The sequence below is a fragment of the Butyrivibrio sp. LB2008 genome (genome assembly GCF_000621565.1).
In the GTDB taxonomy this organism is placed as follows: domain Bacteria; phylum Bacillota; class Clostridia; order Lachnospirales; family Lachnospiraceae; genus Butyrivibrio.
Genome location: NZ_KK211306.1, coordinates 359,611 through 468,465, shown reverse-complemented (window position 1 = coordinate 468,465; position 108,855 = coordinate 359,611). Strand labels below are relative to the sequence as shown.

Here is a 108,855-nt window from a genome sequence, read left to right as displayed (position 1 = left end):
TCACATTTTTTCTTGATTATATAAGGGTGTAGTGACTAATATGTTTCATAACATTTGATATAGTCAAAATTCTTTCACCTTTTCCGGTATTGAAGATTCCAAAAACGCAGATTTTAGCGAAAAATGTGACTAAGGAACATGAAAACGATCGAATTAGTCACTTTTTGTATTTTTTACAATGTTCGGAAAGGCTTCCATGGAAGCGGGCAGTACAAACACAGAATCAGTTTGTTCGTACGAGCAAGATGATTTTCAAAATTTCTAAAAGCAGGAACCGCCGACTGTTCTGAACAACGTGAAAGTCGGCGGTTCCTGCTTTTAGAAATTCATGAAAATCACTGCGCAGACGTACACAGCGCCTCCCCGAACATATACCTTGCAGCCGGGCGTCCGAAAGGCACCCAATTTATCTACGGCAGGTAATTAAGCGAATTGTAACAATGAACTCGGTACATTATCGTGGTATACTTAAATGTATGAAAGTATTATGGGGTGCGGCGTGAGAGAGATAGTTGAGAGAATTTTGCAGGGAAAATATGAGTATGCAGAGAAGAAATTAGATTTTTCAACTCCGCGTATTGAACTTTTGGTTAGTCCCGGTGAGACTTCCGAAGGTTCTTTTACCATATTCGGACCTGAGAACAGATTAGTGACCGGTAAAGTCAGCTCAACGGATATCAGGATGGAGATCCTGACGGAGACTTTTTCCGGTTCTCCTTATGAAGTATCTTATAGATTCAATTCCGTGGGGCTTGCACAGGGTGATGTGCTCCAGGGGAACTTTAGAATAGTGTCAAATCAGGGAGAATACTTTCTTCCTTTCGTAGTCACGGTAAGACATGAGCAGATTGCGTCAAGTCTTGGTGACATCAAGAATCTGTTTCATTTTGCCAATTTGGCCAAGACCGACTGGGAAGAGGCAATCGATCTCTTTTATTCAAGTAACTTTATCTCTATATTTAAGGGCAATGATGAGCAGCATGAGAGCCTTTACAGGGGACTTTCATGTGTGCCCGGAAATGAGCAGAACGTCGAGGAATTTCTTATTGCGATTAGTAAGAAGCGCCCGATGAGTTTTTTGCTGGATCAAAAAGAGCTTGTTATTGATTATACGGGACTTCCGCATGATACAGGGATTCTTTTGACCAGGAACGGATGGGGTTACAGCAAACTCAAGATCTTGGTTGAATGTGATTTTGTCATGCTGGATAAGTATGAGATAACAGAGGATGATTTTACCGGAAGCAGCTGCCATCTAAGACTCAGGTTAAGGCCTGAGAAGCTTCACAACGGCAATAATTTTGGCAAGATTGTTTTTTACAATGCATTTTTTAAAGCGGAACTTCCTGTGACTGTTTCCGTTAATCTGACGGGCAAGCACCCTTCGTCTGATTATCAGGAAAAGAAAAAGCTTGTGGTTCAGCTTGTTAAGACATATGAGAATTTCAGATGTAAAAAGATAACTTCAAGAGTGTGGGTTTCCGAGACGGGAAAGATCATATCCAAGATGAATGCTCTTGATGATAAAGATATTGAGTTCAGGCTCTACACCGCTCAGTATTATATTACTGCGGGCAGAGTAAATGAAGGAAAGTGGATACTCGACCAGGTTGCAAGAGAGGTTGAGGATGCTCCCGGAGATGAACTTTACAGTTATCATCTGTATCTGACGTCCCTTTGCAGCAAAGAGGACAGGATAATTAACGACGTCACCGAGAGACTTGAGGGAATCTTTAGAAGAAATCCCGATAACTGGCGCATTGCATGGCTTCTTCAGTACGTGAGTGAAGAGCATGTTATGAGTGGTCAGAGAAAGTGGATGATGATAGGCGAGCAGCTTGCGCTTGGTTGTATGAGTCCCATATTGTATCTGGAGGGAATGAATATCCTGAACGAAGCTCCTTCCATACTTGCAAGGCTTGAGAGTCAGGAGCTCAGCATTCTTGAATATGGAGCCAAAAAGGAAATACTCAGCCTCAATCTTATAGATCAGGTTGTATATCTGTCGGCAAGAGTCAGAAACTTCGACAAGAGGCTCTTTAGAATCCTTAAAGCCTGCTACAAGATAAAGGGAAGCGATGATGTTCTTGAAGCTATCGTATCTCTTTTGATAAAAGGAGGAGAAACCTCCAGATTTGCGTTTGACTGGTATGCGAAGGGCGTTGAGAGAGAATTAAGGATAACAAGACTATATGAGTATTACATGATGTCCATTTATGTAAAAGAGGATGGACAGCTTCCTTGCGAGATCAGCAAGATGGTTCTTATGTATTTCTCGTATCAGAGTACTCTTGAGTATGACAAGAATGCGATCCTGTACAGATATATTCATGAGAAACGCGAGGAATATCCTGAACTTTATGATACCTATGTGCCTCAGATCGAAAGGTATCTAATGGCACAGCTTGATAAGGGACGTGTGGGAAAAGACCTTGGTTATCTCTACAAGAATCTTCTCACCAAGCAGATGGTGGATGCTTCGAATGCTTCCAAAGTGCTTGCGGTTCTTTATACATCGGAGATCAGAACCGATAATCAGAAGATGTGCGGCGTAAGTGTCATTTATGACAAGTGCGAAAAAGAAATGCGATATCCCATGAGCGGAGGTCGTGCATTCGTGCCGCTTTACGGAAGTGACTATACGGTTCTTTTGGTCGATCATGATGAAAACAGGTATGCTGTGAGTGTACCGTATTCAAATATCAAGATGATGATCCCCGGAAAGCTTTCCGGATATGCGATTCCTTATATCCAGAAGGGACGGGAGAATCTTGATCTTTTCCTGTGCGATTTGGGTAAAAACGCGTATACCATAGATATGGAAAATGTCGGAAGATACAAAGATCTTGCCGAATCAGAGTTCGTAAAGAAGGAATACAGAAATGAGATCCAGAGCAGCCTGGTGAGATTTTATTACGACAATGATTTTACAAGGCAGCTTACGGAATATCTTATTAATATTAATCCGATCGATATGACGGGGCATGAGCGCAATGAGATCATAGAGCTTATGGTTCTTGGAGGTTTGTGCAACAATGCTCTTGAGTGGATGGGTACTTACGGAACATATGGAATTGATGCCAAGATAGTACTCAGGATGTGCGACAGGCTTCTGGATAAGGATGATCTCGGTGTCTCGGCAAAAGAAATCGAGATTGCTTACTATGCCTTTTCTAACGGCAAGTATGACGAGCAGCTTCTTAAATATCTTGAGAAGAACTTTACGGGTACTGTAAAAGAGATGAGAGATATATGGAAGGCTGCCGAAGCGTTTGGAATCGATACGTATTCTCTTTCTGAGAGAATGCTTCTTCAGATGCTTTACAGCGGATCGTATATCGGAGAAAAGATAGATATCTTCAAATCATATGTGCGCAACGGGGCAAATGCGGATGTTGAGATGGCATTTTTGTCACTGGGAGCATATGACTATTTTGTGCACGGAAGTGTTACCGACAGATACGTCTTTGAGAGAATAGAAGCGCTTTCTCTTCAGGGACTTCCGATCCAGGATGTGTGCAAATTGGCATATCTAAGGTATTATGCTACGGAAAAGAGCTCTGAAGAAACAGTAAACAAAGAAGTGGCAGAGGCATTTATAAAGAGCCTCATGGTCAACAATATATATTTCCCGTTCTATCTTGAGTATTCGGAGATCGTTCCTGAACTTTCGCATTTTGCGGATAAGACGATGCTTGAATACAGGACTGAACCGGGAACTCATTGTCATATTCACTACAGACTAGCGGGTGAAGAAGACAATGAATATCACAGCATGGAACTTCATGAGATGTATGAGGGAATATATGTCTGTGCATTTGTTCTCTTTTTCGGGGAACAGCTTCAGTATTATATCACAGAGGATAAAGAGGATTCTGAGGATGCGCTTACGGAGAGCGGCACGATCCAGAAGAGTGATATAACGAAGAATCAAAGTGACAGCAACAGCAGATACAGTATCATCAACGATATCATGATAGGAGAGACACTGCAGGATTATGATACAGTGGATAAGCTCCTTGCGGAATATCACAAAAAGAACTTTGTCTGCAACGGTATTTTTAAACCGATACAGGAAAACAGTAACGAGTAAGAGGAAGATATAAAATGCTTTTTGGAAATTCTGAAGAAAGACGCTTTGTACTTGGATACGATCTGGGAGAAAAGGTCTCACAGATAAGCTTTCTTGCATCCGATGCGGATATGCCTGAAACTTTATCGGTGCTTGCAGGATCCGAACTTTATAACATTCCTACCGTTCTTTGCAAAAAAAATGACGTAAACCAGTGGTTTTATGGCAAGGAGGCTGTGCGCCATATTGAAGAACAGGACGGGCTTCCCGTATACGGTCTTGTGAGTGCGGCAAGAGAAGGCAAACCTGTGGTTGTCGGAGATGCGGAATACGATCCGATAGCTCTTTTGACCTTGTTTGTAAAAAGAAGCCTCTCGCTGTTATCAATGGAGCTGTCTCTTGATAATGTAGAGTCGATCATGTTCACAACGAGATCTCTGGACAACAGGATGATCCAGGTTCTTAACGCGGTGACATCGGCGCTTGAGTTTAAGACTGAGAATATCTTTTACCAGAGCCATGAGGAGAGCTTCTACAATTACATGCTGTATCAGCCGGAAGAACTGATGAATCATTCGGTTCTTGCATGTGACTTTGATATGGAAACTTTGAGAGTGTATGAGATGACTCTCAATCACAACACGACGCCCATAGTTGCGACGATAGAAGAAAGTACTTATGACGATCTTAAGTTTTCTGCCGAAGGATTTCCCAAGGAAGGGACTGCTTATCACAAGATGTGCGAGAGGCTTGACGATGAGTTTCTGACTGTTATGCAGAAGGTATGCAGTGAAAAGATCATTTCGACGGTATTTCTTTTGGGCGACGGTTTCAGGGAGAAGTGGCAAAAGAGATCTCTTGAGTTTTTGTGCAGGACAAGAAGAGTTTTTCAGGGCAACAATATGTTCAGCAAGGGCGCAAGCATTGCCGCGAGGGAGAGGATAAATCCCACAAAGCCGACAAAGTTTGTTTTCCTTGGCGAGGACAAGCTTAAGTCAAATCTTGGAATAAATCTTTTGAAGTGCGGAACGGAAGTGTACTGTGCACTTCTTGATGCGGGAATAAACTGGTACGAAGCGGAGACCGGAATGGATATAATCATGGACCAGAGCGGAATACTTAATATTCAGGTGACTCCGCTTACCGGCAAGATGCCCAAGATGGTCCAGCTGTATCTTGACGGACTTGAAAAGAGACCGCCCGGAACCACGAGACTCAGGATTCTTATGAATATGAACTCTGTCAGCGAAGTTGATGTGAGAGTGCAGGATATGGGATTTGGAGAGTTGTTCCCGTCGTCGGGTAAATCATGGGAACAGATTATAGAACTTTGATGAAAGGCAGTAGATATGAATAAACCGATACTTTGTATAGGCACATACGCACAAACGCCGTTTCATATGGAAAAGATAGGTAGAAATGTCTACTGTATAGAGGAACTGTGCTATTGCATCGTGCAGAATGCATTTTTGATAGACGAAGAGAGCTTTGGAGAAGATCTTTTTGAATGGATCGGAAAAGAGTGCTCGCTTGTCAAGCTTGCAGACGAGCTTAAAGGCATGGCTTCAAAGAAGTGCTCTGTTGCGTCTCTTGCGGGAACAATCCTTGATTATGTCGGATATAACACCCGCAAAGAAATCGAGAGGACGGAGAGTATTCTTCGCGATAATGCAGGGATGGATATTTACAGCAAGAAGCTTGCGAGAGCTGATTTCCTTATGCAGAGCGAGAAGTACAGCATGGCATTTAAGGAATATGATTTCTTGCTGGAGAATACACCGGATATCGACCTGCACATCAGGTCTAGAATAGAGCATAACGAGGGCGTTATGTACGCAAGGCTTTTTTTGTTTGACAGGGCGGCTGAGCTTTTTTTGAAGGCTTACGAAGATGAGAAGAATGATGAGTCTTATTTTCAGTATCTTGCGGCACTTAGAATGAAGATGACGCATGAGGAGTACGTTGCCTTTATTTCAGAGAACAAGCAGGCGCATGAAGTTTCGATGGAACTTGAAAAGAAGATCAATGAGTATGAAGAGCTTTTTGCTGCGGGCGACGAGAATCATGTGATCGGTACGCTTTCCGTATATAAGGCTGAAGGCAAGATGCATGAGTACTATGAAAAGATCGGGGAACTCACCGAGAATATGAAGGCAAAATACAGGGAAACAGTCCGGGAAAAGACCGGGCGCTGATGTACCGGTTGGGAGTAAGATATGGGTTTTTTGGACAAGATATTTCGTAAGTCCGCAGATGATGAGTGGAAGAAACAACAGGCAGAGCTTGAGAACTGGAGTGATATAGTCTATACGAGAAAAGATCTTGATATGGACGATCCTGTTCAGCGAAGAGAATACATAGGGAGCTGCCTTCAGCAGATGGAGGAAGCGGCAAGAGAGCTAGATTCTCTTGAGTTTGAGTACAATGATGTCACAAGTCATCTGAGGGATATGGAAGAGATCAATGCGCTTCCGCCCGAACAGCGAAAAGAGATTGATGATTGTGCGAGGAAGATCATCGAATCCAGGGATTTGCAGGAGAAGTTTGATAAGAGAAAGAGCAGGATGACGGACGAAGAGTTTGAACGTATGGACAGACTCAGGGACAATGCCAGAGAAGGTGCCGAAAAGCTGCTCGATGCCGAAGTTTTCCAAAAAAAGATAAAGAACGATCTTAAGCGCCTTGATTCGGAGCATGAGGCTTATCTTTTCAGAGAAGAAGATCTTGTTGAGACCATGGAAAACGCCAAGAAACTGACAGTTACGGTGGGCGTTGTTCTTGTGGTTATGATCGTATTTCTTTTGATACTTCAGCTTGCAATGGGGCTTAATGTTGTCTATGGATATATGGTCCTGATCCTTCTTGCGGCGATCGCGATAACTGTGCTCTATGTTCAGAGCACCAATGCGCAGGTTGAGATAAAGTCCGTAAAAAAATCGATATCAAGACTTATCATGTTGCAGAATCAGGTCAAAGTCAGATATGTAAACAACACAAATCTTCTTGATTATCTCAGAATGAAATACAGAGTCATGAGCTCATCCGAGCTTACGGAACTATACAACAAGTACCTCAGAGAGCGCAAAGAGCGCGAGAAGATCGATGATGCCAGAAGGCTTCTTGATTCCAATCAAAAGGATCTTATATATATGCTCAGGCATTACAGAGTGCGCGATCCCGAGATCTGGATACATCAGGCTGAGGCGCTTGTAAGCCACAACGAGGAGGTAGAAATAAGGCACAATCTCAATGTTCGCCGCCAGTCACTCAGAAAGCGCATGGAGTACAACAGGGATATCGTTGCCGGCAATGCCAAGAATGAAGTTGAAGATATGGCAAGGCAGTATCCTCAGTATGCGCAGGAAATCCTCGATATGGTTTCCAAGTATGAGGATAAGGAGTGAAACGATGTACTAGTGTGTCAACGCACTACCGGTTTTTTATTTATGAAAGATTTTACTGAATTAAGAGAACAATGCATTAGTGAGGTTGCCGGCCTGGGAATAGCACTTGGCAGGATTGCCTCGTGGTCTGTGAATAAAAGAGCAAAGACCCGTTGGGGATTGTGCAGATTAAAGCGGGACGGAAGTTATGAGATTGAGATCGCGGAGAGGCTTCTTGTCGATGACAGAATTTCGGAGAAAGCCTGCAAGGAGACTATTATCCATGAACTTCTTCATACCTGTAATGGATGCATGAGACATACAGGCAAGTGGAAACAGTATGCAGAGCTGATGAACCGCACTTACGGCTACAATATTAAGAGAGTGACCGAGGGGTGTGAAAAAGGCGTAGAGAACCATAAAGTTTCAGAGATGGCCGTGAAATACGTCTTCACCTGCGGCGGCTGCGGGGCAACGATCTACCGAAAGCGCGACAGCAAATTTACCAGAAATTACAGACACTACGGCTGTGCAAAGTGCGGAGCAGTTGCCTGGTCAAGAAAACTTATACGGAACTGTACATCTGAGGCCGCTTCATATATAATTACGGATAAGCAACAAAGATAAAAATAGAAATGTCAGAATTATTACACCGCCTGGAACGAAGAAATAACTGTTTCAGGCGGTTTATTGCTAAGTAAAGAGAAAGCTTTTTTAGCAAATCGGAGGAGTAAAGTGTATGGGACAGATTGAAGATTTGGAGAGAGAACTTGAGTCGATCAAGTATCAGGTCGGGCAGATCCAGCTTGGCCTTTCGAGAGCCACACATGCTGTTGTAGATATAAAAGAAGAGCAGAAAAAATTGCAGCAACAGCTACAGGCAAGGCCGAATATGCAGCAGCCACAGGTGCGGGCGAATATGCAGCAGCCATTCATACAGCAGCCGCAGGTACAGACGAATATGCAGCAGCCATTCATACAGCAGCCGCAGGTACAGACGAATATGCAGCAGCCATTCATACAGCAGCCGCAGGTACAGGCAAATATGCAACAGGCCCCGATACAGCAGCCACAGGTGCAGGCAAATATGCAACAGATGCCAATGCAGCAACCGCAGATGCAGAGGCAACAGCAATTTAATCCTGCGTTTCAGCAGAGGCAGCAGCCTGCGTTCCGTAATATTATCAATACAAATAAAAGTTCAACAGAGTCGTGGATAGGTAAGCATTTGATGGGCGTGCTTGCAAGCGTACTTATTTTTATAGCACTTATTCTTTTTGCAAGCCTTATTATTCCGTATCTCAATGATGCGGTTAAGATTGGTCTGATGTTCACAGTCAGCATTGCGCTTACTGGATTTGCATTTTATGAGCATAGAAAGCGCCCGGAGAATACTTTTTTCACAGCGCTTCTTGCGTGCGGACTGGGATGCACTTATCTGTCGATACTTGTGACCAGAATCTACTTTAAAGTTATCGGCGATATTGCTATGTACGTACTCTTACTTGTCTGGGCCGGAATTATTCTGTACATGGGCAAAAAAGAGAGCAAGCTTTTTCAGGTTATCGGAAACGCCGGCTACATAATTTCCGCGCTTCTTGCATGGAATTTGAAGGACGGAGCTTTGGTTTTACCTGTTTTGGCCTATCTTTTGATCTTGGGAGGAGCCTTCCAGTATAACTTTAGGAAAGATAATATGCAGCGCCTGGTACAGAGCAGCATAAACCTGGCTATAATTTTTTATTTTGCCGCAAGGATCGGACAAAATGTTGAGAAGTGCATTCCACTCACTGTTTCCGCGATTTTCATTGTGGTTATAAGCGCAGTATATTTTGCAGCTTCGCTTTTTGGAAAGAAACTTATAAACAGTGCCAATAAAATATATTTTGCATTTGCGAGCGCGATTGTTTTTTATATGTCATATCTTTTGCTTGCGGACTGTGTGGAAATGCCTGATTGGATCAGTTTGACGGTGTTCTTTATTATTGCTGCGGTTGCAGAATTGGCAGCTTTTTTGCAGCGGAACGAAAAAGAGGACGATACGTCATTGTTCTTTAAGCATTTTTGGATAATCGGCTGGTTTGCGATTGCAGAGATCGGTACCTACATTATGTACCGTGATTTCTTTAACACCGGAGCCCTTTTTGTTGCACTTCTTCCGATTGCTGTTTACGGCGTAAAGAAGGAGTATTCTCTGTTCAGAAATCAGGCGATAATATTGGCGGCGCTCATGACCTTGCTTGAACTTTTTGGAGAAAGAAGCCTCATCTTTTGCGCCGTGGAACTTGTCTATGCGGTCATTATCCTTACGATGGAAGGTTTTGTCGTTAACAAGTCAATTGAATTCAAATTCATTTGGTATTTCTATGTTCAGGTATGTATCGCGATTTTCTTCTGCACAGTTGCAGGAAAATTTGCTTTTGATACTGACGATTACATGATCATGTTTGCGGTTATCCCCGTGGGACTCTTTAACATGCTGATGCGAGTGCTGAAGTTCTACAGGGACGATCGGGGCCAAAACAACGTGCCGGCTCTGATGGCACTTGATATCGTAAATGCAATGGGAATACTTATAGGCCTTTATAATATTATTATGATCGACGGAGTAATTCCTCAGGGAATAAACATTGCCTTCACGACAGCACTTGCCTGTGCCAACGTTCGCAGACATTTCGCAGGAACCAACAATGAAAAGCTGTACACCGGAATCAAGTTTGGCATTATCCTTCTGTTTTCGCTTATCGGCTACGACGCCGCCGGCTATATCGTCAGCGTTGTCACTTTAGCTTTTGCCATACTGTGTATCTTCGTCGGCTTCAACAAGAATTTCGGTGCCAAAGAACTCCGAGTATACGGCCTCATCCTGTCAATGTTCTGCGTCGTCAAGTTCATCATGATTGACATAACCTACGAAAACACCGTTGGCCGCGCCATCAGCTTCCTCATCAGCGGAATCCTCTGCTTCGGAATCAGCGCCATCTACAACCACTTCGAAAAACAAGGATAAAAATCGGTAGGTGCCCTGCCAAGCGGCACCGAATCTCCGCCGTAATCTAAGCAATAGCCATATAAGGGCGGTTTTGCAGTATTTGAGTATTTTGTGCTATTCAAGAGTATAAAAAATTACACTTGTCTATTCCGCTTTCGCTCCACCTGTCTGAGCCCGCTTGCGGGCGAGTTTGGAGCGAGGAATAGACAAGTGTGATTTTTTATACCTTGAATGCCAAAATACTCAATCGCTGCAAAACCGCCCTTATATGGCTATTGCGCCAATCACAGCGTAGATCCCGTGCCTGTCTGGCAATGTGGACAGGTTAATAAGTTCTGATTGAATCGGGATTGATATAATGTTAAAATGTTCGGTGTTTGAGGTTATTTTTTCTTTAAAAACAAGGAGAACAAATGAATTACGAAGGTAGGACTGAGAATTACAAGCGTCTTGGTGAAGAATGCGGTGTTTTTGGTATGTATGATTTTGACGGCGGTGATGTTGCCGGATCTATATACTACGGACTCGTTTCACTTCAGCATAGAGGACAGGAAAGCTGCGGTATTGCCGTAAGCGACACGAACGGACCGAAGGGGAAAGTGACAAGCCATAAGGATATGGGACTTGTAAATGAAGCTTTTACCCCTGATATTTTGGATACTTTAAAGGGAGACATCGGAGTAGGCCACGTCAGATACTCCACTGCAGGCAGCAGTACGCGTGAGAATGCGCAGCCGCTTGTTCTAAACTATGTAAAAGGCACCTTGGCACTTGCACACAACGGTAACCTTGTCAATGCACCGGAGCTTCGTCATGAGCTGGAATATACGGGTGCAATCTTTCAGACAACAATCGACTCGGAAGTAATTGCATATCATATTGCCAGAGAGAGACTTGCAACAAAGTCTGTAGAAGAGGCAGTCGGAAAGGCTATGCTCAAGATCAAGGGAGCGTATAGTCTTGTTATCATGTCACCCAGAAAACTTATCGGAGCAAGAGATCCTTATGGATTTAAGCCACTTGTTATAGGAAGAAGAGAGAACTGCTATATCCTTGCTTCTGAGACTTGTGCACTTGATACGGTCGGAGCTACTTTTATCCGTGATGTTGAACCCGGCGAGATTGTTACTATTTCTCCGGAATTCGGAATTCAGTCCGACAAGAGCATGTGTATTCCCAAGGAACAGCATGCAAGATGTATTTTTGAATATATTTATTTTGCCCGTCCCGACAGTACTATCGATAACATCAGCGTGTATGATGCCAGAATTGCTGCGGGAAGATTCCTCGCAATGGACTCACCTATCGATGCAGATCTTGTAGTCGGAGTTCCGGAGTCCGGAAATGTTGCGGCACTCGGATATGCCATGCAGTCAGGCATTCCGTACGGACAGGCTTTCGTAAAAAATTCTTATATAGGAAGAACATTTATCAAACCCAAGCAGAAGAACAGAGAATCCAGCGTTCAGGTCAAACTCAATGCGCTCGGAAGTGCGGTTGAGGGTAAGAGGATCATCATGATCGACGACTCGATCGTAAGAGGAACAACTTCAGACCGAATTGTAAGAATGCTTCGCGACGCGGGAGCAAAAGAAGTACATATGAGAGTAAGCTCGCCTCCGTTCCTGTGGCCCTGCTATTTTGGAACCGATGTTCCTGCAAGAGATCAGCTTATAGCTTATAATAGAAATGTCGACGATATCTGTAAGATAATCGGAGCAGATTCACTTGCTTATCTCGGAATAGAGAGACTTGAAGAGATGGTTGGCGGAAACCTCGGAATCTGTAAGGGATGCTTTACCGGTTCTTATCCCGTTAATCCGCCCACTGAAGATATCAGGGGAGAATTTGAGAAGTAATATTGTCATATTTTAGGAGGAATGAAATGAGTACAGATCGTTATACAAGCCCATTATCGGAGCGTTATGCAAGTAAAGAAATGCAGTATATCTTTTCACAGGACATGAAGTTCAAGACATGGAGAAAACTGTGGATCGCACTTGCCGAGATAGAGAAAGACCTTGGACTTAACATCACACAGGAGCAGATTGATGAACTCAAGGCTCATCAGGATGATATCAATTATGATGTTGCCAAGGCAAGAGAAAAAGAAGTTCGTCACGATGTAATGAGCCATGTATATGCATATGGTCAGCAGTGCCCCAAGGCTAAGGGAATCATCCATCTGGGCGCAACAAGTTGCTATGTTGGTGATAATACTGATATTATCATAATGACAGAGGGACTTAAGCTTGTAAGAAAGAAACTTATAAATGTTATCGCAGAGCTTTCTAAGTTCGCGGAAGAATACAAGGCACAGCCTACACTCGGCTTTACTCATTTCCAGCCGGCACAGCCTACAACAGTAGGTAAAAGAGCAACACTCTGGCTTCAGGACTTCACTATCGATCTTGAAGACCTTGACTATGTTCTTGATAATATGAAGCTTCTTGGTTCAAAGGGAACAACAGGAACACAGGCTTCTTTCCTTGAGCTTTTTGACGGAGATCTCACTAAGGTTGATAAGCTTGATCCCATGCTTGCAGAAAAGCTTGGATTCAAGGGATGCATGGCAGTTTCAGGTCAGACATACAGCCGTAAGATTGATATGAAGGTGCTCAATGTACTTGCCGGAATTGCTTCATCAGCAACAAAGATGGCTCAGGATATCAGACTTCTTCAGCACCTCAAGGAAGTTGAAGAGCCTTTTGAAAAGAGCCAGATCGGTTCATCGGCAATGGCTTACAAGAGAAATCCTATGAGAAGTGAAAGAATCTGCTCACTTGCAAGATATGTCATCATTGATACTCTTAACCCCGCTATTACTGAGGTTTCACAGTGGTTTGAGAGAACTCTCGACGATTCTGCAAATAAGAGAATTTCAGTTCCCGAGGGATTTCTTGCAACAGACGGAATACTTGATCTGTGCATTAATGTAGTTGACGGACTTGTAGTATATCCTAAGGTTATCGAGAAACGCCTCATGTCTGAGCTTCCTTTCATGGCAACAGAGAATATCATGATGGATGCTGTTAAGGCAGGCGGAGACAGACAGGAGCTTCATGAGAAGATCCGTGAGCTTTCTATGGAAGCAGGTAAGACTGTTAAGGTTGAAGGAAAAGACAATAATCTTCTTGATCTTATCGCAGCAGATCCTGCATTCCCGCTTACTATCGAGGAACTCCAGGCTTCAATGGATCCCACTAAGTATGTAGGATGCAGCGCTCACCAGGTAGACAAGTTCCTTGCTGAGGTTGTTAAGCCTATATTGGATGCAAACAAGGGAGACCTTGGTCTCACAGCTGAGATCAACGTTTGATCCCGATCGGAGACGATATGAGAATAATCGACATATTAAACAACAAAGACGTGACATTGTCTTTTGAAGTTTTTCCGCCCAAGACGGATGACAAGTATGCTGATGTTGAAAGGGCTGCGGCAGAGATTGCCGCACTTAAGCCTGATTTCATGAGTGTTACTTACGGAGCGGGTGGCGGAACCAGTAAGAATACCGCAAATATTTCAGCCGATCTTCAGGACAAATACGGTGTAAATGTGCTGGCGCATCTTACATGCGTATCGTCTACAAAAGAGGATGTTAAGTCCATGATTTCCGTTTACAAGGAAAAAGGAATCGAGAATATCATGGCACTTAGGGGGGACATTCCGAAGGAAGGCAGAATATGCTATGACTATGATCACGCAACACAGCTCATAAGTGATATAAAGTCGCTTGATGAAAATATATGTATCGGAGGAGCTTGTTATCCTGAAGGCCATGTAGAATGTGCGAGACAGTCTGAAGATATAATCCATCTGAAAGAGAAGGTGGATGCAGGATGCGATTTTCTTACGACGCAGATGTTTTTTGACAATTCAACATTATATCAGTTCCTGTACAGGATAAGGGAGAAGGGCATTGAGGTGCCTGTTCTTCCGGGAATCATGCCGATAACCAATGCAAGGCAGGTGGCAAGAAGTGTTTCTCTTTCAGGTTCTACCATTCCTCAGAAAATGAAGATCATGGTTGACCGTTTCGCCGACGATCCGGAGAAAATGAAAGAGGCAGGTATAATATATGCCTGTGATCAGATAATAGATCTCATTTCTAACGGGGTTAGCCACATACATGTTTATTCAATGAACAAACCTGACATTGCGGCGGGTATAATGCGTAATCTTTCAACAATCATAAAATAATAAAAGGGGAGTATAGTGATGGACGAAAATATACAGAACTACAGTACAGAAGAGCTCGTAAGTGAGCCTTCTACAGGAAATAATATAAGTGAGAGCGATTTTGCTTATTCACAGGAAGTTATAAGAAAGATGTCCGATTACTTTGACGATAAGGTAGTCGGACAGAAACAGCTTAAATTTTCTCTTATCGCATCTATTCTGGCGGACGGACATATTCTTATAGAGTCCGTTCCCGGTCTTGCGAAGACTACTGCGGCTAAGGCTATTTCTGATGCCGTAGACGGAAAGTTTGCGAGAATCCAGTGCACACCGGATCTTCTTCCGGCTGATATCATCGGAACACAAATCTACAATCAGGCTACATGCAAGTTTGAGACTATGTTGGGACCTGTATTTGCTAACTTTGTCCTTCTCGACGAGGTTAACCGTTCAAGTGCCAAGACTCAGTCTGCCATGCTTGAAGCCATGCAGGAGAAACATGTTACTATCGGTGGAAAGACCTACAACATGCCCGAAGATATCTTTATCGTTATAGCTACCCAGAACCCGATCGAGCAGGAGGGAACATATCCTCTTTCAGAAGCTCAGACAGACAGATTTTTGATAAAAGAGGTCATTACATATCCTACAGCTGCTGAGGAAGTAGAGATATTAAAGAGAATAGAGTCGGGTGTAATTTCCGAGAAAACAGATCCTGTTCTTACAATACAGGATATCAATAAAGTTCAGGATATCGCGGATCAGGTATATGTTGATGAAGCGGTTAAGTGGTACATCTCAAGTATCGTTGTTGCCAGCAGAAGAGCAAACAAGATACCGGGATTCGATCTTGGCAAGTATGTAAGGATCGGTGTAAGCCCCCGTGCTTCAATTGCATTTCTTAAGATGGCCAAGGCAGCTGCTCTTATGATGGGCAGAACCTATGTTACACCTGAGGATGTTAAGGTCGTAAGACATCAGGTATTAAGACACAGAATTGGTCTTAACTATTCGGCTGTTGCAGACAATATTACTGTTGAGACGGTAATTGACGGAATAGTAAACTCCGTTAAGACTCCGTAATAGAGAGCGCGGCTATGAATATAGATTATGAGTATTTGTCAAAAATAAGGAGAGCGGTAGCTCTTTATACAAACAAGAAAACTTCGAATATTCTTGACGGAGACTTTCATTCCATTCACAAGGGAAGAAGTATGGAATTTGAGGATCTTAAAGAATATGCGCTTGGAGATGAAGTTCACGATATTGACTGGAAATCATCATCAAGAATGGGGAAGACTCTGGTAAGAAGGTATATGACCGACAGAAGACACAATGTAATGTTTGTGTGTGACTGCGGCAGGAAGATGACAGGAGATACCCCAAGAGGTGAATCCAAAAAAGAAGTTGCGCTGTTTACTTTTGGAACAGTTGCATATCTTGCGGACAAGAACGGAGCTGATTTTTCGATGGCCTTTCCCAAGGGAGACACTTCGGAGATCAGTATGTTCAAGGCAGGAACAGAGCATATTGAGAGACTCATGTATGAGTATGAAAAATATATCGAACAGGACAGCACGATTTCTTTTGAACAGTGTATAAAGAATGTCCTTAACTGTGTGCATAAGAGGATGATCATTATCCTCATTACCGATATGGAGGGACTTCAGTCCGTGAGTGAGAATACGCTCAAAGCCGTTTCGTGCAATAATGACATTATGGCGATGTGCGTGGAAGATGCCATGCTGACAGGCGACAATGTCTATGACAATGATCTTGGCCGCTATGAGAGATGGTTTCTTTCTCACAACAAAAAGCTTCGCAAGATGGAGCTTGATTACAGAGAAGCTGCAGCAAGCAGTATAGCAAGTAATAGTAAACAGAGCAGAACGTCGGTTATTTCATTGTCCGGTAAGGACGAGATAATCGATAAGACAATAGTTTTATTTGAAAGGCACAGACATGGAAACTACGGTTACATTAAGACCACCATTTGAATACAGTCCTTGGGTTTTCTTAGTCGGAATCGTTATTTTTGTGGTCTTTCTGGTGTTGTTCATTCGTGCGTTGTCCAAGATATTGGGACTTGAGAAAAGGGAAAAGACTTCCGGGGCGGCGAATGGCAACAAGCGCTTTAGTATCAACGGCGGATATCAGTATATTATTAAACAAAAATATATTGCGCAGATCCGCTTACTCAATAATGACTACAAAAACAATAAGATAAGCCAAAGAGAGGGATTTCAGAGGCTCAGTCTTTTGATAAGAGGATTTATACATGATGTAACAGGTATCAATGTTGAAACGGCAACCCTCAAGGATGTCAAAAAACTTGGTATCAGGCATTTGGACAAGTTGATGGAAGAATATTATGTTCCGGAATTTGCGGAGGATGGAAGAGCCATATCAAGGGAGCTTTCTGAATCTTGCGAAACGGCAATGGGAGTGATCAGAACATGGACATAATGTATAAATGGGTCATAGTTTTGGGAATTCTTTTGATCGCCGGAATATCTTTTTTGTTACTTAAATATAATCAAAAGAGAATGAACGAATTTAGCGGCGGATTACGTGCTGCGAATACCCAAAGAATCAGATCCAGTGAATTATATACAGAACTTTTTAAACAATATCGCATAGTCAGGACAATCCTGATAGCAGGGCTGATATTGTGCATGCTTACGTCTGTAGTGCTTATATCAAGGCCGTATAAGACGAAGGATGTTGTTAACGGAGTAAAGAAAAGAGATATCATACTCTGTCTTGATGTTTCTTATTCTCTTTATGACCTCAACTCTGAGCTTACAGAGTATCTTAAGGGCGTTGTAAAGGGACTTGAAGGAGACAGGATAGGAGTAAGTATTTTTAATACTTCATCTGTCACATATGTTCCTCTGACGGATGATTATGATTATGTTATACAAAAGCTTGATGAGTTAAAAGAGTATTTTGCGCTTCAGAAGCAGATGTACAATGATTTCTACGATAAGTACGAATATCTTACGGAAATGACTGAAGAAGAGAGAGAAGCTTTTTATGAGCTTGATGATAAATTAGCCTATTATGAGGCGGGAACTTTGTATCGTGCCGATACGAAGGGATCATCGCTTATAGGAGAGGGCCTTGGCTCTGCACTTTTTTCTTTTCCCTATATAGGAGAAGCGGACAGAACGCGAGTAATAATCATGTGCACCGATAACGAGCTCAATGAGTATTACCCTCAGATAATGAGCCTTGATGATGCATCTGAGGCATGCAAGAACAATAAGACAACAGTATTCGGAATTTTCCCTTCAGAGGATAAATTCTATTTGCCTGAGGAATACAGCTATAAGTTGTGTTCGTCAGAGTTTAAGCGTGCAGTTGAGAATACCGGCGGAAAGTTTTATGTAAGAACTGACCAGCATCCGGTATCGGAGATCGTACAGGATATCCAGAAGCAGGAAGCGATGATGGTAAAAGTTGTATCATCAAGAGAAAATGTCGATATTCCTGAGGTTGCATACATTGTGCTGCTTATAGGCCTTAGCATATTCTGCGGGGCCGGATTGGTGTTGCAAAAATGATTATAAGACCTATTTTACCGATAGCGCTCCTTCTTGCGATCGCTGCGATATTTATTGCAGGTACGGTCTGGGTAATTGTCAAAACGAGCGTTAAAAGAAATGAAAAAATATTCACCGTGCTCAGGCTCGGGATCATATATATCCTGGCATTTGTGATCGGGTTAAGGCCTATGATCATCGATGAGGAATACGAGTTTTCCACAAGAAACCTTGATGTTATTTTTGTCGTTGATACAACGATAAGCATGTGGGCTGTGGATTACGGTAACGGAGATCCCAGGATAGAAGGTGTTCAAAAAGATGCAAAAAAGATTGTTGAGGATCTTGCGGGAAGTAATTTTGCGATAATAACTTTTGACGATCAGTCTCATGTTATATCGCCCTGTACTCAGGATATGGATCATATAAAGACACTTTTGGATACATTGGCGCCTCCCGGATACGGATATGCAGGCGGCAGTGATATGTCTTTGCCGTACAAAGACCTTGAATCGCTTCTTATGTCTTCTTCAAGAAAGGAGAACAGGAAGAGCATAGTTATCTTTATGAGTGACGGCGAGATCACAAACGGACACGAGCTTACTTCATATGAAGCGCTGAAAGACTATGTGGATTCCGGTGTTGTGCTCGGTTATGGCACTACACAGGGCGCCAAGATGAAGATCGACCATGCGTATATATATGATGAGGTAGAGAGAAAAGATGCCATATCATATATGAACGAAGATAATTTAAAGAGCATCGCGGGAAATCTCGGTGTCGAGTATTACAACATGAACGACGGAAGTCAGGGACTTCATCAGACAATAGAAGTTATCAAGGAAACATCCAAGACTGTTTCCGAAAAAGAGGACGGTATGGAAAAGTATGCAGATGTGTACTACGTGTTTGCGATACCGCTTGTCCTGATACTTATTTTGGAACTATATATATTTAGCAGAAGAGGGAGGTTATAGATATGAAAAAAACACCTCTTAGATATATCTTTTTAATGGCTTTTTCACTTGTAATGTTGATTGCAGGAGCATCGATAGTTGCGAGAGTTCTTGTGAACATGGCTTTTGTGGATAAATACAAGAAAGATCAGTATGACATGAAACTGGAGGAGAAACTTCTGTTTCTGAATTTTCCGGAGAGCTATGTGCCGTACTACAATTTGGGAAATGCGTCCTACAAGGATCTTCGGTATTCGGAGGCGGTTGGATATTACAAGGAAGCTCTTAAGATGTATCCCCCCGACAAGAAAGAGTGTTCGATAAGGATAAATCTGGCGCTTGCAATGTGCAATACAATTGACTTTACCGATCTTTCAAGTCAGGAAAAGATTGATACGGCTATTTTTATTCTTTATCAGGCAAGGGATGTGCTGCTAGAGAACGGCTGGGCTGTAAATGAAGGCGATGATTACAGGGACGCCGATGCCCAGAAGCTCAAAGAAGACATTGATAAGATGATAGAGAAGCTTGAGAATCCCGAAAAAACTTCGCAGGAGCCGCAGAATGACGATAATTCTTCAGGGGATGACAATAATGAGTCATCCGGAAGCGAAGGCAAGAATAGTGCAAAAGAAAAGCGTCAGCAGGATGAGCTTCAGAGAAACAAAGACGGTGCCATGAAAGAAAGGCAGCAGGAACAGCAGGAAGCCGAAGAAGAGCGTAAATCGCGTGAAAATAACGAAGGCTCGGGCGGAAGCGGAAACCGGAACGGAATGGACGGCTCAGACGGCAGTATGGGAGATAACAGCGGACAGCAGAATATAAAACGCTGGTAAATTGTGGCTTTTCGAAGTCAAAATCGTCGGATTTCGCGTATTTTAGCGGAAAAATGTTCTTTTTTAATAAAAGAAACATACATAAATGCACAAGATGATGTATAATGTTACTGTAATTTGGAATATTTTGTGTGAAAAAGTATTGCGAAAGGGGATAAGAAAATATGAAGAAAAGCATATCGGCTATCGTTGGTGTTATAACAACGCTTGTATTTGTAATGGCCGGAGCGCTTGTATTTCCGGTGGCTGCAAATGCATCAGAGATGACCTTTACAGGCAAGATTGATGATAGGACCACGGCAGATAAGATGTATCTTTCTACATCCGGCGGAACAGTGGAAATCAAGATTGATGATTCGACAGATAACAGTGAGGCTAAATTTTTTTTCCCGGGAACAAAGGTAACGGTTAACTGTTCTACAGGAAGCGATGGTTACTGGCATGCAACTTCCATAAAAAGTGAAATTAAGCCCGGCAAGGCTGAAGTTGATTCTTCAAAACAGGCAACAGTAAAAGGCAAGATCGAAAAGGGAACAACCAGAGAGAAGATCTTCCTTAAGGTTAATGACGGAACAATGGAGATCAAGCTTGATAATGAGACCGACTTAAGCGGTGTAAAGTGCATCATGGTCGGCAGAAATGTTGAGATTGTATGTGCAAGAGGCAGCGATGCTTATATGCATGCGATTTCAGTATCAGACAGAACATCCAATGCTTTATCAAGTGCAAATGTTGCAAAATACGGCACCGGTGTATCTGGTACAATATCAGGAAATACTACAACAAATAAGATTATTCTTAAGACATCTGAAGGAAGAATGGAATTCGTAGTTGACGGTAATACAGATGCTTCAGAGGGACGAGTTCTTATGCCCAAGAATAAAGTTACCGTATACTTCTACAGAGGAGATGACGCATGGAACCATGTTTCTAAGATCGTAAACGAATCTTATGAGTCATCACCAACGGTTTCACTCGATCAGAATTCGAAAGCTACCGTTACAGGCAGAATTAAGGATAAGACAAACGAGGGTACATTGTATCTGTCAACTAACGGACAGACAATGGAGATCAGACTTGATTCAAATACACAGTATAACAATATTCCATTCCTTTTAGAGGATAAGAGGGTAGTTGTTACTCTTGCTTGCGGATCGGATGGATATAATCATGCGATTTCTATCTCGCCTGAGTGGTAATATTCTGAGTGATAATATGATATAAATATACCCTGCATATAGCGGTTGCTGTATGCAGGGGTAATTTTTGCTTTTTGACAGGCTATATTTTAGCGTGTTTTCTCAGGTTCGGGATATTCAACTCCGAAAGTCTCAACCGTAACGGTTTTCATTACCTGAGGTGTTGTGGGACGATCGTTCCAATCAGTCTCAGTCTCTGCAATCTTATTTACAACATCCATACCTTCTGTAACTTTGCCGAATGCAGCATAATCACCGTCGAGGTGAGGAGATGTTTTGTGCATGATAAAGAACTGTGAGCCTGCAGAATTGGGCATCATGGATCTTGCCATTGAAAGTACACCTTCTGTGTGCTTTAAATCGTTCTTGAATCCGTTTGATGAGAATTCGCCCTTTATTCCGTAGCCGGGGCCACCCATTCCGCTTCCTTCGGGATCTCCGCCCTGAAGCATGAAACCACTTATTACTCTGTGGAAGATAAGTCCGTCATAGAAATTCTTTTTGATAAGTGAAATGAAGTTGTTTACTGTGTTTGGGGCAATCTCCGGATAGAGTTCTGCCTTTATGACATCACCGTTTTCCATTGTGATCGTAACAATAGGATTCTGTGCCATTTTTTTCCTCCTGAAATATTTATTTTGTGGATAATAAACACTGTTGCAAGTATATCACAAAGGAATGAAAAGTGAAAACAGATTGAAAAAATATGGATGATATTTCGTAGATAAATGACTATAATAATATTATAACCGTTTAAGAGGAGATGAGTGAATGGAACCTAAGTTTTTCTTTATTGGTTTGGAAGCATGGGGCGCTTTGTTCTGTTTACTGGCATCTGTTTATCTTTTTATAGGTCGCACAGTGATCAAAAAAGGGTATCGCGCACTGGCATTTCTTGAGCTTGCGGTTGGCGTGATGCTTGTTTTTGATGCCCTTGCATGGTTTTACAGGGGGGTTCCGGGGGTATTTGCCTTTGGTATGGTTTCTTTTGCAAATTTTATTACGTTTGTCATAAGTGCCATACTTCCTGTTATCTATTCTATTTATGTCATTTTTTCCATATATGAAAAAAGAAGAGACTATACAATCTTTTATGCGATTACTTTCTGCGCTATTTTTGCAGAGATTATGCTTATGCTTTCGCAAAGAAACGGATATATTTACCGGATAGATCCCGAAACAAATCTTTATGAAAGAGGACGGGGATTTGCTCTATGGACTTTGATCAATATGTCTGAAGCGGCGATAGGTAGTGTATATCTCTTTTTGAAGAGAAAAGAGATTGATAAAGACAGGCTTGTTGCTGTTCTAAGTTTTGTCTTTATTCCTGTGATTACAGCTTTTGTGCAGATATTTATATATGGCTATTCGCTTGCAAATATCGCGTGTCTTGTCAGCACGCTTATTATGTTTGCCCAGGCAATCAGTGATAATGTCAAGGATCTTCTCAAGCAGGAGGTTATGATACGTACGCAGGATACGGAGCTTTCGAATCTGCGAAATAAGATCGCGCTGTCACAGATCCAGCCGCAGTTTTTATACAAAGTACTGGATTATGTGGAGGGGCTATGCAATCGGGATACGAAAAAAGCGAAAGTTCTTGTTTCAAATCTTTCTGATTATCTCAAGGGAAATGTAAATCTGGCCGGTAAAGAGGAGATGGTTCCTTTTGAGGGAGAGTTTGAGCATACGAAGGCATATCTTGAGATTGAAAAGATCATAAATGAGAATTCTTTTGATACTGAATATGATATAAGGGAGACGGATTTTATGCTTCCTGCATTGTCGATACAGCCTGTTGTTGAAAATGCGGTAAGACACGGTGTAAATGAGCTTGCGCCTGGTAAAAGGGGCAAGATAAAGGTGAGTACGCTTCATGGCAACGGATATATCAAGATTGTCATAAAAGATAACGGAGTTGGATTTGAAACCGAATCTGTTATAGGTGCGGCTGAATATGAAAAGGAAATGCATGGATTAAAGAATGTCAAAGAGCGTCTTCGCATCATGGAAAATGCCGAAATACACGTTAAATCATTCCCAAACAGGGGAACTACGGTAGAGATAATAATCCCTGTGAAAAAGTGATATGATGGTATGGTGTAAGGAGAGGTAAAAGTATTATGATGCCTGATATTAAACTAGATAAAGTATATGAAGATGTAATAGCGGATATGCTGAATAAAGGATACAAGACTGTGGAGGATCTGCCTGCGGTTGCGCCGAATTATCCTTTTCTATACAGGGGTATGCCAATCCGGGAGTACTGGATTGAGCGCCTTTACTATTCCGCAAAGATGAAGGATTTAAGTTACAGGCCGCTGTGGGTACAACGCGGTGAGACGCACGAGAAGTTTATTCCGCCGAAGAATAGATGAGTGCCTTTAATGACGCGCGGACTCAAAGGTGACTGTTTGGAAATGCGCTGTGTACGTCTGCGCAGTGATTTTCATTAATTTCTAAAAACGGGATATGCTGACTTTCACGTTGTTCAGAACAGTCAGCATATCCCGTTTTTAGAAATTTTGAAAATCATCTTGCTCGTCCGAAGACAGCGCATTTCCAAACAGTCACCTTTGGGTCCGCGCTGTCTTTGAGAGGCATAGATGTATTATGCAGGCTTTGGGCTTTTTTATTCTTTTCAAGTTCGTCTTGATAGCCGGCGGTTAGAATTCCAGCGTGTGATGCGATGATTGCCCAATAGTATGGTCGTTTAGAATTTAAACTTGCACTGACATACACTCATCTTTCCCCAGGTTTCTTCGGGGGTATGCCACTGGCCGGTCCATTCTCCGCCGTAAGATTCACATATGATAGGACATTTTACTTTTGCATCTTCATTATCCCAGATAGGTCCGGCTATTATATCAATAAGCAATTCGGATGAGCCTGTTCTAGTGGTATCAAATTCGCATCCACACACGCTCATTTCTCCATTCACAACAGTTTTCCACTGGCCGTTCCATGTTCCTAAGTGCGCTGCACAGATAATGGGACACTTCTTTTCTGCATCTTGCTGATTCCAAATAGGTCCTGCAGGGACATCAAGCGTAAATTTTGCCATAACTAAATACCTCCTCAATCAAAATTTTTATTTTCTTTTCGTGTTCTAACTTATGGTTAGATTATTACAGCATTTTAAATTTACGACATGAAATTTTTGTAACAGGCAAATATCGATGCTGAAAAGTAAAAAATATTGGCTGAAAGATACGAGTGCCCCCGAGGTGACAGTTTGGAAATGTGCTGTGTACGTCTGCGGTGTGTTTTTCTGAAACTTATAAAAAAGCAAATGCCTCATTTCACGTTGTTCAGAGAAATCGGCATTTGCTTTTTTATAAGTTCCGAAAACCATCATCCTCGTCCGAAGACAGTGCATTTCCAAACTGTCACCTCGGGGGCGGGGCGTAACTTTCGGACATAAATGTATTAGTTAGTCTTTGACATTGAGTGATTATTTGCTTTGGTATTTTTGAAGCTCTTCCTGCAGCTTGGCGATAGTGGCTGCTTGCTCAGCTATGGTGGCATCTTTTTCTTTGTTTGATTCCTCGAGTTGATCAACCATATATTTAACAGTGTTATCATCTAAGATTTTAAGTTCTTCCGAAAAAAACATAGTCATCATCCTCTCTGTGTTCTGGCATATACTATACAAATCATAGTACAAAGGTTTGAAGTTGGGATGTGTATCTATAAGATTCAATATATATTCCGATTCGTCACATCCCAGAAATGTAAGCCATGCATCCAATTCGCTCTGTACACCACTATTATGGAGTTTTTCCAGGAAAATATCAACGGGGATAAAGATGAATTTTTGAAGCATATTAAGTTCAAGACCTGTGTCCGAAACAGTAGTGAATTTATGTATATAATCGTCTTTGAATTCTTTGAATGCGCTTGGTGATTTTTCCAGAAAAACGATTGTATATACGGGTGAGATGTCTTTGTAAGAGAATTTCTTTTTCTTTTCATCTCTGATGCGCTTATATTGTCGTAGCAGTAAGTCTGCAGAGTAGCAGGATGCGCGTTCGCCTGTGAAGGCGTAGCCTATCTTTTGGACTTCAATCCATGATATCAGACAAATATTAAGAACTGTTGTAGATTATTCTTAATTTTTCTTAAGAAATAGCGGGGGATATGCTACTATGGTCTATTGGAGAGATTTATACAGAAAGAGGATGAGTGTATGAAAAATAAGTTTGTAAGTGTTTTACTGATGATCATGGTGATGACTGTTTCGGCGTGCGGAAGAAGTGCCGAGGGGATTGAGGAGCCTGCTACAGTTGGAATGACCGGAACGGAAGAGGTATCTGATAGTGTGACAGAAGAACAATCAGTGGCTGCTGCAACGGCATCTACGGAAGATGCTGGCAAGGAAGCTGCAAGCACGGTAGAGATTAAGTATGACTGTACTTATCTAAAGGAGGAAGCAGGTGCGTATACATATTCATTAAAAGATGAAAGTGTTATTGCTAAGTATAACGAATTATATGCGGAAGCATTTGAAGAGCTTATAAAATCTAATGAAGAGGATAGCAGCTTTATGGATCAAAGCTACATTCCTTCCAATCAGGCGGTTTCATCCAATCTTTTATACAGGGATACAAAGGAGGAGAAGGTTGTAAAAACCGGATCTAATTTTGAGATGGATTATGGTTTTGATATTTTAAATGTTGGATATACATATGTGGATCTGGACAGTGACGGTGTCTTTGAATTGATATTTGGCGTGTTGCATGGCAGTTATCCGGAAGATGATTATGTGAATAATTTTGAAAGGGCATATACGCTTGTTGACGGAAAGCCTATCAAGATATGTGAGGGCGGACGCAGGTCATATTACTATCTTGGATCGGATGGCTGTATTTATTATTATGGTAGCTGCGGAGCTGATTACAGCGGAATATGGAGAGTTCATTTTGATGCGTCAGGATTAAAGGGTGCAGAGAGTGTAGACTGGGGAGAGATTGGATTTGTAGATGATGAGTTTTATGGTTATTGGGAGAGGCCTGTTCATGTGATGGGGCCGATCACTAATCTTGATGAAATGGCGAAGTTGCCTGAAAATAGTATATCTAGTGCTTTATATGATGAGTGGGAACAAAGAAGGGTTAAGATAGATTGGATTCCGATGGGGGAATATCTGAAATGATGAGAGGCCGGATCGTGGAATCCGGCATTGCAAATTTATTTGCTTTGATATTTTTGAAGCTCTTCCTGCAGCTTGGCGATAGTGGCTTCTTTATCTAAAAGCTGAGAGTTTGCGTCAGAGAGCAGCTTTTGTGCATCGGTAAGCTGCGACTTGGTATCAGAAAGTTGAGTCTTAGTATCATCAAGTTCCTCTTGAAGCTCATCAATCATGTATTTAACTGTGTTACGATCAAGTATCCTAAGCTCCTCAGAGAACATATTCATCATCCTTTCTGTGTTTAGACACATGTTATATAAATCCTGATACATTGCTTTAAAGAAAGGATACTTTTCAATCAATTTGATAATGAACTCAGGCTCATCGCATCCAATAAATGTAAGCCATGCATCTAATTCGCTTTGTATACCACTATTATGGAGTTTTTCAAGGAAAATATCAACAGGGATAAATACATAGTTTTGAAGCATGTTAAGCTCAAGACCGCTATCAGATACAGCTGAGAATTTGTGGATAAAGATATCTTTGTAATCCTTAAATGGTTTTGGACTACTTTCGAGGAATACGATAGTGTATACCGGAGCAATGTTTTTGTAAGAAAAATTTTTTTTAAGCGCATCTCTTACTCTTTTGTATTGACGAAGCAGTAAGTCTGCTGAATAGCAAGATGCTCTTTCTCCTGTGAAAGCGTAACCTAGTTTTTGAACTTCAATATTGGCAAGAGTTCCGTCCTCGAGTTCGACAACTATATCGGTAATGACAAGAGACAGTTCATCTCCGATACGTGTGTTGTCATTCGGAAGTTGATATTTTACAGTGACTTTTTTACCGATAATGATACTTAATAATGCTGACAAGCGTTCAGGCGTGTACTCTGGATTGAGGATTTCTTTGAAATAGCAGTCATAGAGCATCTTTACACCTTTGCTTCCGGTACATATAGATAGAAAGTCCTCCTTTTGATCTTCAGACCAGGTTTCAAATTTTTCGCGAAGAGTATCATTTGAATTGATTTCTTCAAGAATCTGCTCCTTTGTTTTGATCATTGGAAATAATTTAGATAGATTAGTTTTGCTGTTCATGCAGCTCCTCCTGAAAAAATAGATTTGGCGAATCCGCCATGCATCGACATAGAATGATCATTGAAAGATCGTCGACTTAATCCATGATATCAGACAAATATTAAGAACTGTTGTAGATTATTCTTAATTTTTCTTAAGAAATAGCGGGAGATATGCTACTATGGTCTATTGGAGAGATTTATACAGAAAGAGGATGAGTGTATGAAAAGTAAGTTTGTAAGTGTTTTACTGATGATCATGGTGATGACTGTTTCGGCGTGCGGAAGAAGTGCCGAGGATACTGAGGCGCCTGCTACAGCTGGGACGACTGAAACGGAAGAAGTATCCGATAGTGTGACAGAAGAACAATCGATGGCAGCTGCAACGGCTTCTACCGAAGATGTTACCAAGGAATCTGCAAGCACGGTTGAGGTTAAGTATGACACCACTTATCTCAAGGAGGAATCTGGTGTGTATACATATTCATTAAAAGATGAGAGCGTTATTGCTAAGTATAACGAATTGTATGCGGAAGCATTTGAAGAGCTTATAAAATCTAATGAAGAGGATAGCAGCTTTATGGATCAAAGCTACATTCCTTCCAATCAGGCGGTTTCATCCAATCTTTTATACAGGGATACAAAGGAGGAGAAGGTTGTAAAAACCGGATCTAATTTTGAGATGGATTATGGTTTTGATATTTTAAATGTTGGATATACATATGTGGATCTGGACAGTGACGGTGTCTTTGAGTTGATATTTGGTGTGTTGCATGGCAGCGATCCGGAAGATGATTATGTGAATAATTTTGAAAGAGCATATGCACTTGTTGACGGGAAGCCAATCAAGATATGTGAGGGCGGATGCAGGACATATTACTACCTTGGATCGGATGGTTGTATTTATCATTATGGTAGCGGTGGAGCTGCTTACGGCGGAATATGGAGAATTCATTTTGATGCGTCGGGATTAAAGGGTGCAGAGAGTGTGGATTGGGGAGAAATTGGATTTACAGAGGATGAGTTTTACGGTTATTGGGAGAGACCGGTTCATGTGATGGGGCCAATCACTGATCTTGATGAGATGGCGAAGCTTCCAGAGAATAGTATATCTGATGAGGATTTTATCTATGATGAGGAATATGGTTATGGTAAGTGGGAACAAAGAAAGGTTAAGATGGATTGGATTCCGATGGGGGAATATCTGAAATAATTAAAGGCCGGATCGTGAGATCCGGCTTTGTGTAATTGTATTGGAAAGAACAAAGAGTTGCTTTGCAACTCTTTGCGCGCCGATGCGCGCAAGCTTTAGCTTGCATAATTCATCTGCGCATCGGTCGCATCCATAGCGGAGCGTTTTTTATTTGATATTTCAAATAAAAAAGCTTGAAAACAATCTGTTTTCAAGCTTTTTGACAGGGGAAGAGGGATTCGAACCCCCATGAGCGGTTTTGGAGACCGGCATACTAGCCATTGTATGATTCCCCTATATATACGGTTTGTCGGCACATGTCGCACCAACGAATGAAATTATATCATAGCATTTTGGGCTTGTAAAGAATAATTATAAAAGAGTTTTTACGATTTTCGGGATAGGCTCTTATTGCAAAAACAAAAGACCGCAAATTAAAGCGGTCTTAATAATTCTTGAACAGATCAGAATTTAGGCTTATTATACATCTCTTTTGCAGAGTCATAATACCTTGATTCTGCCTTTTGGGGCACCATATTTTTGGATTTATTGATAGAAGTAATATTGTCTTTATTATACTTTGAAGACATTGTATTAAAAGGTATTCTTCCTTCTGTAAGAGTCTTTTCAAAGAAAACATCTACTGCATCTTCAATGGTCATTCCATGATTGGCATAGAGTTCTTCCAAGCGGGCTTTTTTCTGTTTGTCTATTTTGATATTTAAAGTTGTATCTTTAGCCGGGAGTGCCGACATAGATATCACGTCCCCAAAATAAGACTTTATTAATGGCTTTTGGTGAATCTTTTTATTTTTTCTTTTGCCTTTGTCCTTGTTAGTGTCTTCATCCTTATGATTGGACAGCGGTTTGAAAATGGTCATTCTTCCTGTCCAGCCGACAATTCTTGTGAGTATTATTCCGGTAAGGGCTCCGCAGGAGTCTATCATTACATCTTTGGGCGATGGCCCTCGTCCGTGGACAAAGGATTGATGGAATTCATCAAGGCTTGCATATCCAAAGCAGAAAAGTCCTGCAAAAATGATCAGTTTCATGCCCCTTACGCCATATACGTACAGCGGGAACGCGACAGATACTCCCAAAAGGAAGTATTCCGTGTAGTGCGCGGTTTTTCTGACATAGTACTGATATTTTGTGGAAAGCTGATCGATATGGGCATCGCTCCAGCCTTTATCGAGCACCTTATTTGTAACGGTAAATATCTGTACGCCCACTTTGTAACTTAGCTGGCTGCTGGTCGTGCCTTCCTGGGATGAGAGCATAAATATAATGCACATCATCATTATTGCTGGTAGAAAGGACATCGGTTTTAATACGAATCTGAGAGTTTCTTTTATGTATAATAAAAAATATTTCATTTTTTCCTTTTTGTTGTCTTCTTTTTTGCTACGCTGTATCCGAATTTTCCTATCTTTTCACCGAGAGTAAAATATTCTCCGTGTGAGTATGAGATCAGGTCTGCGGCGCGCAGGTCAAATTTTCCTTTGTTGTTGAGTAATTTTTCATCAACGGTAACGCCCAGTACTTCGGCCACAAACATATCATGACTTCCGAGTTCAAGGATATTTTTTACTTTGCATTCAATATTTACGGGGCTCTCTGCGATTCCGGGAGCTGATACGAATCTGGACTCTTGCGGTGTCAGATGCATTTCTTTGAACTTGTCATAATCTTTTCCTGATCTTACTCCGCACCAGTCGGTTGCGGCGGCGAGCTTTCTGTTTGTGAGATTAACTACAAATTCGCCCGTCTCTTTCAAAATATCATAAGAGTAGCGTTCCTTACGAACAGATATAGACAACATCGCAGGTGAGCTGCAAACATTTCCTGCCCATGCAACAGTAATGATATTTGGCTTCTCGCCTTCCCTTTGGCAGCTGACCATAACTGCAGGTATGGGATACAGCATGTTTCCGGGCTTCCATAATTCTTTTCCGTTTTTGTTTTCCAATGATCTCACCTCATTATCATCAATATATTTCAAAAGTATATCACATCACCAATGTTAAGTGACAGTTGTATGAGGAATCATGCTGATACGTACAAAAGAGGTGAAATAGAAGGAAAAATGAAATGTTAATCAAAAATTTAGTAAATATTGCTATTGAAGTGCGTAATTGCGCAGGTATAATAAAAGAGTATTGTAAATGATAAATAAAAATAAACAATTATAATGGGGGAATTACTAAAATGTTTTGTGACAGAGAGGAGAAAAAAGTATGAAAAGATTTCATGCGATCATGGCTGCATCTGTTATGGCAGTTTCAATTATGGCTTGCGGACAGGAGGCTGAGCAGTCAGATTGGTCTGAGGCAGAAGCAATCGGAATAGTAGAAACTGTTGTAAATACCGAGTCTGATGATAATACAGATACAGCTACCGCTACCGAGAAGGCAGAAACAGAACTTCCGGCGAGTGAAGTTGAAGGCGCTACGTATTGATAAAACAAGATTGCAAATAGTAGCATAATAAAAGGATTACATGCGTATCGGGCACCGGCTTGGCAATGACAAAATTTGTTTATATTGTTTTTATTTTTACTCCACAAATTAGAAACATTCCTCCTGTAATATTATTAGCATCTACTATTTAAACCACAGAGGGGAGGTATAGGAAATCATGCGTGGATTTGAAGCAGAGATCGCAGAATATGTCGGAAATTATACGAGGCGTCGTGGATATCCACCGACAGTTGAGGAGCTTATCAGTACTTTTGGCCTGATAACCGTATTTTGTGCGATGTTCTACATATTGAATCTTTATAGGATCGGTATGATAAGAAACAGCCTGTTCTTTGGAACAAACGATCTGTTGCTTATCCCTGTAAAGACAAAATGATAATTGAATAAGAATTGAAATAAAAAGTTGACAGAGACTTTTTACTGTGATATATTACTTTAGTATTTGATAACAAAGCAGAGTATCCACTCTCACCCTGCGGCATAGCCAGCAGGCGTTAATATCTTTTCAAGAATAATACCATCAGGTTTTTTATTATGACTAGAAAAGTGGATACATTGCGTATTCACTTTTTTTTATTTTGCGGAGGATAAAGCCATTAGCGAGTTATTTATCAATGAACAGATTAGAGCTAAGGAAGTTCGTGTAATCGGAGTAGAGAGCGAACAGCTCGGGGTAATGTCAATCCAGGATGCCAGAAAGATAGCTGATGATGCGGGTGTGGATCTTGTTATGATCGCTCCAAATGCTAAGCCACCTGTTTGCAGAGTTGTTGATTATGGTAAGTTTAAATATGAGCAGCTTCGCAAAGAAAAAGAAGCAAGAAAGAAGCAGAAGACTGTAGAGATTAAGGAGATCAGACTTTCTCCCAATATCGACAAGAATGACCTTAACACAAAGGTTAATGCTGCCAAGAAGTTCCTTGAAAAAGGAAATCGTGTAAAGGTAACACTTCGTTTCCGTGGACGTGAGATGGCTCACATGGGAGCAAGCGTACATATTCTTACAGATTTTGCCGAGGCGCTTAATGATATTGCTGTTATTGAGAAGCAGCCTAAGGTTGAGGGACGTAGCATGGCAATGTTCCTTACAGAGAAGAAGAACTAAGGTTTTTACCAGTATTTTTGGTTGAACAATATAGAATAAACTTAAGATTCACAGGAGGATTTAGTTATGCAGCAAAAGATGAAAACAAAGAGAGCTGCTGCCAAGAGATTTAAGGTTACTGGCACAGGCAAGCTTATGAGAAACAAAGCGTATAAGCGCCACATCTTGACAAAGAAGTCCACAAAGAGAAAGAGAAATTTGAGACATGCAGGACTTGTTGATTCTACAAATGTAAAGGCAATGAAGAGCATTCTTCCTTACGCTTAATCAGAGCACTTAGCGAGGTTTTATCGAGCTATGGGGATATACTTACATGAGGTTTTGTCGAATTTAGTATATATCCCATAAGCAGAACACATAGCGAGGTTTTATCAAGCTTAGTGTGAGTTATGGCATCAACGGTTTGCAAAATGTTTTTTAAAAATTTTAGGAGGATATTTAAATGGCAAGAGTTAAAGGCGCATTAAATGCCAAGAAAAAGCACAATAGAGTATTAAAACTTGCAAAAGGTTACAGAGGAGCAAGATCAAAGCAGTATAGAGTTGCAAAGCAGTCAGTTATGAGAGCACTTACTTCTGCATTCGCAGGACGTAAGCAGAAGAAGAGAGATATGAGATCTCTCTGGATTACACGTATCAATGCTGCAGCTAGAATCAACGGTCTTTCATACAGCAACATGATGCATGGTCTTAAGCTTGCAGGCGTAGACATCAACAGAAAGATGCTCGCTGAGCTCGCAGTTAACGATCCTGAGGGATTCAAGACACTTGCAGAGCTTGCAAAGACAAAGATTGCATAATAAGTTAAAACATGCGTTGATAAAACGATATTGTTGCGATAGAATAAAGAAGTCTCATTCGAGACTTCTTTTTTTATTGAATAGGAAATTTCTCTGAAATTCCCTATTCAATAAAAAAGCTCCGCAGGGATGCGACCGATGCGCAGATGAATTATGCAAGCTAAAGCTTGCGCGCATCGGCGCGCAAAGAGTCGCGAGCGACTCTTTGTTCATAAGAACTTAATAAGCTTGTGGCAAATTCAGTGACAGCAGCACTAGCTATGGAGGTAACAAATGTCAGTATTAGAGAACTTAGAACCCAAAGAGGTTTTTCATTTTTTTGAGGAAATATGTAATATCCCGCACGGGTCCAGAAATTTGGAGCAGATAAGCGCTTATCTTGTCTCTTTTGCAAAGGAAAGAAATCTGGAAGTTATATGTGACGATGCACTAAATGTCATCATTAAAGCTCCGGGTTCAAAGGGATATGAGGATAAGGAACCGGTTATTCTTCAGGGACATATGGATATGGTCGCTGTAAAAGAAGATGATTGCGATATAGATATGGCTAAAGAAGGTCTTAGGGTAAAGACAGACGGAGAGTACATCTGGGCTGATGGCACAAGCCTTGGCGGAGATGACGGAATTGCGGTGGCTTATATCCTGGCACTTCTTGATTCAAATGATATTCCTCACCCTCCGATTGAAGCTGTGATCACAACAAATGAAGAAATCGGTATGCTCGGCGCTACAGAGCTTGATCTGTCTATGCTCAAAGGCAGGAAGATGATCAATATAGACAATGAAAAAGAGGGCGAGTTTATTACAAGCTGTGCCGGCGGCGGTACATTTTACTCTGAAATTGCCATCAAACGTGAGAAGGTTTCGGGCATCAAGTGTAAGATTGAGATCGCGGGACTTAAGGGCGGTCATTCCGGAGAAATGATAAGGCATGGAAGAGGAAATGCTGATATATTATGTGCAAGGACTATGCTTGAGGCAATGGATGAGGCTGAGCTTCACATAGTAGATTTTAACGGCGGATTTGCGGATAATGCGATACCTTTTGCATCTATGGCAACTGTCATTATTCCTGAAAAAGATATCGAAAAAGTCAGAGAAAGCGTTGCACAGACGCAGGAGAACGTGAAAGGTGAGCTTGATATAAAAGATCCCGATGTATCAATTTCTTTTACCGAAGTAGGAAAAGCGGAAGAGGATTGCATCGATAAGGAAAGCGCAGGGAAGTTCTTAAAGATGATAATTTCAATGCCTAACGGCGTGCTTGCTATGAGCGCGGCGATTGAAGGGCTTGTTGAGACATCAGTAAATATCGGTATTGTAAAGACAACTGAAGATATGGCACAGACTGTTCAGTCTCTCAGAAGCAGTGTCGGATCATCCAAGGAGATGCTTATAAGGAAGCTTGAAACTGTGGCGGAAGCCTTTGGTGCGAAGACTTATATTACCGGAGAATACCCCGGATGGAAGTATAGACGTACTTCTGAGCTTAGAGATCATATGGTGGCTGTATATAAAGAACTATACGGAAAAGAGCCTGTACTTCAGGCTATACATGCAGGTCTTGAATGCGGAATTATCAGCAACAAGATAGAAGACCTTGATTGCATATCCATAGGCCCCGATATGGATGATATCCATTCGGCAAAGGAGAAATTGTCGGTTCAGTCGGCAAAGAATGTCTGGGAGTATCTGAAGGCTGTTTTGGAGAAGTTTTAATAAATCTTAGGCTGCATAATATGTGAAATATCCGGGAGGATGATCGCATGGATGATATTAAGGAAAGAATTATTGACGAAACAATAGAGCGATTTAATAAAGACGGGCTCAAGTTCACGCTTGATGATCTCGTAGAAGGAATGCATATAAGCAAGAAGACGGTTTATAAGCAATTTGGAAATAAAGAAGAGCTGCTTAAGAGTGTTGTTGATTATGTTTTTGATGCAATCCGCGAAAAAGAAGAAGAAATAATCGCAGATGATTCTCTCGATCTTTTGGAAAAGATCAGGCGTGTTGTGTTATGCCTTCCTGATAAATATAAAGATATTGATTTTATAAAAGCTTATCAGATAAAGGACAAGTATCCGGACGTCTATGATCATATAGTGCACAAGATTGACAATAGCTGGGGGAATGCAGACAAGCTTTTTGCCGAGGCTATAGAAAAGAAGCTGATAAAAGATGTTCCTCTTGTATTTATCCGTCTTATGATAATAGGGTGTACTGTGCAGTTTATAACGTCCAAAGAAGTGATGGATACAGGACTTAGCTACGAAGAAGTCATGGAAAGCATGATGAGCGTTATAATGGCAGGAATTGTATTATAATGTGAAAAAACATACTTGCGGGAAATAAAAGTGTGCGCTAAAATGATTTTGCACAATTTATTATGAGTGATTGACTTTTTAGAACGGAGTGCATATGAGCAGTTTAAAGGATCTGTTCTTTGGAAATGATGAAGAACAACGCAATAGTGAAAGTGAGGAGATTAAATTGGCAAACGAAGAAGTAAAAAACGAATCAGGTGCTGAGGCACTTGTTACTACCGATATGTTGGTCGGAGATCTTTTGGTAAAGCATCCGCTTGCTTCACAGTTTTTGATGGAGTGCGGAATGGGATGTATTTATTGTCCTGCTTCCCAGATGGAAACACTTGCAGAGGCATGTGCGGTACACGGCATTGACAGTGAAGAGATAGTAGATGCGCTTAATGATTACCTTATGGAGCACAACGCGTGATTGATACGTTCATGGATATATGATCCGGTAATACATTCTTTATCAAATTAAAAAGGAGAAAAACTTATCGTTTGTACGAAAGTTTTTCTCCTTTCATATTTTTATCTTATTTTATGGTCGAGTCTTTTGCGGTTGCATCTTTTTTGAAAGCTTTCTTCTTGGAAGGCTGTTTTCTTGAAGGTGTTTCCGCGGAAGCATTTATATCTGCCGGAATCTGAATCTTGAAGTACTTAACGTTTGCGGTAAGCTCTTCGGCAATCTGCTGGAGATCTCTTGCCTGACTTACGACAGATTCCATGTTGGTATCAAGTTCCATAAGTGATGCGCTTGTTTCCTGGGTGGAAGCGGCATTCTCCTCGGATATACTTGAAAGTGACTCGATAGAGTTAAGGATGTTCTCTTTATCGGAGTTCATCATCTCAACGAGGTTTGCAATCTGCTTGTTACCTTCTTCGGTTTCCTGAAGGAGTCTGAGCATTTCATCGAATGATTCGCTCATTGCTTCAAGGGCAGCAGCTTCATTTGTAGTGGCAGTCTTGATACTTTCGGTAAGTTCTTTGTTTGTATTTGAATAGTCGGTAATTGTTGAAAGCATGTTGGTGATCTCGCCTGCAAGGGCATTTGTGTCACCTGCAAGGTTCTTGATGTTGTCTGCTACAACCGCAAAACCTTTTCCTGCCTCACCGGCTCTTGCAGCCTCGATAGAAGCGTTGAGCGCAAGAAGGTTTGTCTGGCTTGCGATTGAAATAATAGATTCAGCAGCTGTGGAAATCTGTTCAACAACATTTGCTGTCTCATTAACTGACTCTGCAACACGTCCGGCCATTTCGTCTGTCTTCTGATCCTGAATCTTGATCTGCTCAAGCTGTTCTTTAACCTTGGTAGATTCGTTATAAACAAGACGGCCTTTCTCGAGGTTTGAGTTTGCTGAATCAAGTACGCTGTCGACAGAAGAACCGATGTTGATAGTGATGGAAGATGTGCTCTGAACATCTTCAGCCATAGCGGTAGCACCTGATGCAAGATCGTTTACCGCAGAGCTTATATCTGTTGTGGTCTTCTGAGAACTTGTAATTGAATCTTTTGCAAGTTCTGCCTTGCTGTTTACTGTGTCAGCGTGGTTGATGACTTTAAGAAGGGCGTGTCTGAGTTCGTGTCTCATTCCTTCAAGAGAAGCGGCAATATTGTTGAAGTCTTTTATAATGCTGTTTGGTCTTATCTTTGTAACGAAATCTCCGGTTGCAATATTCTTTACTGCGCGAGATATACTTTTTAAGTTGTTTACGATATTGATGAGCATAATGATCGTGAAGACAAGAAGTACAGCAGCAATAATACCGAATAAAGATGAGCTGATGATGATGCTTCTGTTTATTGCGGCATTGTTCATTTCTTTCTCATCATTTGCCCATTTCTCGGCAATTTTGGTCATTTCGGTAAGATATCCTCTTGCTACGGCAAAGTCATCCGTAAGCTTCTTGATCTCACCTGAACCTGCGTTGTACTCATCCGAACCTGTTCCGAGAGTCTGGTCGTAATCGTCCTGCCATACAGCCAAAGCTGTAACGAAAGATTCGTAGGTTGCAGAGAAAGTAGCTCCGGAATCAGATGTGATAGTGTTGTATAGATAGGAATTGCGCTGGGCAAGCTCATTTGCGGCATTTACCCTGTCACTTGTAGAAGTGATGCAATTTCTGGTGTTTTCCATATATTCGGTAAGAAGGCTCATATTGGCAAACTTAAATTCTGACAGATATCGTGATATCGAAAGCATTGCTTCATTGAGGTCTCGATCGGCATTGACCAATTCAAAATTGATGGTATAAAGCATATCGTAGTAGATTTCTTCGTCAGTTTTCTCGATGTTCTTCATTTGGACATTACTGAATATAATACTGCCTACAAGTGCGATTATAAGCGGTATTGTAACCATCAACAGAACTGCAGACATGCTGGCGTGAAACTTAGGTTTACGTTTTTCCTTCATAGAAACAATTACCTCCGTGTCAGTCTATTATAATTATATAATTATATCGGCAATTTAGTAAAAAAGTTAATGATATTTTTCTAAAATTTATGCTTTTTTTCCAAAATCTTATCGAGTATAGATTGGCGGGTTGCTTCGACTTCTTTCCAGAATTCCGAGGCGGACATTCTGATCGCACCTGCGCTGAATACGATGACTTGCTCTATCGCATCAGAGGTGGCAACGGTCACGCGGTATTTCTTGCTGATTTCATGAGCTGCTTTTTCAATGTATTGGTCGGCAGTCTCGGCTTCTTTGGTATATATCACTGTCAGGTTGCCGATCTTATCTATATGCTCTTTTCCGCCCGGAACCTTATAGGCGTCAAATACAAGGAGAACTTCTTCACGTCTGTATCCCTGAAAGTTTGAGAGTATATCGACAAGCGAGTCTCTTGCGGCTTTCAGGTCTTTTCGCGCAAGGTCCTTGAGCTCTTCGGAAGCGTATATCACGTTGTATCCGTCAACAAGGAGATAATGTTTGGATGCTTCCAGAGCGGCTTTTTCGGCTGCGGCCATATTTCGATGTTTATTGGTCTTTTCCTGCTCTACAGCAAGATCTCTGTTATTATCTGCAGCAATGCCATCTTGCGGGGCAAGAACAGATCTGTCATCTGTGTATCGCGGTTTTATTTCACCGTAAGTTCGTTCAAAAATGTATTTTAATTCATTTTCTGTTGCAAAATAGTCTTTTTGTTTCTCTGCAAAAGAACGTGTGTCTTCTTGAGATTTTCTGTTGTTTAGCCTTCGGATGGCCTCCGGATCAATATCTTGGGTGAGATCCGTGATTGCATCCGATGATGCATAATTTGACTTTTTTGTATTTATATGCATATGGCTTGGCGCTTCATCCCAGGGTATCAAGGTTGCCGCTCCGTGCATGCAAAATACCGAAGAAGAGGGATTGTCATTATCCAGATCCGGGTCATAGCCTGAAGATGCGATCACTTCCTCTGCGTTATGGCAAGGTCCGTATCCGTGAAGGGTAGTAAAGATATGACCTTCACCTCTTGTATAAGCGGAAAGTTCATGTGCATATTCTCCGAGACAGGCAGCGGGTACGGTTCCCGTAAGTACCGATCTGTCACCTTCAATATCCGGAAGCCCCACGGTACCGTTCATCATCTGTATATCTGTCAGGGCTCTTCCCACGCAGTCCTGCGGAAGCTCTATCCTGTAATCAAGTATCGGCTCGAGAAGCACGGAATCGGCCTGCATGAGTCCCTGCCTTATGGCTCGGTAGGTTGCCTGCCTGAAATCACCGCCCTCGGTATGCTTTTCATGGGCTTTCCCGGCGATGAGTGTGATCTTCATATCCGTTATCTCGGAACCTGTCAGAACACCGCGATGCTTCTTTTCACCAAGGTGAGTCAGGATAAGGCGCTGCCAGTTAAGTGCGAGGTCATCGGTCGGACAATCTGATGAAAAGACAAGTCCGCTTCCCGGTTCTCCGGGTTCCATAAGAAGATGTACTTCTGCATAGTGACGTAGCGGTTCAAAGTGTCCTACGCCTTCTACAGTATTAGCGATTGTTTCCTTATATACAGTGTGTCCGGGGCCAAATTCCGCATCGATATCAAAACGCGTTTTCAGCATATGCCGAAGTATCTCTTTTTGAACTTCGCCCATTATCTGGATTTCAATCTGTCCCGTCTCTTCAAGCGAAGTTACCCGGAGCATCGGCTCTTCCTCTTCAAGGAGCTTGAGCTGCTTGTATACGGGAATTGGATTAATGTCTTCGGGAAGAAGCAGGGTGCAGGATAAGATGGGCTGAAGGATTTCCGAAACATTGCTTCCTTCCAAAATGCCGAGTCCTTCACCGGCTCTTGTCTTGGACAGACCGGTTACGGCGCAGACCATACCGGCATATGCGCTTGGTACGGGCTCAAATTTATCGCCTGAATAAAGGCGTATCTGATCGATTTTTTCACCACGAATGCTGTCTCTGACATTCAGAACACCGCTTGTTATCTTGATATGCGTAAGTCGGTTTCCTGCGTTGTCCCTGCTTATCTTGTATATGCGTGCGCCGAATTCTTTTGGCGTTCCGTCAGAGTTTTTGGCTTCAGAAGAAAGGCTCGGGGCAGCAAGGCAGATAAGATTCAAAAGCTTTTGGACACCGTTGTTTTTAAGGGCGGAGCCAAAGAGAATGGGGAAACATTTTCTTTTTCTTATGAGGCGGATTATGTCTTCCGAAGTTATCTTATTTCCTTCGAGATAACTTGATAACAGCTCTTCGTCGCACATGGCAAGTTCTTCATGAAATTCATCTTCAGGCAGATCTTCATTAAAAGAGGTGCATGAAGATGAGAGATTATCCCTGATAGAAGAGGTTGTAGAAGAGATATCGGTGCCGGGCTGGTCGGTTTTGTTTACGAATATCACGGTAGGAACATTGTAATGTTCCAAGAGCTTAAACAACATCTTGGCCTGTGAAGTAACGCCGTCCGGAGCACTGATTATAAGAATGGCAATATCAAGAACCTGCAGAGTCCGTTCCATTTCGGGAGAGAAGTCTGTATGTCCGGGAGTATCAAGAAGATTGATACTTATGTCGTTGTAATCAAAAATAGCCTGCTTGGAAAAAATAGTTATTCCGCGGGATCTTTCGAGTTCGTATGTATCAAGGAAAGTGTCTTTGTGATCGACTCTTCCAAGCTTTTTGATCTTCCCTGAAAGATACAAAAGACTCTCCGAAAGAGTGGTCTTTCCCGCATCAACATGGGCAAGTATGCCTATGGTTATATTTCTTTTCATTTGCTCTTTTCCTTTAGAGTTTACTATGTAGATATGTTACTATTTGCGATATTTTTAGGCAATTGAATAGTGGACTAAAATGCGGTGTCTTGCAAATATTTTTCACAGAATGTACAATAATTTGAAAGTAAATAGCAGTTTGGGGTAGGAGGTAATTTGAATGAAAATTTGTCCTAATTGTGGGAAAGAGTTGGCAGATGACGTAAAATTCTGCGAAAAATGTGGCTTTTCTTTGGATACAGCAAGCCAGAATCAGACAGGTGACCAGAACGCTGCTCCACAGGATGCTAATGGAGCTCAGATGCAGCAGGGGTTCAATCAGAACGGAAGTTTTAATCAGTTTTCGTCTCAGTATGTGGAGTTTGATCCCAAGGATCATACTGCAGAGTATGATGCACGCGATATTGCCGATAATAAGTTATTTGCGGTACTTGCATATACAGGCTTGATGGGAATGATAGTTGCTCTTTTGGTGAACAATTCACCTTTCGCAAGATTCCATGCGAAGAACGGAGCAATGCTCGAAGTGGCAACAATTATTTCTTTGGCCATCATGATAATTCCTTTTGTGGGATGGGTGGTTTCACCTATTGTAAATGTAATCTTACTTATAATAAGAGTCATAGGTTTTATAAATACACTTAAAGGAAAGGCAAAAGAATTACCTATAGTATCTGATATAGGCTTCCTTGGATAATCAAAAAATTATTATGCGAGCAGGTGTTTTGGATAAGGCACCTGCTTATTTTTTCCGGGAGATAAATCATGCCAAGAAAGCTTTCAGCTTATTTAAAAGAAATTTATGGAGAAAAGATATACAGACTTTCCCTCTCGTCAGGATGTACATGCCCCAACAGGGACGGCTCCATCGTTACTCCTGACGGAAAAAAGCTTACAAAGGGATGCACTTTTTGCTCAGAGCAGGGTTCGGGTGAGTTTGCGGCGCAGATCGCACCTATAGATGTGCAGATTGAGGATGCCAAATCAAGAATCCGGCAAAAGACCGATGCAAAGAGCTTCATCGCATACTTTCAGTCCTATACGAATACCTATGGCGATGTGGAAAGACTGGCTAGGCTCTATAATGAGACCATAGACAGAGATGATGTCAGGATATTGTCCCTGGGAACAAGACCTGACTGCCTTGGAGATGACGTAATGGAGATGCTTGCAGCTCTTAATAAAAAGAAGCCTGTCTGGGTGGAACTTGGACTTCAGACTATACATGAAGAGACAGCACGCAGAGTAGACAGAGGATATGAGCTTAGAGTTTTTGAAGATGCGTATAAAAGGCTCAAAGAAAATGGCATAACGGTTATAGTGCATATTATCCTGGGGCTTCCGGGTGAGACAAAAGGGGATATGCTAGAGACGGTTAAGTATCTTGCGAATCTGACACCTGTACTTGACGGTATAAAGATTCAGAATCTTCAGATACTAAAAGGAACTTCGATATATGATGAATTTGTACGTGAGCCGTTTCCTGTTATGTCAATGGAGGAGTATACGGATCTTGTGCGTGAGTGCGTAGCTCTTTTACCCGGGGAGACCGTAGTGCACAGAATGACCGGCGATGGCCCCAGACGCCTTCTCGTAGCGCCGCTTTGGAGCCTTGATAAAAAGAGAGTGCTTAATATGCTTAATAAAAAGTGTGATGAGATTTTTTACCGGCTTTGATGATATTTAGGTATATTTAAGGTATGAACTATAAACTTTATAATGGTACGCATTTTGCAGAATATGGTAAAATGCTGATACTTTAATATAAGATACTACAGGAAGACGGGATAAAGGGGGACATATGAAAAATAAACTGGTAGTAGCTTTAACTATGATAGCAACAATTTTTTCAACTGCTTCATGCAACAGAAATTCCAACGCGCTTCAGCCGGGCGATGATACGGCGGAAGAAGTCTATGCGGATGAAGCGAGTAAAAATCTTACACCCGATCCCGATTCGGAGATCACGATCACAGCATTTAAATGCGGAAAGGCAGATGCTTTTCTTTTAAGGACTGCAAATCATACTGTTGTAATAGATACGGCAACCGAGAAAAAAGGTGACAATTTCCTTGAACTTATCGATGAGCAGGGGATTGATACCATAGATGAGATCATAATCACCCATTTTGACAAAGACCACATTGGCGGCGCCGACCAGATAATCCGAAGTAAAAATGTCGGAAAGGTCTACACCACATATCTTTCAAAGGACTCGGATGATATAACCGAATATTACAAAGCACTCAAGGAAAAAGGCTATAAAGACCTTATCGTAAAAGATGTTATTTCTTTTAAAGAGGACGGAGTCGTATATACCATATATCCGCCCGAAGCGGTGAATTATAAGAGCAGTTTAAGCAACAATTCATCCCTCGCGATCAAAGTACAGTGCGCCGACAAGACAATGCTGTTCACCGGAGATGCCGAAGAAGAGCGCATTAATGAGCTTATCTCAACAGACGGCCTTGAATGCGATGTCCTCAAAATGCCACACCACGGCCGTTTCAAGAAAAACCTCGATGAATTCTTGAACCGCGTCAATCCCAAGTACGCAATAATCACAGCAAGCAAAAAAGACCACGAAGATGCCGAAACAGTAGGATTACTGGATAATAAGGGGGTAGAAACATATATTACCCGTGATGGAGATATTACGATTACAATGAACGCCGAAGGCATAACAATAGAGCAGTAGAACATGGGCTGTTGCACTGAACAATCAGTGTGGCAGCCTTTAATAAATCTCGGGCGCGTGGGCAGGGGCGTGGAAAATGTGCAGTTTTCGGACGAGCAAGATGATTTTCAGGTAAAAAAAGAAACGAAAATGCTGACTTCTCTGAGCAACGTCGAAAGGAAGCATTTTCGTTTCTTTTTTTGCCATGAAAATCACTGCGCAGCCGACCACAAGCATTTCCACGCCCCTGTCCACGCGCCCGAGATTTATTAAAGGCATCTATCACCTAATCTTCACTGCAGTTCCGTATGCGACGATTTCTGCTGCACCCTGCATGACTGCGGATGAGCCGTAGCGTACGCCGACGATTGCATCGGCGCCAAGGCTTGTGGCTTCGTCAACCATACGCTTTGTGGCAATTTGCCTGGCTTCTGTGAGCATTTCTGTATAGCCTTTGATCTCACCACCAACGAGAGTCTTCATTCCAGCCATAAAATCTCTTCCTAAATTCTTGGACTGTACAACAGTTCCTTTCACGAGTCCGAGAGCCTCAATCTCTGCTCCGGGAATAGTATCAATACTTACTAGCTTCATCTTCTTCTCCTCCTTCGATTTCCTTAAACCTTTGTCTTAATGCAAAAATACAACCAACTATTACAGCAATGCCTACAAACATGATAACAATGAACAGAGGCATCGGAGTTCCGCCGCTTACACCTACTGTAAGGAAGAAGAGTAAGTAAGCGACCATCATTGCCAAAATTACTGCAGCTGCCAACAGAGCGCCCAGTTTCTTTTTTTTGACGTCTGTTTTGGATACATTCATGAACTTTCCACCCCTTTCTTCGATCTTATGCATTTCTTCGAGATATTCCTCTGCTTTAAAATCAGAATAGTCAGGATTCTTGTCCTTTACGGAATCACACAGCTCAATCGCGCTCTCTAAGGACGTGATCTCACTTTTTAAATTGCCGCTCTGTTTCTCAAGACACATGCCCAGCGAAAGCTCTTTTTCCTGAACCTTGCGAATGTCCTCCAGAGGAACGGAGAGCTTTCTTAAGAACTTAATCTTCATAAGCTCATCAACATCCTTAAGAGAATACTCCCTATACCCATTCTCCGGATCCCTCTCCGGCGAAAGAAGCCCCTGCTCCTCATAAAACCGGATATTCTTCTTGGTAATCCCAACCAGTTCCTCCACCTGACTAATCTTCATAAATATCTCTCCATCGCCCCGATCAGCTTGTTGATAAAAGAAAAATACACCTTCCACAAACTGGAAGGTCAATACTTTACAGAAATTTTTTTAAAATGCCGTCAAAAGCTCGTTTTGTAAATTGGGTATGGAAATATGGTATAGACAACTGAACGGGTCTTTGTGCTCGTCGGTACTTAAATCCTGTCTTTTAGGATTTTAGTACCGCTACGAGCACAATGAAGCGAAAGCGTCCCTGAAGTTGCCTATACCATATTTCCATACCCTTTCACCAACCACGGCGCTTTTGACTTTTTCAAAATAATGTTACTAAATGGAGATATCTGTGTATAGATAATTTTTTCGTAGCTTTATTTTTTGGGGGAAAAATAGTAAAATCTTAAATGTTATGGATTTGTTTGAGTATATGCGTGAAAACAACATGGATAAAGAGTCTCCGCTTGCCGCAAGAATGCGCCCAAGAACCTTGGATGAGGTGGTTGGACAGCAGCATATCATTGCTAAAGACAAGCTTCTTTATCGTGCGATTCAGGCAGATAAATTAAGTTCCATAATCCTGTACGGACCCCCCGGAACCGGAAAGACTACGCTTGCTAAAGTTATCGCGGGTACCACGAAAGCTGAGTTTACCCAGATAAATGCTACTATAGCGGGCAAAAAAGATATGGAAGAAGTCGTAAACAAGGCTAAGGATAACCTTGGAATGTACGGAAAGAAGACCATTCTTTTTATAGATGAGATTCACAGATTCAATAAGGGGCAGCAGGACTACCTTCTTCCGTTTGTTGAGGACGGGACTGTGATCCTTATCGGTGCAACTACGGAAAATCCTTACTTTGAGGTGAACGGGGCTCTTATTTCAAGGTCGGTCGTGTTTGAGCTCAAACCGCTTACGGTTGAAGATATCAAAGTTCTTTTAAACCGCGCCGTTACTGATAAAGAGAGGGGGATGGGCGGTTATAATGCTGTTCTTGAACCTGAGGCTGCAGATTTTCTTGCAGATCTTTCTGACGGAGATGCAAGACATGCTCTTAATGCCATTGAACTTGGCGTTATGACAACAGAGCGAAGCAGCGACGGACTCATTCACATAACCAAAGAAGTTGCGGAAGAGTGCATACAGAGGAAGGTTGCCAGATATGATAAGGACGGCGACAACCACTATGACACCATATCGGCGTTTATAAAGAGTATGAGAGGTTCGGATCCGGATGCCGCAGTTTATTATCTTGCAAGAATGCTTGATGCCGGAGAAGACCCTAAATTCATAGTAAGGCGAATGATGGTATGCGCTTCGGAAGATGTCGGAAACGCAGATCCGCAAGCATTGCAGGTGGCAGTTGCAGCTTCACTTGCAGTTGAGAGACTTGGAATGCCGGAAGCCAGGATAACGCTGTCTCAGGCGGCAAGTTATATTGCTACGGCACCTAAGAGTAACGCCGCTTATCTTGCGATAGAGAAGGCGCAGAGCACACTCAGGGAAACAGGGAATCTTCCTATTCCTTCGCACCTTCAGGATGCACATTACAAATCAGCAGCTAAGCTTGGACATGGAATTGGATACAAGTATGCTCATGATTATCCGGATCATTATGTAGAACAACAGTATTTGCCTTATGAACTTAACGGCAAGGAATTTTATAATCCGACAGGAAACGGATATGAGCTCAAGATAAAGGAACATATGAAGAAGTTGAAAAATAGAACGAAAAAGGAAGATTGATGAAGAAAAAAAAGCGCAAGATGCGAACCGGGCGGGGAGGAAAAAGAAATCAAAGAATCCGGCGAAACAGAAGACTGATAGTTCTTACAGGAATAGTTACAGCCGCTGCGCTTGTTTATTTTACTGTTATAATTGTTGGCTTAATAAAGAACCTGCATGGAAGGAGTTCTTTGTCGGAATCAGGTCCGTATGTTAAGGCGACCAAACTGGCAAATGAAACACCTCAAAATGTAAGTAAGGAGCTAAATGTCAATCCGGACATTATAAATCATATAATCGGAGCAGGCAGAAGAGTTTCAGAGGCTCTTTCGCAGAGACCTGAAACCGTTGAACTTACCCCTGAGAATACGGCAGAATTTGCAAGCATAAACAATTGTGCCATTGTAGATGGGGAAAAAATACAGATAGAAGCAACTTCTAACGGAATACCGGGAAGTGATGACAAATATTATTATCTTTTTGAACAGGCAACTTATGAGGATGAGATTGCTGAGGGTGCAGAGCCTATAGAAAAGACATATAAGGGAGAGGAAGCTTCGTTTAAGCTTAATCTCAAGAAGGAGTCCGCTGATACGCGATTATTTTCCAAATTTTCAATCGCGGTAAAAAAAGATGACAGTTATATTATTGTAAGTCATCCCAAATACATAAATAATCCCAATGCCTGCGCAAGACATAATTACAGTGGAATGAAGCACAGGTCTATAAAGGGGATCCTGCCTCATCCGCTTAGACTTTCCGAATTGCCGGATCTTGGGGTTAATTATTGCTCTTATAATATTCCTCTTTCGCATATTCTTACGACTTCCGGCGGAATAGAGTATGAATATTGCGGAGTTAAATATCATTTTAATTCACAGATTATGAATGATTATGATAATCTGTTTAAGAAGCTCAATGATATGGGGATAGATATAGCCGCTATCATATTAAATGATGCGAATCCCTCCACATATCCCGAGATCACGCATCCAAATGCCAGAAGCGGATCGTCGGCACCTTATTATATGTTTAATGCGTCCGATGAAGGCGGTGTCAAGGCACTTGCGGCAATAGGAAGTTTTTTGGCAGGAAGATATTCGGGAACAGGGCATGGCAATGTCAGCATGTGGATCATTGCAAATGAGGTTAATGCCAGAAAAGAATACAATTACATGGCCAATACCGATGTGAATACTTATACAGCGGCATTTACAAGAGCTTTCAGAGTCTTTTACAATGCTATAATGTCTGAGAATGCCGGAGCAAAGGTTTATATACCTATCGACCAGCGCTGGACATATAATACGGAAAAAACAGGCGATTATGACGCTAAGGATGTTCTTGATATTTTTTCCTCGTCGATAGCGAAATACGGCAATATAGACTGGGGACTTGCTGCTCATCCGTATTCTTTTCCGAACGGAAATACAGCATTTTGGAATGCTTCAAAATATGTAAATCATACAGAAACAACACCTACTATCACGATGGATAACATCGAGGTGCTTACGAATTATATGCAGAAAGACTCCATGAGGGATAATTCCGGCAATGTGCGCTCAATAATATTGAGTGAGATAGGCTATTCGTCCACATCCGGAGAAGACGTACAGGCAGCGGCATTTGCTTATGCTTATACCAAGATGGAGAAAAACGGTTACATAGATGCGCTCATGTTCTCAAGACAGGTTGATGCGCAGGATGAGATATCGGCATTGGGGCTTGCGCTCGGACTTGAGAATACAGGTGGAGGGCACAAGAAGATATATGATGTCTTTAAATACATTGATACGGACAGACGAAAAGAATTTGTTTCGTTTGCTTACAGTATAGTTGGAAAAGAGTTTTGATCAAGAGAGGAGCAATATTATGACTAACGCTGAAAAAGCACTTAAAATGCATGAGGAATGGCAGGGGAAGCTTGAGACACTTTCAAAAGCTGAAGTGAAATCAAAAGAGGACCTTGCGATAGCATATACACCAGGAGTTGCAGAACCTTGTAAGCTCATAGCAGAGGACAAGGAGCTTGCTTACAAGTACACGATAAAGTCAAATACTATCGCTGTTGTTTCGGACGGAAGTGCGGTTCTCGGACTTGGCAATATCGGACCATATGCAGCTATGCCTGTTATGGAAGGAAAAGCAGTTCTTTTTAAGGAGTTTGGAGGCGTTAATGCAGTGCCTATCTGCCTGGATACTCAGGACACAGAAGAGATAATTAAGGCAGTTACATATCTTGCACCCGGATTTGGCGGAATCAACCTTGAGGATATTTCCGCGCCCAGATGTTTTGAGATTGAAGAGAGATTAAAAGAGATTCTTGATATCCCGGTATTCCATGATGACCAGCACGGAACGGCAATCGTAGTTCTTGCAGGTGTTATCAACGGACTTAAGGTTGTAGGCAAGAAGAAAGAAGACTGTAAGGTTGTTGTAAATGGTGCGGGAAGCGCCGGAATAGCTATCACAAAGCTTCTTCTTCGCTATGGATTCAAGAAAGTAATTATGTGCGATAAATCCGGAATTCTCAGTAAGTCATCACCCGATCTTAACTGGATGCAGGAAAAGATGATGGATGTGACAAATCCCGATCAGGAGAACGGAACTCTTGCAGATGCTCTTAAAGGAGCAGACGTATTTGTCGGAGTTTCAGCTCCCGGAATCGTGACAAAAGAAATGGCTCAGGGAATGAACAAGGATGCGATTATGTTCGCTATGGCAAATCCCGTTCCCGAGATCATGCCCGATGTTGCAAAAGAAGCAGGAGTAAGGGTTATAGGAACAGGAAGAAGTGACTTCCCCAACCAGGTTAATAACGTTCTTGTATTCCCCGGAATCTTCCGCGGCGCACTGGAAGGAAGAGCTAAGCAGATTACAGAAGAGATGAAGCTTGCGGCTGCAACTGCACTTGCAGGACTTATCCCGGATGATGAGCTTAACGATGAGAATATCCTTCCTGCAGCTTTTGATGAGAGAGTAGCGGATGTCATTTCAGCGGCAGTAAAAGCTCACATCTGAGAATGTGATATTGCACCGGTAATACTTATTTTTTGGAGGCAACATTGTGAGCTCACGGTATCTTACTTTATACAAAATGATTGTTCTGTACATGCTAAAGCGCTGCGAAGTGCCTCTTAGCAAGTCGCAGATCTATGACTTTATATTGGAAAAAGAATATACAACATTTTTGACGCTTCAGGAAGTATTTGCTGAGCTTGTTTCGTCTGAACTTATTGTTGAAAAAACTGTGGTGAACAGAACTTTTCTTGAAATCACCGCTGAAGGAGAAGAGACGCTCAAGTTTTTTGGCGATAGGATAAATCCTGCAATAAAGCAGCAGGCCGATGAGTTCCTAAAGGCAAACAGTCTGAAGTTCAGAAATGAGTCATCGATAGTCGGCGATTACAGCAAGACCGGAGACAAGGAGTATACTACGCACCTTGTAGCCATAGAGAACGGAAAGAGTATAATCGATATCGCAATTCCTGTCCCAACAGAAGAGATTGCCCAGGCAATATGCGATAAATGGCAAAAAAAGAACGAAGAGATCTACAGATACCTTATCGATGAATTGATGATGTGAAATACTGCGGGGGGCTTCACCATGTGGCTATAAGGTGGATTTTCTCGCGGTTACAGATGTTGATATTCAAGGCAATAAAAAACTGAACTTTTCATTCTTCGCTCCAAAACTCGCCCATAGATGGGCTCAGACAGTTGGAGCGAGGGCAGAATGAAAAGTTCAGTTTTTTTATTGCTCTTGAATATGGCAACATCTGTAAAGGCTTCGAAAATCCACCTTATAGCCACATGGTGAAGGGTGCAGTACTTCATGTTCATTGAGCTTCTTATTATACACTCCTTATTACTATATATTCTGATTGACACCGTTATTTATGATTGTTATAATAAACATCGTGCTTTAGGGCATGCGCTGTTGTAGCACAGTCGGTAGTGCGTCGCATTGGTAGTGCGGAGGTCACGGGTTCGATTCCCGTCAGCAGCTTAGAGTAGGAAATCAGCAGTTATGCGGAATGATGTTTCAGAACCGCATGGTTGCTGATTTTTTTGTTTGAGAAGAAAAAAACTATGTGGATTTTTAGGGGAGATGAGGCTATTCATTGTGGAAATGTGCATGCCTGCGGCGTCACCGTAAGGATATAAGGCGGATTTTCGCAGCATTTACATATGTTGCCATATTCAAGAGCGTAAAAAGGCTTCTTAATTCATTCTGTCCTCGCTCCAACTGTTTGAGCCCATATTTATGGGCGAGTTTTGGAGCGAAGAATGAATTAAGAAGCCTTTTTATGCCTTGAATATCAACATATGCAACCCTGCGAAAATCCGCCTTATATCCTTACGGTGACTCACAGCCCCCCGCACTTTCGCACATGTGCATCAGAAAAGGCTGCCACAAATGTGACAGCCTTCATTAAGCTTTATGCATCGATTACTGACATGTAGTAGGAGTAGAGACTCTTGTAGGTTGAGTTGTTGTAGTGGAGTCCGTCCCCTGTTGAGAAGCCGTTCTGCTTCAAATAAGAATAGCCATCAATCCAGGTGATTCTGGGATCAAGCTGAGACTTAAGCTTTGCATTGAAACGTTCTATCTGGTCATTGGAAACTGTCTTGCAGTTCTTTACCGGAGTAACGGCTGCGTAGTAAACCTTGATTCCGGCAGCAGTCCATGCATCAATATTGCTGTTTACAAGTTTGATGTATTTGGATGCATTTGCAAGATCGTTTACACCGAAGTTGATGATCATTGTGGTGCCGTTTCCTGCGTAATTGGGAATCTGAGGAAGAGCACTGTTCTTGAACCAACTGTAGCCTTCACCAACCTTGGCTACATATGCTTTGTCGGTTGAGCCGACAGCAGTTTTCATCTGAACTGTTCTTGAATCGCCGACAAAAAGAAAAGGCACTCCGGGGATTGCTGTAGATACATATTCCTTGCTGACATATCCCAATCCGTCTTTATATGCTACTTCATACCAACCGTTGCCTGTTTCGCCCGATACTTTAATAGGGGTTCCCCATGCGAGCTTTCCGATTTTTTCAAATTCTGTTCCTGCACCGCTTCTTACGTTCACGGTAGCTGTTGCGTACATATCCGCAGGAGCTTCATACGGTACAACAGCAGTTGGATCAACTTGCTCTTCAGGAAGGATAACCTGATCTGAAGATCCTGCAGTGGATGCTTCAGTATTTTCCGGCATGATCGAAACTGCCTGTGTTGCAGCGATAATCGAATCCTCGGTAGCTGAGATATCAATCTCACCCGTTGCCATTCCTGCTCCGCAGACTGCCAGCGAAGTTGCAAAAAGTACACCTGTTACCAATATTAAGTTTTTCTTTTTTAAATTCTTTATACTAATCATAATTCCTTGAAATTTTACATGACTGAGGCCGCGATGTCAAATTTGACTAAAAAGCAACAAACTTTTATAATAAGGCATTGGCTTTTATAGTGCTTGTATAAGTACTTTATTATAAGAAAAAAGAGATTAAAGTTGATTGGAGAGGTTATGTGCGGAATTATTGGTTATATAGGTAAAAAGAGCACAAAGGATATCTTACTTGATTCATTGGAGCTTTTGGAATATAGAGGATATGACAGTGCGGGTGTAGCACTTTTTCCCGAGGGAGCAAACGGACCTGTTGTAAATAAGGTTGCAGGAAGAGTTTCCAAGTTAAGAGAAGTATGTGCCGGTCTTACAGATGAGGCTTGTGCCGGAATAGGACATACACGTTGGGCTACACATGGTGGAGTCAGTGATGAGAATGCTCATCCTCATCAGAATGGAAGAATTACACTTGTACATAATGGAATTATCGAGAATTACAAGGAACTCGTAAAAGAGTACGATCTTAAGGGCAAGCTTATTTCAGAGACAGATACTGAAGTAGCTGCAGCAGTTTTGAATTGCTTGTATGACGGAGATCCTGAGAAGGCATTGAGAGAGCTTGTTTCTAAACTTAAGGGAACATTTGCTTTTGCGGTTCTTTTCGCAGATCAGCCGGGTAAGATATATGCGATCAGAAATGTTAGCCCTATCGTTGTTGCAATGACTGAGCACGGAGCACTGCTTGCCTCTGACGTTGCAGCGCTTGGCGTACATGCAAAGGAATACGCATTCCTTCCCGAATATCAGGTTGCATGTCTTTCAGCTAAGGGAATTGTTGTTCACGATGAGAAGAGACATGAGGTTCCTCTTCAGCTCATGACTATCGACTGGGATACAAGTCGTGGCGGCAAGGGCGGATACGCATTCTATATGGAAAAAGAGATCCATGAGCAGCCCGATGCCATTAAGGATACAATCGCACCTCACATCGTCAACGGAAAAATATCTTTTGAAGCAGAGGGAATTCCCAATTCCTTCTTCAGAGAGAATCAGAATATTGTGGTTATCGCATGTGGAACAGCTATGCATGCAGGCCTTATAGGTCAGCAGCTTTTCCATTCACTTGCAAATATGCACACTGATGTTGCGGTAGCTTCTGAATTTACATACAACGATCCGGTTATTAAGCCCGGTACTCTTGTTATAGCTGTATCACAGTCAGGTGAGACCGTAGATACCATCGAGGCTATCAAGTATGCCAGAAAGAAGGGGGCGAAGGTCCTTTCTATAGTCAATGTAAAGGGCTCAACAATTGCAGATATCAGTGATTACTGCATTTATACTCACGCAGGCCCTGAGATCGCGGTTGCAAGTACCAAGGCTTTCACAAGCCAGTTATCTGTTTTCTATCTTCTTGCAATTCATGCGGCAAGACTTAACGGACTTGTTTCAGAAGAAGAGGTTAGCGAGTATTTGAATGAACTTCAGAGAGTTCCTGAAGTTATTGAACAGATTTTAGAGAAAAAAGAATTCGTAAAGAAGATGACAAGCAAGTTTCTCCTTGCAGAGAATGCATTCATGATCGGTAGAGGACTTGATTATTCACTTCTTCTTGAAGGTTCGCTGAAACTTAAAGAAATTTCATATGTTCATTCGGAAGCATACGCATCAGGTGAGCTTAAACATGGAACAATTGCTCTTATTACAGACGGAATACCTGTAGTGGCACTTGTTACTCAGAGTGCACTTGCATCAAAGGAATACTCCAATATCAGAGAGGTTCAATCACGTGGTGCAAGTATGATACTTATCACAAGAGAATCTCTTTATAAGGATATGAATATCCCTGAGGATGATACATTTATTCTTCCCGAGATGGATGATAAGTTCATGCCGTTCCCTGCAGCTGTAGTTATGCAGCTCATAGCTTATTACACATCATATACAAAGGGATTTGATGTTGATAAGCCAAGGAACCTTGCTAAGGTTGTTACGGTTGAGTAATTGATAAAAGCTACGATAATGCCTGAAATATAGGCGTTTTCCAATGTTATTTGCATGAGAGAGTTTTGGCGATTTATATACAAATTTGTATTAGAATTGCCAAAACTTTTTTACGTTATTTTTTGTTCTTATTGAGTGGACGAGGTTAAATTATTATGTACGGAATATTAAAGGAGAAAAGAAGCTTATTCGGAGAAGCTTCTTTTTACAGAAATGCACTAAAGATCGCGGTACCTATCATGCTTCAGCAGCTTATTCAGAACATGGTATCGCTTATTGACAATTTCATGGTATCCGGGCTTGGCGATGTCTCTATGTCCGGAGTTAACGTTGCAGGTCAGATACTGTTTATTTTCATGGTATTCATCAATACCATCTGCATGTCGGGAGGAATATTCCTCACACAGTTCTTCGGGGCAAAAGACAAGGCAGGAATGCAGCAGGCATTTATATTCAAGATTTTTATGGGACTTTCTGCTTTTATACCATATTTTCTGGTTTGCAGAGTTTTCCCGAGACAGGTCTTGTCGCTTATGCTCATAGGAAATACCCAGGCTCCGTTTATCCTTGATGAGGCGGTTAAGTATATCCACATTATGTTCTGGATGGGGCTTCCGATGACCTTCTCTGTCTGTATAGCGACATCATTAAGAGATATGGGAAGAGTAAAGGCACCGCTTGTTGTCACTGTAATCGCTACGCTTACAAATACTACGTTTAATTACCTTCTTATCTACGGAAACTTCGGCTTCCCGGCACTTGGAGTAAGAGGCGCGGCTGTTGCGACTGTTATAGCAAGAACACTTGAATTTGTTATCTTTGCCGGCATATATATCAAGGTGAAACCTGATTTTGCCATTGCATTAAAGGACGGCGTTAAAGTTGATTTCCGTCTCTTTGGAGAGATATTGAGAAAAGGAGCGCTTATGCTCTTTTGTGAGATGACATGGGTATTGTCGGAGACTGTAAATACTGCTATCTTTAACAGCAGAGGCGGTGCGGAAGTAGTATCGGGAATGGCTGCAGGTTTTGCTATCGCAAATCTCTTCTTCGTAGCATTTGGTGGAATTTATTCTGCTACAAGTGTCATTATGGGTAAGACACTCGGAGAAGGCAAGCTTGAAGAAGCGCGCAGGCAAAAGAGCTGGCTCTTGTCCGGAGCATTTGCCTTTGGCTGTGTAATGACGCTTGTTGGCTTTGTGACTACGCTTATAGTACCTGTAGTATACGGAAGGCTTAGCGACGGCGCTATAGACATATGCAGAAGGATGGTTATCGTTCTGTCAATATTTATGCCTATATGGGTATATATCAACGCTCAGCAGGCTGTTGCAAGATCGGGCGGCGATACCAAGATGGGAGCGTACGGAGATGCGTTGGTTACTTTGATTGTACTTATTCCTATGATCCTTATCCTTGGCAAATACACGGATATAGGTCCTATAGAGCTCTTTATATGTGTAAAGCTTGTTGATTTTATCAAGATCACTATTTTTCATTTCTGGCTTAAGAAAGAGCGCTGGCTCAATAATCTGGCTATAGGACACGCAGAGTAAATTACGTAAAAAGAGGAATTAGACATCATGGATCTTATCAAGAAATTTATACCATATTACAAACCATATATCGGAGTATTCTTGTTTGACTTGTTCTGCGCAACGGTTCTTTCGGTAATAGACCTCGTTTTTCCGCAGTTCATAAGGATACTCAGAGAGACGCTGTTTCTTGAAGAACCTGAGATCATAATGAAAAGAATCTGGATCATCGGACTAATGCTGCTTGTCTTATATTTCATCAGATTCCTGTGCAGGTGGTACGTGACCTACTGGGGACACATGATGGGCGCCAAGATGGAATCCGGCATGCGAAAAGAGCTCTTTGAGAGGTTTGAAGCATTTTCTTTTTCATATTATGACACACACAATACGGGCGAGATGATGAGTAAGCTGGTATCGGATTTATTCGACATATCCGAGCTTGCACACCACGGCCCCGAGAATATATTTATCTCTTTTGTAAAAATAGTCGGTTCCTTCATACTTCTGATGCGCATAAACGTGCCCATGACGCTGTGTCTTGTGTCTGTCGTGCTCGTTATGGCAGTATTCTCCGTAAGCCGTAACAGGAAGATGAGAGCTACGTTTTCAGATAACAGGAAGAAGGTTGCCGGCATCAACTCATCCCTTCAGGATACACTCGGCGGAATCAAGGTCGTGAAGTCCTTTACCGGAGAGGAGATTGAGGAAAAGAAATTCGACAAAAGTAACCTCGCTTTCCTTGAGTCAAAGAAGGACAATTACAAGCAGATGGCGCTTTTCCATTCGGGAAATAACTTCTTTGAGGGACTGTTGTTTGTAACTGTTATTGTGGCCGGCGGCGTTTTTATCGCCAAAGGACAGATGACGGTTGAAGATATGGCAATCTATGCACTCTACATCAATATATTCATCAATCCGGTCAACGTACTTGTTGAGTTTACGGAGCAGCTCCAGAAAGGTCTTGCTGGATTTGGAAGATTCTGCGAGGTTATGGAGACACAACCCGAGATTGTTGATAAGGAAGGGGCAAAAGAGCTTACACATGTTGAAGGTGTTATTGATTATGAGGACGTTTCTTTTGCCTACGGTGAGGAAGACAGCGTTCTTGACCATATCAGTCTACATGTTGATAAGGGCAAAAATATTGCTATTGTAGGCCCTTCAGGAGGCGGAAAGACAACACTTTGTTCACTGCTTCCAAGATTCTACGATGTAACGGGCGGAAGCGTTAAAATAGACGGAGTTGACATTCGTGACGTAACACAGAGATCACTCAGATCGTTTATAGGAATTGTGCAACAGGACGTGTATCTCTTTAACGGCACGGTTCGCGAGAACGTCGCTTACGGAAAGCCTGATGCCACAATGGATGAGATAAGGGAAGCTGCTGAAAAAGCAGATCTTACGGGCTTTATAAACACCCTGTCAGATGGATTTGACACGCTTGTCGGTGAAAGAGGAGCAAGACTGTCAGGTGGCCAGAAACAGAGAATTGCCATCGCAAGAGTGTTCCTTAAGAACCCTCCGATACTTATCCTCGACGAGGCAACGAGTGCACTCGACAACGAGAGCGAGAGATACGTTCAGGACAGCCTTGAAAAGCTCTCAGTCGGAAGAACAACGATAACGATTGCCCACAGACTTTCCACAATCCTTGGCGCCGACGAGATTATCGTTCTTGGAAGTAACGGCATAGAAGAACGCGGAACCCACAAGGAACTTCTAAAGACCGGCGGATTGTATGAGAAGTACTACAGGATGCAGTTTGAATGAAGGGAATTGAAGGTCGAATTGAATAGAGGTTAAGGTTACTTGAAAAATAAACTTTGGCGATTTATAAGCATTTTTTAGCGTATAAATCGCCAAAGTTATATTTTTTTGACCGAGTTTGGCGATTTATAGATGGAAAATGCCTATTAAGGATTGCTATTTCCAAAAATAAGTTCAAGAATATCATATTGATACATGAATGAATACCTCCTTTTTGTTTTGCGATGACAGATTGCATTATATTACAATTCGATTAGCTACGATTATATCATTGAGTAAACTACGGTTATCTTGAGTGTATGGAAATGTGATTATAGATAATTGATTTTAAAACCATGATAAGACAGAAGTGTTATATAGGAATATTTATGATATAATCTTTAAAAAATGTAGCTATTTACTTGAATATAGGGGGATTACACGATGGATATAGGTACATTCAATATTGCAATATGTGATGATGATAGAGAGTTGCACAACGAAATAATCGGGTTATGCAACTCATTTTTTATTGATAAAAATGTAAGTTATAAGGTCTACTCATATTATTCGGGAGAAGAAATTTTAAAGGAAACTGACAGGCATATAGATCTTGTGTTTCTGGATATTGAGATGGGTGAAATCGACGGATTGTCTGTGATGGAAGAAATAGAAAAGATGCCCAATGTTTTAAATATAGTATTTGTATCAAGTCATCATGAATTTGCCGGAGATGCATATGGATATAAGACATTAGGGTTCATTCAAAAGCCGATAAAGGAGATTGATTTTAATGCAAGGCTTCAAAAGGTTTATAAGAGGGTGATATCTGATTCATTGGTGGTTTTTTCGGATAATTGTGGCGACTATCATCTTCGCAAGTCGGATATTATATATCTTAAAGCGGATTCAAATTATTGTGATATATACACTATACAAAAGAAAATTGTTACTTCTTATACATTGAAAAAGTGTGAAAACATCCTCGGAGGTATGCCATTTCTTCGCGTGCATAGATCATATCTTATTAATGTAAATAAGATATCAAATTTATCCGGTGCTTATATTAACTTGATAACAAAAGAAAGCATACCGATTGGAAAAAGTTATAAAGATACTGCTCTAAGAAGTTATAGACAATATTTGTATGAGGGGATGCGTATATGAAGGATTTTTTATGGGCTGCAGCATATAGTTTTTTAGATTTATTGAAATACTTTTCCTTTTTTCTTATTGCATTTAACTTTCCAATATACAAGAAGAAAATATCTGTTCCGATTTATTTTACATTCTCGTTGTTATGTTGCCTTTTATATTTTGAAATCAGTGGAGGGGATAGATGGCTTAGTGGAATTCCTAATCTTTGCTCCATTTTTTTTGTGGTGTTAATAAAGAAAGGCAAAAGGGGTAAGGGCCTTATATATATGGCAGTGTCTTGGGTGGTTATGGATTTACTATCAACATTGGCTAAAATGTTTTTTTATGCCATGTTTGAAGATAAATGTTATTTATGCGGGGCACTTGTAGGAAGACCTCTTTGGGATAAGGTATTGGTTTTAATTGCTCCTATGATTTATCTTTTTTTTATGAATATTATTATAAAAAAGAAGGTAAATTATTACCTTTCTACTTCACAATTAGGAGTGATTTTTTCAAGCTTTATTGGAGGACTTTTTATAATTCCTGCACTATGGGAAATGGTGAGAAGAAATGAGTATGATCAAAAGGCTTACATTAATATATCTTTTGCAATGCTGGGATTATTGTTTCTTTTTATTATAGTAATGGTATGGCAAAGTTTTGTTGTAAAGAAAAATAACAAGATGAAGCAAGACGAGATTAAGTATCAGTATATGTTAAAAGCTCAATCAGATTATTTTGACGGACTAAAGAAAGATCAGGAAAAAGTGCGAAAATTTAGGCATGATGCCCGTGCGCATATTACAGCTTTACAAAAATACCTTGATGAAGGCAATATTGAAAAAATGCAGGAGTATCTGGCTAGCATGAAAAAACAGGTTGAAATAGACAAAGCTAAGAAATATACCTGCAACATGGCTACTGATGCAGTGATTAACGATCAGGCAAATGTGATGAAAGACAAAAACATAAAGTTTCAATATGAGGGATGTCCCAAAATCAGAGAGGACATAAGCGATTATGATCTCTGCACGATTTTTTACAATCTTTTAAAAAATGCTGTAGAAGGGTGTGAAAAAGTAGAAGCTGATGAAAAAGGCATAGATGTTAAGGTTTCAAATAGCGGAGAGCAGCTTTTGATTAGGGTGGAAAATGATACGATAATGAAAGATAAAATCATTGATGGAGATATGTTTACTACAAAAAAAGATATTAAGAATCATGGCTTTGGTATGAAGAGTGTAAGAGCTGTAGTAAATAAATACAATGGATTTTATAGTAATAAAATTGAAGATGGTAAATTCGTAGCCTTTATAGCGCTATGATTGATTTTTTGAAACTTCGGTGGTGAAAAGCCGGAGTTTTTTCGTTTACTCAAGATACCGCGTGTTCACTCAAGATACATTGTGAGTGAGGAAATGAACGATTATCATTAATTATTGTTAAGGTTCAAATGAAAAGGAAATATAAAACGTACCGGGATTAAATAAAATAATCGAAGGATAGAATTGTGGCATGAGATACACATTTGTTAAACAGCATGATTATACGGACTGTGCTGCGGCTTGCATGGCAATGGTTTGCTTACATTACAAGAAAGAAACAACCATTACGCGACTTCGTGATATGATGGGCACTGATCTCAAAGGAACAAATCTTATCGGACTATCAAAATGCGCGGAAAAACTTGGATTCATGACACAGGCAGTAAAAGTCGACAAAGAAGGATTTTTAAGTGAATTTTCTTTGCCGTGTATTGCAAATATTATCACAAAAGAAGGTTTGTCACATTTTGTGGTTATCTTTAAAAAAGATAATAAACATATAGTGATTGGTGATCCGGCAAAGGATTTAGAACGTGTTGAAATTGATACCTTCTATGAGAAATTTACAGGAGCGTTACTTCTGCTAAAACCTAACAGTGAATTTGAGTCCGGAAAGGTAAAAGGCGTCAATATATTTGATCGCTATATTAAGCTTATGCTTCCACAAAAGAAGCTGTTTATATATGCTTTTTTGGCATCGGCGCTTGTGACACTCTTAGGAATAGTATCATCTTTGTTTAATAATGTTATCTATGACGAAATCCTGACGTACCAGCAGAAGGATGCATTAAAGATTATGCTTGTAGTCTTTCTTGGGATATCGTTTACTTCGACAGTGCTTGGATTTATCAGACAGTGGATCTTGCTACATCTATCAATTAAGATAGATATCCCTCTTATGCTGGGATATTTCGAACATATATATAAGCTTCCGATGAAATTCTTTTCTACAAGAAAAACGGGAGATATAACGACGCGATTTTCTGATGCGTTTACTATAAAAAATATTTTTACCGGAATAGCATTATCGCTGATTATGGATATATCAATGGCACTTATGTCCGGTGTCATCCTGTTCCGGATGAATTCACAGCTTTTTTCCATCATTTTATTTATGACAGTTGTCAGTATTATATTGGTTTTTATTTTTAAGCAACCGTACAAGAAGATTAATGAAGAGCAAATGCAGCAGGCATCGGTTCTCAATTCAGAGATTATTGAGGGGCTTCGTGCTGTAGAAACAATAAAGGGAAATGCAAATGAGGATACCGAGCTTGAGAGCATAGAAAAAGAGTATATAAAATCTCTTAGAATTGGCTACAAAGAATCCATGCTTTCAAATGTACAGGGAACTATTTCGAGTATCATATCGGGAATGGGAAATATTGTTTTATTGTATGTTGGAATCAGCTCGGTAATTAATAACGAACTTACACTTGGAAGCTATATGGCATTTATGACGCTCTCAGGGTATTTTATGAATCCGATAAGCAATCTTGTGGGGCTCCAGTTACAGATTCAAGAAGCGAATATTTCCATGAAGAGATTGTCGGAAATTCTGGATTATGAGAGGGAAGAAAAAGAAGATGAACAGCAAGAAATAACAAGTGTAGACGGAGATATTGAAATAAAGAATCTTACATTCAGATATGGTAATAGAAAACCGGCTTTGGACAATATCAGCTTTACGATTCCGAAAGGACAGAAGGTTGCATTGGTTGGGGCAAGCGGTAGCGGGAAGTCGACTATAGCTAAGTTGTTACTGCGCTATTATGAACCTGAGAACGGTGAAATCACAATAGATGGTGCCGATATAAGCGAATATTCAAATTCATCACTTAGGAAGGCTATTTCTTATGTTCCGCAGAATATAGAGTTGTTCTCAAAAAGCATATATGACAATATACGTGTCAGCAGAATGAACGCAACTCTTGAAGAGGTAAAAGAAGCTGCTAAAAAGGCGGATGCTCATGAATTTATAAAAAAACTTCCAATGCAATATCATACATATCTTGAGGAGGCTGGAAACGGACTTAGCGGAGGTGAAAAACAAAGAATTGCATTAGCAAGAGCGTTCCTTAAAGATAATAAGTTTTATATTATGGATGAGTCTACAAGTAATTTGGATTTTGCTACGGAAAACATTATTTTTGACATGATCTATAACAAGTTCAAGAAGAAGACGATGCTTATCATTGCGCATAGACTGGCTACCGTGAAGAATTGCGATAAGATAATTGTTTTGGATAAGGGACAGATAATTGAGCAGGGAAATCATGAAGAACTTCTAAAGCTTAAAGGCAGATACTGGGAACTTTGGGAGATGCAACAGGGTAACTTTGTCATAAATGATAAAAATGAAAAAAGAGAAAGGTATGAGTATGAGATAGAGGAAAGAGTTGATGAACTTGTATACACATGATTTTTTTATGTTGGGTATCGACATACATTCGGTGTTATCTTCACAGTGGAGCAAATAGGCCTAAGTTATGCCGTATGCATGTTCTGATATATTAGGTGAATTCAGTCGCGAATGAATGAACCAAAATAAAAAAAGAGAGGTGAAAAAAATGAATTGTTGTGTAGACAAAGCTATCAATATGCCACTTAACTATGTTCTTATGGATGAAGAGGAAAGACAATATGTTAATGGTGGATGGTGTGTAGATGTTAATGTATGGGGATATAATGTTTATTTAACGCATCAAGAGAGAAAAATGGTAACAGGAGCACAAACAGTTGCGGGTCTTGTTGCGGCATTAACAAGCTTAGGAGTTGGAGCTGCAATTGTTGGGGCAGTTGCTACAATAATAGGTAATCAGGATGAAGGGTATGGAGTTAGAATAAGATTGAATGGACTAGTTAATCCAGTTGCAACAGGTGTATTTAGTCTTTCAAGTACTGATGAGAAGAATATAGCAAGTCGTAATACAATTATATTCTAATTAGTCTAAGCTAATCTCTTGGCAATTTATTGTTGAGAGATTAGCTTGTGAAAAAGTAATACTTCTTAAAACTATTGGAAATATGAGTCAAGAACAATATTAGATGATAAGGAGAAAAAATATAAAAATGGATCTTATATATAGGATTTCTGTGTTGTTTTTTACAGTAATAATTTTGATTGCAAATCATATGGAGAGTAGATTATTTTGTAATATTGGGGGAATTAGTATAATAGTTATTTCGTTAGTGTATTCTGTATTGAAAAAAAGAAAGAATTGATTCATAAGTATGTTCATTGTGTTAAGGAGTTTATAGGGGGAATGTGAAAAAAATTAAATAGGTAATGGGAGAAAAATGATGAATATTATAAATGTTGAAGAAAACAAAACGCTCAAATTACAAAATGTCCTTTCTTGTAAGATGGACTTTTCAGAGATAAATACAGGCTCGTTTGATAATGAGATTAATAAGATGAATGTTTTTATTTCTACACACGGAGCCAAACAGATTGGACCATTGATTCAGTATTCAAGTTTCGAGATGAAGCAGAATGGTGAGGCGGATGTAGATTTGCAGTTCATGCTTCAAAGCGATAATTATATCAATAATGTTAAGGCACCGTATAGGATGGAGTCAGTGCTTCGAGTAAAAAATTGTCTTTTTGCCAGATATACAGGCGAAGAAAAGTCGATTAAGTATGCTTATGACAAACTCGGAGTGTATGCTTTTGAAAATGAAATTGAATTAGAAGGTGCAAGCTACACTGTGTTTGTAAATAGAGATGAAGAAGTAATCAGTGCGGATATTTTTATGCCAATAAAAACAGAAGAGTAAGGCGTTAATGTAAATGGAAAAAAACATAAAAACGATTGATGAATTTAGAGATTCACGAATATTGTATGATAAAGAGCCACCTGCTTTTGGCTATATGATTATTATTTTGATTGCGATAATCTGTATCGCTGCAATCATTTGGAGTATTCGTACACCAAAGACATATGTAATACAAGCTTCAGGCACGATAACAAGTGAAATGTCCAATTTTGTTATGTGTACATACACGGGAGAAATAACAGATTGCAATTTATCGGAAGGAATGCTGGTAAAGGATGGCGATGAGTTATTCAAAGTAAAAAGTACTGACTATAATATTCAGGCACAGCAGTTAGAACTTAGCAAAAAATCATACGAAGAGAAAATTGAGAAAAATCAATTGCTTGTAAAATCAATAAAGGATGATACTAATTATTTTAGCGATAGTGATCCTGGTGATGTTCTTTTTTACAGTGCATATGAATCGTATAAGTCACAATTAAAGCAAAACGTGATTGATGCAAGTATTTACGATAAATATGACTACTCGGAAGATCAAATTGAAGCTGAGCTTGAAAAGAATGAAGGCAAGATTTCTCAGATTTATTATGATGCAATTTCTTCTGCAGAGAGAACAATCTCTGATGCAAAACAGCAGATAGAAGCAATAGATGCACAGATTTCTGCAATAGGCTCCGGACAAAGCGAGTACACTGTTAAGGCGAATGCTACAGGAAGAATTCACCTGCTTGCAGATTATAAGGACGGAATGGTGGTTCAAACTACTCAAACGGTTGCAAGCATTACTCCGGCAAATACTGCCAGTATTTTGGAAGCATTTGTATCTACATCAGATATGGCAAGAATACATGTAGGAGATGAGGTACAGATTGTGATTGATGGCCTTGCACAGAATGTATATGGAACAATAAGCGGAGTGGTTAAGCAAATTGATAGCAACGTATCGAGTAGAGAAGGTAAAGAAGGTAGTGTAAATCAGGTGTTTAAGATTCTTGTCGAAATGGATAGTGACTATGTGGTTAGCAGAAGTGGGGATAAAGTGGATGTTGTTAATGGAATGACAGGCATATGTAGAGTGACCTATGATAAAGTGACATATTTTAATTATGCATTAGAAAAACTAGGGGTGAAAATCAGAAAATAAGATGAAAGAAGTTTACATATATTTATGAGGGTAAAAATATGAAGATTATTCGTATAATCGGGATAGTGGATTCAGTGTTACTGATAGTTGCAGGTATTTTATATTTTTTCAATATCAGTTTTTCGCATTATGCTTTGCCTTTGCTACTTTTGATTTTGATAATATGTGCAGGTTTACGTAAACACCTGGAAAAAAATATACTGGATGAGAAAAAGTGATGAAAAGACAACTTTGTAAGCATTGTATGACTATTGTAGTTACAGGTATTTTTCTTAGTATTATTTTTAATGTTTGTACACCGTTAGTATATGCAGTAGAAGAGACGGAGTTGATAAAAGAGGATGAGAACAATTCACAAGATAATAGAGTAGAGTATGAAATAGAAGAAGCGGCAGATAATGTTGAAAAAGTTACAGAGCCAGCAAATCAATATCCTGAGCAAAAAGATATTCTTACAGAGAAAAAGAAGCAAGAAACAGTAATAGAACCGGTGAAAGAAATTCAGACCGAGGAAAAGGAAGCGGAAGAGGAATCGGAAAAAGTAGCTAAGAAAGATGAGCCCCAAATTCAGATAAAAGTAACAGAGATTGATTTGGGAAATTATAATACACAGATGTCTGTTGGCGAGAAACAACTTCTGATGGTAGGAATATTGCCCTTAAGTGCATCGGATCAACCGGTTACGTATTACTCTGATAATCAGTCAGTAGCTTCTGTAAATGGATTTGGTAGGATAACTGCTGTCTCGGAGGGAACAGCAACAATTACTGCGACTTGTGGAGATATAAGCAGTTCGTTCCGGTTGACGGTAAAGAATGTTGAAAGAGAAGAGGTTGCTGAAGCTGAGGTAAGGGAGATTGATCTTGGTGAATATAAAACAGAAATGACTGAAGGTGAAAAACAATTATTATCGGTTAGCATTTTGCCTACAGGTGCAATGGGAAGAAAAATTTCTTACAGTTCAAGTGATCAATCGGTTGCTTCAGTAAACGGATTTGGTAGGATTCATGCTTTAGCTGAAGGTATAACAACTATTACGGTAAAATGTGGAGAAAAAGAGAATTCTTTTCAATTGAAAGTAAAGAAGAAAAAGCCTGTTACTATTGAAATTTCAGATTATGAAGAAAAGCTTAAAGTGGGAGATGTGATGAGGATATTAGCAAAAGTATATCCTAGTGATACCATTGGAGCGGAGATTGAATATGAATCATCGGATGAGGCGATTGCAACTGTTAATTCATCCGGAGAAGTGAAAGGAATTTCTAAAGGAAAAGTAACTATAAAGGTTTCTGCATGTGGAGTTACAGAAAATGTGAAGTTGGATGTTGTGGTTGCTACAAAGAAGATTGAGCTGGAAAACGATTATTATATATTAAAGCCCAGACAGAGTGGGAAAATAAAAGCTACAGTTTTTCCTGATGATGCTACTCAAGAGATTACGTTTAAAGCATTAGATCCATCGATCGCAAGCGTATCTGAGGATGGAAATATCATCGCCAAAAAAATAGGTAATACTTCAATAATAGTATCAAATGGTGATGTTTCTATATCGGCTACGGTTATCGTCAATACTTCAGGGGGGAAGACGGAGGAAGGGATAGTTGATGCAAACTTTTATGGACAGAAAAAGATTGAGAATATATATTACAGTAAGATCGTAAAACAGTCAGAATGTCCTAAAATAAGCAGTGAACTTCTTAGATATATATATGAAAACGGAAAAAGCATATGTGTTTTGGGAGCAGGATACACTATAAAAATCGATGGAGACAAGATTCTCAATTATGAAAATGAGTTTTCGACAAGTATTGTAATGAATATCAATAAATACGGTGATTGTGAGTTTACAGTAAATGATGGTAATAATCTTTGCGGAGAAATAGTTGTTTCATTTGATTCTGAAATAGCTGAAAAGTATAGCTTAAATGGAAAGAAATTGTATCTGTATAATGAAGCAAAGAATAAATATGAGAAAATCTATTTTGACAGCTTAGACAGTATTTCTATTACAAAAGCCGGTAAGTATATGTTTTCTGATGGAAAGAAAAGGGCAAAGAATAATTATTTAACTATGGGATTTGGTGGTACAAGCTTCATTTTTGTTTTGCTAGGAATATATGTTGGTGTGAAGAAGCAATACTGGTTTTGGTGAATTGTAAGATTGGCCTGAGTGCGGTGAAATACTTTAATGACAATCTTATGTGGGTAAAAAAGAAGTATATTGGCAGTTTTGAAAAATACGAGGAGGAGTCACAGTGAAAAAAGCGAGAATAATTATTGCTTTTGCAAGTTATTTATTAGGCTGTGTGCCTATTCTGTTTATCTTATATACGGTTGGTTTTATGGATACTCCTATTAGAATATTGAAGGCAGTATTATTCAGTTTGTTATTTCCAAGTGTAATATGTTTTTTTGCAGGGATGGCTGGAAAATTGGCAAAAAATAAAACATTTTAAATAAGATTGCGGTGTCATATTTGGACCATATACTTCGATATATGGAGGATTATTGTGTATGCTTGAGAATATAAAGGGGAATAAAATTACTAAAGTTTTAATTTGGGTAGCGGCATTGCTAGTGGGAATATATGTTATAAGGCTGATAGTTGCTTTTATAATTGTGTCTATTGGTTTTTTAGGTGGAGCTCATGAAGAAGTTTCAGATATAGCTGATTATGATAAAGCAAAACTTGTTGAAGATAATTGGGATGATATGGATTCATTGTTTTTGATCTTTCCTGATAATACTTTAAAAATTGAAAAGGGAAATTTTAATTCGGATGTGAAATCAGATTTGATCAGCTCTTATGGATATATGATTCTTGAGGCATGTTATGAAGAAACTGATTATTTGTCAGAAGTAGAACGAATTTCTACGATTAGTTATGATTTGAAGAGTGTTTACTTAGGCAATGAGGAACATAAAATACAAAAAATCAAATACGATGATACAATGTATAATTATCCTGCGTATATAGCGTGTGACGGATATTGCGGTGGCTATGAATATGCGCTTCTTGATGAAAATGATAATAGAATTATATATATTCATCTTAGTTATCCCGTTTTAGATGAATTACAAGATTATAGTGATTATCTTAAGGTTGACAAGGCGAGCTATAAGCAATTAGAAAAGACTTCAAAAGAAAATTTTACGATATATGCGTATAAATTTCATGAAGGGTCTATCGCAGAGTGTAGCTATTAGCTTTGAGATGACCAAAAGGCTCGCTTTATAGTAGATTAACACATAGACAGTATTAGCTGTTGCGACTGAATTTTGATTGTGGTAGGGATGAGGGGGATAGCTATATATGTCTAAAAATAAAGTACAAAAAAATGCGCAAAGTGGAAAAATAAACCTTTCAATGAAAAGAATATTAAAAATTTCTTTAGTTGCTTTATTTTGTGGCATGATAATATATTTTGTTGTCCTTCCTCTGATACCCTTTTTTTTATTTTGGATACAGTTTAAATTTGCCGGGATTGAAGTTAATACAGATATTACGAAATATGAGGAGTATATTGGGCAAAATGCAAAGGATAAATTTATCAGCAAACATAGTGTAGATGAGGCGATTTTTCCCAAAAATATAACTTCGGATATGAATACGCTCGAGTATAAGATGACATATTATGATCCTTGGGAAGAACAATTTTTGTCATATCTGACAGTTCGATATTCTGAGGATAGGTACAAATTGGAAAAGGAGCGGCTTCAGAAACTGGGAATTGATGAATATAAAGGATTTTATTGCGCGGAGAATGAGCCGAATAATTATGATCTACGTGCCTTGGAGGCGGATTATAATGGCGGATTTGTTTATGCCTTGACTCCGGAAGAGCAGGATAATACGGTTACATATGTTGAGATAATATTTGCTCCGTATTTTCTTGATTTGAATGTGGAAGAATATATTCCCAAGAAGTACCTTTTAGAAGGATTGGATGTTTCTAAAAATAATGAGTATCGTAAAGCTCATTTAAATTGAGGAAAAAGATGCGTGAACTACTTATTGTAGGTGAGTTTTTATTTGATCTGTCCATTTTGGCAATGGAAATAGCTGCTCATGCAAATATTTCAGATTATCGAGTTGCTATGATATTTATAGTACTGGTTGTGGGAATTGGTATTTCCTTTATTCCGAGTTTACTAAGGGAAGCAGGGATAATAAAAAGTACAGTAAAATATATAGATTTTGAGATGATACTTAAGTTTATTATGTGGGCGCAGACGCTGTATCTGGCATACAATTTCTTTCTACTGACAGCGATTATCAATATTATCTGTATTTCTTTTTCTATATTGTGCAAAGTAAAAATTTGTAATGAAGTAAGATCGTTAAATATAAATGTCCTTGATGCGATTAATGGAATGAAAAAGATAGATTCATCATACATGGAACCGCATTATCCGTTTATTATCGGGGATTTCCTTACAATAGCATTTTTAATGTCTTTTCACGAGAATGTGACGGAATTGATCATATCAGAATCAATCTGTGTTACGGTTTTTGGAATAGGTATATTTCGTTTGTGGAAAAAAGAATTTTTGAGCAAAAAAGATATTCTTTGCCTGATTCTTGTTGAGGTATTGATGATTACTTTAGGGGCAATGAACATGCGATTGATTACATGTATATTGTATGCAGAGTTTTGTTCGAGATTTAGGGATGCTCTAAAAAGGATGGCAAATTAAAAAAATGATAAGATCGCTATGGAGTTCAAAATTATAGGATTCTATAGCGCTTTTTATTCATTCTTCAGGTGAGCTTTTGTATTGATATAATTGAAATTACAAAGTAAATATATTATAATTATAGTGAAAATATGATAGATGGTTAAAAGAATGTATTATTTTGATTGGGACGAGAACAAAAACAAAATAAATATTACAAAACATGGAATAAGTTTTGATGAAGCAAGTACAGTATTTTTCGATGAGTGTGCAATATTGTTTGATGATCCTGAACATTCAGAAGATGAAGAAAGATTTCTGTTGTTGGGAATGAGCGAAGAAGCTCATTTGTGCATTGTATGTCACTGCTATAGAGAATCAGATACGGTGATTCGACTGATTTCTGCAAGAAAAGCAACAAGAAAGGAGAGTGAAAGATATGCTAGAGGAATATGATATTGATAATTTAAATCCCAGACCTAATCCGTATGCAAAAGAACTAAAAAAGCAAATTACTATAAAAATCGCACCTACTGTTATAGAGTATTTTAAAAACGAGTCTTCTGAAACGGGTATACCTTATCAAACTTTAATTAATCTGTATTTGGTAGACTGTGTGAATGAAAAGAAAAAACTAAATCTGAGTTGGAAATAAAAGGGCCTTTTTAGCCCTTTTATTTTTTCTCAATTTCTTTACGCATCCGCCAGTCGCAGTCTTTCAATTATCGTTTCCTTCATTGTGCGCTTGTACACGATGTAAGGGATGAGGCTCATGACAAGTATCAGGAACGGAAGGACAACGACGATCGGAAGGAGTGTGAACTTATAGGAAAAGAAAAACAGGTCGCTCTCCAGTGGCTTTATCATTAGTATAGAGATGATACTACTTAGTGTCGCGCCAAAGAGTAGTGATAGAGTGCCGTAGATTACGCCTTCGATGCATAAGCTCTTTTTCTGGATGCTCTTGGTCATTCCGACTGCTTCGAGCATGGCAAGTTCAAGCCTTCTTGAGATCACGGAAGTGACGATGGTGTTTATGAAGTTAAGGATTCCTATAAGCGCAAGGATTGTTGTAAGAAGTCCGCCGACCATCTTGAACATTTCCGTCATGGATGAAAACTCTTTTCTAAATACCGATCTTGAGGTATAGGTGAGCGATGGCTCAACGTTCCTTGTATAATCCGCAAGCCAACTCTCTATTGCAGGCTCTGCTTCGTCTGTTGCGTCTATCAAAGTTCTCATGGGAGCTCTTTCTCCAAAGAAATCATGGAATTCATCCGTAGGTAGAACGTAATTTACGTCCATATCGGTATAAGCCTGAATTCTTACGGCGAAAGGAATGTCTATTGTCGCCATTACCTCATATTCTCTGATGCCGCCGTTTGCATTGTTTACGGCAATTGTTTCACCCGGGAGAAAATAGCTTACGAAATTACTCTCATTACCATCGTAATCATATTCGTTTACCAAAATATATTTGCCTGTCTTAAATTTCTCGGCATCAAAATTTCCGTGAAGTATCTTAAGAGTGCTTAATGCATAATCATCCATTCCATATATGTTGGCTATAGTATAAGTATCATCGTTTGTTTGCTCTCCGGATTCATCATAATATATAGCGGAAAGATGTCGTGCAGAATTTTCATATGCTTTTTTATTATCAAGTAGTCTTTCTTTGAAACGTGAATAATCACGGTTATTTAAGTTCTGAATGGAAGGTTCTGCATAAACGTTTCCGAGCTTCGAAATACCTGCAAGCTTTTCTACCTCATCAAGGAAAGATGGTGTAATCCCGTCATAGACGTGATTTGAAACAGCAAGGTTATCAGTGGTGGCGTCGGCAACGGAAAAGTCAGTCATCAAAAAATTGGAGATATATTTATTCTCATCAAATCCTATCAGCAGGGTGAACACAGTGCTGAGCACAGTCATTGAAAGAGCCAGAGAGAGCACCACGAAAAAGCACTTTTTCTTTTCTTTAAATACATTTCTGAATGCAAAGTTTGTAGCTGTAAAGGTGGCCGATTGCTTGCGACGCTTCCCACAGAAACTGTTATTTTCCGCGTAGTGAACCGCTTCTATGGGAGATACTCCCGAAGCCAGCTTTGTTGCTTTTCTGACAGAGATACGAACGGTCACATAGGAAAAAAGTGCGGAGAATAAAAGGATCCATATATTTATAACGGCTTTGGAATCTATAGATTCAGAAAGGACCATTTCATCCATAAACATCGGAAGCAGGAGACTTCCGGCAATTATTCCGCCTGCGATTCCTATGATGATTCCGGGAATTGAATGATATAAAGCCTGCCTGTTTACGATTCTTTTAAGCTGCTTACTGCTTGTTCCGACTGTTTTTAAAAGTCCGTAGGAGCGGATGTCAGTGTAAACATTGATGCGGTAGATGTTGTTTATTATTAGGTATCCTGACAGGAATATGGTAAACAGCATCAGTACTACAAATGCGATGGTGCCGAAATCCGCAGATGAACCGACACTTCCCCAGTTAATACCAAACTGTGTATCTTCGGGCAGCCCGTTTCTTTTGATTGCTTTTTCAATTTGGTATTTGAAAAAGAGAGGGAAGAAGAAATCCACTTCTGCATTGATCCTTCCGTAGCCTCCATCAAGGTTCAGGGATGTGTCATTATCATAGTAGGATGATGTGGGAGTAGGAGAGAACTTCTCCTGAAACTCTTTTGATACCAGGATCATTTGTGCTGCGGAAACTTGATCTCCCGTGTGTATTCCGACTATGACGAAGTCTATGGTCTGTTCTTTGTCTTTGCCTGAGAGCTTTAGAGATAGGTTTTTTCCCAAGAGGCTCTCATAGTCTTCTTTGGAATCGGCTTTCATGCCAAATGCCTGCAAGATCAGGCTGCTTATGGATATTTCGTTTTCCTTTTCAGGCAGTCGTCCTACCTCAGGGTAGCAGAAGTCTTTTTTCGCACTTGCTTCGTCGTGGTAATCCACTTGTGCAAATATTTTACTAAGCTCGTCATTTACTGCGGTTGCCACAAATATAGATTTGGTCACGCTTTTGAGGTTCTTGTCGGAAGCAATGCGGTTGTATTCTTCTTCGCTGAGATACTTTATGCCTGCGTCACATGATGAGCCTATCCGTCTGTTGGTATCATCCTGAAATTTGGCGATAAGGCTTCCACTTATGGTGAAAAGAGCTGAAAACATAAATGTACACAGCGCGATGGAAAGAACTACCACAAGGCTCTTTCCGGGATTTGCCATTACTGTTTTGGCGGCGATACTGCGAATCACTTTTTTGTTATTGACCATAGGTCCGTTTATGCGTTTTTCTTTTGCCATGTCAGCACCTCTTTGTTTGCGATAAGTCCGTCTTCAATCCTGATGATTCTGTCCGCTGTCTGCGCAATCTCTTCGTTGTGTGTGATAACGATGATAGTCTGTGCAAAGCGCTCGCCCATAACTTTTAGAAGCCCCATAACGTCCTGACTTGTCTTGGAGTCGAGATTGCCTGTGGGCTCATCTGCCAAGATTACTTGCGGCGCTGATGAGAGTGCTCTTGCTATTGCGACACGTTGCTGCTGGCCGCCGGAAAGCTGATTGGGATAGGAATCTCTTTTGTCCGAAAGTCCGAGTGTATCGATGATGGTGTCAACGAACCCCTTGTCAGGCGTGTTCCCGTCGAGTTCTATGGGAAGCACGATGTTCTCGTAGACTGATAGAACAGGGACGAGGTTAAAAGACTGGAAGACAAAGCCGATCTTTCTTCTTCTGAAAATTGTGAGTTCTTCGTCTTTTAATGTAAAAATGTCTTTTCCGTCAATCGAGACTGTTCCCGAAGTCGGGCGATCCAGGCCTCCGAGCATGTGCAAAAGAGTGGATTTGCCGCTTCCCGATGTTCCGACAATCGCGATGAATTCTCCTTTATCGACTGAGAGGTTTACGCCTTTTAAGGCTTCAACCGCCGTATCGCCGGTTCCGTATGTTTTCTTTAAGTCTGTTACGCGTAGGATTTCCATTTTTTTCTCCTTACATGTGATCTTGTAGCAAAATATTTTTATGCTCATTGTGGGTTATTTTTTGTTTGTGTAGATAAAATATCCGCTTGTGATAAGAGTGATTGATATCGTTATGTACAGGACTGGAGCAAATTGCAGCGCCGTGAGGTAATGACCGCTTCGACCGATCAGCCTGTATTCGCACAGCGCCGATTCTGAAGTCATGTATATAGGCGAGAGCAGGCATAGAAGCTGTGAGGGCACTCGCCGGCTGTAAGGGATACGATTCGAGCTTATGTTTATTATAAGAAAGCTTCCGAATACTCCGCTCATTACCGCTACAGGATTTTTAAGGATTTCCGATAAAAAACATGTGACTGCGGTTAGTAGTATGCAGGTTGCCATGGTCATAACAAGCTGTGCGCGGATAAATTGCCCTATCGTCATGGAGTACGCAGTAAGGGGCATAAAGAGCTGTATAGGGATGTTCCATGTATCTTTTCCCCATAGAAAAAAGCTTGTAAGTACTGTGACAGCCTCTATAACGATATTTAGGAAAAGAGTGCAGATAAAGGCGGCTGTGACTTTAGCAAGGTATGTGTCACCCCAGCCGCCGACAGTGCATTTGATTAGCGAATCCGTTTTATCTTTTATCTCTCCTGCAAAGATCTGACTAAGTAGCAGAGTAGTCATAAAGAGCAATATAAGCGGGAGGGAGATTAAAGTGGAAATAAGGCCGTTTATTTCTTCGGTGTAATGCCAGATGATTGGCTTGCTTAAATTTTCTTCCTGTGTTTGCCAGTATTCTTTTTCATTTTCTGTAAGCTTCATCGAGTTCATTGATTCGCTGACGGAGATGTCTCTTGTTTGATAAATGGATTCGGAATTGTAGTCTGTGAGCTTGGAATTGTCATCGGCAATTTGCTTTAGCCAGTGCGAAAGATTCATGTAAATACAATTTGAATAATCCCAGCATTCAAACGGCATTCCAAGTTTATATGCAGCTTCCGCGGTCTCTGCTATCAGCGCATCGTTGATGGGGCGTCCGTCGATTGAGCGCTGCAGATCACGGGTTTCTATATCAAATTTATCAAGTTGATTTGCCTGGATTTTTCCTTGAATAACGGAATATGCCGCAATGAAAATAAATAAGATAAGTGTGGTGCGAGCGGTCAGGATTTTTTTTATCTCGTAAAAAAGAATTGTGCAAAACTGACTTTTTCTCCCCATTGTATGTGACCTCCCTCATGATTTTGGTTATGATGAGACTTTGATCTGAATGTAAAGCTTCAGGGCCTTTAATAAGTTCAAGAATCAAAGAAAATCATCTGAATAAAGCTACGTTTTAACTTTATACAGATGATTATCACATATGATTCTTTCCAGAATCTTTCTGTGGGAGTGCTTGATTATTACAGTTTTGACAGAATTGAGATTGTGGTGTTGACTCTTGAATCACTTTCTCACGAAATCCACAGCTGGTGCGGATTTCTGTAATTTCTTTTTAGAAGTCATACTTCTGCGGAAGGAAGACAGAGAATGTTGAACCTTCGCAGGGAACGGAAGACAGCTTGATGTATCCGCCTTCTTCCGAGATTATCTCACGTGCGAGGTGGAGTCCGATTCCGACGCCTTCTTTTTGCTTAACTTCAGTTCCACGGTAGAAGCGCTTGAATATCTTGGGATGTTCTTCTTCGGAAATGCCGATGCCGGTGTCTTTGATATCTACGCGGACGAACATCTCGTAGGGAGTGACGCTTATTTTGATGCTGCCTTTATCTGTGTATTTTATGGCATTGTCGACAATATTGGCGAGGGCTTCATGTGTCCACTTTGCGTCGATGACTGCTTTTGCATCCGTTTTATTGAGCTCAAGTTTAAGGCCTTTCTTTTCTGCTTTTTCCCTGAACTGACGGACTATATCTTCAAGTAGTGGCATTAAAGGCGTTTCCTGTGACTCCAATGCAAGTATTCCGTTTTCAAGTCTTGAAAGTTTGACGAGGCTGTCTATGAGGAATCTTAGCTTCTCTGCCTGCGCATGGATTGCTTCGGCATTTGTGCGATCAACGCCGGATAGTTCGCTGTTTTCCAAGAGCTCGCTGTATAATATGAGATTTGCGATAGGAGTCTTGGTCTGGTGTGATATATCTGAGATTAGCGATTTTATCTTGTCGCGCTCATTTTCTATGTTTTTGGCGGAAATGGAAGAGGAGCTTAAAAAAGCTGCAAGCTCGGATTCAAGCTTTGAGAGCCTTCCTTCATCGAAGGTTTCTACGGAGAATTCGCCGTTCATTGCCATATGAAGCATTTTTTCAATGGAATCAAGTATTCTCCTGGAGCGAAGCCTTTCGGTGACCGCGCCAATGCAGGCTGCGAGAATCAAGAAGATACCGATTATAAGAATTATATTATCCATTCTGTTTTACCCAACTGTAGCCGATTCCGTATATTGTTTTGATCTTATCCTGTGCAGAGAGCTTGTCTCTGAGTCTTTTTATCGTGACGGAGAGAGCGTTTTCATCGACATATTCCGCATCTCCTGTCCAGAGTCTGTCTATCAGAGTATCTCTTTTGACAGTCATGCCGGCGTTGTCGGTGAGGATTCGAAGGAGTTTCTGTTCTGTCTTTGAAAGCTCTACAGGTTGATCGTTGCATGAAAAGAGCATGTTTTTATAATCAAAGTCATAAGGAGCTTCGGTAAATTTTTCGGTGTTTATTCCGGTGTGTGCCTTGCGAAGCTGCGTATTAACTCTTGCGCGAAGTACGGCAAGAGAGAATGGCTTTGTTATGTAATCGTCTGCGCCCTGCTCAAGCCCTGATACAATGTCTTTGTCCGTGTCATTTGCGGTAAGCATGATAACAGGGATATCCGGAGTATTTCTTTTGATCTCTTTTAACAGATCTAGTCCGTTTCCGTCAGGGAGATTTATATCAAGAATTGCGAGAGTGACCATGCCGAGAGCCAGTTGTTCTTTTGCTTCGCTGATGCATTCGCAGGAAACAAGTTGTCTGTCGGAATCCTTAAGTGCCTGGCATAGACCGCTGTTGAGCGTTATATCATCTTCAACTATCAGAATCTGTTCCAAAGTTTGTTCTCCTTATGATGTATAAGTTGTCGTGGCAATGCGCCTGATAGGCGGAGTTGTCATCTGCAATTTGATTCGTTGGTTGTAAGTAAATATTGGACGGAAACATCGGATTAGGAGTTTCTTTGCTTAGCTTTTTTACCCGAATGACTTCAAACACTAGATTAGCACATGTCTGAGGGCATTTCCATGTTGTTTACTAAGGAGAAGCGCTATTCGCTAAAGTAGTGTTCTAAGTTGTAAGGGGATGAGATATACTATTATTGTGGAAATCATGGTGAAACACAGTTATGGTGAGGGGGGACACAGACTACACGAGGACTACATGAGGCTTCGCATTTCAATGCAGGAGTAGTATTACGGTCATGGAATCCTGGAAATCGATTTGTACACGTAGAAATAGGTCAATATAGGAGTGTCATTACGGTCATGAAATCCTGGAAATCGATTTGTGCACGTAGGAATAAGTGAATATAGGAGTGCCATTACGGTCATGGAATCCTGGAAATCGATTTGTGTACGTAGAAATAAGTGAATATAGGAGTAGTATTACGGTTATGGAATCCGAGAAATCGATTTGTACACGTAAAAATAGGTGAATGTAGGAGTGTCATTACGGTCATGGAATCCTGGAAATCGATTTGTGCACGTAGGAATAAGTGAATATAGGAGTGTCATTACGGTCATGAAATCCTGGAAATCGATTTGTGCATGTAGAAATAGGTGAATTCGAGATGCATTTTACGGGTATAAAGTTTGTAATTGAGCATGAGTAACGTAGAGGGAGGTCAAAAGAGCCTACTGGGATTATAAAGCAGTATGGTGAGAGCGGAGCTGAGGTACATCGCCATGACCGCAGAAGCAGAAAAGCAGATATGAGTCAAGAGCCGAGGCACATTGCTATGACTGCAGAAGCGGAAAAGCATATATGAGTCAAGAGCCTAGTGCTACTGTCACCAAATAAGTCGACTTTATTACTTGCCTAAATAGTTATTTGTTTCGTTGTCGACAATCGTCGTACCGCTCGGTACGACTCATTCCTTCGTCTCACAAAATAACAATTTATTCTGCGTAAAAAGTCGAGTTATTTGATGACAGCAGCACTAGATACATTGCCATGACTTCAAAAGAAGAAAGCGTCAGTATGTGTCAAGCGCCCTGATAATAGATAGAGAGATCTAAAGACAGAGAGATACCTAAAGCTAGAGAGATACCTATAGCTAGAGAGATACCTAAAGACAGAGAGATATTTAACGGTAGAGAGACACCCAAAGACAGATAGAAACCAAAAAACAACGAGACACCCAAAGACATATAGACACCAAAAAACAACAAGACATCCAAAACAGGAGGAGTAAAATGGGAAAAGTATACAAGATTTTTGTAGCAGTCTGCGCAGTAGTATTCATTGTCGCAAATCACGCGGATAACAAGGTTGTAGGCAACGCGGCTGCAATATGCCAAATCATGGCATTACTTGGATATGAGATATTAAAAAGAAAGAATGTGAATAAACGCGAAAACTGACATATAATAAACTTTTTATAAACACAATATAAATTTTAAAAGCTTCATATAAATTCATTATAAAGACTCTTTCTGAATAATTGAAAAATATTTTTTCGAGAATTAATATCTAAAATATAGGCATTTCTATTTTGGATTTTTATTTTTTCGCAAATGAAGGAGGAATGTACAATGGGTTTTAAAAAGCTTTTAAAGTATGTTTTGGTTGCAGGACTTATGGGTGCTATCGTTATGACACCTGTTACAAAGGCTGTTGCTGCAGTTTCCGGAGAAGAGAAAGACGGACCGAGTGAGGAAGAGCGTGCTGAAGAAGCAAGACAGAAGAAGGTTCAGGAAGAAGTTGAAAATATGATCAAAGAGGCAACAGCTCCTGCAAATAAGACTGTTGCAGGCGTTAAATCCGCAGTTGACGGTTATTATTTTGCAAAGAAAGTTCAGGGCGTGGCACTTACACCTTCTGCTCCCGGAACAGGTTCTTTTGTAAAGGTTGCTGATACAGACATTAAGAAGAGTGCAGCTGCAGTTGCGGTTGCAAACAATGTTGCCGCATCGTATGGCGGAGCTGTTGGTCCTTGCATAAATGTTTATTACGGAAAGATGGCAGGCGGTAAGTTTACCGATAGTACCGATGCATCGGCAGGCACAATCAGTGTTGGAATTCCCGCTTCTTTCCAGACTGCAGGAATGGAATATTCTGTAGTTGCTATATACGCAGGCGGAGCATACAAGATTTACAATAATACAAGTACAAATCCGAGCGTAGTAACTGTAAATGTAGAAAAAGCTACATCACCCAATGTAATGTATGCGGTTGTAAAGAGCGCTGCAGGTAGTACACCTGTACAGGCTTCCGATGCTGCAGCAGATAATGCATCTGCAGGTGCAGGAAATGCAAATGCGAACAAAGCATCTGACAGTGCAGCTACCGATAAATCAACAGGTGCTTCTGATACTGTTTCAAAGAGTTCGACAAACAACGCATCAGCAGATAAGTCGACAGGCACATCAAACAGTGCTTCGACAGGAGCATCCGACAAGACATCGGATAAGGCATCTGACAGCGCATCAACAGGCTCTTCAACAGACAAGACAACAAGCAAAACATCTGACAAAGCTTCAGATAGTGCTTCTACTCTTACATCCAGATAACAGGATGGGAATGAATGCGCAAATTTTTTATATTCATTGTTTTTATACTGTTGAACGTTAATATACGGTTGTAAAGCGATGATAGTTGTGTAAAACTATATATTGAGCTAAATGTTGGGTTCCGCCTCAAAAAACATGAAGCGGAACCCTTTTTTTGATAGGAAAATCCTATCAAAAAAAACGCTCCGCTATGGATGCGACCAATGTGCAGATGAAAATGCAATCTGTAAGATTGCACACATCGGCGCGACAGAGTTGCAGAGCAACTCTGATTTTCTATATGATGGGGAAAAATATGATTTATTGGGGTTAAGTATGAAGAAGTATAAAAATTACATCGCACTGTTTTATGTGCTTGCGGTATTTTTTATAATACCGATCTATAACAGGGGATCCTATGACAATATAAGTGTACACAAGACGGATGCTTTTTTGTTTTTGTGCGGGATTGGCCTTGTTTCCTATGTTATTACATCTGTGATAGATGATGTAAAAAAGAGAGATGAAGAAAACGTTCGTAAGAAGAGACTTTCTAAAACCGACATTTCTATGCTGATATTTGGTGGGGTGATCTTGGTATCGGCAGTTCTGTCAAACTCTTTAAAAGAATCTATCTACGGCGTGCCCGGTTTTGGAATGGGCGCATTGGCTTTAGGCCTTATGATCTTATCATTTTTCTATGTTTCAAGATATTTTGTATACAGTAAGTGGATAATTCACACTATTGTTGCATCATCGGCAATCCCGACTATACTTGCCATTATCAACAGAATGGGAGCCGATCCACTTAAGATGCAGGATGGCGCAGGAGAAGCCGGACACAGTCTGTATGTTTCAACATTCGGTAACTACGGCTGGTACTGTGAGTACATGTCTGTCATCATACCTATTGCGATATATATGCTCTTTACTACTAAAGACATGGTGGAGAGAACTCTCTATGGAATATATGTGGGTATTATTGAATTTGCCATGTTAATGTGCGGAACAGCAATGATATGGGTGGCCTCAGCCGTTGCTTTTTTATTCGTGCTAAAAAGAAAATTAAAGCCGGACAAGAAACTGATAACTGCCAAACAGGTTCCGTTGGTCATAGGCGGAGTTGTGCTGCTGTATGTAATATTTGTATTGGTGGCTGCAAGAAATCCCAATTTCGCCAACGGAAGAGGGTATATCTGGAGGCTTTCTTTTGACCTTTACGGAAGTCTTCCTTTTGATGAGAAGCTGATCGGTGTCGGCCCCAACAGATTTATGTATGCGCTTAACGATTATTTTGCGCAGAGACCTGATGCCGCAGCGGAATTTCAGGCGCGTTTTAATGACCTTGCGCTTACTTCCGCTCACAGCGAGTATCTGGACTACCTGATATGTACCGGACTTCTTGGTCTGGCGGCTTATCTGTATATGATTTACCGCGTTGTAGAGCGTTACATTCAGGTTGGAGTGGGGAAAAAAGACAGAGAGATAGCTTTTGTGGCTGCTCTTTCATATATGGTTTATTCATTGGGTAATTTTTCAATGGTGTGTGCAACACCGATGTTCTTTATATTCTTGGGAATGGTAGCTAAAGAAAGGCGATAAAAAGTCAAGGCTTGTTCTTTTTGCAGTTTTATGAGTATCATATATGATATAGGCGCATGAGGCCGAAAGTGCTTGATTTAAGTGTTTTTGGCTTTAAGCTCTTATAGATTTATTAAGAATATAATTTAAGTTGGGAGGGACTCATGAACAACGTCATAATCGGACAATCCGGCGGGCCTACGGCTGCGATCAACGCGTCTGTGGCAGGGGCTTACGTTCGGGCAAAAGAACTTGGGGCACAGAAAGTTTTTGGAATGTTACATGGTATCGAAGGCCTTGTAAACGGGAACATTATCGATCTGGATAAGTATCTTTCGGATCCGACAAATGTTGAACTGCTTAAAAGAACACCCGCATCTGTACTTGGAACATGCAGATACAAGTTGGCAGATGCTTCAAAAGATGATACAGATTATAAGAAAATCTTTGATGTTCTTGAAAAAAACAATATAGACAAGCTGTTCTATGTTGGCGGAAATGACTCAATGGACACTATAATGCAGTTGTCTGATTATGCCAAAGATCATGGTAAGACTCAGCGCTTTATAGGTATTCCGAAGACAATCGATAACGATCTTCCCGTGACGGACCACTGCCCGGGATTCGGATCGGCGGCAAAGTATATCGCGACAAGTGTAAAAGAGCTTATTCGTGATAACCAGGCAGCAGATACAAGAAATCCCGCCACGGTGATCGTTGAGATCATGGGCCGAAACGCGGGATGGCTTGCAGCTTCGGCAGCTCTTTCAAAGGCTGATGACTGTACGGGACCGGATGCTATCTATCTTCCGGAAAAGCCGTTTGACATGGATGCTTTCATGAAACATATGAAAGAACTGTCTGATAAGAAGAAACCGATCCTTATTGCCATTTCTGAGGGAATAAAGCTTGCTGACGGAACTTATGTATGCGAGCTTGGCGGAGATGTTGCAACGGATGCATTCGGACATAAACAGATGAGTGCAGCTTGTAAAGTGCTTGCGGATAAGCTTTCATCGGAACTTGGGCTCAGAACAAGAACCGTTGAGCTTAGTACGCTTCAGAGAGCCGCATCACATATGGCATCACTTACCGATGTAAGAGAAGCATATCAGTGCGGATTTGAAGCAGTCAATGCGGCAAATGCGGGCGAGACCGGTAAGATGATAATAATGAAGAGAATGATGTACCAGACAGGCGGTAACGACAACGGCTGGAGCAGTGAGTGCCCGTATATGTGCACTTACGGAACATATGACATTCATTCCATAGCAAATTATGAGAAAATGGTTCCGAATGAGTGGATAACTCCCGATGGCTGCGGACTTACTGATCAGTTTGAAAAATATGCACGCCCGCTCATTTTTGGTGAAGTAACACCTATAATGGCCGGTGGTCTTCCGAGACATCTTGTTGTTAAAGAAGCATTATAAACAGTGTTTTTAATTTAATAATGAGGGCTGAAAAGCCCATAAAACAAGACATTAACGTTTTAACATTGATTTATATGGAAGGTCATGTTAGAATGTTAATGTTTTGTTGTTGCACAATTAATTTATACGTAATATGCTGTTATGGGGAAGGTTTTGCGGTAGACTTTCTTGAATGAGTGCCAGATAAGCAAGAATTTATGCCAGATAAGCAAGAATTTATAGAAAATTTACTGTAAAATCTAACAGAAATAAATGATAATATATTTAAACGGGGGAAATATCGTTTGATATATGACGCTCGAAAGGAGACGAGACATGGAAGGCATGAGAAATAAGGACTATTTAAACGGACAGGAAATGTCAACGGTTTTTGTTGATGACCTTCTTGCAAACATGGAAGATGAAGATGATTTTATAGAAGATTATCCGTCTTCAGAAAATAAAAATGAATCTTCCCAAGGAGGGACTTCAATGAGAACATCAGATATTTTTGCCGAATTTCCGGGGGAGAGAACAGAAAACCGTTCTGAGGGGGCAGAAATTGTTAATATAAGCAAAGCAATGTCAAATATGTCAACAAATGACAAGTTTGTAGAGGATAAGCCTGTGAAGAATATGGATGGAAGCTTTGAAACACCTTTGGATGATGTAAATTTATCTGATATTGATGCAATGATGGCATCAATAAAAGCAGAAATGCCGGAAAATGTATTTGATATTCCCATTGATAGCAGTGAACTTGAAGAGGCCGAAGAAGACAACGGCGGAGAGATGCCTGATTATATAGGCGAATTCCTTGCTAAGGAAAAAGCTGCTAAAGAGAAAATGAAAGAAGAAGCGCCCAAGGATATCGCAAATCCCGCTGCCGGAAGAAGTGACAGGGCAGATAATAATATGATCAGAGATGGGAAGCCCGACTTTAAAGTTGAGACTTCTATTGAACATACAGAAAAAGAAGCTTTTGATGACGAGGATGATTTTGATTTTGATGAGAATCCTATTGATTCAAGCGGCTTTGATGATGAAATAAAGATTGAAGAGTTTGACAGAGCTCCTATACGTGCGGAACGTGCGGAAGCAAGACCTGAGAGAAATATCAATGATGAGATCAAGATTGAAGAGTTCGACAGACCTGCAAGACCTTCGGAGCCCAGAGTCGGAAGAAGATTTGACGATGAGATAAGAGTTGAAGAGTTTGACAGAGCACCCGAGCCTTCAGCTCCTTCTGCCACAAGCACAAGAATCGACAGAAGACGTGACGATAAGATAAATGTAGAAGAATTTGATTACACAGTTAAGCCTTCTGCGGCAAGACCTGACAGAGTATATGAAGATGCCATCAAGGCAGAAGAGTCAGGGGCTGACTACACAGTTAAGCCTTTTGCGGCTAAGAGACCAACAGAGAAATTCAGCGATGCATTAAAGAATGATGATTTCGGCTTTGAATCCAGAGTTCCCGAATCTAGAGAAGGCAGAAGATTCAGTGATGTAATGAAGTCAGAGGAGCCCGATCGTGAGCCTAAGGCATACACTACACGTGCAAGAGCCAACAGAGATGCTATAAGATCTGAGGAAGACGATCATGCATTCAGATCCGATTATCCTATCAAGGTTTCTGCGGCTCGTACAGATTCCCTTGGCATGGATACATTGAGTTCCGAGAGACCTAATGATTCATTTGAATCACTTTCTGTCAGCAACGACAATGACAGAGATACATTCAGAAATGACAGAGATACATTCAGAAATGACAGACGCGAAGATACATTGAGATCCGGAATGCGCAATGATGCATTTAGATCTGAGAGACTTGGCGATGCGTTCAGAAGTGAGAGACAGGAAGATGCATTTGAATCTCTTTCTGTTAATACCGATGTAGAGAATCGCACTACAGATAAGATAAGAAGTACAGAGGATACATTTGCATCATCTGAGAGAAAGTCAAATGTACTTGATATGGATGCAATGATCTCCGCAGCGGAAGAGGAAGACAGACTTGCATTTGAAGAAGCACCTGTTTTCGAAGAAGTAAAGAATGTAAGACCTGAACCGGTTGCTAAGCCTATTGCCCAGCCTGTGGTACAGCCTGTTGCAGAGCCTGTTATTCAGCCTGTAGTACAACCTGTGGCTAAGAAGACAGAAGAGAAACTTGACTCTGTTCTTGAAGCTGAGGTTGATGCTCTTACCGTTCCTTCTGCAAATGCAGAGCTTGCGCCTACTATTATGAGCATAGACGATGCAATCGATGGAATAACAAAAGATATGCAGAACTTCCTCGATACTGAAGATTATGACTATACATATGTATGGGCAGGTTCTACGGAAACGATCATCATGAAGACTATTGAAGGCAAGGCAGTTGCTTTGGTTTATGAGGATGAAGAATTTGCGGCATTTGAAGACAGCTATACAAGAGATAACAGAACAAGCTATCTTGCTATCGTAAACTCTTATGTAAAAGAAACCATTAAGGGCGGCAGTGGCATCAGAATTAAGAGACATAAGGGATCAAAAGCCATTGATCGTTAAATAACATATGGAATCAATGAAGGCTATCGGTTTTTTAACGCCGGTAGCCTTATTTGTTTAATAGGGGTAATATATAAGGGTAAAAACTTCACAGGAAAACAAGTAACGAATATATATGATAAGGAGATAACAATATGTCTAAGCATACCAATATGCAGCGAGATGTACTGATTCTTAATCTTGAAGAGCAGCTTGAGGGGATTGCAAAAGACCAATTTGGCAAGTCGCTGAAAGACTGCACCGATCGTGAAGCTTATTATGTACTTTTGGAGATGACCGGCCGTCTCATGGATGTAACTGAGTTATGCAACGGCGAGAAAAAAGTATATTACATATCTATGGAATTTTTGATTGGAAAGCTTCTTTCCAACAATCTTATCAATTTACGTGTATATGACAGAATAAAAGACATAATGGCGAAAAATGGCAAGGATCTTGCGAAAATCGAGGAGTATGAGCCTGAACCGTCTCTTGGAAACGGAGGACTTGGAAGGCTTGCTGCATGTTTCCTTGACTCGATAACGACTCTCGGACTTGCCGGAGAGGGAATAGGCCTTAATTATCATTTCGGTCTTTTTAAGCAGGTTTTTAAAGACAATCTGCAGGTAGAAGAGAAGAATGACTGGATTGAAAAGAACAGCTGGCTTGAGAAGACAGATACAACATTTGAGATCTTTTTTGGCAAAAAGAAAGTGGTATCACGCCTTTATAACATGAATATTGTCGGATACAGATCCGGTGTAAATAAACTCAGACTTTTTGATATAGAATCCGTTGATGAGAGTCTTGTCAAAGAGGGTATAAATTTCGATAAGACCAAGACTAAGAATAATCTGACTCTTTTCCTCTATCCGGATGATTCGGACCAGGCGGGAAATCTTCTTAGGATTTATCAGGAGTATTTCCTGGTATCAAATGCCGCGCATCTTATCTTGAGAGAGCAGAAAGAGCGTCAGTATGACCTTCACGAACTTCATAATCATGCGGTCATACAGATTAATGATACACATCCTACAATGATCATTCCCGAACTTGTGAGAATTCTTGTTGAGGAAAAAGCTTTTAACATGGATGAGGCAATAAGCGTTGTCAGCAAAACATGCGCTTATACAAACCACACAATTCTTGCAGAGGCACTTGAGACATGGCCTCTTGAGTATCTTGAGAAAGTAGTTCCTCAGCTTGTTCCTTACATCAAGGAGCTTGATAAGAGAGTGAGAGCTAAGTACAAGAGCTCTAAGGTTCAGATCATTGACAAGGAAAAGAAAGTTCACATGGCATTCATTGATATCCATTACGGATTCTCAGTGAACGGAGTGGCGGCAATTCATACCGAGATACTCAAAAACAGTGAGCTCAAAGATTTTTATAAGATATATCCCGATAAGTTCAATAATAAGACTAACGGAATTACTTTCAGAAGATGGCTGTTTTCATGTAATCACCCTTTGGCAGATTTTTTGTCGGATGTTGTCGGAGACGGTTACAAGAAAGATGCAACCAAACTTGAGAAACTCCTTGAATACAAGGATGATCAGATTACTCTTGAAAAGCTTGAAGAAATCAAGAGGCTTAAGAAGACAGAGCTTGCCGAGTATATCAAAGAGCATGAGAATATTGAGATCAATCCTGATTCTATTTTTGATATTCAGGTAAAGAGGCTTCATGAGTACAAGAGGCAGCAGATGAATGCTCTTTACATAATACATAAGTATTTGGAAATAAAGGGCGGAAAGAAGCCGAAGAGACCTATAACATTTATATTTGGAGCAAAGGCTGCGCCTGCTTATGTTATTGCAAAAGATATAATACATCTGATCCTTGTTCTTCAGGAGATAATAAACAACGATAAGGATGTAAATAAGTACATGAAAGTCGTTATGACACAGAATTACAACGTGTCATACGCCGAGAAGCTTATTCCTGCCTGTGATGTTTCTGAGCAGATATCACTTGCTTCCAAAGAGGCTTCGGGAACCGGCAATATGAAGTTTATGCTTAACGGAGCCGTGACTCTTGGAACGGATGACGGAGCAAATGTAGAGATTCACGAACTTGTCGGAGATGACAATATATTTATCTTCGGTGCGAGCGCGGATGAAGTTATCAAGCATTACAAAAAAGCTGATTATGTATCAAAGGATTATTACGATAAGAGCCCTGTCATAAAAGAGGCGGTTGATTTTATCATAAGCAAAAAGTGTTTGAAGGTCGGACATAAAGAGAACCTTGAGAGACTTTACAATGAGCTTTTAAACAAAGACTGGTTCATGACGCTTCTTGATCTTGAGAGCTATATCGAGAAAAAAGATGAGATATTCGAAGCATATGAAGATAGAGACAGATGGAGACAGATGATGCTTGTAAATATTGCAAAGTCAGGTTTCTTCTCATCTGACAGGACGATAGAAGAGTATAACAGAGACATCTGGAAATGTGAATTGATTAAATGATTAAATTCGAAAAGGTCTGCGCATAACACGCAGACCTTTTCTATCCCCATAATCCTCCAAAAAGCGTTATATTTGGAGTGACTTAATTAGCTACCATATACTCGATTACAGATGAGATGTGAGATAATTTGTCATCATCAAGATGGCAAAGATTATCTACAGCACTGCTCAGCTTCTTAGGAAAAGAAGTCTGGTAGTTGAAATAATCGTTTGGTGTGATACCAAGGTAATCGCAGATCAAGAAGAAATTTTTCATTGAAGGAAGTGATCTGCCATTTTCTATACAATTGATGTAACCGGCGTTCTGTCCTATAGAAAGGCTCATGTCACGAGCCGAAACTCCCTTTTGCATTCTTAATTTGGAAAGACGGATTCCAAAATTATTATTATATACTTCACTTACTGATTTCATTGCAACCCCTCCTTTTATGGCGTTTTCTTAAATTTTATAGAAGTATAAACGTAACAAACATGTAACATTATATATACATCATAACAGATGCGACAATATTTTGCACCATATTTGAGTAAAAACAATATAAATTTTTTTTACTTAAACGATGTAGTATTAGATAAAACGCGATAGTTGTGCGGAAAAAATATTTTCCAAACACATTAAAAAATGTGAAAATGTTTGTTAAAGTGTTTGTTGCAATTATTTTCGGCGTCAGATATAATTCATTCATATGATGGAATAGTAGATTTATTATTTAAAATATAAAGGGGAAAAATATGATTAAGAAACGAACAAGATTATTAAGTTTGGTTCTTGCCTTCGGAATGTTCTGTGCAACAATCGAGGCAGGATCATTGGATATTAAAGCTGAATCTTTGGGATCTACAATTCGCCTTGAAGATAAAGGAGATGAACTTGCAGACAATATTGAGAGAGGAAGATGTCCTTATACATGGGTAAAGGTAGACGGATCTTCATGTCCCGTACTTAACCCTAAGGGAGGAATGTACAGTATCATGTACGACCTCAGATATTTCTCTAGCGGAAACAGTTTTACTAAGGATGGATATGATAATTCAAACGGATGCGGAGGAAATAAGAACCTGACAGAACATCCGAACTTCCTTAAAGCATTTGAGCAGACACTTTCAAATGCGAGAAAGAACGGAACATCACTTGTGCTTAGATTCTCATATTCAAGTGACAGAACAGTAGGAAATGAGCCGGGACTTCTTCTTGACGGAGATTCCACTGTATATCACAATACAGAGCTTATTCGCCAGCATATCAAACAGCTCAGCGAAGTTATAAATAAGAATAAAGATGTTGTACTTGCGGTTGAGTGTGGAATGTTCGGACCTTGGGGTGAGATGCATTCATCCATGTATGATATTGATGAATGTAACGATTACGATCCTCAGTTCTCAAATGCCATAATCGACAGATGGCTTAACAAGCTCGATCCTGATATTAAAGTTCTTGTAAGAGCACCTAAGCATCTCATGGGATATTACGGATATGCAAACAACGCTGAAGGATTCAATCAGGCAGTTGCAAACGGTACATTGAAGCTCAATTCAAGACTTGGAATGTATAATGACGGATATCTCGGAACATCTACCGATTACGGAACATTCGGTGATGAGAATGAATGGCCTTATATCACACGTGATAAGGGTATTGATATGCTTGAGAAGCTTTCGGAAGTTCCTTACGGCGGTGAGTGTGCTTATGTAGATCTTGATACTTTGAAGTCTCATGGTTCACCAATCTACAATGGCAAGAACTTCATGTCAGAGCTTTACAGAACACACCTTTCATATCTTCACAATATTAACAGTGAGGATGAGGTTCTTATCAAAGAGCTTAATCATGTAGACGTATCAAAGTCCGATCTTGTTAAGGGGCTTGATGCATCAGATGTTACACCTTATATTGATCATTCATACAGAAAGTTCATGCGTGACCACATGGGATACAGAATCCTTGTAAAAGAATCAAAGCTTTCTTCAGAGGTAAGCAAGGACGGCACATTCACAATGAGCGGTTCAATGAAGAATGTCGGATTCGGTAACTTCCTTACAAAGAAATACACAGAAGTAATCCTTAAGAAGGGTGACAAGACATATGTAGCAAGTGTTGATTCATTCAATGCAAACGATCTTAAGTCTCTTGCAACCAAGGATTATAAGTGGACATTCTCTGTTCCTTCGGATATTGAAGCCGGTAACTGGGAAGTTTATGTAAGAATCAGAAATAAGAGAAATACAGAAGATGCTTCTGTAAAGACAGGTATTCGTTTTGCTAATCCTGATTGCTTTAATACCAACATTCGTGCCAATAAGATTGGTACCATTAAAGTTTCAGGCGGAAATAGCAAGGGCGGTTCTGGATTAAAAGAAGTTCGTTAACATTTGCTTTTAGATCTAAACCCGAGAGAGTTAGCGCTTTCTCGGGTTTTTTATGTGACTGAATGAGACGGAAATTGAGCTAAAAGTGCATAAACGTTAAAACAAATGTTGCAAATGTGAAGTATATCGTATATAATCTGATTATAGACAACAACAAAACACAACAAAAACAGAATATTTGCATATAGCAGCTCACAGGTGTACGAATTTTATTAAAGGTTACACAATCATTAAGAAAGATAGCTTATAAAGAGAGAGTATCAGAGTGCTTCACATGGGAAAGAGAGAATTTTTGCACTTGTAATGTGGTATTTCAAATATAGAGAGAAAACTTGGGGGAACGAGTTTTTTTACCTCGACGGACACGACTGGGCAAGCAGAAGTGTTTCGCACCGTAAGGAGAGATTTTGAAAAAATCCGAAACTTACCGAAAAGGATAGCCTGTGACGCAAAAGACATTTGAGAACTAATTGTATAAGCTCAATACCACATACAAAGCTTACGGTGCGGATCTTGCCAAGTCATATAAGAGATTAGGGGATTTCTTATATAAATAAAAAAATCTGATAAAGGTGATTTAAATGAAAGTAGGAATAGATGCACATATGCTCGGAGGCACGAGCGAGGATGAGAGTTTTTACAGGGGTATTTTAGATGCTCTCAAACCTGACAAGGGGGATGTTTATTATCTATTTGTAGATAGGGATGCAGATGTATCGAGATATAAAGGAAAATTTAAATTAGTCTTTTTTAAGAGTAGTAATTCTTTTACAAGAAACATTTTTGAATTGACAAAGTTTTGTTATAAATACGATCTGGATGTTATCCACACTCTGCATTATGTACCGTTTAACAGTCCATGCCCGGTGGTATGTACAATAAATGATATTTCTTTTGAACATGAAAAGAATAACGGAAATAAGGTTGAGTATTTTAAAAATAAACTTTTGATCCCGTTTTGCGCAAAGCACGCGGACAGAGTTATTACAATATCCAATCTTAGCAGACGCGATATAGCCAATACATATGATGTATCGCAGAAGAAGATTGAGGTTGTTTCAAATGCGGTAGCATCGGATTTCAGAAGGATGGATGATGATGAACTTGACGATCTTGACGTTAGGGGAAAGTATGATCTTGGTTATTCACCGTTTATACTTTGTGTCGGGGACAGTCAGTCGGACAGAAATCTTTCACGTCTCATAAATGCGTATATTATGTACAAAGAAAGATGGGACACAAACATCAAGCTTGTGATCGTAGGAAAGAGCAGTTTGTATGATGACATGTACGATGAGATAGAGGAATATGAAGATGAGATTCTTTTCACCGGTTGCAGGGACAGACTTGATCTTGCGGCAATGGTAAATGAGTCGGAAGGTTTCATTTGCCCTTCATTTGTTGAAGGAGCGGGAATATCTCCTCTTGAAGCGCTTAATTGCGGAACTCCCGTAGCGGCGGCAGATCTGCCGCATACACATGAAGTTCTCGGCAACAGAGCAATATATTTTGACCCTTACGATGAAGAAGACATCTATGAGGGCATTTGCAGGCTTGTGGACGACCCGGTAGAAGCGGTAGCTTCGGGTAATACCTGGGAGGACAGCAGCAGGCGTATTAAAAAGGTTTACAGAGATGCAGCATCGGAGATGTGTTAATCTCAGCGAAGGAAGAAGTAATGCTTAATATTGTAATTCCCATGGCAGGTGGCGGGAACAGACTTACAGAGTCTCTTTATGAGACACCCAGGCCACTTACCGATATATTCGGTCATCCGATGATCGAATATGTGACCCAAAATATCAGACCCAAATGCGAACACAGACTTATATTTGTCTGCCGGGAAGATCACATAGAACGTTTCGAACTTGACAGTATTCTCAGAGAAATCGCTCCTGATTGTGAAATCGTAGTTACGGATGCAGCTACGGAAGGGGATGCTTTGGCAGTACTTCTTGCTGAAGAATTTATAGATAATGATGATGAGCTGATGATCGCAAGCGGTGATCAGGTTGTCGATACCAATATAGATGCATACCTTGACGAGATGGGGGACTATGACGGACTTATTATGACAACGCCGGCTACTCAGCCTAAGTGGAGTTATGTCAAATACGATGAGAACGGACAGGTGACGCTTGTCAGGGAAAAAGAGGATATGTCAAACGAAGCGATTGTTGGAATCTATAATTTTAAGAGAGGTTCAGACTTCGTGAAATATGCATACAGGATGATCGCAAAGGATATCAGGGATAATAATGAGTTTTGCGTTGCTCCTGTTTATAACGAGATGATTAATGACGGAATGCGGATCAGCTTCTGCAATGTTGGGGCAGACGTGCATGGATTTGGGGGCTCGGAAGGTATGAGCGCTTTCATGCAGCTTGATCTGTGTACAGATTTCTTTTGAGGTGACCAATGATTGGGAAGAAACATGGGACTGATTGATAATAAGGAGATTACAGTTGTTGTTCAGGGGGCAGTAGACAGGGAAAAAACACCTATATGTCTTAAGAGTATAAGAAAAGAGCTTCCCGGAGCGTTTATTATATTATCTACATGGGAAGGAACTGATGTAGAGGGGCTTGAATATGATGAAGTTGTTTTTTGCGAAGATCCGGGCGGGTTTGATGAATTAAATGTTCCGTTTTCGCCAAAAAACAATATTAACAGACAGATAGTTTCGACTTATAAAGGTCTTTTGCAAACGAAGACCGCGTATGCGATGAAGCTGCGCACAGATTTTTATCTGAGCGGCGACGGATTCAAAGAATATTTTAATATATATAACAGAGAATGTACCGAATACAAGATTTTTGAGCACAAGGTTATTTGCTGTGAGCTCTATTCGAGAAATCCGCGGTACATTTTTTCAGATATGAAAAGAGCTTACCATCCTTCGGACATTTTCTTTTTCGGATATACAAAGGACCTGGTAAGGCTTTTTGACGTTCCCTTATTTTCCAAAGAAGATGAAGAATATATGATGTGGAAGCATTATCCGGATGTTTCCTTGTCAACATACAGATATGACGCGGAGGCTTATCTTTGGATAAGCTTTCTTAAAAAGGCAATTGGCTTTGAGCCGCCGGAAGATCTTGAGAAATACGGCAGGGCAGATATAGAGCGAAGTGAGGCTACATTTGCCGCAAATCTCATAATACTTAGTAATGACGATATAGGTCTTAAGACGCTTGATGGCAGTATCTACAGGAAAGAGGCTGCGCCTCAGAATTGCTATACGCATGAGGATTGGGAGAGAATCTACGGCTTTTACTGCTGCGGAGATGCCGGGGGATATCTTCGCTATCTTCTGAAGGTTGAGCTCAAAAATCTGCTGGATATACCGCCTTTTGTCATGAGGGAAGTAATCTGTAAAAGGATAAAGAAACTTTTGCCCAAAGAGATAAGGGCACTTTATAAGCCTTTTGTTACCGGAGTTTCCGGTGCCTTTAAGAGTTTTGGGAAAAGAAAATTTGATAAAGAATATGCATCAAGCTATTACAGCGAGATCATAGATGCCGGGGATATAGGCGTTGTTGTCCATGGCGAGATAAAAGAGACGACAAATGAAACGATAAGAAGTATCAGAAAGTATCTTCCGGGGGCGCAGGTTATTTTGTCGACATTTGACGGGGAGAATGCAGATAATCTTGACGCTGATATTGTTGTGAAGAGTAAAGATCCGGGATACTGCGGATTTATCAGGAAATATCCACATGAGCAAAAGAATAATGTAAATCGGGAACTTGTAAGCTGCCGCGCAGGGGCTGAAGCGTGTTCTATGAAGTACTGCATTGTGATGCGAAGTGATATGATGCTCACCGGTGCAGACTTCCTCGATATTTATAACAGGGTATCCAAATATGTCACGACGCAGTCTGTTGTATCACGTAGGATCATGGTTGAGGCTCTTTCTACTTCAAAGAGCGGTGTGACCAACTTTGGCATTTCCAACTGGTGGTATATGGGGCTTACCTGCGACCTTCGAAAGCTCTTTTCGGCAGACCTTTATAAGGATGTGGGCAAAAGAGATTTTAAGAGCGAGTACAGATGTAATCTGATGCCGGAGCAGCATATTGCATACAGTTTCTATGTGAACAGTTACAATCCGATGCTATCTAAGTTTGTGGGGCTTAGGAGTGTGACTGATGATTCACCGGAGCTTCGCATGGAATACGAGAGGTTTGTTGCCAATAACTTCGTTTGCGCTGAGTTTTCCATAAGTAAAGTGGTACTTCCGAAAGCTTTGTATATCAATAATTCTGCGGCTTACAAATACAACACAAGCTATGAGTACTGGCTGAAGCTCTGCAGGAAGTACGGCGCTCTGGATAATATTGTTGTAAAAAGAGAACTGGCACTTTTACGAAGGAATTACAAAAAGAGGCTTAAGGATATTCCCGATTATTACAACATTCTCAAATGGAGCAATGCTGCGCGAAATTATAAAAAGAGCGTTGCTGAAAAATATGAAAATGCTTTGGATCCGGTGAGGCCTGAAGATGTGACATTTATGGTCACGGGAAAGGTAGAGATATCCGAGGAATTAAATACTATAGCATGTCTTTATTCTATAAAGAGATTTTTTCCGGGGGCAAAGATTATTCTTGGAACCTGGGAGGATGAGGTTGTTCCTGCACATATCAAAAAGCTTTGCGACAAGATCTGTTTTGTGGAAAAAAAGTGTGCGAGGGTGAGCGTCCATCTTGATAATTCAAAGGATGAAGACCTGAATGAAATAAATATGTTGCAGGCTCTTGGCAGCACGGCGATAAAGATGGTGCAGACAAGGTACCTTGTTAAGATGGATTCCTGTCATGTGTTTAAAAATGCGACGCTTCTTGATTTTTATAATTACTGGAAGAAGATAATGGATTCATATAATCCTGAGTACAGGATATTTGATGAGAGAGTTCTTTTTGTAAATAAAAATATGTATGATGGCAGGAAGACAGACGGAAAGCTTGTCGGAGCGATTCCTGATATGTTCCAGATGGGAAGAACAACGGACCTGATGAAAATCTGGGACGGACACGTGGAATCCGAGAATGTGCTTAAGTATTACAGCACGTTTACAAATACGAGGTATTCAAATTCGGAGAAGTACAACAGTCTCTATATCAGGGAGCAGTGCCATTATATAAATCTTCTGAGGAATTCTGATGTGAAAGTTCCTGTGCCGAGATGGTATGAGGATAACGGCTCTTTTGAAAATATCCTTGCCTACGAGGCAGTGCTCAGTTCAAACGTGATCGTCGGAAACTGTGATGACGTCGGAATCATGAGCGGCGTAGATTCTGCGGAAGATGAGAGGTTTATGAGCTTTGAGACGTTTGCCGGCTTATATGTTGTGAACGTCGATCAGGACAATAAAGATATTTTTGATTATCTTAAAAAGTATTACAGCGCCGCAGGGCGCGGACTCGGCTGCGGGCTTCTGTTTGGCGGAGGATTGGGCTGTGGTTTAGGTAGTGGTCTTAGCTTTGTTAATGGTCTTTGCAACGGCTACGGCAGGAGAGGCAGGGAGGCACATTCTGTCCTTATGAAGGCTTTGCTGTACGGAGACAGGTACGGGTATGACAAGAAGTATGATGTGCTGATGAAGCGGATTAGAGAAACGAGCTGAATTAAGGTTATATTAAGATTCACTTCAATCTACAGAAATGTATTTTATTTATCATGGTTTTATCAAAACAAAGGAGATGAAACAAATGGTGGAAAGAGTACTTTCGGTAGTTGGAGTGTTTTTTTTGTATTTTTTGGTGTTTTTTATTGGTACTATAGGATTTCTGTTGTGGAGCGAAGGTAAGTTCTCGATAACTGAGGAACAATTTTATAACTACGGCACTTGTTTTGGGAATGAATACAAAAACAGATATTGTAGATTTGACAGATTTGACAGATTTCGTAGATTTAGCATATATTGCAGATTTGATTTCTCTAAGTATATTATGTAGAAACATCAAGATGTAAAATGTTATGGACTATTGTGCTGACACGGTGACAATTTGATAAATTACTTGTGAAATAATTCATGTACTGCGTTGTCGTCAATCATCGGTGCTCACATCGACTCAACCCTCCGCCTTGTACATAAATTATTTCACTACGTAATTGATCAAAAGTCAGCGTGACAGCACACTAGTTTCGGATAGAATTATAGAGAATCACAGATAAGAAATGTATAAGAGATTATGTTTATCTGTGAATATATGAAGATTCTGGTTTGGAATTATAAGGAAACACAGATAGAGACGGTGGAGATGAAGGCTTTTATCTGTGTTTTTTGGTTTGTCCCAAAGAAAAATAGCGAAAAAACACAGATAAGAATTGTATAATGGATATAGCTTATCTGTGTTTCTGTGGTTTATAAAAGAGAAAAACGAAGGAAAATACAGATAAATATTGAGTAAATAGAAATATCTATCTGTGACTCTGCGGATTATCTTAGCGGAAAACGTACAAAATTACAGATAAAGCAAAGAAAAAGAAGAAACTTATCTGGGGATGCAGTAATAGCGCATTCGAATTGTCTAATTAGCAATTGTCTAATTATATTATGTAAAACGGGACGGTACGTATGATTATCAAGAATGCATCTGTATTTACGGAAGAAGGAAGATTTGCAAAGAAAGATATATATGTGGATGGAGAGGTCTTTTCCGATGGCGGTAAGAGTGGTGACAGTTGGGAAGGCAAACATTCCGATGGCGAGATCATTGATGCAAGCTCATGTTATGCAATTCCGGGGCTTGTTGATATTCATCTGCATGGCTGCGATGGCGTGGACTTCTGCGATGGAAAGATAGAGTCAATCAAGAAGATTCTTGCATATGAGGCAAAGAACGGCATAACCACGGTTGTGCCTGCGACGATGACACTTGCTGAAGATGAACTTGTAAGGATAATGAAGGCTGCTGCTGAGTTTAGAAGAGAGCAGAGTAGAGATTACGACAACCGATGTAATAGTGATCAGAGTAGAGATTGTGGCAACCGCTGCGATAGTGATCAGAGTATAGAGTGCAGCAGTAGATATGGCAAAGATTATGATGGAGAAGTTGAGAGCAGGAGAGATGTTGCAGTAACTGCCTGGCTTTACGGAATAAACATGGAAGGCCCTTTTGTATCTGCCAAGAAGTGTGGCGCGCAGAATACGAAGTATCTCAGAAAGCCCGATATAGATATGTTTAACAGGCTATATGAGGCATCGGGAGAGACTATCAGATTCTGTGATATCGCACCCGAAGAAGATACTCCTTCAATGGATTTTATAAAGGAAGTTTCGGGGAAATGCAGAGTCTCAATAGCACATACTGATTGCGATTATGATACTGCAAAAAGAGCTTTTGACAGTGGAGCCTGCCATGTCACACATTTGTTTAATGCGATGGCGCCGCTCCATCACAGGAATCCCGGACCAATCGCGGCAGCGGCGGAGAATGAAAGTGTGATCGCTGAGCTTATCTGTGACGGTATTCATGTTGCGGCACCAATGATAAGGACTGCATTTAAACTCTTTGGACGAGAGCGGATAGCGCTTATAAGTGACTCTATGATGGCAACTGGTCTTGATGACGGCGAGTACGAGCTTGGAAAACAACCTGTATCTGTAAGAGGGAATGAAGCCAGACTTAGCGACGGCACAATTGCAGGCTCTGTGACGAATCTCATGGGATGCCTTAAATATGCAGTTAAGCAAGCTGGGATTTCTCTTGAAGACGCTGTATATTCGGCAACTGTAACTCCTTCCAAGGCAGCAGGCTGCTATGATGTTACAGGCTCTATCACTCCGGGCAAGTACGCAGATCTGGTGCTTCTTGATAAGGAGACACTTGATGTGAAGATGGTGCTTGCAAGAGGGAGCAGGATTAATGAAATATAGAATAGTTAAGAAATAACCGCTCGATGTTTCTGATGCCTCAGAAAAACATAGAGCGATTAATTCTTAACCATTTTATATTTCAGGGCTAACCGTTTATCGGTAGCACCTTTTTCAATTCATATATTGCCATCACGGTTCATTATCGTCAAATAATCATTTTCTTTTATTCCACAATATAATTCCGTATTATCCCTCTTACAGTCTGCTCAAGGTGTGGCTTAAGTTCTTCCAGCGAAACGGGATCGTTGTACATGATGGCACTGTAGCCTGTTGAGCCGACAAGTTCTATGATTATAAAGAGCATAACTTCGGGATCTTTGAACTTGTGACCTGATTCTTCGAGCATCTTGTTGTATATGGTGACAAATTCATCGTCTGAATTGCTTACATTTGTATTGAGTGCTTTTTTGAACACTGCCCAGCTAAGGTCTTTGTAGATAAAAGAGAGAAGTCCCTTGTTTGTTGCAAGAGAATCCAATGCATAATTCATTATAAATATTAACCTGTCATCAAATTCTGTCAGATTTTCGTGGCTGAGCGCCTCGTGAGCCTGTATGAACAACTGGCTTGACTTGTGCGCGATAAGCCTGTTTCGAATGTCATACTTATCCTTGAAGTACAAGTAGAAAGTTCCTTTTGCAACGCCCGCCCTTTCTACGATATCCGATATGGAAGTCTTGTTAAGTCCCTTTGAAGTAAAAAGCTCAAAGGAAGTATTTAGTAATCTTTCCAGTTTTGCTTTTTTGTTTTGATCTGCTTTTCCCATTTTTTCACCTTTCTCTTTATAAATTAAATATAACATAAATTTAGGAAAGTTATTAAGACAAAATAGCCGTTTTATTGACATGAAAAAGAAAATGAAATAAAATAAAAACTGTTAGCGATAACTAACAGCGTGTAAAATCAGATAATCCCTCTTTTGATAATCAGGCATTTTAATCGGTTATTGAAAGGGGATTTTTGCGCTTAAGGGTGAGAATGTGAAGGGAGTAAGCATAAGATAATAAAAATTGAGAAATCTTTTTCGGTTAATTATTGACTAATGGTCATAAAGGTGATATACCATAAATGACTAATGGTCATAAAAACGTTATTGCTGAAACCGGATTAATCGATTTATTTGGTAGCAGTACAGCGGCTCTATGAGAGGTATAGTATGAAAAAGATTTCTCACATAATTGTAAAACTAAGATATCTGATACTCTTGGTTGCAATCGGGCTTCTTATCCCGGCTGTGATCGGATATATCAATACGAGAGTAAACTATGATATTTTGTCGTATCTTCCAAAGGATATCGAGACCATGAAGGGACAGGATATCCTGCTAAACCAGTTTGGAACGGGTTCTTTTGTCTTGTATGTGACAGAAGGTATGGAGGAAAAAGACGTTGCGGCTCTGAAAGCAAAGATAGAGCAGGTCGATCATGTCAAGAATGTCCTGTGGTATGACTCGGTAATGGATCTTTCAATTCCGATGACAATGCTTCCGAGTGAGGTGTATGAGGCTTTTAACAACGGTGATGCCACAATGATGTTTGTGGTATTTGATGAGGGAACTTCATCCGATCCGACGCTTAAGGCAATTGATGATATCAGGAAAATTTCTGATAAGCAGTGCTTTATGAGCGGAATGAGTGCGATAGTAACCGACATGAAGAGCCTTACGAAAACTGAGACTCCTATGTATGTCGGTGTATCGGTTATCCTGTCAGTGCTTGTTCTTTCGATAACAATGGATTCCTACCTGATTCCGGTATTCTTCCTTCTTAGCATAGGAATGTCGATTATATATAACATGGGAAGCAATTTCTTTAAAGGAGAGATTTCTTTTATAACTCAGGCGCTCAGCGCGGTACTGCAGCTAGGCGTTACCATGGATTATTCGATATTCCTCTGGCACAGTTACCGGGAAGAACTTGAAAAGAATTCCAATAGAAAAGAAGCAATGGAAAATGCCATAGATTCAACTTTTAAGTCTGTTGTCGGAAGCTCGATAACATCTATAGCGGGATTCCTGGCGCTCTGCTTTATGACATTCACACTTGGAATGGATCTTGGAATTGTTATGGCAAAGGGTGTTGTTTTGGGAGTTATCGGATGCGTCACCATACTTCCAAGTATGATACTTATTTTTGATAAGGCATTGGAAAAAACAAGACATAAGCCTCTTTTGCCCGAATTTGTAAGAATCCCCAAGATGATTGCGAAACATTACAAGCTCTTTTTCCTGATATTCCTGTTACTTATCGTGCCTGCAGTATATGGAAATAATCGCACAGAGGTATATTACGATCTTACAAACAGGCTTCCCGACAGCCTTGAAAGCATTCGCGGGGCCAAGAAAGTAGATGAGAAGTTCGACATGAACTCCGCATATATGATCCTTATTGATAAGAATCTCGACGGCGTCTCAACGAATAAGATGATACAAGAGCTTAAGGATACTGACGGTATCATCTCAGTGCTCAGTACAGATGCCATTCTGGGGCCTGCAGTCCCGAAAGAGTTTATCCCGGAGGAATACTTTGATGCGCTGGAAAGCGAAGATTGGAAAGTGGTTCTTTTGACCAGCGATTACAAAGTGGCTACAAACGAGATAAACGCCCAGATCGATGAGGTTCAGAGCATAGTAAAAGGATATGACAAGAAGGCGATGGTTGTAGGAGAATCGCCTTGTACCAAGGATCTTATAGATATAACGGATCATGACTTTAAGGTTGTAAACGCGGTTTCAATAGGCTTCGTATTCCTGATAATCGCACTGGTACTTAAGTCGGCGTCACTTCCGTTTATTCTGGTCGCGGTAATCGAGTTTGCAATTTTTGTGAACATGGGAATTCCTTACTATATGGGAACGGAAATTCCTTTCATAGCATCGGTAGTTATTGGAACCATACAGCTCGGAGCTACGGTTGACTATGCGATATTGATGACTACAAGGTATTTGTCTGAGAGAAACGCAGGTCATGACAAAAAAGAAGCGACGCTTATTACACTGACAACCTGTATGAAGTCGGTAATTGTCAGTGCGCTCAGCTTTTTTGCGGCAACATTCGGTGTGGGACTTATATCCAGCATTGATATGATCGGATCTCTCTGCGGACTTATGTCGAGGGGCGCGATAATCAGTATGTTTACTGTTTTGCTGGTGCTTCCCGCAATGTATATGATATTCGACAAAATAATAATAAAGACTACACTTGGCGTGAATCCGAGCGTACAGTCACAAGAAAAAATCACAGATTGTGTAAATAAAATAGCGTGAGGAAAGACTTATGATCAGAAAAAAACTAATTAAATCATTATCCCTTGCCCTGGCAACAATGCTTGCGATCATGACGGTTGCCTGTGGTGCAAAAGAAAACGATAGCGCTGCGGATACAGCGAATGCAGAAATATCAACTACTGCAGAGGAAGATAAGCTTACGGACAGCCTTGCAAAAAGTATCGGATCTTCTGATGATGCCGGAAAAGTTGAGACGGTATATGTAAATGCGGATGCAAGCGGCGCGGCGAACGATATTATCGTAAGCGAATGGCTCAAGAACGACGGCTCTGCTGAAATTGCGGATAAGACAGAGCTTAAGGATATCGTCAATGTGAAGGGCGATGAGACTTTCAAGGACAACGGAGATGGAACTCTTACATGGAATGCGAAAGGTTCTGATATTTACTATCAGGGAGTTACGGACAAAAAGCTTCCCGTAAATATGAAGATTACTTATACGCTTGACGGAAAAGAGATAAAGCCGGAGGACCTTGCGGGAAAGAGCGGCAAGGTGACTATCCGCTTTGAATATGAGAATACCGATAAGCAGACCGTTGATGTTGATGGAAAAGAAATCGATGTATTCACACCTTTTGTTATGATGTCAGGAATGAAGCTTGACGGCGATAAGTTCTCAAATGTTGAGGTTTCAAACGGAAAAGTTATATCGGACGGCGGCAATTTCATTGTTATGGGTGTTGCGGTTCCGGGATTAAAAGACAGCCTTGATATATCGGAAGATAAATGGGAAGAGCTTGATGACGAGGAACTTGAGAAAAAGCTTGGTAACAGCTTTGAGATTTCGGCGGATACAACTGATTTCGAACTTGGAATGACTATCACAATGGCAAGTTCCGATATTCTTTCTGACTTTGGAATGTCAGATCTTTCAGGTTCAGACAAGATAGACGATCTGAAAGATAATATGGATAAATTAAATGACGGATCGAGTGCCCTGGTTGACGGTTCAAAGGAACTTAAGAACGGGACCGGAGAGCTTAGGAACGGTGTATCCGATCTTTATGACGGTACAAAAGAGTTCAAGGACGGCACAAAAGAGTTATTGAACGGAACGGGAAAGCTCTCCGGAGGAATGAAAGATTTCTATTCCGGAATTGTTAAATATACAAACGGAGCTCACGATTTAAGAAATGGAACAGCAGCTTTGGAGGAAGGAATTACAGCCGCAAAAGACGGTTCTTCCACACTCAGAAAAGGTATGGAAGATGCAAAGCTTGTTGAGAATGCAAATGCGCTTGCAAAAGGCACGGAGACTATGGACAACGGAGTTAAGCAGATGGCTCGGATGGCATCATCTCTTTCGGATCTTATCTCTGCATCGTCTAAGCTTAGCGATATAAAGAATGCATATCTTGCGACACAGTCTTATCTTCTCGGAAGCGGCGATCCAACACAGGGAGCCATTGCTTGTCAGACTCTCGGTGTTGATAAGAATACTCTTGATGCTGTGATCGCTACAGGAAAACCTGCTCTTTCAGCAGTTAATCCGGGATCTGTTGCACCTGTTACTTTTGAATCAATGCTTGTTTTGACAGCAGATTTTGGTGAACTTAATCATGGTGATAACTCAGGTGACGGAAATGAAGCCGGAGGCGATGATAAAGGCAGCACGGATGGAAATGCGGGAAGCGGCTCTGATAATGCCGGAAACTCAGGAGATAACGGCGGAAATGCAGGCGGAGCAGAATCGGGTTCAGACAACGGCGGAAACGCAGGCGGAGCAGAATCTGGTTCAGACAACGGCGGAAACGCAGGTGGATCGGGCTCAGGTTCGGACAATGGCGGAAACACAAGTGGCGCAGGTACAGGGACAGATAACGGTGGCAATGCAGGCGGAAGCAGCGCAGGTAACACAGACTCAGGAAACAGCGGAAATGCCGGAAACAACGGCGCCGCAGGTGCTGACACAAATAGCGGTAATGCAGGCGGAAACCCTGCTACAGCAAATAATACAACCGGTGATAATACTGCAAGTAATGCAAGTGGAAACACTGCTCAGACGGGCGCAGGCAATGCCGCTGCCGGAAATGAAGGTGGTTCACAGGTAAGCGCAGATGCACTTACGAGCAATATGAGCACAACATCACTTAATCTTAACGGTGCAGGAAACGGAGCAATCGATCCTGCAATCCTTGGAACATCTCATATAGTTACCTTGGACGGCAAACAGTACTATACAAAAGAGGAACTGGATGCTGCGGTTCAGCAGGCAATTGAAAAAACTAAGGAGGAAGTTATTAAGAAGGCGGAAGAAGAGGGCGCACAGAAGACGATGCTTATCGCGTCATATTCGGGATACCTCGCTCAGACCAAGGCAGTGCTTACATTCATCAAGCAGGCTCACCTTGATGCTCTTGCAAACCTTGATCCGGAAACACTTAATAAGCTTTCACAGCTTGATACTCTTGTAGCAGGTGCGGATCAGATAGCAAACGGAAATGCGAAGCTGGCTGAAGGAATTGAGAAAATTTATGGCGGAACGGTTCAGCTCGATCAGGGAATTGGTAAGCTCAAGGACGGTTCTACGGAGCTCAGAAAAGGAGCAGATAAACTTACCGATAATAACAAAGCCATCGTAGACGGAGCTACAAAGCTCTGCGATGGAACAAGTGAACTTAATGACGGAGCAGGCAAACTGGATGATGGAGCAGGAGAGCTGGGTGACGGAGTCGGCAAGTTATTTGACGGAGTCGGTCAACTTGACGACGGAGTCAAGGAACTTGTAGACGGTGTTGTAAAGTTCGACGAAGAGGGAATCAAGAAGATATATGAAGCATTTGACGGAGATCTTTCTGATTTCTCAGACAGACTTTCTGCTATCGAAAAAGCAGGTGAGAACTACAGCACATTCGGTGGTGCGTCTGAGGATATCGACAGCAGCGTGAAATTCATCATTAAGACTGACGGAATAAAGTCTGATAATGCATGATATGGATGTATAACATGCGATATGCAAGATGTGAACACTAGACACATGATATTAAATAATGATTTAATTAAGATGCAAAACTACGATTAAGCACAGGCTGTCTCGATATAGTGAGGCCTGTGCTTCTATTATTCTCAGAAAAAATAATCAAATTAAAAACGCTTCGCTGTAGCTGTGACCGATGCGCAGAACATTATGATAAAATAGTTATTAAGGAAAACATTTATCAATATCAGTTTTCTTAGGGAAGAATTTATTCATGAAGGGCTGTTGAAGTGAATAAAGATAATACTGTTTTTACATCGGAAATGAAAAAGACGCATACGATCTACATGCCCGATATGCTCCATTATCACAATGAGCTTCTTATCGCGGCTTTTAGGTATGGCGGATATAAGCTTGCAGTTGTGCCTGAGTATGAAAGAGTGCCGGAGGATACGTTCAGGTTTATTAATTCTGCGTATTGCACGTGCGCGATGGATATAATAGGCAATATAATGGCACATATTACTGAGCCCGGCGTTGACCTTGAGCATATCGCAATTCTTGAACCGCAGGCCGGAGGTGCATGCAGGGCAGGCAATTACTATGATCTGATCATTCAGTGTGTGAAAAAAAGCGGGCATAAGATTCCGGTTCTTTCCCTTAATTTCAGAGGTGAGGAAAGTCATCCCGGATTTAAGATAAATCCCAAGATGCTATTTGGCGCGCTGGCTGCAGTGTGCTACGGAGATCTTCTCATGAGCCTGTATCAGCAGATAAGACCGTATGAGAAGAACAAGGGCGAGACGGATGCTCTTTATCATAAATGGGTAGAAAAGCTTTCTGAGAATATCTTCCGCGGAAAAAATCTTTTTTTTAAAAATAAGATATACAAGAGGATTGTTGCGGACTTTAAGAATATCCCGTGTTATTCAAAAACTGAAAAAAAGCTTACCAAAGCAGGCGTTGCCGGTGAGATATATATTAAATGTTCGCCGATAGGAAACAGGCATCTTGAGGATTTTCTCAAGAATCATGACATGGATTATCGCATGGAAGGATTCCTTAATTACTGTATCTATGTTGTCTTCACAGAGCTTAAGACTGCGGAGCTAAATATGGCATCGAAAGCCGAGCTGAAAGCCTATAATATCCTGATAGGCCGTATGATAGCAATGCAGAATAGGATAAAAAAGCTTTTGGAAAAAGAATGTTTTACAGCGGACGGATCTTTTTATGAAATGAAGGAAAAAGCAAATGAACTACTAAGCGAGTACTATAATATCGGAGACGGATGGCTTGTGCTCGCGGAAGTTATCGATATGCTGCAGCAAGGATATGACAAGATACTGATCGTTCATCCGTTTGGATGCCTTGTAAGTCACGTCGCGGAGAGAGGTATTCTTAAAAAGCTCCGTCAAATGTATCCCGGAGCAAATATCAATACAATCGAATATGATTACGAGCAGTCTGAAACACTTAGGGAGAGCAGGATATTGCTTGCGCTGTCGTAAATTGTTTGGTTGTTGTCAGCCGTCGTACCGTTCGGTACGACTCATTTCTCTGTCTTACAAAATAATAATTTAATATGGACACATAAAAAACACAATTTTGATATGGAATAAAATTAAAAAAAGCGTATTATATATACTAGTACACTTGAATTTGGTAAACATGGAGGATATTATGAAAAAAAAGAGAATAAGAGCTATTTTGTTGGCTTCAACTATAATGATGTCACTTGCCGGTTGCAACGGATCAACTTCCGGAAGCGGTGAAGTGGAATATACAGAGGCAGAACTTAGACAAGCCGCAAGAGAGGCGATGGTAGCTACTGAAGATTCTTCAGCTGCTGCATCAAGTGTGGATGCGTCAACAGCTGCTTCTTCAGTTACAGATGCATCGGTGGCAGCTTCATCTGATGTGACTGCTACAACATTAGCAACTATTCCCGAAGCGGCAACATCAGCAAATCCTGATGCAGCTACAACAGGAGCATCAACAGCTGCAACTGCAGATGGCAGTGTAATTACAACATCAACTCAAGGACAGGCAGCACAGGCTAAATTGGCAGACCATCAGTTTGTATATAACGGAAATGAAAATTCTATCTTGAATGATATAGGAACAATAATGTCTAATCTCGGACGATATCAGTACAGAAATGCTGATTGTCCGGATCAGCCTTATTACGCTTATAAAAATGGAGAAGTCTTTTTTACTACCGGAATCTTAAAAGGAAGCAGGAACGGAGATGAGCTTCCTTTGGATATCTCGATATATGTAAAGAGTGTGCGTACGGCGCGTAATGTAGGTATAGGATCCCATGTGAGCGATATAAATAATGCATATAGTGAATGTAACAGATCGTCATTCTCTTTGGGTGGAGATTATGGTATACAGGTAAAATTTGATACGTACTCGATATATTTTTATTTTGATGGCAAAACCGATGTTGTATCATATTTTGTATATGAAAATGATGTCAATCTGAAAGCAATGTATCCTAATAAGGCAGATACCAAAGGAACAACACAGAGCTCGGTTACGCCCAATAAAGCTTCCGGTGCGAATTCAAATGCCACACAGGCTACAGCTACACCTGCACCTGCTGCAAACAACACAGCTCCTGCGCAGACAACAAACAACACTGCACCGGCACCCGCACCTGCACCCGCACCCGCGCCTGCACCTGCTGCAACTCAGAATAATGTAAGTGCTTCTGAGGGCGAAGTTGTGTACAACGGTAAAAAGCTTTCTATCCTGGACAACTTGTCAACACTTATGAATAACTTGGGACAGTGTGAAAAGAAAGATACATCTATAGCTGAAGAACCACGATATGTTTTTGATGCTAACAGCATAAATTTATATACATTTGTTAATAACGGCGAAGAGCTTCCTTATGATCTTTGTATCTACAGGCATGGAATAAAGACAAGTCGTAATATCGGAGTTGGTGATTCAAAAGATAAGATTATAGAAGCATATGGTGATCCTATAGAGGTGTATAGTTTTTATCAGGGATATGGATTCAAGTATAAATTTGATACATTCACTTTGTACTTTGATCTTGATTCAAATACCGACAGAATACGTTGCATTACATTTGGTAACAACGCTACAATAGCAAAAAGACATGCCGTTCATCCTGATTATATCGGAGATTAAAAGAGTTTTTGTTTTAGAAGTGGAGGAAAATCCTATATGAAGATAAAGAGAACCTTATTGATATTTGCAACAACTTTAGCTGTTACAGGATGTACGCCGATAGCTACAGAAGGTGATGCTGAATCTTTAGAATCACAGGAAGAGGCGGCAGCTGATGATGCAACTGCTGAGGTAGCTTCTGAAGAAGTGTCTTTGGCTGATGAAACTAATGAGGAAACAACAGAAGCGGAAGCAGAAGCTGCGGCTGTTGAAGCAGCAAAGGCAGTAGGTGAGCCTGTATCTGATGAAGAACTTAGTACTTTTACAAAGATGTTTACTGACGAAGGTTGCGATTATTTTGGATTCCTTTGGCCTGAATACAGCAGTCCCGAAGAAATCAAATGGGATCAGGCTATAGGTTGTTATACTAAGTCACTTGACTCAAAGCTTACCGATGATGAAAAGAAGGAGCTTTACGGTACTACCGATATAGAAGGTTACATCGTTGATACAGCGATAAAAAAGACCGATCTTAGCAAGTTTATCAAGGATCATACAGGACTTGATGTTACACTTGAAGCCAAGGATGTTCCTTCATGGCAGTATAATGAGAAATGTGAAGCATTCCTTGTAGGTGAGAATCCATGGGGACAGGATTCACCTATGTTCGATGGCAAGTTTGTTTCGGGAACAAAAGCCGGTGACGTCTACACACTCACATTCCAGCCAAATAACGAAAACTGGGGACCTGAAAATATACAGCCTGACAGAAGCATTACATTTACTAAGTCCGGCGACAAGCTTGTAATAAAGTCAAACAAATATATAAGAAACTAAATAAGCACTATTATGCAGCTCATCTTAATTTTCAAGGTGAGCTGTATCTTTTATAATCATATTAATTATGATTGCGTCAGACGGGAGAAAGCAGATAATATGGAAAAATGGAAGCAGTTGGACAGGGAGTATATCATTGATAATCGCTGGGTAAAACTGGCAAAAGATAAGGTACAGTTACCGAACGGAACGTGCCTTGATGATTTCTATGTATTTGAAAAGAAGAGTGTTTCGTTGATCGTTGCAGTCGATGAGGAGAATAAGGTTCTGATAAAGAGTGAGTATCGCTACCCTGTAGACGAAGTGTTATATGAGCTTCCGGGCGGAGTGATAGAAGATGGCGACAGTGCGCTTGATGCGGCAAAAAGAGAATTGCTTGAGGAGACCGGATATTCCTCCGATGATTGGACTAAGCTACTGTCAGGATATGACTATCCCACTAAAGATACAAATGTCGTAAATATCTTTTTGGCAAGAAACATAAAGAAAACAGGCAATCAGAACCTTGAGGCAACTGAGGACATTGAATTTAAGTTTGTTCCGTTAAAAGAAGCAGTTGATATGTGTATGTCTAATAAGATCAAAGTGAATGGCACAATCGCAGGACTGATGCTGGCAGAAAAGATAATACAAATTAAGGAAAAGTAGAAAAAACATCACGTAGCTATGGTATGATATACAAGGTGAATGAATAATGCTGGTAGTATTGGGAAAGAGTTGCAATATATAGAAAATACAGAAGCAATAGAAGGTTCAAATTAACCGGTATAACAAAAACAAGGTGGAGGTAACAAAATGAAAAAATTCAAAGGCTACATGCATGGCATAAACCTTGGGGGCTGGCTTTCCCAGTGCAATCATACAAAGGAAAGATATGATAATTTCATCACTGAAGATGATTTCAAAGTAATAAAGTCATGGGGGCTTGATCACATCAGGATTCCCGTTGATTATAATCTTGTCGAGGATGAAGACGGAAACTATATAGAGGACGGATTCACATATATACAGAGAGCAATCGAAACTTGCAAGAAGCTTGGCCTTAATGTGGTTCTCGATCTTCACAAGACATTTGGCTACAGCTTTGATGACGGTGAGAACGAATCAGGCTTTTTTGACAATATAAACTATCAGAACAGATTCTATAAGCTGTGGGAGCAGTTCGCTCAGAGATTTGGAAAGTATTCGGATATACTGGCTTTTGAGCTTCTTAACGAAGTTACCAAAAAAGAGTATTGCGAAAAATGGAATGATATTTCTTATGAATGCATCAGAAGAATAAGAAAGATCGCACCGAAGGTAAAAATCCTTGTAGGCGGATATTACAACAACAGTATCGAGGCGCTCAAAGACCTTGCGGCTCCTTATGATGAGAATATTGTTTATAACTTCCATTGCTACGAGCCCCTTATTTTCACACATCAGGGTGCGCACTGGATCGAGAAAATGAATGACGATTTCAGGATGCCTTATGATTCAACATATGGCACATATATTGAGAATAACGACAGAGAGCTTGACCACATAACGGGTGATATGTCATCATATGACAAGCAGGAGCTGATAAGTGCGAAGTTCTTTGATGATTATCTTGCAGAGGCCGTTAAGATCGCGGAAGAAAGAAATGTTCAGCTCTATTGCGGAGAATACGGAGTTATAGATAAGGCAACTCCGGAGGATGCGCTTAAATGGTATAAGGACATATGCAGCTGTTTTGATAAATACGGAATCGGACGCGCGGCATGGAGCTACAAAGAGATGGATTTTGGAATTTCCGATGAGCGCATGAAAGGCGTTGTTGATAAGCTTATCAAACTGCTTTAATAATGTATGACATCTTAAATGAAATTACAGAAATCCGCACCTGCTGCGGATTTCGTGAGAATATGATTCAGGTGGCAAATAGGCCCTGCGACGAAGTCGCT

General features: G+C 40.6%; 88 protein-coding genes and 2 tRNA genes. 71 read left to right on the top strand and 19 right to left on the bottom strand.

Annotation, left to right across the window (positions count from 1 at the left end):
• Positions 1–472: 472 nt before the first annotated feature.
• The 16 genes from T356_RS0114665 (at position 473) to T356_RS19635 (ending at position 21,162) form a co-directional block, all read left to right on the top strand.
• A complete protein-coding gene (locus T356_RS0114665; protein WP_026515136.1) occupies positions 473–4,093 on the top strand; it encodes a DUF5717 family protein in 3,621 nt (1,206 codons plus the stop codon).
• 14 nt (positions 4,094–4,107) lie between these two features.
• Positions 4,108–5,406, top strand: coding sequence for a DUF5716 family protein (locus T356_RS0114660; protein WP_026515135.1), 1,299 nt, complete (start codon positions 4,108–4,110; stop codon positions 5,404–5,406).
• A 15-nt stretch (positions 5,407–5,421) separates the two neighbouring features.
• The gene (locus T356_RS0114655) at positions 5,422–6,267 is read left to right on the top strand and encodes a hypothetical protein (protein ID WP_026515134.1); all 846 of its coding nucleotides are present in this window, start codon (positions 5,422–5,424) and stop codon (positions 6,265–6,267) included.
• Positions 6,268–6,288: 21 nt separating this feature from the next.
• Positions 6,289–7,476, top strand: coding sequence for a hypothetical protein (locus tag T356_RS0114650; RefSeq protein ID WP_026515133.1), 1,188 nt, complete (start codon positions 6,289–6,291; stop codon positions 7,474–7,476).
• Positions 7,477–7,518: 42 nt separating this feature from the next.
• A complete protein-coding gene (locus T356_RS20560) occupies positions 7,519–8,082 on the top strand; it encodes a SprT-like domain-containing protein (RefSeq protein ID WP_051563460.1) in 564 nt (187 codons plus the stop codon).
• Between the two features lie 112 nt (positions 8,083–8,194).
• Positions 8,195–10,465, top strand: a complete 2,271-nt coding sequence (locus T356_RS0114640) for a DUF2339 domain-containing protein (RefSeq protein WP_026515132.1) — start codon at positions 8,195–8,197, stop codon at positions 10,463–10,465.
• A 395-nt stretch (positions 10,466–10,860) separates the two neighbouring features.
• Positions 10,861–12,306 carry an amidophosphoribosyltransferase gene (purF, locus tag T356_RS0114635; protein ID WP_026515131.1) on the top strand — a complete coding sequence of 482 codons (1,446 nt, stop codon included), beginning with the start codon at positions 10,861–10,863 and terminating at the stop codon, positions 12,304–12,306.
• Positions 12,307–12,332: 26 nt separating this feature from the next.
• Positions 12,333–13,766 (top strand): adenylosuccinate lyase, encoded by a 1,434-nt coding sequence (gene purB, locus T356_RS0114630; RefSeq protein WP_026515130.1) that lies wholly within the window; start codon positions 12,333–12,335, stop codon positions 13,764–13,766.
• Positions 13,767–13,783: 17 nt separating this feature from the next.
• Positions 13,784–14,647, top strand: coding sequence for a methylenetetrahydrofolate reductase [NAD(P)H] (gene metF, locus T356_RS0114625; protein WP_026515129.1), 864 nt, complete (start codon positions 13,784–13,786; stop codon positions 14,645–14,647).
• A gap of 18 nt (positions 14,648–14,665) precedes the next feature.
• The gene (locus T356_RS0114620) at positions 14,666–15,709 is read left to right on the top strand and encodes an AAA family ATPase (protein ID WP_051563459.1); all 1,044 of its coding nucleotides are present in this window, start codon (positions 14,666–14,668) and stop codon (positions 15,707–15,709) included.
• Positions 15,710–15,723: 14 nt separating this feature from the next.
• Positions 15,724–16,623: a DUF58 domain-containing protein gene (locus T356_RS0114615; RefSeq protein WP_026515127.1), complete on the top strand. Its 900-nt coding sequence runs from the start codon at positions 15,724–15,726 to the stop codon at positions 16,621–16,623.
• Entirely contained in the window at positions 16,589–17,092 is a 504-nt protein-coding gene (locus T356_RS0114610; RefSeq protein WP_026515126.1) for a hypothetical protein, read from the top strand. The genes T356_RS0114615 and T356_RS0114610 overlap by 35 nt, the downstream gene beginning before the upstream one ends.
• Entirely contained in the window at positions 17,083–18,192 is a 1,110-nt protein-coding gene (locus tag T356_RS0114605; RefSeq protein ID WP_026515125.1) for a hypothetical protein, read from the top strand. The genes T356_RS0114610 and T356_RS0114605 overlap by 10 nt, the downstream gene beginning before the upstream one ends.
• Positions 18,189–19,148 carry a vWA domain-containing protein gene (locus T356_RS0114600; RefSeq protein WP_026515124.1) on the top strand — a complete coding sequence of 320 codons (960 nt, stop codon included), beginning with the start codon at positions 18,189–18,191 and terminating at the stop codon, positions 19,146–19,148. The genes T356_RS0114605 and T356_RS0114600 overlap by 4 nt, the downstream gene beginning before the upstream one ends.
• Positions 19,149–19,150: 2 nt before the next feature.
• Positions 19,151–19,963 (top strand): tetratricopeptide repeat protein, encoded by an 813-nt coding sequence (locus T356_RS0114595; RefSeq protein WP_026515123.1) that lies wholly within the window; start codon positions 19,151–19,153, stop codon positions 19,961–19,963.
• A 164-nt stretch (positions 19,964–20,127) separates the two neighbouring features.
• Complete coding sequence (locus tag T356_RS19635; RefSeq protein WP_051563458.1) at positions 20,128–21,162, top strand: hypothetical protein; 1,035 nt, start codon at positions 20,128–20,130, stop codon at positions 21,160–21,162.
• Positions 21,163–21,251: 89 nt separating this feature from the next.
• On the opposite strand, the gene T356_RS0114585 is transcribed toward T356_RS19635, so the two are convergent.
• Positions 21,252–21,776, bottom strand: a complete 525-nt coding sequence (locus tag T356_RS0114585; protein ID WP_026515122.1) for a peptidylprolyl isomerase — start codon at positions 21,774–21,776, stop codon at positions 21,252–21,254.
• Between the two features lie 157 nt (positions 21,777–21,933).
• Between T356_RS0114585 and T356_RS0114580 the strand changes: the two genes are divergently transcribed.
• A complete protein-coding gene (locus T356_RS0114580; RefSeq protein ID WP_026515121.1) occupies positions 21,934–23,250 on the top strand; it encodes a sensor histidine kinase in 1,317 nt (438 codons plus the stop codon).
• A gap of 35 nt (positions 23,251–23,285) precedes the next feature.
• Positions 23,286–23,540 (top strand): hypothetical protein, encoded by a 255-nt coding sequence (locus tag T356_RS0114575; RefSeq protein WP_026515120.1) that lies wholly within the window; start codon positions 23,286–23,288, stop codon positions 23,538–23,540.
• A gap of 335 nt (positions 23,541–23,875) precedes the next feature.
• Here the strand turns inward: T356_RS0114575 and T356_RS0114570 are convergent, their stop codons facing one another.
• Together T356_RS0114570 and T356_RS21655 are read right to left on the bottom strand one after the other, a co-directional pair.
• Positions 23,876–24,226: a mannan-binding lectin gene (locus T356_RS0114570; RefSeq protein ID WP_026515119.1), complete on the bottom strand. Its 351-nt coding sequence runs from the start codon at positions 24,224–24,226 to the stop codon at positions 23,876–23,878.
• A gap of 390 nt (positions 24,227–24,616) precedes the next feature.
• Positions 24,617–25,231, bottom strand: a complete 615-nt coding sequence (locus tag T356_RS21655) for a hypothetical protein (RefSeq protein WP_255346981.1) — start codon at positions 25,229–25,231, stop codon at positions 24,617–24,619.
• A gap of 120 nt (positions 25,232–25,351) precedes the next feature.
• Here T356_RS21655 and T356_RS0114560 point away from each other — a divergent pair, with 120 nt between their 5' ends.
• Positions 25,352–26,317, top strand: a complete 966-nt coding sequence (locus T356_RS0114560; protein ID WP_026515117.1) for a hypothetical protein — start codon at positions 25,352–25,354, stop codon at positions 26,315–26,317.
• Positions 26,318–26,352: 35 nt separating this feature from the next.
• On the opposite strand, the gene T356_RS0114555 is transcribed toward T356_RS0114560, so the two are convergent.
• Positions 26,353–27,396, bottom strand: a complete 1,044-nt coding sequence (locus tag T356_RS0114555) for a PD-(D/E)XK nuclease family transposase (protein WP_026515116.1) — start codon at positions 27,394–27,396, stop codon at positions 26,353–26,355.
• Positions 27,397–27,597: 201 nt separating this feature from the next.
• On the opposite strand from T356_RS0114555, the gene T356_RS0114550 reads away from it, so the two are divergent.
• Positions 27,598–28,587, top strand: coding sequence for a hypothetical protein (locus tag T356_RS0114550; protein WP_026515115.1), 990 nt, complete (start codon positions 27,598–27,600; stop codon positions 28,585–28,587).
• Between the two features lie 203 nt (positions 28,588–28,790).
• On the opposite strand, the gene T356_RS0114545 is transcribed toward T356_RS0114550, so the two are convergent.
• From T356_RS0114545 to T356_RS0114535, 3 genes are all read right to left on the bottom strand, one after another.
• Positions 28,791–28,862 (bottom strand) — tRNA-Trp (locus tag T356_RS0114545).
• Positions 28,863–29,030: 168 nt separating this feature from the next.
• Entirely contained in the window at positions 29,031–29,942 is a 912-nt protein-coding gene (locus tag T356_RS21340; RefSeq protein ID WP_197020924.1) for a VanZ family protein, read from the bottom strand.
• Positions 29,939–30,493: a flavin reductase family protein gene (locus tag T356_RS0114535; RefSeq protein WP_035781311.1), complete on the bottom strand. Its 555-nt coding sequence runs from the start codon at positions 30,491–30,493 to the stop codon at positions 29,939–29,941. The genes T356_RS21340 and T356_RS0114535 overlap by 4 nt, the downstream gene beginning before the upstream one ends.
• Positions 30,494–30,803: 310 nt before the next feature.
• Between T356_RS0114535 and T356_RS0114530 the strand changes: the two genes are divergently transcribed.
• The 8 genes from T356_RS0114530 to T356_RS20905 all read left to right on the top strand — a co-directional run bounded on the left by T356_RS0114530 (position 30,804) and on the right by T356_RS20905 (position 35,689).
• The gene (locus T356_RS0114530; RefSeq protein ID WP_026515113.1) at positions 30,804–31,025 is read left to right on the top strand and encodes a hypothetical protein; all 222 of its coding nucleotides are present in this window, start codon (positions 30,804–30,806) and stop codon (positions 31,023–31,025) included.
• Between the two features lie 178 nt (positions 31,026–31,203).
• Positions 31,204–31,422 (top strand): hypothetical protein, encoded by a 219-nt coding sequence (locus T356_RS0114525; RefSeq protein WP_026515112.1) that lies wholly within the window; start codon positions 31,204–31,206, stop codon positions 31,420–31,422.
• Between the two features lie 219 nt (positions 31,423–31,641).
• Entirely contained in the window at positions 31,642–32,151 is a 510-nt protein-coding gene (gene infC / locus T356_RS0114520; RefSeq protein WP_081777868.1) for a translation initiation factor IF-3, read from the top strand.
• 66 nt (positions 32,152–32,217) lie between these two features.
• Positions 32,218–32,418, top strand: coding sequence for a 50S ribosomal protein L35 (gene rpmI / locus T356_RS0114515; protein ID WP_026515110.1), 201 nt, complete (start codon positions 32,218–32,220; stop codon positions 32,416–32,418).
• Positions 32,419–32,593: 175 nt separating this feature from the next.
• On the top strand, positions 32,594–32,950 hold the full coding sequence (rplT, locus tag T356_RS0114510) for a 50S ribosomal protein L20 (RefSeq protein ID WP_026515109.1): 357 nt from the start codon (positions 32,594–32,596) through the stop codon (positions 32,948–32,950).
• A gap of 273 nt (positions 32,951–33,223) precedes the next feature.
• Entirely contained in the window at positions 33,224–34,669 is a 1,446-nt protein-coding gene (locus tag T356_RS0114505; protein ID WP_026515108.1) for an aminoacyl-histidine dipeptidase, read from the top strand.
• Positions 34,670–34,716: 47 nt separating this feature from the next.
• Positions 34,717–35,277, top strand: coding sequence for a TetR/AcrR family transcriptional regulator (locus tag T356_RS0114500; protein WP_026515107.1), 561 nt, complete (start codon positions 34,717–34,719; stop codon positions 35,275–35,277).
• Positions 35,278–35,371: 94 nt separating this feature from the next.
• Positions 35,372–35,689, top strand: a complete 318-nt coding sequence (locus tag T356_RS20905) for a DUF1858 domain-containing protein (RefSeq protein WP_081777867.1) — start codon at positions 35,372–35,374, stop codon at positions 35,687–35,689.
• A gap of 106 nt (positions 35,690–35,795) precedes the next feature.
• Here the strand turns inward: T356_RS20905 and T356_RS0114490 are convergent, their stop codons facing one another.
• Together T356_RS0114490 and T356_RS19615 are read right to left on the bottom strand one after the other, a co-directional pair.
• A complete protein-coding gene (locus T356_RS0114490; RefSeq protein WP_026515105.1) occupies positions 35,796–37,676 on the bottom strand; it encodes a methyl-accepting chemotaxis protein in 1,881 nt (626 codons plus the stop codon).
• A gap of 80 nt (positions 37,677–37,756) precedes the next feature.
• Positions 37,757–40,471, bottom strand: a complete 2,715-nt coding sequence (locus tag T356_RS19615) for a translation factor GTPase family protein (protein WP_035781202.1) — start codon at positions 40,469–40,471, stop codon at positions 37,757–37,759.
• Between the two features lie 160 nt (positions 40,472–40,631).
• Between T356_RS19615 and T356_RS0114480 the strand changes: the two genes are divergently transcribed.
• From T356_RS0114480 to T356_RS0114470, 3 genes are all read left to right on the top strand, one after another.
• Positions 40,632–41,168 (top strand): DUF4870 domain-containing protein, encoded by a 537-nt coding sequence (locus T356_RS0114480; protein ID WP_026515104.1) that lies wholly within the window; start codon positions 40,632–40,634, stop codon positions 41,166–41,168.
• Positions 41,169–41,236: 68 nt separating this feature from the next.
• The gene (locus T356_RS0114475) at positions 41,237–42,148 is read left to right on the top strand and encodes a TIGR01212 family radical SAM protein (RefSeq protein WP_035781200.1); all 912 of its coding nucleotides are present in this window, start codon (positions 41,237–41,239) and stop codon (positions 42,146–42,148) included.
• A gap of 124 nt (positions 42,149–42,272) precedes the next feature.
• Positions 42,273–43,169, top strand: coding sequence for a ComEC/Rec2 family competence protein (locus T356_RS0114470; RefSeq protein ID WP_026515102.1), 897 nt, complete (start codon positions 42,273–42,275; stop codon positions 43,167–43,169).
• Positions 43,170–43,430: 261 nt separating this feature from the next.
• Here T356_RS0114470 and T356_RS0114460 read toward each other — a convergent pair whose 3' ends face one another.
• Together T356_RS0114460 and T356_RS0114455 are read right to left on the bottom strand one after the other, a co-directional pair.
• Positions 43,431–43,742 (bottom strand): YbjQ family protein, encoded by a 312-nt coding sequence (locus T356_RS0114460; RefSeq protein ID WP_026515100.1) that lies wholly within the window; start codon positions 43,740–43,742, stop codon positions 43,431–43,433.
• Positions 43,723–44,364, bottom strand: coding sequence for a MerR family transcriptional regulator (locus tag T356_RS0114455; protein WP_026515099.1), 642 nt, complete (start codon positions 44,362–44,364; stop codon positions 43,723–43,725). Before T356_RS0114455 ends, T356_RS0114460 begins: the two co-directional genes overlap by 20 nt.
• Positions 44,365–44,752: 388 nt before the next feature.
• On the opposite strand from T356_RS0114455, the gene T356_RS0114450 reads away from it, so the two are divergent.
• The 5 genes from T356_RS0114450 (at position 44,753) to T356_RS0114430 (ending at position 50,075) form a co-directional block, all read left to right on the top strand.
• Positions 44,753–46,087, top strand: a complete 1,335-nt coding sequence (locus T356_RS0114450; RefSeq protein ID WP_026515098.1) for a replication-associated recombination protein A — start codon at positions 44,753–44,755, stop codon at positions 46,085–46,087.
• Positions 46,087–47,919 carry a DUF5722 domain-containing protein gene (locus tag T356_RS0114445; RefSeq protein WP_026515097.1) on the top strand — a complete coding sequence of 611 codons (1,833 nt, stop codon included), beginning with the start codon at positions 46,087–46,089 and terminating at the stop codon, positions 47,917–47,919. Before T356_RS0114450 ends, T356_RS0114445 begins: the two co-directional genes overlap by 1 nt.
• 19 nt (positions 47,920–47,938) lie before the next feature.
• Positions 47,939–49,087, top strand: a complete 1,149-nt coding sequence (locus T356_RS0114440; protein WP_026515096.1) for an NAD(P)-dependent malic enzyme — start codon at positions 47,939–47,941, stop codon at positions 49,085–49,087.
• Between the two features lie 46 nt (positions 49,088–49,133).
• Positions 49,134–49,652, top strand: coding sequence for a DUF4364 family protein (locus T356_RS0114435; RefSeq protein ID WP_026515095.1), 519 nt, complete (start codon positions 49,134–49,136; stop codon positions 49,650–49,652).
• A gap of 350 nt (positions 49,653–50,002) precedes the next feature.
• Positions 50,003–50,075 (top strand) — tRNA-Thr (locus T356_RS0114430).
• A gap of 433 nt (positions 50,076–50,508) precedes the next feature.
• Here the strand turns inward: T356_RS0114430 and T356_RS0114425 are convergent.
• On the bottom strand, positions 50,509–51,450 hold the full coding sequence (locus T356_RS0114425; protein WP_026515094.1) for an SH3 domain-containing protein: 942 nt from the start codon (positions 51,448–51,450) through the stop codon (positions 50,509–50,511).
• Positions 51,451–51,597: 147 nt separating this feature from the next.
• Here T356_RS0114425 and glmS point away from each other — a divergent pair, with 147 nt between their 5' ends.
• The 16 genes from glmS to T356_RS0114335 all read left to right on the top strand — a co-directional run bounded on the left by glmS (position 51,598) and on the right by T356_RS0114335 (position 69,429).
• Entirely contained in the window at positions 51,598–53,421 is a 1,824-nt protein-coding gene (glmS, locus tag T356_RS0114420) for a glutamine--fructose-6-phosphate transaminase (isomerizing) (protein WP_026515093.1), read from the top strand.
• 155 nt (positions 53,422–53,576) lie between these two features.
• Positions 53,577–54,977 carry an MATE family efflux transporter gene (locus T356_RS0114415; RefSeq protein ID WP_026515092.1) on the top strand — a complete coding sequence of 467 codons (1,401 nt, stop codon included), beginning with the start codon at positions 53,577–53,579 and terminating at the stop codon, positions 54,975–54,977.
• A 27-nt stretch (positions 54,978–55,004) separates the two neighbouring features.
• On the top strand, positions 55,005–56,732 hold the full coding sequence (locus T356_RS0114410) for an ABC transporter ATP-binding protein (RefSeq protein ID WP_026515091.1): 1,728 nt from the start codon (positions 55,005–55,007) through the stop codon (positions 56,730–56,732).
• Between the two features lie 420 nt (positions 56,733–57,152).
• Complete coding sequence (locus T356_RS0114405) at positions 57,153–57,875, top strand: LytR/AlgR family response regulator transcription factor (protein ID WP_026515090.1); 723 nt, start codon at positions 57,153–57,155, stop codon at positions 57,873–57,875.
• The gene (locus T356_RS0114400) at positions 57,872–59,173 is read left to right on the top strand and encodes a sensor histidine kinase (protein WP_026515089.1); all 1,302 of its coding nucleotides are present in this window, start codon (positions 57,872–57,874) and stop codon (positions 59,171–59,173) included. Before T356_RS0114405 ends, T356_RS0114400 begins: the two co-directional genes overlap by 4 nt.
• Before the next feature lie 190 nt (positions 59,174–59,363).
• Positions 59,364–61,595 (top strand): peptidase domain-containing ABC transporter, encoded by a 2,232-nt coding sequence (locus T356_RS0114395; RefSeq protein WP_026515088.1) that lies wholly within the window; start codon positions 59,364–59,366, stop codon positions 61,593–61,595.
• A gap of 148 nt (positions 61,596–61,743) precedes the next feature.
• Entirely contained in the window at positions 61,744–62,118 is a 375-nt protein-coding gene (locus tag T356_RS0114390) for a hypothetical protein (protein ID WP_026515087.1), read from the top strand.
• A gap of 358 nt (positions 62,119–62,476) precedes the next feature.
• Entirely contained in the window at positions 62,477–62,953 is a 477-nt protein-coding gene (locus T356_RS0114385) for a hypothetical protein (RefSeq protein WP_026515086.1), read from the top strand.
• Positions 62,954–62,966: 13 nt separating this feature from the next.
• Complete coding sequence (locus tag T356_RS0114380) at positions 62,967–64,097, top strand: HlyD family secretion protein (RefSeq protein WP_026515085.1); 1,131 nt, start codon at positions 62,967–62,969, stop codon at positions 64,095–64,097.
• A 328-nt stretch (positions 64,098–64,425) separates the two neighbouring features.
• Positions 64,426–66,249, top strand: a complete 1,824-nt coding sequence (locus T356_RS19610) for an Ig-like domain-containing protein (RefSeq protein ID WP_197020923.1) — start codon at positions 64,426–64,428, stop codon at positions 66,247–66,249.
• Between the two features lie 103 nt (positions 66,250–66,352).
• The gene (locus T356_RS0114360; protein ID WP_026515083.1) at positions 66,353–66,553 is read left to right on the top strand and encodes a hypothetical protein; all 201 of its coding nucleotides are present in this window, start codon (positions 66,353–66,355) and stop codon (positions 66,551–66,553) included.
• Between the two features lie 58 nt (positions 66,554–66,611).
• On the top strand, positions 66,612–67,304 hold the full coding sequence (locus T356_RS0114355; protein WP_026515082.1) for a hypothetical protein: 693 nt from the start codon (positions 66,612–66,614) through the stop codon (positions 67,302–67,304).
• A 106-nt stretch (positions 67,305–67,410) separates the two neighbouring features.
• Positions 67,411–68,088: a hypothetical protein gene (locus tag T356_RS0114350; RefSeq protein ID WP_026515081.1), complete on the top strand. Its 678-nt coding sequence runs from the start codon at positions 67,411–67,413 to the stop codon at positions 68,086–68,088.
• 8 nt (positions 68,089–68,096) lie between these two features.
• Positions 68,097–68,795, top strand: coding sequence for a hypothetical protein (locus T356_RS0114345; protein ID WP_026515080.1), 699 nt, complete (start codon positions 68,097–68,099; stop codon positions 68,793–68,795).
• Between the two features lie 138 nt (positions 68,796–68,933).
• Entirely contained in the window at positions 68,934–69,230 is a 297-nt protein-coding gene (locus T356_RS0114340) for a BrnT family toxin (protein WP_242846619.1), read from the top strand.
• Positions 69,214–69,429 (top strand): BrnA antitoxin family protein, encoded by a 216-nt coding sequence (locus T356_RS0114335; protein ID WP_026515078.1) that lies wholly within the window; start codon positions 69,214–69,216, stop codon positions 69,427–69,429. Before T356_RS0114340 ends, T356_RS0114335 begins: the two co-directional genes overlap by 17 nt.
• A gap of 38 nt (positions 69,430–69,467) precedes the next feature.
• Here T356_RS0114335 and T356_RS0114330 read toward each other — a convergent pair whose 3' ends face one another.
• The 5 genes from T356_RS0114330 to T356_RS0114310 form a co-directional block, all read right to left on the bottom strand.
• Positions 69,468–72,098 carry an ABC transporter permease gene (locus T356_RS0114330; protein WP_026515077.1) on the bottom strand — a complete coding sequence of 877 codons (2,631 nt, stop codon included), beginning with the start codon at positions 72,096–72,098 and terminating at the stop codon, positions 69,468–69,470.
• On the bottom strand, positions 72,077–72,775 hold the full coding sequence (locus tag T356_RS0114325) for an ABC transporter ATP-binding protein (RefSeq protein ID WP_026515076.1): 699 nt from the start codon (positions 72,773–72,775) through the stop codon (positions 72,077–72,079). Before T356_RS0114325 ends, T356_RS0114330 begins: the two co-directional genes overlap by 22 nt.
• Before the next feature lie 54 nt (positions 72,776–72,829).
• Positions 72,830–73,984 (bottom strand): ABC transporter permease, encoded by a 1,155-nt coding sequence (locus tag T356_RS0114320; protein WP_026515075.1) that lies wholly within the window; start codon positions 73,982–73,984, stop codon positions 72,830–72,832.
• 274 nt (positions 73,985–74,258) lie between these two features.
• Positions 74,259–75,170 (bottom strand): sensor histidine kinase, encoded by a 912-nt coding sequence (locus T356_RS0114315; RefSeq protein WP_026515074.1) that lies wholly within the window; start codon positions 75,168–75,170, stop codon positions 74,259–74,261.
• Positions 75,163–75,840, bottom strand: a complete 678-nt coding sequence (locus T356_RS0114310; RefSeq protein WP_026515073.1) for a response regulator transcription factor — start codon at positions 75,838–75,840, stop codon at positions 75,163–75,165. Before T356_RS0114310 ends, T356_RS0114315 begins: the two co-directional genes overlap by 8 nt.
• A 1,359-nt stretch (positions 75,841–77,199) precedes the next feature.
• Between T356_RS0114310 and T356_RS21175 the strand changes: the two genes are divergently transcribed.
• From T356_RS21175 to T356_RS0114280, 6 genes are all read left to right on the top strand, one after another.
• Positions 77,200–77,367 (top strand): hypothetical protein, encoded by a 168-nt coding sequence (locus T356_RS21175; RefSeq protein WP_155839046.1) that lies wholly within the window; start codon positions 77,200–77,202, stop codon positions 77,365–77,367.
• Positions 77,368–77,538: 171 nt separating this feature from the next.
• Positions 77,539–78,516: a hypothetical protein gene (locus T356_RS0114300; RefSeq protein ID WP_026515072.1), complete on the top strand. Its 978-nt coding sequence runs from the start codon at positions 77,539–77,541 to the stop codon at positions 78,514–78,516.
• Between the two features lie 315 nt (positions 78,517–78,831).
• On the top strand, positions 78,832–80,097 hold the full coding sequence (locus T356_RS0114295; RefSeq protein ID WP_026515071.1) for an O-antigen ligase family protein: 1,266 nt from the start codon (positions 78,832–78,834) through the stop codon (positions 80,095–80,097).
• A 143-nt stretch (positions 80,098–80,240) separates the two neighbouring features.
• Positions 80,241–81,509 carry a 6-phosphofructokinase gene (locus T356_RS0114290; protein ID WP_026515070.1) on the top strand — a complete coding sequence of 423 codons (1,269 nt, stop codon included), beginning with the start codon at positions 80,241–80,243 and terminating at the stop codon, positions 81,507–81,509.
• A 315-nt stretch (positions 81,510–81,824) separates the two neighbouring features.
• Positions 81,825–84,038, top strand: coding sequence for a PT domain-containing protein (locus T356_RS0114285; RefSeq protein ID WP_026515069.1), 2,214 nt, complete (start codon positions 81,825–81,827; stop codon positions 84,036–84,038).
• Positions 84,039–84,172: 134 nt separating this feature from the next.
• Positions 84,173–86,491, top strand: coding sequence for a glycogen/starch/alpha-glucan phosphorylase (locus tag T356_RS0114280; RefSeq protein WP_081777865.1), 2,319 nt, complete (start codon positions 84,173–84,175; stop codon positions 86,489–86,491).
• An 82-nt stretch (positions 86,492–86,573) separates the two neighbouring features.
• Here T356_RS0114280 and T356_RS0114275 read toward each other — a convergent pair whose 3' ends face one another.
• On the bottom strand, positions 86,574–86,903 hold the full coding sequence (locus T356_RS0114275) for a helix-turn-helix domain-containing protein (RefSeq protein WP_035781194.1): 330 nt from the start codon (positions 86,901–86,903) through the stop codon (positions 86,574–86,576).
• Positions 86,904–87,223: 320 nt separating this feature from the next.
• On the opposite strand from T356_RS0114275, the gene T356_RS0114270 reads away from it, so the two are divergent.
• The 6 genes from T356_RS0114270 to T356_RS0114240 all read left to right on the top strand — a co-directional run bounded on the left by T356_RS0114270 (position 87,224) and on the right by T356_RS0114240 (position 96,743).
• Complete coding sequence (locus tag T356_RS0114270) at positions 87,224–88,858, top strand: DUF4832 domain-containing protein (RefSeq protein WP_026515066.1); 1,635 nt, start codon at positions 87,224–87,226, stop codon at positions 88,856–88,858.
• 581 nt (positions 88,859–89,439) lie between these two features.
• Positions 89,440–90,516 carry a glycosyltransferase family 4 protein gene (locus tag T356_RS0114265; RefSeq protein WP_026515065.1) on the top strand — a complete coding sequence of 359 codons (1,077 nt, stop codon included), beginning with the start codon at positions 89,440–89,442 and terminating at the stop codon, positions 90,514–90,516.
• Positions 90,517–90,536: 20 nt separating this feature from the next.
• Positions 90,537–91,268 carry a glycosyltransferase family 2 protein gene (locus T356_RS0114260; RefSeq protein WP_026515064.1) on the top strand — a complete coding sequence of 244 codons (732 nt, stop codon included), beginning with the start codon at positions 90,537–90,539 and terminating at the stop codon, positions 91,266–91,268.
• Between the two features lie 24 nt (positions 91,269–91,292).
• The gene (locus tag T356_RS20550; protein ID WP_051563457.1) at positions 91,293–94,487 is read left to right on the top strand and encodes a WavE lipopolysaccharide synthesis family protein; all 3,195 of its coding nucleotides are present in this window, start codon (positions 91,293–91,295) and stop codon (positions 94,485–94,487) included.
• A gap of 85 nt (positions 94,488–94,572) precedes the next feature.
• Positions 94,573–94,818 carry a hypothetical protein gene (locus T356_RS0114250; RefSeq protein WP_026515063.1) on the top strand — a complete coding sequence of 82 codons (246 nt, stop codon included), beginning with the start codon at positions 94,573–94,575 and terminating at the stop codon, positions 94,816–94,818.
• 623 nt (positions 94,819–95,441) lie between these two features.
• Positions 95,442–96,743 (top strand): N-acetylglucosamine-6-phosphate deacetylase, encoded by a 1,302-nt coding sequence (locus tag T356_RS0114240; RefSeq protein ID WP_026515062.1) that lies wholly within the window; start codon positions 95,442–95,444, stop codon positions 96,741–96,743.
• 163 nt (positions 96,744–96,906) lie between these two features.
• On the opposite strand, the gene T356_RS0114235 is transcribed toward T356_RS0114240, so the two are convergent.
• Positions 96,907–97,509: a TetR/AcrR family transcriptional regulator gene (locus tag T356_RS0114235; RefSeq protein WP_026515061.1), complete on the bottom strand. Its 603-nt coding sequence runs from the start codon at positions 97,507–97,509 to the stop codon at positions 96,907–96,909.
• 390 nt (positions 97,510–97,899) lie between these two features.
• On the opposite strand from T356_RS0114235, the gene T356_RS0114230 reads away from it, so the two are divergent.
• The 7 genes from T356_RS0114230 (at position 97,900) to T356_RS0114200 (ending at position 108,754) form a co-directional block, all read left to right on the top strand.
• Positions 97,900–100,008: an efflux RND transporter permease subunit gene (locus T356_RS0114230; protein WP_026515060.1), complete on the top strand. Its 2,109-nt coding sequence runs from the start codon at positions 97,900–97,902 to the stop codon at positions 100,006–100,008.
• A 10-nt stretch (positions 100,009–100,018) separates the two neighbouring features.
• On the top strand, positions 100,019–102,961 hold the full coding sequence (locus T356_RS20545; RefSeq protein WP_026515059.1) for a hypothetical protein: 2,943 nt from the start codon (positions 100,019–100,021) through the stop codon (positions 102,959–102,961).
• 275 nt (positions 102,962–103,236) lie between these two features.
• Positions 103,237–104,457, top strand: coding sequence for a hypothetical protein (locus T356_RS0114220; RefSeq protein WP_026515058.1), 1,221 nt, complete (start codon positions 103,237–103,239; stop codon positions 104,455–104,457).
• Between the two features lie 172 nt (positions 104,458–104,629).
• Positions 104,630–106,114, top strand: coding sequence for a hypothetical protein (locus T356_RS21335; protein WP_026515057.1), 1,485 nt, complete (start codon positions 104,630–104,632; stop codon positions 106,112–106,114).
• A 36-nt stretch (positions 106,115–106,150) separates the two neighbouring features.
• A complete protein-coding gene (locus T356_RS0114210; protein ID WP_026515056.1) occupies positions 106,151–106,930 on the top strand; it encodes a hypothetical protein in 780 nt (259 codons plus the stop codon).
• Positions 106,931–107,029: 99 nt separating this feature from the next.
• Positions 107,030–107,578, top strand: a complete 549-nt coding sequence (locus tag T356_RS0114205; protein WP_026515055.1) for an NUDIX hydrolase — start codon at positions 107,030–107,032, stop codon at positions 107,576–107,578.
• Positions 107,579–107,725: 147 nt separating this feature from the next.
• The gene (locus tag T356_RS0114200; RefSeq protein WP_026515054.1) at positions 107,726–108,754 is read left to right on the top strand and encodes a glycoside hydrolase family 5 protein; all 1,029 of its coding nucleotides are present in this window, start codon (positions 107,726–107,728) and stop codon (positions 108,752–108,754) included.
• The last annotated feature ends 101 nt before the right edge of the window (positions 108,755–108,855 follow it).

Bases quoted from the DNA above. Each gene is read 5' to 3' on its own strand.
- T356_RS0114260 (WP_026515064.1), top strand. From the start codon at position 90,537: ATGCTTAATATTGTAATTCCCATGGCAGGTGGCGGGAACAGACTTACA.
- rpmI (WP_026515110.1), top strand. From the start codon at position 32,218: ATGCAGCAAAAGATGAAAACAAAGAGAGCTGCTGCCAAGAGATTTAAG.
- T356_RS0114405 (WP_026515090.1), top strand. From the start codon at position 57,153: ATGGATATAGGTACATTCAATATTGCAATATGTGATGATGATAGAGAG.
- T356_RS0114235 (WP_026515061.1), bottom strand. From the start codon at position 97,509: ATGGGAAAAGCAGATCAAAACAAAAAAGCAAAACTGGAAAGATTACTA.
- T356_RS0114620 (WP_051563459.1), top strand. From the start codon at position 14,666: ATGGACGAAAATATACAGAACTACAGTACAGAAGAGCTCGTAAGTGAG.
- T356_RS0114295 (WP_026515071.1), top strand. From the start codon at position 78,832: ATGAAGAAGTATAAAAATTACATCGCACTGTTTTATGTGCTTGCGGTA.
- T356_RS0114285 (WP_026515069.1), top strand. From the start codon at position 81,825: ATGGAAGGCATGAGAAATAAGGACTATTTAAACGGACAGGAAATGTCA.
- T356_RS0114600 (WP_026515124.1), top strand. From the start codon at position 18,189: ATGATTATAAGACCTATTTTACCGATAGCGCTCCTTCTTGCGATCGCT.
- T356_RS0114275 (WP_035781194.1), bottom strand. From the start codon at position 86,903: ATGAAATCAGTAAGTGAAGTATATAATAATAATTTTGGAATCCGTCTT.
- T356_RS20560 (WP_051563460.1), top strand. From the start codon at position 7,519: ATGAAAGATTTTACTGAATTAAGAGAACAATGCATTAGTGAGGTTGCC.
- T356_RS0114570 (WP_026515119.1), bottom strand. From the start codon at position 24,226: ATGGCAAAATTTACGCTTGATGTCCCTGCAGGACCTATTTGGAATCAG.
- T356_RS0114530 (WP_026515113.1), top strand. From the start codon at position 30,804: ATGAAAAGATTTCATGCGATCATGGCTGCATCTGTTATGGCAGTTTCA.
- T356_RS0114595 (WP_026515123.1), top strand. From the start codon at position 19,151: ATGAAAAAAACACCTCTTAGATATATCTTTTTAATGGCTTTTTCACTT.
- T356_RS0114210 (WP_026515056.1), top strand. From the start codon at position 106,151: ATGAAGATAAAGAGAACCTTATTGATATTTGCAACAACTTTAGCTGTT.
- T356_RS0114385 (WP_026515086.1), top strand. From the start codon at position 62,477: ATGAATATTATAAATGTTGAAGAAAACAAAACGCTCAAATTACAAAAT.
- T356_RS0114290 (WP_026515070.1), top strand. From the start codon at position 80,241: ATGAACAACGTCATAATCGGACAATCCGGCGGGCCTACGGCTGCGATC.
- T356_RS0114270 (WP_026515066.1), top strand. From the start codon at position 87,224: ATGATTAAGAAACGAACAAGATTATTAAGTTTGGTTCTTGCCTTCGGA.
- T356_RS0114280 (WP_081777865.1), top strand. From the start codon at position 84,173: ATGTCTAAGCATACCAATATGCAGCGAGATGTACTGATTCTTAATCTT.
- T356_RS0114410 (WP_026515091.1), top strand. From the start codon at position 55,005: ATGGATCTTATCAAGAAATTTATACCATATTACAAACCATATATCGGA.
- T356_RS0114535 (WP_035781311.1), bottom strand. From the start codon at position 30,493: ATGCTGTATCCCATACCTGCAGTTATGGTCAGCTGCCAAAGGGAAGGC.
- T356_RS0114470 (WP_026515102.1), top strand. From the start codon at position 42,273: ATGAAAAATAAACTGGTAGTAGCTTTAACTATGATAGCAACAATTTTT.
- T356_RS0114525 (WP_026515112.1), top strand. From the start codon at position 31,204: ATGCGTGGATTTGAAGCAGAGATCGCAGAATATGTCGGAAATTATACG.
- glmS (WP_026515093.1), top strand. From the start codon at position 51,598: ATGTGCGGAATTATTGGTTATATAGGTAAAAAGAGCACAAAGGATATC.
- T356_RS0114655 (WP_026515134.1), top strand. From the start codon at position 5,422: ATGAATAAACCGATACTTTGTATAGGCACATACGCACAAACGCCGTTT.
- T356_RS0114240 (WP_026515062.1), top strand. From the start codon at position 95,442: ATGATTATCAAGAATGCATCTGTATTTACGGAAGAAGGAAGATTTGCA.
- purB (WP_026515130.1), top strand. From the start codon at position 12,333: ATGAGTACAGATCGTTATACAAGCCCATTATCGGAGCGTTATGCAAGT.
- T356_RS20905 (WP_081777867.1), top strand. From the start codon at position 35,372: ATGAGCAGTTTAAAGGATCTGTTCTTTGGAAATGATGAAGAACAACGC.
- T356_RS0114320 (WP_026515075.1), bottom strand. From the start codon at position 73,984: ATGGGGAGAAAAAGTCAGTTTTGCACAATTCTTTTTTACGAGATAAAA.
- T356_RS0114660 (WP_026515135.1), top strand. From the start codon at position 4,108: ATGCTTTTTGGAAATTCTGAAGAAAGACGCTTTGTACTTGGATACGAT.
- T356_RS0114265 (WP_026515065.1), top strand. From the start codon at position 89,440: ATGAAAGTAGGAATAGATGCACATATGCTCGGAGGCACGAGCGAGGAT.
- T356_RS0114200 (WP_026515054.1), top strand. From the start codon at position 107,726: ATGAAAAAATTCAAAGGCTACATGCATGGCATAAACCTTGGGGGCTGG.
- T356_RS0114445 (WP_026515097.1), top strand. From the start codon at position 46,087: ATGAAGAAAAAAAAGCGCAAGATGCGAACCGGGCGGGGAGGAAAAAGA.
- T356_RS0114615 (WP_026515127.1), top strand. From the start codon at position 15,724: ATGAATATAGATTATGAGTATTTGTCAAAAATAAGGAGAGCGGTAGCT.
- T356_RS0114575 (WP_026515120.1), top strand. From the start codon at position 23,286: ATGATGCCTGATATTAAACTAGATAAAGTATATGAAGATGTAATAGCG.
- T356_RS0114505 (WP_026515108.1), top strand. From the start codon at position 33,224: ATGTCAGTATTAGAGAACTTAGAACCCAAAGAGGTTTTTCATTTTTTT.
- T356_RS0114580 (WP_026515121.1), top strand. From the start codon at position 21,934: ATGGAACCTAAGTTTTTCTTTATTGGTTTGGAAGCATGGGGCGCTTTG.
- T356_RS0114605 (WP_026515125.1), top strand. From the start codon at position 17,083: ATGGACATAATGTATAAATGGGTCATAGTTTTGGGAATTCTTTTGATC.
- T356_RS0114650 (WP_026515133.1), top strand. From the start codon at position 6,289: ATGGGTTTTTTGGACAAGATATTTCGTAAGTCCGCAGATGATGAGTGG.
- T356_RS0114205 (WP_026515055.1), top strand. From the start codon at position 107,030: ATGGAAAAATGGAAGCAGTTGGACAGGGAGTATATCATTGATAATCGC.
- T356_RS0114475 (WP_035781200.1), top strand. From the start codon at position 41,237: ATGCCAAGAAAGCTTTCAGCTTATTTAAAAGAAATTTATGGAGAAAAG.
- T356_RS0114325 (WP_026515076.1), bottom strand. From the start codon at position 72,775: ATGGAAATCCTACGCGTAACAGACTTAAAGAAAACATACGGAACCGGC.
- T356_RS0114550 (WP_026515115.1), top strand. From the start codon at position 27,598: ATGAAAAGTAAGTTTGTAAGTGTTTTACTGATGATCATGGTGATGACT.
- T356_RS0114400 (WP_026515089.1), top strand. From the start codon at position 57,872: ATGAAGGATTTTTTATGGGCTGCAGCATATAGTTTTTTAGATTTATTG.
- T356_RS0114345 (WP_026515080.1), top strand. From the start codon at position 68,097: ATGCGTGAACTACTTATTGTAGGTGAGTTTTTATTTGATCTGTCCATT.
- T356_RS19615 (WP_035781202.1), bottom strand. From the start codon at position 40,471: ATGAAAAGAAATATAACCATAGGCATACTTGCCCATGTTGATGCGGGA.
- T356_RS0114300 (WP_026515072.1), top strand. From the start codon at position 77,539: ATGGGTTTTAAAAAGCTTTTAAAGTATGTTTTGGTTGCAGGACTTATG.
- T356_RS0114640 (WP_026515132.1), top strand. From the start codon at position 8,195: ATGGGACAGATTGAAGATTTGGAGAGAGAACTTGAGTCGATCAAGTAT.
- T356_RS0114610 (WP_026515126.1), top strand. From the start codon at position 16,589: ATGGAAACTACGGTTACATTAAGACCACCATTTGAATACAGTCCTTGG.
- T356_RS0114460 (WP_026515100.1), bottom strand. From the start codon at position 43,742: ATGAAGCTAGTAAGTATTGATACTATTCCCGGAGCAGAGATTGAGGCT.
- T356_RS20545 (WP_026515059.1), top strand. From the start codon at position 100,019: ATGATCAGAAAAAAACTAATTAAATCATTATCCCTTGCCCTGGCAACA.
- T356_RS19635 (WP_051563458.1), top strand. From the start codon at position 20,128: ATGAAGAAAAGCATATCGGCTATCGTTGGTGTTATAACAACGCTTGTA.
- T356_RS0114560 (WP_026515117.1), top strand. From the start codon at position 25,352: ATGAAAAATAAGTTTGTAAGTGTTTTACTGATGATCATGGTGATGACT.
- T356_RS0114315 (WP_026515074.1), bottom strand. From the start codon at position 75,170: ATGGATAATATAATTCTTATAATCGGTATCTTCTTGATTCTCGCAGCC.
- T356_RS0114440 (WP_026515096.1), top strand. From the start codon at position 47,939: ATGACTAACGCTGAAAAAGCACTTAAAATGCATGAGGAATGGCAGGGG.
- T356_RS0114480 (WP_026515104.1), top strand. From the start codon at position 40,632: ATGAAAATTTGTCCTAATTGTGGGAAAGAGTTGGCAGATGACGTAAAA.
- T356_RS0114585 (WP_026515122.1), bottom strand. From the start codon at position 21,776: ATGGCACAGAATCCTATTGTTACGATCACAATGGAAAACGGTGATGTC.
- T356_RS0114380 (WP_026515085.1), top strand. From the start codon at position 62,967: ATGGAAAAAAACATAAAAACGATTGATGAATTTAGAGATTCACGAATA.
- T356_RS0114490 (WP_026515105.1), bottom strand. From the start codon at position 37,676: ATGAAGGAAAAACGTAAACCTAAGTTTCACGCCAGCATGTCTGCAGTT.
- T356_RS20550 (WP_051563457.1), top strand. From the start codon at position 91,293: ATGGGACTGATTGATAATAAGGAGATTACAGTTGTTGTTCAGGGGGCA.
- T356_RS0114425 (WP_026515094.1), bottom strand. From the start codon at position 51,450: ATGATTAGTATAAAGAATTTAAAAAAGAAAAACTTAATATTGGTAACA.
- T356_RS21340 (WP_197020924.1), bottom strand. From the start codon at position 29,942: ATGAAATATTTTTTATTATACATAAAAGAAACTCTCAGATTCGTATTA.
- T356_RS0114330 (WP_026515077.1), bottom strand. From the start codon at position 72,098: ATGGCAAAAGAAAAACGCATAAACGGACCTATGGTCAATAACAAAAAA.
- T356_RS21335 (WP_026515057.1), top strand. From the start codon at position 104,630: ATGAAAAAAAAGAGAATAAGAGCTATTTTGTTGGCTTCAACTATAATG.
- purF (WP_026515131.1), top strand. From the start codon at position 10,861: ATGAATTACGAAGGTAGGACTGAGAATTACAAGCGTCTTGGTGAAGAA.
- T356_RS21175 (WP_155839046.1), top strand. From the start codon at position 77,200: ATGGGAAAAGTATACAAGATTTTTGTAGCAGTCTGCGCAGTAGTATTC.
- T356_RS0114335 (WP_026515078.1), top strand. From the start codon at position 69,214: ATGCTAGAGGAATATGATATTGATAATTTAAATCCCAGACCTAATCCG.
- T356_RS0114250 (WP_026515063.1), top strand. From the start codon at position 94,573: ATGGTGGAAAGAGTACTTTCGGTAGTTGGAGTGTTTTTTTTGTATTTT.
- T356_RS0114350 (WP_026515081.1), top strand. From the start codon at position 67,411: ATGTCTAAAAATAAAGTACAAAAAAATGCGCAAAGTGGAAAAATAAAC.
- metF (WP_026515129.1), top strand. From the start codon at position 13,784: ATGAGAATAATCGACATATTAAACAACAAAGACGTGACATTGTCTTTT.
- T356_RS0114450 (WP_026515098.1), top strand. From the start codon at position 44,753: ATGGATTTGTTTGAGTATATGCGTGAAAACAACATGGATAAAGAGTCT.
- rplT (WP_026515109.1), top strand. From the start codon at position 32,594: ATGGCAAGAGTTAAAGGCGCATTAAATGCCAAGAAAAAGCACAATAGA.
- T356_RS0114390 (WP_026515087.1), top strand. From the start codon at position 61,744: ATGAATTGTTGTGTAGACAAAGCTATCAATATGCCACTTAACTATGTT.
- T356_RS0114230 (WP_026515060.1), top strand. From the start codon at position 97,900: ATGAAAAAGATTTCTCACATAATTGTAAAACTAAGATATCTGATACTC.
- T356_RS0114355 (WP_026515082.1), top strand. From the start codon at position 66,612: ATGCTTGAGAATATAAAGGGGAATAAAATTACTAAAGTTTTAATTTGG.
- T356_RS0114455 (WP_026515099.1), bottom strand. From the start codon at position 44,364: ATGAAGATTAGTCAGGTGGAGGAACTGGTTGGGATTACCAAGAAGAAT.
- T356_RS0114340 (WP_242846619.1), top strand. From the start codon at position 68,934: ATGGTTAAAAGAATGTATTATTTTGATTGGGACGAGAACAAAAACAAA.
- T356_RS0114500 (WP_026515107.1), top strand. From the start codon at position 34,717: ATGGATGATATTAAGGAAAGAATTATTGACGAAACAATAGAGCGATTT.
- T356_RS0114555 (WP_026515116.1), bottom strand. From the start codon at position 27,396: ATGAACAGCAAAACTAATCTATCTAAATTATTTCCAATGATCAAAACA.
- T356_RS0114415 (WP_026515092.1), top strand. From the start codon at position 53,577: ATGTACGGAATATTAAAGGAGAAAAGAAGCTTATTCGGAGAAGCTTCT.
- T356_RS0114395 (WP_026515088.1), top strand. From the start codon at position 59,364: ATGAGATACACATTTGTTAAACAGCATGATTATACGGACTGTGCTGCG.
- T356_RS0114665 (WP_026515136.1), top strand. From the start codon at position 473: ATGTATGAAAGTATTATGGGGTGCGGCGTGAGAGAGATAGTTGAGAGA.